The 113,092-nt window shown below is 72.2% G+C and carries 98 protein-coding genes, 5 tRNA genes and 1 riboswitch (2 of these 104 cut by a window edge); of the genes, 52 read left to right on the top strand and 51 right to left on the bottom strand.

The genetic code is table 11. From position 1 onward, the window contains the following. The 5 genes from glmS to IEZ10_RS20565 form a co-directional block, all read left to right on the top strand. Positions 1–1,516, top strand: the 3' portion of a protein-coding gene (gene glmS, locus IEZ10_RS20545) for a glutamine--fructose-6-phosphate transaminase (isomerizing) (protein ID WP_189248122.1). Its footprint begins 305 nt before the window's first position; the window shows 1,516 of its 1,821 coding nt (coding positions 306–1,821); its start codon lies beyond the left edge, outside the window; it ends in the stop codon at positions 1,514–1,516. Positions 1,517–1,612: 96 nt separating this feature from the next. Beyond that, positions 1,613–2,677, top strand: a complete 1,065-nt coding sequence (locus IEZ10_RS20550; RefSeq protein ID WP_189248123.1) for a Bug family tripartite tricarboxylate transporter substrate binding protein — start codon at positions 1,613–1,615, stop codon at positions 2,675–2,677. Next, positions 2,676–2,876, top strand: a riboswitch (cobalamin riboswitch). Its footprint overlaps the gene before it by 2 nt. 197 nt (positions 2,877–3,073) lie before the next feature. Then, a complete protein-coding gene (locus IEZ10_RS20555) occupies positions 3,074–5,278 on the top strand; it encodes a ribonucleoside-diphosphate reductase subunit alpha (RefSeq protein ID WP_229811463.1) in 2,205 nt (734 codons plus the stop codon). Between the two features lie 200 nt (positions 5,279–5,478). After that, complete coding sequence (locus IEZ10_RS20560; RefSeq protein ID WP_179827617.1) at positions 5,479–6,474, top strand: ribonucleotide-diphosphate reductase subunit beta; 996 nt, start codon at positions 5,479–5,481, stop codon at positions 6,472–6,474. A 63-nt stretch (positions 6,475–6,537) separates the two neighbouring features. Next, positions 6,538–7,563, top strand: coding sequence for a mechanosensitive ion channel family protein (locus tag IEZ10_RS20565; protein WP_189248124.1), 1,026 nt, complete (start codon positions 6,538–6,540; stop codon positions 7,561–7,563). A gap of 105 nt (positions 7,564–7,668) precedes the next feature. On the opposite strand, the gene IEZ10_RS20570 is transcribed toward IEZ10_RS20565, so the two are convergent. From IEZ10_RS20570 to IEZ10_RS20580, 3 genes are all read right to left on the bottom strand, one after another. Next, entirely contained in the window at positions 7,669–9,240 is a 1,572-nt protein-coding gene (locus tag IEZ10_RS20570) for a pentapeptide repeat-containing protein (protein ID WP_189248125.1), read from the bottom strand. A gap of 180 nt (positions 9,241–9,420) precedes the next feature. Next, complete coding sequence (locus IEZ10_RS20575; protein ID WP_189248126.1) at positions 9,421–9,795, bottom strand: VOC family protein; 375 nt, start codon at positions 9,793–9,795, stop codon at positions 9,421–9,423. Then, the gene (locus tag IEZ10_RS20580; RefSeq protein WP_189248127.1) at positions 9,792–10,457 is read right to left on the bottom strand and encodes a TetR/AcrR family transcriptional regulator; all 666 of its coding nucleotides are present in this window, start codon (positions 10,455–10,457) and stop codon (positions 9,792–9,794) included. Before IEZ10_RS20580 ends, IEZ10_RS20575 begins: the two co-directional genes overlap by 4 nt. A 496-nt stretch (positions 10,458–10,953) precedes the next feature. On the opposite strand from IEZ10_RS20580, the gene IEZ10_RS20585 reads away from it, so the two are divergent. Next, complete coding sequence (locus IEZ10_RS20585; protein ID WP_189248128.1) at positions 10,954–11,691, top strand: hypothetical protein; 738 nt, start codon at positions 10,954–10,956, stop codon at positions 11,689–11,691. Between the two features lie 141 nt (positions 11,692–11,832). On the opposite strand, the gene glgC is transcribed toward IEZ10_RS20585, so the two are convergent. Further along, positions 11,833–13,059 carry a glucose-1-phosphate adenylyltransferase gene (gene glgC, locus IEZ10_RS20590; RefSeq protein ID WP_189248129.1) on the bottom strand — a complete coding sequence of 409 codons (1,227 nt, stop codon included), beginning with the start codon at positions 13,057–13,059 and terminating at the stop codon, positions 11,833–11,835. Between the two features lie 49 nt (positions 13,060–13,108). On the opposite strand from glgC, the gene glgA reads away from it, so the two are divergent. After that, entirely contained in the window at positions 13,109–14,287 is a 1,179-nt protein-coding gene (gene glgA / locus IEZ10_RS20595) for a glycogen synthase (protein WP_189248130.1), read from the top strand. Between the two features lie 135 nt (positions 14,288–14,422). Here glgA and IEZ10_RS20600 read toward each other — a convergent pair whose 3' ends face one another. After that, complete coding sequence (locus IEZ10_RS20600) at positions 14,423–14,788, bottom strand: PH domain-containing protein (RefSeq protein WP_189248131.1); 366 nt, start codon at positions 14,786–14,788, stop codon at positions 14,423–14,425. A gap of 116 nt (positions 14,789–14,904) precedes the next feature. On the opposite strand from IEZ10_RS20600, the gene pgeF reads away from it, so the two are divergent. Beyond that, positions 14,905–15,594, top strand: a complete 690-nt coding sequence (gene pgeF / locus IEZ10_RS20605) for a peptidoglycan editing factor PgeF (protein WP_189248287.1) — start codon at positions 14,905–14,907, stop codon at positions 15,592–15,594. A 3-nt stretch (positions 15,595–15,597) separates the two neighbouring features. Here the strand turns inward: pgeF and sigJ are convergent, their stop codons facing one another. Continuing rightward, positions 15,598–16,533, bottom strand: a complete 936-nt coding sequence (sigJ, locus tag IEZ10_RS20610; RefSeq protein ID WP_189248132.1) for an RNA polymerase sigma factor SigJ — start codon at positions 16,531–16,533, stop codon at positions 15,598–15,600. Positions 16,534–16,637: 104 nt separating this feature from the next. Between sigJ and IEZ10_RS20615 the strand changes: the two genes are divergently transcribed. Continuing rightward, positions 16,638–17,000 (top strand): hypothetical protein, encoded by a 363-nt coding sequence (locus tag IEZ10_RS20615; protein ID WP_189248133.1) that lies wholly within the window; start codon positions 16,638–16,640, stop codon positions 16,998–17,000. A gap of 219 nt (positions 17,001–17,219) precedes the next feature. Here the strand turns inward: IEZ10_RS20615 and IEZ10_RS20620 are convergent, their stop codons facing one another. Together IEZ10_RS20620 and IEZ10_RS20625 are read right to left on the bottom strand one after the other, a co-directional pair. Next, positions 17,220–18,038 carry a sirohydrochlorin chelatase gene (locus tag IEZ10_RS20620; RefSeq protein WP_229811464.1) on the bottom strand — a complete coding sequence of 273 codons (819 nt, stop codon included), beginning with the start codon at positions 18,036–18,038 and terminating at the stop codon, positions 17,220–17,222. Between the two features lie 180 nt (positions 18,039–18,218). Beyond that, positions 18,219–18,776 carry a GNAT family N-acetyltransferase gene (locus IEZ10_RS20625; RefSeq protein ID WP_179827631.1) on the bottom strand — a complete coding sequence of 186 codons (558 nt, stop codon included), beginning with the start codon at positions 18,774–18,776 and terminating at the stop codon, positions 18,219–18,221. A gap of 260 nt (positions 18,777–19,036) precedes the next feature. Between IEZ10_RS20625 and IEZ10_RS20630 the strand changes: the two genes are divergently transcribed. Further along, positions 19,037–20,143, top strand: a complete 1,107-nt coding sequence (locus IEZ10_RS20630; protein WP_189248134.1) for an alpha/beta hydrolase — start codon at positions 19,037–19,039, stop codon at positions 20,141–20,143. A 54-nt stretch (positions 20,144–20,197) separates the two neighbouring features. Continuing rightward, positions 20,198–20,989, top strand: coding sequence for a MerR family transcriptional regulator (locus IEZ10_RS20635; protein ID WP_189248135.1), 792 nt, complete (start codon positions 20,198–20,200; stop codon positions 20,987–20,989). 143 nt (positions 20,990–21,132) lie between these two features. On the opposite strand, the gene IEZ10_RS20640 is transcribed toward IEZ10_RS20635, so the two are convergent. Further along, complete coding sequence (locus tag IEZ10_RS20640) at positions 21,133–21,555, bottom strand: Lrp/AsnC family transcriptional regulator (protein ID WP_229811485.1); 423 nt, start codon at positions 21,553–21,555, stop codon at positions 21,133–21,135. Positions 21,556–21,712: 157 nt separating this feature from the next. Between IEZ10_RS20640 and IEZ10_RS20645 the strand changes: the two genes are divergently transcribed. Further along, positions 21,713–22,567, top strand: coding sequence for a tryptophan 2,3-dioxygenase (locus IEZ10_RS20645; protein ID WP_189248137.1), 855 nt, complete (start codon positions 21,713–21,715; stop codon positions 22,565–22,567). Positions 22,568–22,661: 94 nt separating this feature from the next. Here the strand turns inward: IEZ10_RS20645 and IEZ10_RS20650 are convergent, their stop codons facing one another. Continuing rightward, positions 22,662–23,636, bottom strand: a complete 975-nt coding sequence (locus IEZ10_RS20650; RefSeq protein WP_189248138.1) for a LysR family transcriptional regulator — start codon at positions 23,634–23,636, stop codon at positions 22,662–22,664. Between the two features lie 71 nt (positions 23,637–23,707). On the opposite strand from IEZ10_RS20650, the gene IEZ10_RS20655 reads away from it, so the two are divergent. Then, complete coding sequence (locus IEZ10_RS20655) at positions 23,708–24,574, top strand: 4-hydroxy-tetrahydrodipicolinate synthase family protein (protein WP_189248139.1); 867 nt, start codon at positions 23,708–23,710, stop codon at positions 24,572–24,574. Positions 24,575–24,591: 17 nt separating this feature from the next. On the opposite strand, the gene IEZ10_RS20660 is transcribed toward IEZ10_RS20655, so the two are convergent. The 7 genes from IEZ10_RS20660 to IEZ10_RS20690 form a co-directional block, all read right to left on the bottom strand. Then, the gene (locus IEZ10_RS20660; RefSeq protein WP_189248140.1) at positions 24,592–25,401 is read right to left on the bottom strand and encodes an Fpg/Nei family DNA glycosylase; all 810 of its coding nucleotides are present in this window, start codon (positions 25,399–25,401) and stop codon (positions 24,592–24,594) included. 142 nt (positions 25,402–25,543) lie between these two features. Next, a complete protein-coding gene (locus IEZ10_RS20665; RefSeq protein ID WP_189248141.1) occupies positions 25,544–25,726 on the bottom strand; it encodes a hypothetical protein in 183 nt (60 codons plus the stop codon). A 207-nt stretch (positions 25,727–25,933) separates the two neighbouring features. Next, on the bottom strand, positions 25,934–26,539 hold the full coding sequence (locus tag IEZ10_RS20670) for a response regulator transcription factor (protein WP_189248142.1): 606 nt from the start codon (positions 26,537–26,539) through the stop codon (positions 25,934–25,936). Further along, positions 26,536–27,672, bottom strand: a complete 1,137-nt coding sequence (locus IEZ10_RS20675; RefSeq protein ID WP_189248143.1) for a sensor histidine kinase — start codon at positions 27,670–27,672, stop codon at positions 26,536–26,538. Before IEZ10_RS20675 ends, IEZ10_RS20670 begins: the two co-directional genes overlap by 4 nt. Before the next feature lie 151 nt (positions 27,673–27,823). Then, entirely contained in the window at positions 27,824–28,543 is a 720-nt protein-coding gene (locus IEZ10_RS20680; protein WP_189248144.1) for an ABC transporter permease, read from the bottom strand. Positions 28,544–28,545: 2 nt separating this feature from the next. Then, positions 28,546–29,454 (bottom strand): ABC transporter ATP-binding protein, encoded by a 909-nt coding sequence (locus tag IEZ10_RS20685; protein WP_189248145.1) that lies wholly within the window; start codon positions 29,452–29,454, stop codon positions 28,546–28,548. Between the two features lie 164 nt (positions 29,455–29,618). After that, on the bottom strand, positions 29,619–30,080 hold the full coding sequence (locus IEZ10_RS20690; protein WP_229811465.1) for a ribosomal maturation YjgA family protein: 462 nt from the start codon (positions 30,078–30,080) through the stop codon (positions 29,619–29,621). Positions 30,081–30,233: 153 nt separating this feature from the next. On the opposite strand from IEZ10_RS20690, the gene IEZ10_RS20695 reads away from it, so the two are divergent. Together IEZ10_RS20695 and IEZ10_RS20700 are read left to right on the top strand one after the other, a co-directional pair. Continuing rightward, positions 30,234–30,848 carry a hypothetical protein gene (locus IEZ10_RS20695; RefSeq protein ID WP_229811466.1) on the top strand — a complete coding sequence of 205 codons (615 nt, stop codon included), beginning with the start codon at positions 30,234–30,236 and terminating at the stop codon, positions 30,846–30,848. Beyond that, positions 30,848–31,084, top strand: a complete 237-nt coding sequence (locus IEZ10_RS20700; protein WP_189248147.1) for a helix-turn-helix domain-containing protein — start codon at positions 30,848–30,850, stop codon at positions 31,082–31,084. The genes IEZ10_RS20695 and IEZ10_RS20700 overlap by 1 nt, the downstream gene beginning before the upstream one ends. Before the next feature lie 73 nt (positions 31,085–31,157). On the opposite strand, the gene IEZ10_RS20705 is transcribed toward IEZ10_RS20700, so the two are convergent. From IEZ10_RS20705 to IEZ10_RS20715, 3 genes are all read right to left on the bottom strand, one after another. Further along, a complete protein-coding gene (locus tag IEZ10_RS20705) occupies positions 31,158–32,234 on the bottom strand; it encodes a DUF2332 domain-containing protein (RefSeq protein ID WP_189248148.1) in 1,077 nt (358 codons plus the stop codon). 179 nt (positions 32,235–32,413) lie between these two features. Next, on the bottom strand, positions 32,414–33,766 hold the full coding sequence (locus tag IEZ10_RS20710; RefSeq protein WP_189248149.1) for a tetratricopeptide repeat protein: 1,353 nt from the start codon (positions 33,764–33,766) through the stop codon (positions 32,414–32,416). Then, positions 33,763–35,475, bottom strand: coding sequence for an ATP-binding protein (locus IEZ10_RS20715; RefSeq protein WP_189248150.1), 1,713 nt, complete (start codon positions 35,473–35,475; stop codon positions 33,763–33,765). Before IEZ10_RS20715 ends, IEZ10_RS20710 begins: the two co-directional genes overlap by 4 nt. A gap of 251 nt (positions 35,476–35,726) precedes the next feature. On the opposite strand from IEZ10_RS20715, the gene IEZ10_RS20720 reads away from it, so the two are divergent. Then, positions 35,727–36,452 carry a helix-turn-helix transcriptional regulator gene (locus IEZ10_RS20720; protein ID WP_229811467.1) on the top strand — a complete coding sequence of 242 codons (726 nt, stop codon included), beginning with the start codon at positions 35,727–35,729 and terminating at the stop codon, positions 36,450–36,452. A 134-nt stretch (positions 36,453–36,586) separates the two neighbouring features. Next, positions 36,587–37,159: a hypothetical protein gene (locus IEZ10_RS20725; RefSeq protein WP_189248151.1), complete on the top strand. Its 573-nt coding sequence runs from the start codon at positions 36,587–36,589 to the stop codon at positions 37,157–37,159. A 106-nt stretch (positions 37,160–37,265) separates the two neighbouring features. Here IEZ10_RS20725 and IEZ10_RS20730 read toward each other — a convergent pair whose 3' ends face one another. Next, positions 37,266–37,877 (bottom strand): GNAT family N-acetyltransferase, encoded by a 612-nt coding sequence (locus IEZ10_RS20730; protein ID WP_189248152.1) that lies wholly within the window; start codon positions 37,875–37,877, stop codon positions 37,266–37,268. Between the two features lie 148 nt (positions 37,878–38,025). Here IEZ10_RS20730 and IEZ10_RS20735 point away from each other — a divergent pair, with 148 nt between their 5' ends. Next, positions 38,026–38,409, top strand: coding sequence for a nuclear transport factor 2 family protein (locus IEZ10_RS20735; RefSeq protein WP_189248153.1), 384 nt, complete (start codon positions 38,026–38,028; stop codon positions 38,407–38,409). A 16-nt stretch (positions 38,410–38,425) separates the two neighbouring features. Here IEZ10_RS20735 and IEZ10_RS20740 read toward each other — a convergent pair whose 3' ends face one another. The 5 genes from IEZ10_RS20740 to IEZ10_RS20760 form a co-directional block, all read right to left on the bottom strand. Further along, positions 38,426–40,399, bottom strand: coding sequence for a hypothetical protein (locus tag IEZ10_RS20740; protein WP_189248154.1), 1,974 nt, complete (start codon positions 40,397–40,399; stop codon positions 38,426–38,428). Next, a complete protein-coding gene (locus IEZ10_RS20745; protein WP_189248155.1) occupies positions 40,396–41,553 on the bottom strand; it encodes a 5'-methylthioadenosine/S-adenosylhomocysteine nucleosidase in 1,158 nt (385 codons plus the stop codon). The genes IEZ10_RS20740 and IEZ10_RS20745 overlap by 4 nt, the downstream gene beginning before the upstream one ends. Then, positions 41,550–42,284 (bottom strand): NUDIX hydrolase, encoded by a 735-nt coding sequence (locus IEZ10_RS20750; protein ID WP_189248156.1) that lies wholly within the window; start codon positions 42,282–42,284, stop codon positions 41,550–41,552. The genes IEZ10_RS20745 and IEZ10_RS20750 overlap by 4 nt, the downstream gene beginning before the upstream one ends. A gap of 68 nt (positions 42,285–42,352) precedes the next feature. Next, entirely contained in the window at positions 42,353–42,964 is a 612-nt protein-coding gene (locus IEZ10_RS20755) for a hypothetical protein (protein WP_189248157.1), read from the bottom strand. A 219-nt stretch (positions 42,965–43,183) separates the two neighbouring features. Beyond that, on the bottom strand, positions 43,184–44,041 hold the full coding sequence (locus IEZ10_RS20760; RefSeq protein ID WP_189248158.1) for a hypothetical protein: 858 nt from the start codon (positions 44,039–44,041) through the stop codon (positions 43,184–43,186). A 160-nt stretch (positions 44,042–44,201) separates the two neighbouring features. Here IEZ10_RS20760 and IEZ10_RS20765 point away from each other — a divergent pair, with 160 nt between their 5' ends. The 6 genes from IEZ10_RS20765 (at position 44,202) to IEZ10_RS20790 (ending at position 53,664) form a co-directional block, all read left to right on the top strand. Further along, positions 44,202–46,358 carry an N-6 DNA methylase gene (locus IEZ10_RS20765; RefSeq protein WP_189248159.1) on the top strand — a complete coding sequence of 719 codons (2,157 nt, stop codon included), beginning with the start codon at positions 44,202–44,204 and terminating at the stop codon, positions 46,356–46,358. Then, the gene (locus IEZ10_RS20770; RefSeq protein ID WP_189248160.1) at positions 46,348–48,366 is read left to right on the top strand and encodes a type I restriction-modification system subunit M; all 2,019 of its coding nucleotides are present in this window, start codon (positions 46,348–46,350) and stop codon (positions 48,364–48,366) included. The genes IEZ10_RS20765 and IEZ10_RS20770 overlap by 11 nt, the downstream gene beginning before the upstream one ends. Next, positions 48,363–49,661, top strand: coding sequence for a restriction endonuclease subunit S (locus IEZ10_RS20775; protein ID WP_189248161.1), 1,299 nt, complete (start codon positions 48,363–48,365; stop codon positions 49,659–49,661). Before IEZ10_RS20770 ends, IEZ10_RS20775 begins: the two co-directional genes overlap by 4 nt. A 273-nt stretch (positions 49,662–49,934) precedes the next feature. Next, the gene (locus IEZ10_RS20780; RefSeq protein WP_189248162.1) at positions 49,935–50,714 is read left to right on the top strand and encodes a helix-turn-helix domain-containing protein; all 780 of its coding nucleotides are present in this window, start codon (positions 49,935–49,937) and stop codon (positions 50,712–50,714) included. Next, complete coding sequence (locus tag IEZ10_RS20785) at positions 50,705–50,944, top strand: DUF397 domain-containing protein (protein ID WP_189248163.1); 240 nt, start codon at positions 50,705–50,707, stop codon at positions 50,942–50,944. Before IEZ10_RS20780 ends, IEZ10_RS20785 begins: the two co-directional genes overlap by 10 nt. Before the next feature lie 608 nt (positions 50,945–51,552). After that, complete coding sequence (locus IEZ10_RS20790) at positions 51,553–53,664, top strand: AIPR family protein (protein WP_189248164.1); 2,112 nt, start codon at positions 51,553–51,555, stop codon at positions 53,662–53,664. A gap of 48 nt (positions 53,665–53,712) precedes the next feature. On the opposite strand, the gene IEZ10_RS20795 is transcribed toward IEZ10_RS20790, so the two are convergent. Next, positions 53,713–54,150 carry an ATP-binding protein gene (locus IEZ10_RS20795; protein WP_189248165.1) on the bottom strand — a complete coding sequence of 146 codons (438 nt, stop codon included), beginning with the start codon at positions 54,148–54,150 and terminating at the stop codon, positions 53,713–53,715. A gap of 341 nt (positions 54,151–54,491) precedes the next feature. Between IEZ10_RS20795 and IEZ10_RS20800 the strand changes: the two genes are divergently transcribed. The 6 genes from IEZ10_RS20800 to IEZ10_RS20825 all read left to right on the top strand — a co-directional run bounded on the left by IEZ10_RS20800 (position 54,492) and on the right by IEZ10_RS20825 (position 63,805). After that, positions 54,492–54,863 (top strand): hypothetical protein, encoded by a 372-nt coding sequence (locus IEZ10_RS20800; RefSeq protein WP_189248166.1) that lies wholly within the window; start codon positions 54,492–54,494, stop codon positions 54,861–54,863. 191 nt (positions 54,864–55,054) lie between these two features. Continuing rightward, positions 55,055–57,055 carry an alpha/beta hydrolase gene (locus IEZ10_RS20805; RefSeq protein ID WP_229811468.1) on the top strand — a complete coding sequence of 667 codons (2,001 nt, stop codon included), beginning with the start codon at positions 55,055–55,057 and terminating at the stop codon, positions 57,053–57,055. Between the two features lie 87 nt (positions 57,056–57,142). After that, a complete protein-coding gene (locus IEZ10_RS20810; protein WP_229811469.1) occupies positions 57,143–57,559 on the top strand; it encodes a hypothetical protein in 417 nt (138 codons plus the stop codon). Positions 57,560–57,765: 206 nt separating this feature from the next. Beyond that, a complete protein-coding gene (locus tag IEZ10_RS20815; RefSeq protein ID WP_229811470.1) occupies positions 57,766–61,035 on the top strand; it encodes a type I restriction endonuclease subunit R in 3,270 nt (1,089 codons plus the stop codon). A gap of 202 nt (positions 61,036–61,237) precedes the next feature. Next, entirely contained in the window at positions 61,238–62,866 is a 1,629-nt protein-coding gene (locus IEZ10_RS20820; protein ID WP_189248168.1) for a serine/threonine-protein kinase, read from the top strand. A 51-nt stretch (positions 62,867–62,917) separates the two neighbouring features. Beyond that, positions 62,918–63,805: an isocitrate lyase/PEP mutase family protein gene (locus IEZ10_RS20825; protein ID WP_189248169.1), complete on the top strand. Its 888-nt coding sequence runs from the start codon at positions 62,918–62,920 to the stop codon at positions 63,803–63,805. Here IEZ10_RS20825 and IEZ10_RS20830 read toward each other — a convergent pair. Then, complete coding sequence (locus IEZ10_RS20830; RefSeq protein WP_189248170.1) at positions 63,799–64,314, bottom strand: DinB family protein; 516 nt, start codon at positions 64,312–64,314, stop codon at positions 63,799–63,801. The genes IEZ10_RS20825 and IEZ10_RS20830 overlap by 7 nt on opposite strands. A 189-nt stretch (positions 64,315–64,503) precedes the next feature. Between IEZ10_RS20830 and IEZ10_RS20835 the strand changes: the two genes are divergently transcribed. The 4 genes from IEZ10_RS20835 to IEZ10_RS20850 all read left to right on the top strand — a co-directional run bounded on the left by IEZ10_RS20835 (position 64,504) and on the right by IEZ10_RS20850 (position 67,598). Then, entirely contained in the window at positions 64,504–64,974 is a 471-nt protein-coding gene (locus IEZ10_RS20835) for a VOC family protein (protein ID WP_189248171.1), read from the top strand. A gap of 153 nt (positions 64,975–65,127) precedes the next feature. Next, positions 65,128–65,469: a VOC family protein gene (locus IEZ10_RS20840; protein ID WP_189248172.1), complete on the top strand. Its 342-nt coding sequence runs from the start codon at positions 65,128–65,130 to the stop codon at positions 65,467–65,469. A 136-nt stretch (positions 65,470–65,605) separates the two neighbouring features. Then, entirely contained in the window at positions 65,606–67,015 is a 1,410-nt protein-coding gene (locus tag IEZ10_RS20845) for a WGR domain-containing protein (protein WP_189248173.1), read from the top strand. Between the two features lie 226 nt (positions 67,016–67,241). Then, positions 67,242–67,598 (top strand): DUF4288 domain-containing protein, encoded by a 357-nt coding sequence (locus IEZ10_RS20850; RefSeq protein ID WP_189248174.1) that lies wholly within the window; start codon positions 67,242–67,244, stop codon positions 67,596–67,598. Between the two features lie 42 nt (positions 67,599–67,640). On the opposite strand, the gene IEZ10_RS20855 is transcribed toward IEZ10_RS20850, so the two are convergent. Together IEZ10_RS20855 and IEZ10_RS20860 are read right to left on the bottom strand one after the other, a co-directional pair. Continuing rightward, a complete protein-coding gene (locus IEZ10_RS20855) occupies positions 67,641–68,225 on the bottom strand; it encodes a GNAT family N-acetyltransferase (RefSeq protein WP_189248175.1) in 585 nt (194 codons plus the stop codon). 129 nt (positions 68,226–68,354) lie between these two features. Next, positions 68,355–68,705, bottom strand: coding sequence for a hypothetical protein (locus IEZ10_RS20860; RefSeq protein ID WP_189248176.1), 351 nt, complete (start codon positions 68,703–68,705; stop codon positions 68,355–68,357). A 111-nt stretch (positions 68,706–68,816) separates the two neighbouring features. Between IEZ10_RS20860 and IEZ10_RS20865 the strand changes: the two genes are divergently transcribed. Together IEZ10_RS20865 and IEZ10_RS20870 are read left to right on the top strand one after the other, a co-directional pair. Continuing rightward, complete coding sequence (locus IEZ10_RS20865; RefSeq protein ID WP_189248177.1) at positions 68,817–69,470, top strand: response regulator transcription factor; 654 nt, start codon at positions 68,817–68,819, stop codon at positions 69,468–69,470. Next, positions 69,467–70,561: an ATP-binding protein gene (locus IEZ10_RS20870; protein ID WP_189248178.1), complete on the top strand. Its 1,095-nt coding sequence runs from the start codon at positions 69,467–69,469 to the stop codon at positions 70,559–70,561. The genes IEZ10_RS20865 and IEZ10_RS20870 overlap by 4 nt, the downstream gene beginning before the upstream one ends. An 88-nt stretch (positions 70,562–70,649) precedes the next feature. On the opposite strand, the gene IEZ10_RS20875 is transcribed toward IEZ10_RS20870, so the two are convergent. Together IEZ10_RS20875 and IEZ10_RS20880 are read right to left on the bottom strand one after the other, a co-directional pair. After that, positions 70,650–71,324, bottom strand: coding sequence for a response regulator (locus IEZ10_RS20875; protein WP_189248179.1), 675 nt, complete (start codon positions 71,322–71,324; stop codon positions 70,650–70,652). After that, positions 71,321–72,961, bottom strand: coding sequence for a sensor histidine kinase (locus IEZ10_RS20880; protein ID WP_189248180.1), 1,641 nt, complete (start codon positions 72,959–72,961; stop codon positions 71,321–71,323). The genes IEZ10_RS20875 and IEZ10_RS20880 overlap by 4 nt, the downstream gene beginning before the upstream one ends. Before the next feature lie 102 nt (positions 72,962–73,063). Here IEZ10_RS20880 and IEZ10_RS20885 point away from each other — a divergent pair, with 102 nt between their 5' ends. The 4 genes from IEZ10_RS20885 (at position 73,064) to IEZ10_RS20900 (ending at position 76,578) form a co-directional block, all read left to right on the top strand. Continuing rightward, positions 73,064–74,068 carry a Bug family tripartite tricarboxylate transporter substrate binding protein gene (locus IEZ10_RS20885; RefSeq protein WP_189248181.1) on the top strand — a complete coding sequence of 335 codons (1,005 nt, stop codon included), beginning with the start codon at positions 73,064–73,066 and terminating at the stop codon, positions 74,066–74,068. After that, positions 74,065–74,685, top strand: coding sequence for a tripartite tricarboxylate transporter TctB family protein (locus tag IEZ10_RS20890; RefSeq protein ID WP_189248182.1), 621 nt, complete (start codon positions 74,065–74,067; stop codon positions 74,683–74,685). Before IEZ10_RS20885 ends, IEZ10_RS20890 begins: the two co-directional genes overlap by 4 nt. Then, positions 74,685–76,172, top strand: a complete 1,488-nt coding sequence (locus IEZ10_RS20895) for a tripartite tricarboxylate transporter permease (RefSeq protein ID WP_189248183.1) — start codon at positions 74,685–74,687, stop codon at positions 76,170–76,172. The genes IEZ10_RS20890 and IEZ10_RS20895 overlap by 1 nt, the downstream gene beginning before the upstream one ends. A gap of 268 nt (positions 76,173–76,440) precedes the next feature. Beyond that, complete coding sequence (locus IEZ10_RS20900; RefSeq protein ID WP_189248184.1) at positions 76,441–76,578, top strand: hypothetical protein; 138 nt, start codon at positions 76,441–76,443, stop codon at positions 76,576–76,578. A gap of 23 nt (positions 76,579–76,601) precedes the next feature. Here the strand turns inward: IEZ10_RS20900 and IEZ10_RS40305 are convergent, their stop codons facing one another. From IEZ10_RS40305 to IEZ10_RS20915, 3 genes are all read right to left on the bottom strand, one after another. Further along, entirely contained in the window at positions 76,602–78,674 is a 2,073-nt protein-coding gene (locus IEZ10_RS40305; protein WP_308426287.1) for a serine/threonine-protein kinase, read from the bottom strand. Positions 78,675–78,774: 100 nt separating this feature from the next. After that, positions 78,775–78,846 (bottom strand) — tRNA-Val (locus IEZ10_RS20910). 68 nt (positions 78,847–78,914) lie between these two features. Continuing rightward, a tRNA-Gly gene (locus IEZ10_RS20915) sits at positions 78,915–78,986 on the bottom strand. Positions 78,987–79,264: 278 nt separating this feature from the next. Here IEZ10_RS20915 and dusB point away from each other — a divergent pair. The 3 genes from dusB to IEZ10_RS20930 all read left to right on the top strand — a co-directional run bounded on the left by dusB (position 79,265) and on the right by IEZ10_RS20930 (position 83,496). Beyond that, on the top strand, positions 79,265–80,386 hold the full coding sequence (gene dusB, locus IEZ10_RS20920) for a tRNA dihydrouridine synthase DusB (RefSeq protein ID WP_189248186.1): 1,122 nt from the start codon (positions 79,265–79,267) through the stop codon (positions 80,384–80,386). 198 nt (positions 80,387–80,584) lie between these two features. Continuing rightward, positions 80,585–82,522: a TRAP transporter permease gene (locus tag IEZ10_RS20925; protein ID WP_229811472.1), complete on the top strand. Its 1,938-nt coding sequence runs from the start codon at positions 80,585–80,587 to the stop codon at positions 82,520–82,522. Continuing rightward, entirely contained in the window at positions 82,519–83,496 is a 978-nt protein-coding gene (locus IEZ10_RS20930) for a TAXI family TRAP transporter solute-binding subunit (RefSeq protein WP_189248187.1), read from the top strand. The genes IEZ10_RS20925 and IEZ10_RS20930 overlap by 4 nt, the downstream gene beginning before the upstream one ends. 131 nt (positions 83,497–83,627) lie before the next feature. Here IEZ10_RS20930 and IEZ10_RS20935 read toward each other — a convergent pair whose 3' ends face one another. After that, positions 83,628–85,883: an excinuclease ABC subunit UvrA gene (locus IEZ10_RS20935; RefSeq protein ID WP_189248188.1), complete on the bottom strand. Its 2,256-nt coding sequence runs from the start codon at positions 85,881–85,883 to the stop codon at positions 83,628–83,630. Between the two features lie 62 nt (positions 85,884–85,945). Here IEZ10_RS20935 and IEZ10_RS20940 point away from each other — a divergent pair, with 62 nt between their 5' ends. Further along, on the top strand, positions 85,946–86,926 hold the full coding sequence (locus IEZ10_RS20940) for a helix-turn-helix transcriptional regulator (protein WP_189248189.1): 981 nt from the start codon (positions 85,946–85,948) through the stop codon (positions 86,924–86,926). Here IEZ10_RS20940 and IEZ10_RS20945 read toward each other — a convergent pair. The 3 genes from IEZ10_RS20945 to IEZ10_RS20955 all read right to left on the bottom strand — a co-directional run bounded on the left by IEZ10_RS20945 (position 86,893) and on the right by IEZ10_RS20955 (position 91,623). Beyond that, the gene (locus tag IEZ10_RS20945) at positions 86,893–87,408 is read right to left on the bottom strand and encodes a DUF2087 domain-containing protein (RefSeq protein ID WP_189248190.1); all 516 of its coding nucleotides are present in this window, start codon (positions 87,406–87,408) and stop codon (positions 86,893–86,895) included. The genes IEZ10_RS20940 and IEZ10_RS20945 overlap by 34 nt on opposite strands. Positions 87,409–87,638: 230 nt before the next feature. Next, positions 87,639–90,134, bottom strand: coding sequence for a DEAD/DEAH box helicase (locus IEZ10_RS20950; RefSeq protein ID WP_189248191.1), 2,496 nt, complete (start codon positions 90,132–90,134; stop codon positions 87,639–87,641). Positions 90,135–90,288: 154 nt separating this feature from the next. Further along, entirely contained in the window at positions 90,289–91,623 is a 1,335-nt protein-coding gene (locus IEZ10_RS20955; protein ID WP_229811473.1) for an acyltransferase family protein, read from the bottom strand. 242 nt (positions 91,624–91,865) lie between these two features. Between IEZ10_RS20955 and IEZ10_RS20960 the strand changes: the two genes are divergently transcribed. Together IEZ10_RS20960 and IEZ10_RS20965 are read left to right on the top strand one after the other, a co-directional pair. After that, on the top strand, positions 91,866–93,113 hold the full coding sequence (locus IEZ10_RS20960; protein ID WP_189248192.1) for a sensor histidine kinase: 1,248 nt from the start codon (positions 91,866–91,868) through the stop codon (positions 93,111–93,113). Beyond that, the gene (locus IEZ10_RS20965; protein WP_189248193.1) at positions 93,104–93,751 is read left to right on the top strand and encodes a response regulator; all 648 of its coding nucleotides are present in this window, start codon (positions 93,104–93,106) and stop codon (positions 93,749–93,751) included. The genes IEZ10_RS20960 and IEZ10_RS20965 overlap by 10 nt, the downstream gene beginning before the upstream one ends. Before the next feature lie 178 nt (positions 93,752–93,929). On the opposite strand, the gene IEZ10_RS20970 is transcribed toward IEZ10_RS20965, so the two are convergent. Continuing rightward, positions 93,930–94,994: a TNT domain-containing protein gene (locus tag IEZ10_RS20970; RefSeq protein WP_189248194.1), complete on the bottom strand. Its 1,065-nt coding sequence runs from the start codon at positions 94,992–94,994 to the stop codon at positions 93,930–93,932. Between the two features lie 305 nt (positions 94,995–95,299). Next, complete coding sequence (locus IEZ10_RS20975; RefSeq protein WP_189248195.1) at positions 95,300–95,725, bottom strand: GlcG/HbpS family heme-binding protein; 426 nt, start codon at positions 95,723–95,725, stop codon at positions 95,300–95,302. A gap of 132 nt (positions 95,726–95,857) precedes the next feature. Here IEZ10_RS20975 and IEZ10_RS20980 point away from each other — a divergent pair, with 132 nt between their 5' ends. Continuing rightward, positions 95,858–97,012 carry a phosphotransferase enzyme family protein gene (locus IEZ10_RS20980; RefSeq protein ID WP_189248196.1) on the top strand — a complete coding sequence of 385 codons (1,155 nt, stop codon included), beginning with the start codon at positions 95,858–95,860 and terminating at the stop codon, positions 97,010–97,012. Positions 97,013–97,133: 121 nt separating this feature from the next. On the opposite strand, the gene IEZ10_RS20985 is transcribed toward IEZ10_RS20980, so the two are convergent. The 4 genes from IEZ10_RS20985 to ureA all read right to left on the bottom strand — a co-directional run bounded on the left by IEZ10_RS20985 (position 97,134) and on the right by ureA (position 102,841). After that, positions 97,134–98,972: a tetratricopeptide repeat protein gene (locus tag IEZ10_RS20985; RefSeq protein WP_229811474.1), complete on the bottom strand. Its 1,839-nt coding sequence runs from the start codon at positions 98,970–98,972 to the stop codon at positions 97,134–97,136. 332 nt (positions 98,973–99,304) lie between these two features. Further along, complete coding sequence (locus IEZ10_RS20990) at positions 99,305–100,294, bottom strand: agmatine deiminase family protein (protein ID WP_189248295.1); 990 nt, start codon at positions 100,292–100,294, stop codon at positions 99,305–99,307. 61 nt (positions 100,295–100,355) lie between these two features. Beyond that, positions 100,356–102,005: an urease subunit alpha gene (locus tag IEZ10_RS20995; RefSeq protein ID WP_179827743.1), complete on the bottom strand. Its 1,650-nt coding sequence runs from the start codon at positions 102,003–102,005 to the stop codon at positions 100,356–100,358. Next, positions 102,002–102,841 (bottom strand): urease subunit gamma, encoded by an 840-nt coding sequence (gene ureA / locus IEZ10_RS21000; protein ID WP_229811475.1) that lies wholly within the window; start codon positions 102,839–102,841, stop codon positions 102,002–102,004. The genes IEZ10_RS20995 and ureA overlap by 4 nt, the downstream gene beginning before the upstream one ends. Positions 102,842–102,905: 64 nt before the next feature. On the opposite strand from ureA, the gene IEZ10_RS21005 reads away from it, so the two are divergent. After that, a complete protein-coding gene (locus IEZ10_RS21005) occupies positions 102,906–103,499 on the top strand; it encodes a TetR/AcrR family transcriptional regulator (protein ID WP_189248198.1) in 594 nt (197 codons plus the stop codon). A 171-nt stretch (positions 103,500–103,670) separates the two neighbouring features. Here IEZ10_RS21005 and IEZ10_RS21010 read toward each other — a convergent pair whose 3' ends face one another. From IEZ10_RS21010 to IEZ10_RS21025, 4 genes are all read right to left on the bottom strand, one after another. Further along, on the bottom strand, positions 103,671–105,074 hold the full coding sequence (locus IEZ10_RS21010; RefSeq protein ID WP_189248199.1) for a hypothetical protein: 1,404 nt from the start codon (positions 105,072–105,074) through the stop codon (positions 103,671–103,673). Between the two features lie 362 nt (positions 105,075–105,436). Continuing rightward, positions 105,437–105,508: transfer RNA gene (locus IEZ10_RS21015), tRNA-Val, on the bottom strand. 13 nt (positions 105,509–105,521) lie between these two features. After that, positions 105,522–105,592: transfer RNA gene (locus tag IEZ10_RS21020), tRNA-Cys, on the bottom strand. 26 nt (positions 105,593–105,618) lie between these two features. Beyond that, positions 105,619–105,690: transfer RNA gene (locus tag IEZ10_RS21025), tRNA-Gly, on the bottom strand. 236 nt (positions 105,691–105,926) lie between these two features. Between IEZ10_RS21025 and hutH the strand changes: the two genes are divergently transcribed. Then, positions 105,927–107,474: a histidine ammonia-lyase gene (hutH, locus tag IEZ10_RS21030; RefSeq protein WP_189248200.1), complete on the top strand. Its 1,548-nt coding sequence runs from the start codon at positions 105,927–105,929 to the stop codon at positions 107,472–107,474. 81 nt (positions 107,475–107,555) lie between these two features. Here hutH and IEZ10_RS21035 read toward each other — a convergent pair whose 3' ends face one another. Then, a complete protein-coding gene (locus IEZ10_RS21035; RefSeq protein ID WP_189248201.1) occupies positions 107,556–108,929 on the bottom strand; it encodes an NAD(P)-binding domain-containing protein in 1,374 nt (457 codons plus the stop codon). 58 nt (positions 108,930–108,987) lie between these two features. On the opposite strand from IEZ10_RS21035, the gene IEZ10_RS21040 reads away from it, so the two are divergent. Genes IEZ10_RS21040 through IEZ10_RS21050 form a run of 3 tightly spaced genes read left to right on the top strand, consistent with a single transcriptional unit; the run spans position 108,988 to position 111,762 of the window. Then, positions 108,988–109,908, top strand: a complete 921-nt coding sequence (locus IEZ10_RS21040) for a LysR family transcriptional regulator (RefSeq protein ID WP_229811476.1) — start codon at positions 108,988–108,990, stop codon at positions 109,906–109,908. Between the two features lie 4 nt (positions 109,909–109,912). After that, positions 109,913–110,932 carry a chorismate-binding protein gene (locus IEZ10_RS21045; protein WP_189248202.1) on the top strand — a complete coding sequence of 340 codons (1,020 nt, stop codon included), beginning with the start codon at positions 109,913–109,915 and terminating at the stop codon, positions 110,930–110,932. After that, positions 110,932–111,762 (top strand): aminotransferase class IV, encoded by an 831-nt coding sequence (locus tag IEZ10_RS21050; RefSeq protein WP_189248203.1) that lies wholly within the window; start codon positions 110,932–110,934, stop codon positions 111,760–111,762. Before IEZ10_RS21045 ends, IEZ10_RS21050 begins: the two co-directional genes overlap by 1 nt. Positions 111,763–111,907: 145 nt before the next feature. Here the strand turns inward: IEZ10_RS21050 and IEZ10_RS21055 are convergent, their stop codons facing one another. Continuing rightward, a protein-coding gene (locus IEZ10_RS21055; protein ID WP_189248204.1) for an LVIVD repeat-containing protein crosses the window boundary here: on the bottom strand, positions 111,908–113,092 show its 3' portion. The gene runs 222 nt beyond the window's last position; 1,185 of the gene's 1,407 nt are visible here — the last part of the coding sequence; its start codon lies beyond the right edge, outside the window; it ends in the stop codon at positions 111,908–111,910.

Consider the following 113,092-nt stretch of genomic DNA (forward strand, 5'->3'; position numbering starts at 1 on the left):
GAACGCCGACGAGCTGCGCGCCAAACTGGAGGCGGACGGCGCGGTCTTCGTCTCCGAGACCGACACCGAGGTGCTGGCGCACCTGATCGCCCGCACCGTCGAGGAGTCCGACTCGCTGGAGGAGGCGGTCCGCACCGCGCTCAAGCGGGTCGTCGGCACCTACGGCATCGCGGTGATCGACGCCCGGCGGCCCGGCGAGGTGGTCGTGGCCCGCAACGGCAGCCCGATCGTGCTGGGCATCGGCGAGAAGGAGATGTTCGCCGCCTCCGACGTCGCGGCCCTGGTCCGCTACACCCGCCAGGTGGTCCACCTGGAGGACGGCGAGCTCGCGGTGCTGCGGGCCGACGGCTTCACCACCTTCGGCGGCGACGCGCGGGAGACCGCCAAGGAGCCGCTGACCGTCGACTGGGAGGCCGGCCACTACGACACCGGCGGCTACGAGCACTACCTGCTCAAGGAGATCTCCGAGCAGCCCGAGACGGTGGCCCGCACGCTGCGCGGCCGCCTCGACGACCGCTTCCACATCGCCCACCTGGGCGGCCTCAACATGGACGCGCGGGAAAGCCGGTCGTTCCGCCGCGTGAAGATCATCGGCTGCGGGTCCGCCTACTACTCCGGCCAGATCGGCGCCCAGCTCATCGAGGAGCTGGCGCGCATCCCGGCCGACGCCGAACCGGCCAGCGAGTTCCGCTACCGCAGCCCCGTGGTGGAGCCCGACACCCTGTACGTGGCGATCAGCCAGTCGGGGGAGACCTACGACACCCTCGCCGCCGTCCAGGAGCTCAAGCGCAAGGGCGGGCGGGTGCTCGGCATCGTCAACACCGTGGGCAGCGCGATCGCCCGCGAGTGCGACGGCGGCGTGTACCTGCACGCGGGCCCCGAGGTGTCGGTGGCCAGCACCAAGGCGTTCACCTCGACCGCCGTGGCGTTCGCGCTGCTCGCGCTGCACCTGGGCCGGGTGCGCGACCTGTCCCCGGCCGACGGCCGCCGCATCTGCGAGGGCCTGCGCCGGCTGCCCCGCCAGATCGAGGAGGTCCTCGCGCTGGAGCCGCAGATCAAGGAGCTGGCGGACAAGTACGCCGACGCGGCGAGCATGATGTTCGTGGGCCGGGTCCGCGGTTACCCGGTGGCCCGCGAGGGCGCGCAGAAGCTCAAGGAGATCTCCTACGTGCACGCCGAGGCCTACCCGGCCAGCGAGCTCAAGCACGGGCCGCTGGCGCTGATCGGCCCGGAGACGCCGACCGTGGCGATCGTCCCCGACGACGAACTGCTGGACAAGAACCTCACCACGCTGGGCGAGATCCGGGCGCGCGGCGGCCGGGTGCTCATGGTCGGGCACCGTACGGCCGACCCGAAGCTGGCCGACGACTGCGTGGTGGTGCCCAGGAACGAGATCGAGCTGGACCCGATCCTGCTGACGATCCCGCTCCAGCTGCTGGCCTACCACGCCGCCGTGGCGCTGGGCCGCGACGTCGACAAGCCCCGCAACCTCGCCAAGAGCGTCACCGTGGAGTGACCCCGCCGTCCCTCCCCCCGGCAACCCCACCATATGTCACAGAAAGTGACATAGGTGTAACCTGAGGTATCGGGGGTCTCGGGGGGAGGGCGCGTCGTGCACCGAAGGCGGTTCTTCTCGTTCGCCGCCGGGCTCGCCGTCCTCGGTGGCTGCGGCGGCTGCGGCGGCCCCGGCAGGCCGTTCACCGGCGGGCTGACCCTCATCGTGCCCGCGGGCCGCGGGCACGACTGGGACCCCCTCGCCCACGGCATGGCCGCGGTCCTGGACGCGGAGGGGCTGGCGCGCGCGACCGCGGTGGAGAACCACCCGGGCGGCCCGGCGGGCGCCGCCCTGGCGGCGCCCGCCGGGCCGCCGTCCCGGGAGCGGTCCGCCCGCGAGCCGTTCCCCCGCGAGCCGTTCTCCCGTGCCGGGAGGCTGCTCCTCGCCGGAATGCCCGCGGTGGCCGGGGCGGAGATCGCCGACACCGCCGCCGTGGTCGACTCCACCACCCCGCTGGCCCGGCTGACCGGCGACTGGGCGGCCCTGGTCGTCCTGCCCGGCTCCCGCCTGCGCTCCTTCGAGGACCTCGCCGCGCTGCTGCGCCGCGACCCGGGCGGGCTGGTGATGGGCGGGCGCCTGGAGGGCGGCTCCGACCACGTGCTCTACGGCATGATCGCCAAATGCCTCGGAGCGGACGCCCGGCTGCTGCAGTACGCCGGGTACCCCGGCACCGCCGACGCCGTCGAGGCGCTCCGTGACGGCCGGGTGGCCGCGATCCTGGGCTCGGCGCGCTCCTTCACGCGCGAGATCGCCGCGGGCCGCCTGCGGCCCCTGGTGGTCTCCTCCGCCGAACGGCTCCCCGGGATCGACGCGCCGACGCTGATGGAGATGGATGTCCGGCTGGAGTACATCGACTGGTGCGGGGTGTTCGGCCCGCGGGACATGGGCCCGGACGACCGGGACCGGGCCGTGGCCCTGTGCGACGCCCTCGACGCCTCGCCGCGCTGGCGGGCCATGTGCGAGGCCAGGGGCTGGAACCGGGTCTACCTCAGCGGCGACGACTTCCGGCAGTGGCTGACCGGCGAGACCGGCCGGGCCCGGGACGTGCTCCGTGATCTCGGTTTGCTGAAAGCCTTCGCCACAACCTGTTGGGGTAGTTGCGTCCGCCGCCACTACATGTAGGATCCTCGTCGTTGCCGGCTCGCCTTCCCCGTGAAGGTGAGGCAAGAGGGAACCCGGTGGGAATCCGGGGCTGCCCCGCAGCGGTGAACGGGAACGACCGCCGTCAGGCGAGCACTGGGCCATGCCCGGGAAGCGACGGCCAGTAGGCATGTGCCAGGCGCCCGTGAGTCCGAAGACCTGCCGGCAATGGGGAAGGGGACCGGACCGGGCGCCGGGGGCCGCGTGAGGCGGCCCCGGAGCGCGCGGCGCGGCCGCCTCTCCCCGCACAGATGTCCAGGGCCTCGAGGGCGGGCCCGCGGACGAGGCGGTCCGGCATGCCCGCGGACCGTTCTCCGACGCGTGCCCTCACCCGGCGGGAGCCGTACAGGGAAGCACCGAGCACGCTAAGGGGAGCACGTGGCACCGATCGTGGCCGACGCCGCCGAGAAGACCGGGCAGGCACGCGAGGATCTGGCCGGCCGCCGGCTGGCCATCGAGGAGGCCGCCGCCCGGGTGGTCGCCGATCCGGAGAACTCCAAGGTCGCCGCCGGCCTGCTGGCCGGGCTGATCGCCGACGAGGCCGCCGCCCACGGCGTGCGGACCTTCGCCGGGTCCGTCGCCGCCGCCCACGCCGCCGGGCTGCTGCAGGACGGCCTGGCCGCCTTCGTGGCGGCGCACGCCGCCGAGCTGGACGCCCTCGTCGACGATGCCGCCGACGCCCGGTTCGAGTACTTCGGCCTGCGCACGGTCTACGACCGCTACCTGCTGCGCCACCCCGAGACCCGCGGCGTGCTGGAGCGCCCGCAGTACTTCTTCCTGCGGGTGGCGTGCGGCCTGTCGGAGACGGTCGAGGAGGCCGCAGAGCTGTACCGGCTCATGTCCACCCTGGCCTACCTGCCCAGCTCGCCCACCCTGTTCAACTCCGGGGCGCGCCGGCCCCAGCTGTCCTCCTGCTTCCTGCTCGACTCGCCCCGCGACGAGCTGGAGGCGATCTACGAGCGGTACGGGCAGATCGCGCGGCTGTCGAAGTACGCCGGGGGCATCGGCGTCTCCTGGACCCGGATCCGCTCGCGCGGCTCGCTGATCCGCGGCACCAACGGCCACTCCAACGGCGTCGTGCCGTGGCTGCGCACCCTGGACGCGAGCGTCGCCGCGGTCAACCAGGGCGGCCGCCGCAAGGGCGCGGCCTGCGTCTACCTGGAGACCTGGCACGCCGACATCGAGGACTTCCTGGAGCTGCGCGACAACACCGGCGAGGAGTCCCGCCGCACGCACAACCTGAACCTCGCCAACTGGATCCCCGACGAGTTCATGCGCCGCGTCGAGGCCGACGGCACCTGGTCGCTGTTCGACCCCAGGGAGGTCCCGCACCTCACCGACCTGTACGGCGAGGCGTTCGACGCGGCCTACCGCGCCGCCGAGGCCGAGGGCCGATACGTCCGCCAGGTCCCCGCCCGCGCCCTGTACGGCCGGATGATGCGCACCCTCGCCCAGACCGGCAACGGCTGGATGACCTTCAAGGACGCCGCCAACCGCACCTCCAACCAGACGGCCCGCCCCGAGAACGTCATCCACCTGTCGAACCTCTGCACCGAGATCCTGGAGGTCACCAGCGACGCCGAGACGGCCGTGTGCAACCTCGGCTCGATCAACCTCGCCGCCCACCTCGACGGCGGGCGGGTGGACTGGGCGCGGCTGCGCGCCACCGTCCGCACCGCCGTACGGTTCCTGGACCGCACGATCGACCTGGGCTTCTACCCGACCCCCGAGGCCGAGGCCGCCAACCGCAGGTGGCGGCCGATCGGGCTGGGCCTGATGGGCCTGGCCGACGTGTTCTTCACGCTGCGGCTGCCGTTCGACTCCCCGGAGGCGCTGGAGCTGTCCACCCGGATCTCCGAGGAGATCGCGCTCGCCGCCTACGCCACCTCCGCCGACCTGGCCGTCGAGCGGGGCCGCCACCCCTCCTACGACGAGACCCGCGCCGCCCGCGGCGTGCTGCACCCCGACCACTACGGCGCCGGGCGGTCGGCCGAGTGGGCGGCGCTGCGGGCCAGGATCGCCGAGACGGGCCTGCGCAACTCGCTCATGATCGCGATCGCGCCCACCGCGACCATCGCCTCCATCGCCGGCTGCTACGAGTGCATCGAGCCCCAGGTCTCCAACGTCTTCAAGCGCGAGACCCTCTCGGGAGAGTTCCTCCAGGTCAACCGCTACCTGGTCCGCGACCTCGCCGAGCGCGGCCTGTGGACCCCGCAGGTCCGCGACGCGATCAAGCGGGCCGACGGCTCCGTCCAGGACGTCCCCGGCGTGCCCGGCGACCTCAGGGCGCTCTACCGCACCGCCTGGGAGCTGCCGCAGAAGGCGCTGATCGACCTGGCCGCCGCGCGCATGCCGTACATCGACCAGTCGCAGTCGCTGAACCTCTTCATGGCCACGCCGACCATCGGCAAGCTCTCCTCGATGTACGCCTACGCCTGGAAGTCCGGCCTGAAGACGACCTACTACCTGCGGTCCCGCCCGGCCACCCGGATCGCGCAGACCACCGTGGCCAGGGCCGTCCCCGAGCCGGAGGCCGTCGCCTGCTCGCTGGAGAACCCCGAGTACTGCGAGGCCTGCCAGTAGCGCCCGCCGCGCGGGCGTCCCCTCTCGGGCGCCCGCGCCGCGTCCCGCCTCCCCGATCCGGCGCCGCGCCCGGATCGCCGCGCGCCCGCCGCGCGTCTCCGCGTCCCGCTTCACCGATCCGGCATCGCGCCCGGATCGCCGCGCGTCCGCCGCGCGTCTCCTCGTCCCGCTTCACCCGAACCCCATGGAGGGCTCCGCCGATGCTGCTCGACCCCGGAATGGACCTCACGCTGCGCCCCATGCGCTACCCGGACTTCTACGAGCGCTACCGCGCCGCGATCCGCAACACCTGGACCGTGGAGGAGGTGGACCTCTCCTCCGACCTGCCCGACCTCGCCAGGATGACGGCCGAGGAACGCCACCTGATCAACCGGCTCGTCGCCTTCTTCGCCACCGGCGACTCGATCGTGGCCAACAACCTCGTCCTCAACCTCTACCGGCACGTCAACGCCCCCGAGGCGCGGCTGTACCTCAGCAGGCAGCTGTTCGAGGAGGCGGTGCACGTCCAGTTCTACCTGACCCTGCTGGACACCTACCTGCCCGACCACGACGAGCGGGTCCGGGCCTTCGCCGCGGTCGAGCACATCCCCTCGATCCGGGACAAGGCCGAGTTCTGCTTCCGGTGGATCGACTCGCTCGGCGGGCTGGACCGCCTGGAGACCCGCGAGGACCGGCGGGCGTTCCTGCTCAACCTGATCTGCTTCGCCGCGTGCATCGAGGGACTGTTCTTCTACGGCGCCTTCGCCTACGTCTACTGGTTCCGCTCCCGGGGCCTGCTGGGCGGCCTGGCCACCGGGACCAACTGGGTGTTCCGCGACGAGTCCATGCACATGGAGTTCGCCTTCTCCGTGGTGGACACCGTACGGGCCGAGGAGCCCGAATTGTTCGACGACGAGCTGGGCGGGCAGGTCACCCGGATGCTGGAGGAGGCGGTGGCCGCCGAGCTGGCCTTCGCCGCCGACCTGTGCGGCGACGGGCTGCCCGGGATGGAGGTGGACCGGATGCGGCAGTACCTTGAGTACGTGGCCGACCAGCGCCTGGTCCGGCTCGGGTTGCCCGTCAGGTACGGCACCGCCAACCCCTTCGCCTTCATGGAGCTGCAGGACGTCCAGGAACTCGCCAATTTCTTCGAGCGGCGCGTTTCGGCCTACCAGATAGCCGTTGAGGGGAACGTCACATTCGACGAATCCTTCTGAATACGCGGCGGGCCCGTGGGCAACCCCCCGTGGGGGGGACCGACGACGGGAGGAAAGCCGATCTTGTCCAGATGGATCATCATGCTCATCACGGTGCTCGCCGCCGCCGCCGCGGTGGAGGTGGTGCGCCGGGTACTGCGGTCGCGGCTGGTCGGCGAGAAATGGGTCCTCGCCGGTCCGCTCGTGTGCCGCTGCGCCTGGCCGGCCCTGGCCACGGCGGTCGTCGCGGCCGTCAAGACGGTCTACCAGCCGAACATGGCCGAGGGACCGTTCGCGGACGGCATCGAGCAGGTGCTCAGCCTGGCCATGATCGGCGTCGTCTCCTGGCTGGTCATCGAGGCCGCCTACGCGGTCACCGACGTGGTGCTGGAACGGCTGGTGACCGTCGAGGGCGAGCGCAACCGGCGGGCCCGCCGCATCCGCACCCAGATCACCCTGGTCCGCCGGGTGGCCTCAGCGGTGATCATCGTGGTGGCGCTGGGCGCGATGCTCTTCACCTTCCCCCAGGTGCGCGCGCTCGGCGCCGGGCTGCTGGCCTCCGCCGGGATCGCCGGTGTGATCGTCGGTGTCGCCGCCCAGTCGACCCTGGGCAACATGCTCGCCGGGCTGCAGCTCGCCTTCAGTGACGCGCTCCGGCTCGACGACGTCGTGGTGGTCGAGGACGAATGGGGCCGCATCGAGGAACTCAGCCTCACCTACGTGGTGCTGCACCTGTGGGACGAGCGCAGGCTGGTGCTCCCGGTCTCCTACTTCACCACCAACCCCTTCGAGAACTGGACCCGCCACAGCAGCCGGGTGATCGGCGCGGTGATGCTCCGCGTCGACTGGTCGGTCCCGGTGGACGAGCTGCGCGCCGAGCTGTACCGCGCCCTGCGCGAGCACCCGCTGTGGGACCAGAAGGACTGGGTCCTCCAGGTCGTCGACACCCTGCCCAACGGCCTGGTGGAACTGCGCGCGCTGATGAGCGCCGCCGACTCGCCCAGCGCCTGGGACCTCAAGTGCGACATCCGCGAGCACATGGTCAGGTTCATCCAGGAGAAGTACCCCGACTCGCTGCCCCGCTTCCGGGTGGACGACCGCGCGGCGTAGCCGGCCGTACGGCGGGCCCCCGTACGGCGGGCCCCCGTACGGGGCCCCCGTACGGGGGGCCGACGCGCCGGGGCCGGGCCGTACGGCGGAGCCCCTGCGCCGCCCCTACGCAGCCGGGGCGGGCCGCAGCACGCGCGCTGCCCCGGAGATCAGCGCGGTGGCCAGGATCCACCCCGACACGATCAGGGTCCAGGCCAGCCACCGGGTCCAGCCCACCGGTTCCCACGCCCCCCGCTGCTCGAAGACGCTCACCGGGACCAGCAGGTCGAGGGTGTAGGTGAACGGCTGGAAGACCCGGATCTCCTCCGGGTCGATCTTCACCGGCGGCACGGCGCCGAAGGCCACCGTCCCGGCGGTCAGCAACACCGCCGCCCACAGGGCCGCCAGCCAGGGGCGGTAGCCGTACCCGACGACGAGGTCGAGCAGCCCGCCCCACGCCCGCCCGGCCGGCCGGAGCGTGCCGCGCCGGCCGCGCTGCTTGGCCAGCAGCACCCGGCGCGCGTCCGGCTCGTGGCCGATCCGCCGGTACCACGCCGCGAGCTGCTCGTACGGCTGGGGCCGGTAGCCGTCCGGGTCCCGGCTCGCCCACGACAGCCGCTCGGCCACACTCCACGGGCCGCGCAGCGCCTCGTAGACCAGCCCGTTGAGGTGGACCCCGCCGGGATAGGCGTCCGGCCGGTCGAGCAGGACGCCGATCCGCGAGTAGCCCAGGTTGACATCCCCCTCGATCCCGGCCGGCGCCAGGATCAGCTCGTCCATCTGGGCGTGGCTCAGGTGCAGCACCCGGCGCGGGGCCCTCAGCACCGCGTCGGAGAAGGAGAGCGTCCCGCCGACGCGCGCGCCGCGCATCCGGATCGTGCCGGTCGCGGTGAACCCGGCGCTGAACTCCACCGTTCCGCACTCCATCATGTCGGCGATCACCGCGTGCGGGCCGGTCGCGGTGACGACCGACCCCTGCAGGTAGATCCCGCCCCGGAGCTTGGCCCCGCTGAGCCGCAGGCCGCCGGTGACGCGCGTCTCCCGCATGAACGTCGCGCCGGTGACGGTGAGGCCGCCGCCCCAGAGCGCGTGGCGGACCTGGTGGAGGCGGCGTCGGCGCGTTTCATCGGGGGAGGGCTGCCGATGGGCGTCCTCCATCCAGTTGTCACCCGGTTCGGGCCGCTCGCCCGGGGCGGAAAGGCGCATCCGGGAGAGCCGGAGCTGTCCGTTCACCTCGGCGTCGTCCAACCGGATCCCGGCGTGGACGGTCGAGCCGTCGAAGTCGAGCAGGCCCTTGACCGTGCACCGGGCGGCCCGGACGCGTTCCAGGTCGCACCCCCGGAACCGGACGCCGGCGGCGGTGGCGTCGTTGAGGGAGACGGCCTCGGCCAGGTGGCAGTTGAGCAGGTGCAGCTTGCCGGTGAGGGTGGCGTCCGACAGGTCGAGCGACCCCGTGACCCGCGCGCCCGCCAGCCGCAGCCCGGCGGTCCCGCCCGGCGCGGCCTGCCGCGCGCCGCGCAGCAGCGCCGCCAGGACCTCCGCGCGGACCGTCCGCTCCGGCCCCCATTCCGCGCCCTTCGCCGGGTCGTCCTCCTCCGGGTCGCCGGTGCGCAGGTCCACCCAGGCGCCCGTGGGATAGGCGTTCCAGACCCGGCGCTCGGCCGGGCTGAGCCTGGGGAACGACCGTACCGGTCTCATCGAGGCCCTCCTCGCGGGTCCGCGCCCCTCCCCGGCGGCCGGTGCCCCGCCGGTTCCGGGACGGTCCGCCGTCATGATCGGGGAACGTCCCGGAAGAATCTACAACGTACAGGTATCCGATGGTCTCCGGTCACCCACCGGCGACCCCGCCACCCTCCGGGTCGGCCTCGTCCCCGGCGCCTATTCGGGGGACATGACCTCGTAGAGGTTGCCGGAGTCGTCGGAGAAGAACAGGCCGCGCGGGCACAGCGGATGGTCGACGCGGCCGTTGGTGCGGTCGGCGGGGTGGCTGCCGTACGGCACGCCGCACTCCCGGAGCCGGGCCAGGATCGCGTCGAACGTGGCCGGGTCCACGTCGAAGGCCAGGTGGTGTCCCTCGGGATCTTCGACGGTCATGTAGTCGAGGGTGAGGGAGTCGTTGACCCGGACGGGCGCGAAGTGGCCGCGCGCCCCGGCCGGAGGCAGGCACTCCAGGCCCATGACGTCGGCGAAGAACCGGGCGGCGCGCCCGTTGTCGCGGGCGAGGACGATGGTGTGGTTCAGCGTGACGGTCACCTCGCGCCCTCCTCGGCGGAGCCGGGACGGGTCAGCGCGCCGTGCACGAACACGTCCACGAGCTCGGCGACGTCCGGCGCGGTGTCGCCGGCCGGTCGCCTGCTCCCGGCGAACATCAGGTCCATGAACAGCGCGGCCAGCCGTTCCGGGGGAAGGCGCAGCGCCTCGCGGTCCGGCTCGAACAACTCGGTCAGCGCCTCGCGGGTCTGCCGGAGGGACGCCTCCCGGCCGCCCGGCGGATGCGACCCGCCCGGCCGCCCGGTTGCCCCCTCGCCCGCGGCGCCGGTCGGCGCGTCCGTACGGTCCCCGGGGGAGGGGCGCCGGTCGCGGGACGAGCGGTGGCCCGAGGCGTGCAGGGCGCCGAGGACCGTGCCGATCCGCGTCATGTGGGCCCGCATGGCCTCGGCGGCCTCGGTCAGGCGGGCGGCGAGCGGCTGGTCGAGCGGGACGGCGGCGAGCTGCTCCAGCACGTGGCCGGGATGGAGGGCCTCGGCCACGCAGGCGTCCAGCAGCTCGTCCTTGTCGGTGAACACCCGGAAGATCGTGGCCTCGCCGATCCCGGCGGCCCTGGCGACCTGGCTGGTGGTGACGGCGGTGCCGTACTCGGCGACCAGGGGGAGGGCGGCGAGCACGATCATCTCCCGCCGCCGCTCGGGGCTCATTCCCGGCGCTCTACGCCGGGGGGATGTGGTTTCCATGTCTTCACCGTACGGAGTGAGTACTCACTCCGTCAATGGGAGTCGTGAACAGGCTCTCGCGGGGAGGACATCGCGCCGCGACGCCGGACGTTCCGGCGGAGGCGTCGCGGCGTCTGGCGATCGAAGGGCCCGCGGCGCCGGGGCTTCAGCGGCCGGACGTCTTCGTGGGCGCGCCACGGTGGCGGGGGCCGGGGAGAGCGCGATGATGCCGGACGGTCCGGAGAATGCCCCATGACGTCGATATTTCGGAGAACTTTTCATATCCCGGGTTCCGCATGTCGCCGTCCCCGGGAGAGAATCCTCATCCCGCCCCGATTTCCTGCGAAAACGGTTCTCTGAACACGTCACGTGACGGCCGATCACGCTCCATGATGTTCCCTACGAGGACTCGTCCCCTGCCTCCGGTCCTCGACGGCGCGACGCGCCTACGCTGTTCACCACACCCCCGAGGAGAGAACACATGGCGACGCTGAAGGCACGAGTGAGCCGACTGGAGGAGGAATTCATGCTGCTCAGTAGCGAATGTGGAAAAACGGCCTCGGGTCGGGCCTACGACGCGCTTACCCCCGTCTACACCAAGCTCGATGTGATGGGCAAATGCCTAGAAGGGGTGGAGCGCCGGGTCATCGGCCTCGGCTTCGGCATGACCCGTCTGGACGAAAAGGTCCTGAACCTGCGGATCGAAGCTGAGAAGCTCGACACGAAGGTGTCGGAGCTGGACGCCAAGGTTGCGGGTCTCGACACGAAGGTGTCGGAGCTGGACGCCAAGGTTGCGGGTCTCGACACGAAGGTGTCGGAGCTCGACGCCAAGGTCACGGGCCTTGGCTTAAGCGTGTCGAACCTGGGCACCAGGGTCCTCGCGCTGGACGTCAAGGTGTCCGAGGTGGACGCCAAGGTCGAGCAACTCCGCGATGAGATGCGCGCCAGGTTCGCCGGCGTCGACGAGCGCATGGACGGGCTGGATTCCCGCATGGACAAGCTGGACTCCCGCATGGACGGGCTGGACTCCCGCATGGACAAGCTGGACTCCCGCATGGACGGGCTGGACTCCCGCATGGACAAGCTGGACTCCCGCATGGACGGGCTGGACTCCCGCATGGACAAGCTGGAGACGCGGATGGACGAGATGGCCGCGTTCAACGCGACGATGTTCCAGGCGATCCTCGACCGGCTTCCGGAGAAGCCCTCGGTCAACTGATCCGCCTCTCCGGGACACCGGGCCGCACCGCGCGCGGCCCGGCACCCGAGGCACCGGCCGGCCGACGCGGCCGGGCGACCCGGCACCGGTCAGCGGCCTGGCGCCGGTGTACCGGCCGAGGCATTGCCTCCAGGCCGCCCGTCAGCGGTCGATGATCTCGTTCTTGCCGATGACCACGATCCCGTTCCGGGTGACCGCGAACCGGCTGCGGTCGTACTCGAGGTCGAAGCCGATCCGCGCCCCGTCGGGGATGACCACGTTCTTGTCGATGATCGCCTTGCGGACGACGGCGCCCCGGCCGATCTTCACGTTGTCCATCAGCACCGAGTCCTCCACCCGCGAGTGCGAGTGCAGCACCACACCGGGGGAGAGGATCGAGTGGTCCGCCAGGCCGCCGGAGACGATCACACCGGCGGACACCAGGGAGTCGACCGCCCGCCCGACCCGGTCGCCCTCGTTGTGGACGAACTTGGCCGGCGGGAGCGGGTCGTGCCAGGTGTAGATCGGCCACTGCTGGTTGTACAGGTTGAAGACCGGGTGCGGTGAGATGAGGTCCATGTGGGCCTCGTAGAAGGCGTCGAGCGTTCCGACGTCGCGCCAGTAGCCACGGTCGCGCTCGGTGGAGCCGGGCACCACGTTGTCGGCGAAGTCGTACACCTGGGCGCCGCCGGACTTCACCAGCATCGGGATGATGTTCCCGCCGAGGTCGTGCTTGCTGGTGGGGTCGAGCGCGTCCTCGCGGAGCGCGTCGAGCATCGCCTGGGTCTTGAAGACGTAGTTGCCCATCGACGCGTACACCTGGTCGGGGGCGTCGGGCAGCCCCACCGCGTCCTTGGGCTTCTCGCGGAACGCCACGATCCGCCGCCCGGCCGGGTCGGTCTCGATCACCCCGAACTGGTCGGCGAGCGACAGCGGCTGCCGGATGGCCGCCACCGTCACGTCGGCGCCGGAGTCGATGTGCTGCTCGACCATCTGCCGGGGGTCCATCCGGTAGATGTGGTCGGCGCCGAACACGATGACGTGCTCGGGCATCTCGTCGTAGATGAGGTTCAGGTTCTGGAACAGCGCGTCGGCCGACCCGGAGAACCAGTGCGGGCCCAGCCGCTGCTGAGCGGGCACCGGGGTGACGTAGTTGCCCAGCATGGTCGACAGCCGCCAGGTGCGGGAGACGTGCCGGTCGAGGCTGTGGCTCTTGTACTGCGTCAGCACCACGATCTTCAGGTACTGGCCGTTGGCCAGATTCGACAGCACGAAGTCGACGAGCCGGTATATCCCCCCGAACGGCACGGCCGGCTTGGCCCGGTCGGCCGTGAGCGGCATCAGCCGCTTGCCTTCGCCGCCGGCGAGGACGATCGCGAGGACTCTCATACACCCGACCCTAACCCGATGAACAGGGATGAAACACTACGCTGATCATATGCGCGTTGATCTGCTGAGCCGCGAGTATCCCCCAGAGGTGTACGGCGGCGCCGGTGTCCATGTCGAGTACCTCGCCCGCGAACTGCGGAGGCTGGCCGAGGTCCGGGTGCGCTGCTTCGGAGCGCCCCGGGCGGAGGAGGGGGTGGCGGCGTACCGGACGCCGGCCGGGCTGGAGGAGGCCAACGCCGCCCTCCAGGTCCTCGGCGTCGACCTGGAGATGGCGGCGGCGTGCCGGGGCGCGGACCTGGTGCACAGCCACACCTGGTACGCCAACTTCGCCGGCCACGTCGCCAAGATGCTGTACGGCGTCCCGCACGTGATGACCACCCACAGCCTGGAGCCGCTGCGGCCGTGGAAGGCCGAGCAGCTCGGCGGCGGCTACACCCTGTCGTCCTGGGCCGAGCGCGGCGCGCTGGCGAGCGCCGACGCGGTCGTCGCGGTCTCGGAGGGCATGCGCCGCGACGTGCTGGCCGCCTACCCGGAGGTGGCGCCGGAGAAGGTCACGGTGATCCACAACGGGATCGACACCGCCCAGTACGCCCCCGATCCCGACACCGGCTTCCTGACCAGGCACGGCATCGACCCGGCCCGGCCGTACGTGGTGTTCGTGGGCCGGATCACCCGGCAGAAGGGGCTGGTCCACCTGCTGCACGCGGCACGGGACCTGCGGAGCGACGCCCAGCTCGTGCTCTGCGCGGGCGCGCCGGACACCCCGGAGATCGCCGAGGAGGTGACCGCCCTGGTCCGGGGGCTGGACCGCGAGGGCGTGGTGTGGATCTCGGAGATGCTCCCGCGCCCCGAGGTGATCCAGATCCTGACCCACGCCACGGTGTTCGTCTGCCCCTCGGTCTACGAGCCGATGGGCATCGTGAACCTGGAGGCCATGGCCTGTGAGACAGCCGTGGTGGCCACCGCCACCGGTGGCATCCCCGAGGTCGTGGCCGACGGGTCGACGGGCCTGCTGGTGCCGATCGAGCAGTCCGCCGCCGACGGCTCTCCCGACGACCCCGAGCGGTTCGCCGCCGACCTCGCCGAGCGGATCAACCGGCTGCTGGACGACCCGAAGCTGGCCGCCGAGCTGGGCGCGGCCGGGCGGGCACGGGCCGTGGAGCACTTCTCCTGGGCCAGGATCGCCGAGCGGACGATGGACCTGTACCGGTCGGTGACCGCCTCCTGACGGGAGCCGCCGGGCCGGCCTCGCCGGCGGACCCGGCGCCGGACGCCGCGCGCGGCCCGTTCGCGCCCCGGCCGCCCCGCCCCGCCGCCTCCCGCGCGGGTACGGCGGAGCGGCGGGGACGGCGATACGGCGGGGTCAACGGCTGATGAGGCTCAGGATGACGTTGTGGGCGTGGTGGGCCTTCTCGTCGCCGCGGAACTCCACCTCGTAGGTGTGGGTGCCCACGTGGACGGCGATGGCGCCGGAGGAGAAGAACCCGCCCGCGAGGGACTTGTTGCTCACCACGCTGACGGCCGAGATCTTGCTGTAGGGGATGCTCGTGATGGCGATCTTCTTGCCCACGAACGACTTGTCCTGGACGATCACCCGCCTGTCGGTGAGGCCGAGGAACCCGGTGCCCGCGCCGATGGCGTCGTAGACGGCGATGATCTGCTCGCCGGGCATCAGGCCGCTCTCGATCTGACGGAGCTGCTCCTTGCGGTCGTACGCGATCTGCGTCATGCGCTCGCAACCTCTCGGGGGAACCGGCGGAACGGAGGGTCCGCGCTGACGGTGCAACGAACGCGGTGGGGGAGGGGTTCCGCCGGGTCGGTAAGGTCGGGGCCGTGAACGTTCAGATGAGGATCACGGACCGTCACGGAGGCGTGAGCGCTGCGCCGTACGACACCCGCAACCTCGGCGGCGCGTGCGGGGACGACCCCGCGGCGGTCGCGGCCAACCGGGCCAGGACCGCGGCGGAGTTCGGACTGGATCGGGTCGTGTTCATGCGGCAGGTCCACAGCGCCGACGTCCGCTACGTCACCGAGCCGTTCGGCGACGACCCGCCGCCGCTGGACGGCGTCTGCACCGACGTCCCCGGTCTCGGCCTGGCGGCGCTGTGCGCCGACTGCGCGCCCGTCCTGCTGGCCGACCCCGCGGCGGGCCTGGTGGGCGCGGCGCACTCCGGGCGGGCCGGCACCGTCTCGGGGGTGGTCCCGGCGCTGGTGGCGGAGATGACGGCGCGCGGCGCGGAGCCGGGCCGGATGACCGCCCTGATCGGCCCGATGGCCTGCGGGAGCTGCTACGAGGTGCCGGAGGAGATGCGCGCCGAGGTCACGGCCGTCGTCCCCGAGGCGTGGTCGATCACCCGCCACGACACCCCCGCCCTCGACCTGCGGGCCGCGGTCAACTCGCAGCTCGCCAGGGCCGGTGTCGGCGAGGTCACCCACGACACGCGCTGCACCATCGAGAGCCCCGAGCTGTTCTCCCACCGCCGCGACGGCGTGACCGGCCGCTTCGCCGGCTACGTCTGGCTGGAGCGGGACTAGGCCCTAGGCCCGGTCCGGCGGCTCATGAGACTTTCCCTCCCGCGTCCACGGCCGCAGCTTCTCCGGGTTGCGGACCGCCCAGATCCGGGTGACGCGGCCGTCGGCGACATCGAACGAGGCCACGGTCGTGACGACGCCGGCGACCTGGGCCACCAGGCCCGGCACGCCGTTGACCGGCCGCTCCAGGAGTTCGAGCCCCGGAGCCTTGTCGGCGATGGCGGCCATGTACCGGGCGATGGGCACGGCGCCCTCGATCGGGTGCAGGGCGGCGCCGACCATGCCGCCGCCGTCGGCGGTCATCACGGCGGCCGGGTCGAGGAGGTCGACGAGGGCCGCGATGTCCTTCGTCTCCCATGCCTCTTTGACATGCCGCACCACGTCGGCCTGCCGAGCCGCTGTCACCGGAGGGCGCGCGGCGCCCACCCGCCGCCGGGCGGAGGCCGCCAGCTGCTTGCAGGCCGCGGGGGTCCGGCCGAGGATGCCGGCGATCTCGGCGAAGGGGTAACGGAAGACGTCGTGCAGGACGAACGCCACCCGCTCGGCGGGCGTCATCGACTCCAGGACGACGAGGAAGGCCATGGTCACCGATTCGTCCAGGACCATCTGGTCGGCCGGGTCGGCGGGGTCGGCGCCATGGCCGTGGTCCCACCCGGCGTGGCCGGGCAGCGGCTCGGGCAGCCACGCGCCGACATAGCGTTCACGCCGGGCCCGCGCCGAGCCGAGCACGTCCAGGCAGATGCGGCTGGTCACCGTCGTCAGCCAGGCGCCAGGGGACACGATCTCCTCCTGCCGGCTTCGTGGCAGCGCGTACCAGCGCGCGTAGGCCTCCTGTACCGCGTCCTCGGCCTCGGCCAGCGAACCGAGCAACCGGTAGGCGACATTGATCAGCTGGCGCCGCTCACCGGCTGTCTCATCGATGCTCGTTCCGGCCGTCCCCATACTTCCGATCGCCTTCTCGCCTTACCTTTCACCGGCCCGCGTCGTCGGACCGATGAGACCTTACCGACCTACTGCCCCCGAGGGCGGAACAGGGGGACCGTGGCATGGCCACCCAGACGACGGCACAGCGCAGCTTCTCGTTTCTGCGGATCGCGATCGCTCTGCAGACTCTGACCATCTTCCTTCAGGCGGTTTCCGCCGGACTGCTGCTGACCACGTCCTACGGAGAGACGCTGCACAGTGTCGGAGCCCGCGTGATGTACGGGGCGGCGCTGCTGTACGTGGTCGCGGCGGTGCTGGCGTGGAAGCCGGGCGGCGGCTCGCCCCGCCCCATCTGGCACGCGTCCGGCTTCCTCGTCCTCGCCTCCGCCCAGGTCGCGCTGGGCATCGCGAACGTACCGGCGGTCCACCTTCCCCTGGGCGTCCTGATGTTCGGGCTGAGCGTGCTGGCGCTGACGCGGCGCTGAGATCCGGTACGGGAGCACACCGGGATCGGTCAGGGCCCGTCCCGCGCGCCCCCTTCCGGTGCGGCCGCACCGGAAGGGGGCGCACGCGTGAAGCCGCCGGCCGCCGACGGCTCTCGGCCGTCCTCGGTCGCCGGCCGAGGGTCTTCCTCGCTCACCGGCCGTCGATCGTCCTCGCTCACCGGCCGGCCTCGACCGTCAGCCGTGCCCGGCCGCCGGTCGTCAGTCGTCCTCGGCCAGGACGCTTCCGTAGGCGCGGGCGGCGAGGTCGGCGATGAGGTCGTGCGCGCCGAGCAGGTCGGCGGACTCGGCGCCGATCAGTGCCGCCGCCTCGCCCACCAGGCCGGGGTCGGCCTCGGGGCCGATGAGGCAGGGGGAGAGGGCGATGCGCTCGGCGCCGACGCCGCGCAGCCGCTCGGCCGCGGCGGCGGCGTCCGGGCCGCCGTCCAGGGAGGCGACCAGCACGGGGAGGGTCAGGCGCGAGGCCAGCAGGACGGCCGTCGGCTGGGCCTCGGCCGCCCCGGCCGCGCCGCCGACCGTGGCGAGGACGACCGCGTCGATGGGGCTTCCGACGTTGAGCAGCCGCATCCGGTCCGCGCGGGCCAGGTTCTTCTCGGCCAGGCGGATGTGCAGCGCCTCGGCGAGCAGCGGGTGCGGCCCGAGCGACTCGGTGACGCGCGCCGCCGTCCCGCTCGCCGCGACCGCCGCGGCGATCACGCCGTCGGCGACCGGGTGCGGGCCGGTCAGCAGGGGCACCACGATGGCGGCCTCGCCGTCCGCGGGACGCTCACGGGCCGCCGCCTCCAGCTCGGAGGTCAGCTCCTTGCCGTCCTCGCCGAGACCGGCGAGGCGCACTTCGATCTGTGGGTTGTCCACCCGGATCATGGACGCCAGCTCGGCGGCGACGCCTGACGCGTCGCCGAGCGTGGCGAGCACCAGCGCGGGTGCCTCGGGTGGGAGCTGGGAGGGCACGGGTCTGCGGTGCCGGCCGGAGGGCCGTACGGCGCGCCCGCGTACGGGGAGGCTGGAACTCTCACTCACAGGGGCGGACTCTAGGGGTATTTTCCCACCTTTGTAACTGAAAATGGCAGCAATTCCGTCACGACCTGCGCCGTGCGGGCGGTACGGACATCCCCGGATCGGCTCCCTTCCGGGAGCCGGACCGGACGGTCACGGACCGTGGGCCGGCGGGCGCGCGCCCACCGGCCCGCGCGGGCCGGGTCAGACGTCGCGGTACCCCTCCCACTCGTCCTCCAGGGCCGAGTGGATCACGGAGTCGCGCCAGGTGCCCCGGGCCCGCACGTGGTGCCTGATCCGGCCCTCCTCGACCATCCCGGCCACCAGCATCGCGAGCTGGGCCGCGGTGTTGGCGGGGGAGCGCGCGCCCCAGACGCGGTGCAGGCGCAGATCCCGGAAGCCGAACGCGAGCACCAGCCGGATCAGGTCGGTGCCGATGCCGCGGCCCCAGTGGTCGGGCCGCAGGCCGAGGCCGAGCTCCGCGCTGTGCGGGTGGTCGGCGTCGATGCGCAGGCGGGCCACGCCGATGGCGTCGTCGCGGTCGGCCTCGGTCACGGCGAGCACGTACAGGCGGCGGGGCTCGGCGCGGGCGGCGTCCATCGCCTCGGCGACGATCTCCTCGACCTCCTCGCGGGTGCGCGGGTCGAACGGCAGGTGCTCGGTGGCGGTGGGGTCGCCGTACACGGCATGCATCGCGTCCACGTCCGCGGCGGTCACTTCCCTCAGCCGGAGCCTCTTGCCGGAGATCTCAACGTGGCGCATGGGCAGACGCTAATGCCTCAGCAGTACCAGAAGCTAGGGACTGACACCCCGATATCATCCCAAAAACCATGAAATATGTCGTGATCCGGGTTCATGGTGAAAAAAGGTTGTTATCCCCTTGCGATCACCGCGTCGCCGGGGCGGTCAGGGCCGGGGCCGAGGGGCACCGCCGGCATCGGCTTCCGCCGGGCTCCTGCCGCCGGCCTGCGTCCCGGGCTCATCCCAGTGCGACCATTCAGGGGATAGTGGACAATAAGCGGATGATCTTCGCATCAGAGGTGCTCGTGGTCACCGGTCCCGCCCTGGTCGCCGATCTCCGGCTGCTCACCGAGGTGGCCGACCGCGAGTTCGCCGCCCTCGGCGTCCAGGGCAGGGTGTCGCCGGCCGCCGACCTGCCCGCCTTCCGCGAGGCACTGGAGTCGCCGGGCCCGGTGGTCGCCGTCCCCGGTCCCGACCCCGAGGCGCGCGCGCTGTTCGCCGGGCACCCCCGGGCCGTCTGGGTGGACCTCACCAAGCCGGCCGCCCCGGGCGACCGGTTTCCCCCGCCCGCCTCGGGACCCGGCGCGACGTACCTGTACGGGCGCGGGGTCGGCGGGCTGACCTGGGCGATCAGGCACGCCGTGCACCGGCTGCGGTGGCCGGCCCGGCGCGTCCCCTACGGCGAGCACCCCGACCAGTGGGCCGAGGTGCGCCTCCCGGAGCGCGGTGACGCCGGCCGGGCGCCCGTGGCGGTGCTGCTGCACGGCGGCTACTGGCGCTCCGTCTGGGGCGCCGACCTGATGGACGCGCTCTGCGTCGACCTGGCCGGACGCGGCTTCGCCGCCTGGAACCTGGAGTACCGCCGCCCCGACCTGCACGGCTGGGCCGCGACCACCGAGGACGTGGCCCGCGGCGTCGCGCTGGCCGTCGGGGACGCCCCGGGGCCGGTCGTGCTCGTCGGCCACTCGGCGGGCGGCCAGCTCGCCCTGCGCGCCGCCGCCGACGACCGCCGGGTCACCCTGGCCGTCTCCCTGGCCGGCATCGTGGACCTCGTGGAGGGCGAGCGCAGGAACCTGGGGGACGGCGCGGTGGAGGCCGCCCTCGGCGGGACGGCCGACGAGGCACCCGGGACCTACCGCGACTCCAGCCCGATGGAGCGGCTGCCCCTGGGCGTCCCCCAGCTCGTCGTGCAGGGCGGGGGCGACAACCTCGACCTCCTCGACCTGGGCCGCCGCTACGCCCGCGCCGCCCAGGACGCCGGAGACGACGTGACGTACCTGGAGATGTCCGGCGGCCACTTCGACGTCATCGACGCCGCCTCCCCGATCTGGCGCGCCACCGCCGGCGCGATCACCGGACGCGTCTTCCCGTCCGACCGCTCCTCCTGAGGGGGAGGCTGTACCTTCGAACCCTTGAAGCGCCGATGAGCCGATGAGGGGAACATGGCACGACGAGCGCTACGGCCGGTCGATCTCGCCCGGGAGCACGGCCTGTCCACCCAGGCGGTCCGCAACTACGAGGACGAGGGGATCCTCCCGCCCGCCGAGCGCGGCGACACCGGATACCGGCGCTACTCCGCCGTCCACGCCCAGGCCCTGCGCGCCTTCCTCGCCCTGCGGCCCGGGTACGGGCACCGGACGGCCGTGGAGATCATGCGCGCCGCGCACCACCGCGACGACGAGACGCTGTTCCGCCTCATCGACCGGGCGCACGTCGAGCTGCTGCGCGAGCGCGAGACCCTCGGCGAGGTCGCCGCCGCGCTCGGCGCCCTGACCGCGGAGCCCGGACCCGGCGGGAACCCGTCCGGGCGGCCGGCCACGGAACCCGCGTCCAGCGGCGGCCCGTCCGGCGGACTGACCATCGGGGCGCTGGCCCACCAGCTCGGGATGCACCCGGCGTCGCTGCGGAAGTGGGAGAGGGCCGGCATCCTCCAGCCGCACCGCGACCGCGCCACCGGCTACCGCGTCTACCCGCCCGGCGCGGTCCGCGACGCGCGGATGGCCCGCCAGCTCCGCCGAGGCGGCTACCCGCTCGCCCGGATCAGGCTCTTCGTCGAGCAGTTGCGCGCCGCGGGGAGCACGGTGGACCTGGCGGACCTGCTGCGCGAATGGCGGACCCGGCTCGGGCGCCGGAGCCGGGCGATGCTCGCCGCGGGCCGGGAACTCGACGACTACCTCGCCCTCCTCGACTCCGGTCCGGCACGGGCCCCCTCCGGCTTCCCGCCGGAGACGTGAGGGCGAGGACCCAGGGCGTCAGAGGCCGCCAGGGGCCGGGGGCGGTCCGGATCGCGGTCGTTCCGGACCGTCACGACGTCAGAGACCGCCAGGAGGGACCGCCAGGGGCCTGGGACGCGCCGGATCACGGTCGTTCCGGACCGTCATGGCGTGAGGGGCCGCCAGGGAACCGGGCTGGAGAGCACCATCATGCTCGACGGGTGCCCGTACGGCGCGAGCCGGTCGATCAGCTCCTCGAACGCCGTCATCGACGAGGCGGCCACCCGCAGCAGGCAGCAGGTGTCGCCCGTCACCCGGTGCACCTCCAGGATCTCCGGCCAGGCCAGCGCCTGCTCGTCGCGCAGCACGCAGCGCGGCCCGTAGCAGGACATCCTGATCAGCGCCGCGACCCCGCGCCCGGCCAGCGCCGGGTCCACGCGCGCGTGGTAGCCGGTGATCACCCCGGTCTCCTCCAGCCGCCGCACCCGCTCGGCCACCGCCGGGGCCGACATGTGCACCCGCCGGGCCAGCTCGCTGTAGGACAGCCTCGCGTCCCGCTGCAACTCGTCCAGCAGTGCCCAGTCCATGGCGTCCACGGTCACACTCCGTCATGTCGCAAACCGAACCGGCCGAACGCCTTCCGTTCCAAAAGCGGAAGACGCCTATCGCCTTTGGTTGATTATTTCGCAACATGCGACTCCGGAGCACCATGGAGGTGATAGGACACATACGAGGAGTACCAAGATGACCGGCACCAGGCAGCTCAGCGAGCATGACCGCGAACTGCGGTCCATCGCCAACGGGGGCCTGCCCACGCTCGCCTTCGACAGCGCCACGCCGTACGACGACTACGTCGGGACGGCGGTCCTGCACCGGCTCCAGCGCACCGTCACCGACGCCCCCGAGGAACTGGCGTTCCTGGTGACCACGCAGGTGATGGAGCTGTACTTCGGCCTGCTGCGTTCGGAGTGGCAGCTCGCCCAGCGTCAGCTCGACGAGGACGACGACGCCGCCGCGACCGCGACGATCAGGCGTTCCGTCCGGCACTTCGAGGCGCTCAACGCCGCCTGGGCATCGCTGAGCTGGCTCACCCCGGCGCAGTTCAACCGGTTCCGCGACGCCCTCGGCGAGGCGTCGGGCTTCCAGTCGGCGGCCTACCGGCACGTGGAGTTCCTGCTCGGCAACAAGTCCGAGGCCCTGACCCGCCCGCACCGCCGCAACCCCGAGACCTACCGGGAGCTGGTCAAGGCCCTCTCCGAGCCGAGCCTGTACGACTCGGTGCTCGCCTTCCTCGCCCGGCGGGGTCACGCCGTCCCGCGGAAGGCGATCGAGCGCGACTACGCCGCCGACTACGAGCCCGGTCCCGAGGTCGAGGCCGTCTGGGTCGAGGTGTACGGCGGGCCGCTCGCCCCGCTCGGTGAGGCGCTGACCGACCTGGCCGAACGGTTCTCCGACTGGCGCTACCGCCACGTGATGGCGGTGCGCCGCTCGATGGGCGCCAAGCCGGGATCCGGCGGGTCCAACGGCCTGGCCTGGCTGGAGCGCAGCATGCAGCGTCAGGTCTTCCCCGAGCTCTGGACCGCCCGCACCCTCATGTGAGCCGTACGGCCCGCTTCCCCGTACGGCCCGCTTCCCCGCGCGGCCCGTACTCCCGCGCGGGCCGTGCCGGGTTCACCGCCCCGGTGCCGCCGCGTCAGGCGCGGCGGCCCGCCGGCGCCGAGGAGCGCAGCGCGGCGACGAAGGCGGCGATGGCCGGATGGTCCCCCGATCCGCGGCGGAAGGCGATCAGCGTACGGCGGCGCATCGGCAGCTCCGCGAGCCGGACGCCGCCGGGCGGGTCGGCGGCGCCCAGCTCCGGCACCAGCGCGACGCCCTGGCCGATCGCGACCATCGCCAGGACGGTGGCGAAGTCGTCGACGTGGTGCCGGATCCGCGGGGCGAACCCGGCCGCCTGGCAGGCCCGCACGGTCATCGCGTGACAGAGGGTGCCGGGGGTGGAGGCGATCCAGGGGGCGTCGCGCCACCGCGCCAGCGGATCACCGCCCGCGCCGCCGCCTCCGGTCCCGCCTGCCCCGCCCGCGTCGCTCCCGCCCACGCCGCCGTACGCGTCCCACCGCTCCGCCGGGGGTCCGGCCTCGTCGGGAGAGGCGAGGAACATCGACTCCTCCAGCAGCGGCCGGGAGTCGAGGGCCAGGTCGGGGGCGGCGGGGACGAAGTCGTACTCGTGCACCAGGGCCACGTCCAGGTCGCCCGCCCGTAGCCGCGGCGCCACCTCGGCGGGGTCGATCTCGTCCACCATCGGCTCCAGCCCGGGATGGTCGCGGTCCAGCGCGGCCAGGGCCGCGGGCAGGATGGCGCGGGTGGCGGTGGGGAAGGCGCCGATCCGGACGGCGCCGGTCAGGTCGGTCCGCGCCGCGGCCAGCTCGGCCGCGGCCTGCTCCAGCCGTTCGAGCACGGCCTCGGCGTGACCGACCAGCGCGAGCCCGGCGGGGGTCAGCCGTACCCGGCGGCCGGTCCGTTCCAGCAGCGCCGTCCCGGCCTCCCGCTCCAGTACGGCGAGCTGCTGGGAGACGGCCGAGGGCGTGAAGGCCAGGGCCTCGGCGACCGCGGCGATCGTGCCCCGGTGGGCCAGTTCGCGCAGCAGGCGGAGGCGTCGCACATCGAGCATCAGTTCAGCTTAACGTTCTCGGAAGAAAAGCGAACTGGACCTGCACGGTCGGTGACCGGGAAGCTTGGAACATGAACCTCAGCGGTGTGCTCGTTCCTCTCATCACCCCGTTCGCCGAGGACGGCGAGATCGCCCTCGCGGCGCTCGAAGACCTGGCGTACGCCGCCCTCGACGAGGGCGCGACCGGGCTGGTCGCCCTCGGCACCACCGCCGAGGTGGCCACGCTGGCCCCCGACGAGCGGCAGGCGGTCGTCGAGATCTGCGGGCGGGTGTGCCGGGAGCGGGGTGCGACGCTCGTCGTCGGGGCCGGGTCGAGCGACACCCGCGGATCGGCCGCGGCCCTGCTCGCCCTCAAGGACCGCGCCGACGCCGCGCTGGTCACCGTGCCGTCCTTCGTCCGGCCGTCCGAGGCCGGGGTGCTCGCCCACTTCGCCGCGCTGGCGCAGGAGACCCCGGTGCCGCTGGTCGTCTACAACATCCCCTACCGGACCGGCCAGTCCGTCGGCGCCGCCACCCTGCGGCGGCTGGGGGAGCTGCCCATGGTGGCCGGGGTCAAGCACGCCGTCGGCGGCGTCGACCAGGACACCGTCACCCTGCTGGCCGACCCGCCCGAGGGGTTCGCGGTGCTCGCCGGGGACGACCCGTTCTTCTCCGCGCTGCTCGCGCTGGGCGCCTCCGGCGGCATCCTCGCCTCCGCCCACCTGCGCACCGCCCGGTTCGCCGAGCTGGCGCGGGCGTGGGGCGCGGGCGACGTCGCGCACGCCCGGGCCCTGGGGCACCGGCTGTCCGTCATGTCGGCGAGCCTGTTCGCCGAACCCAATCCCACGGTCCTCAAGGGCGTGCTGCACGCCCAGGGCCGGATCCCGACCGCGGCCGTCCGGCTGCCGCTGATCCCGGCCTCCCAGGCGTCGATCGACGCCGTCCTCCGGCTCCTCTGACCGCGCGGCCGGGGTGGTCAGGAGGTCTGGCAGGACGGGCACCAGAACAGGTTGCGGCCGGAGAGGACCCCGGTGCGGACCTCCGTCCCGCACAGGAGGCACGGCATGCCGAAACGCCGGTAGACGTAGACCTCACCGCCGTGGCCGTCCACCCGGGGCGGGCGGCCCATCGCCTGCGGGGTGTGCTCGGGGCGGACCGTGTCGATCCGGCCCACCCGCACCCCCTCGGCCATCAGGAACACCAGGTCGTCCCAGATGGCGGCCCACTGCTCGCGGGTGAGGTCGCGGCCGGGCCGCGCCGGGTCCACCCCCTGGCGGAACAGCGCCTCGGCGCGGTAGATGTTTCCCACGCCCGCCACCACCGACTGGTCCATCAGCAGGACGCCGATGGAGGTGCGGCTGCGGCCGATCCGCCGCCAGGCGAGCTCGGGATCGGCGTCCGCGCGCAGCGGGTCGGGGCCGAGCCTGTCGTGCAGCGCCTTCTTCTCACCCGGGTCGAGCAGCTCGCAGGTGTTGGGCCCGCGCAGGTCGGCGTAGTGCCCGGGGCCGGTCAGGCGCAGCCGCACCGCGCCGACCGGGGCGGGCACAGGCACCAGGCCGAAGGCGTACTTGCCGTAGATGCCCAGGTGCACGTGGAGCCAGGTGTCGTCGTCGAAGCCGAGCAGCAGGTGCTTGCCGTGCGCGTCGGTCTCGCGCAGCACCCGCCCGTCGATCCGGGCCGCTCCGGCGGCGAACCGGCCCTGCGGGCTCTCGGCGTGGATCACCCGGCCGCCGAGCAGCTCGCGGTGCTGCGCCGCGAGGCGGTGAATGGTGTGTCCCTCAGGCATGATGCGCACAGGATATGGCGGCCGGCGGCCGGTCGCCGCCTTCCCGTGTCCTCCCGTGCCTTCCGGCGCACCCGGACCGCCTCACCGGCCCGGCCCGCCCGGGAAGCTCCCGCGCGTTCGGGCCCTCTGACGCGGAGCCGGTTCAGCCGGGACCGATACCGGCGGGCCGCGCGGAGCCGGCGGCGGAGGAACCGGGGCCGGTGCGGGTGGGCTGCCCGAAGTCCGCGACGGTGGGGCCGGGCGCGACCGTGCCGGAGACGAAGCCGATCGACATTCCGAGGACGGCCGCGCCGAGAACCGCCGCCGTGAGACGCCGTGAACGCATGGTCTCCTCCATCGAGATCGCCCGCGGCACCACACGGCGCCCACGCCCTGCCGGTCGGATCGGGAACGCGCCAGGTGGGCGCGGGCTCCTCGCCGCCCCACCTCACGGCGTCCCCGAAGCCTCCCGGTCGTTCGGCGGGTGGCTTCCGGAGTCGTGTCCCATCGTGGGCCGGGCCGCTCAACGGACTGTTGCAGGGGGATTGCCGGCTCAGAGCCAGCCGTACTCCTCGGCGATCAGCGCCGCCTCCGCGCGGGTGCCCGCCCCCGTCTTGCCGATGGCCGAGGACAGGTGGTTGCGCACCGTGCCGTTGGACAGGGACAGGGCCCTGGCGATCTCGGCGACGGTGCCGCCGCGGCGCGCCTGCCGTAGCACGTCGCGCTCCCGGGCGGTCAGCGGGCCGGCGCCGCTGGCCAGGGACTCGGCGGCCAGGGCCGGATCGACCACCCGCAGCCCCGAGTGGACCCGCCGCACCGTGTCGACCAGGTGTTCGGGGGAGGAGTCCTTCACCACGAACCCCGCGGCGCCGTTCTCCATCGCCCTGGCGAAGTAACCGGGCCGCCCGAAGGTCGTGCAGATCACCACGCGGCACGAAGGAAGGGCGGCCCGCAGTTCGGCGGTGGCGGCCAGCCCGTCCTTCCCCGGCATCTGCACGTCGACCAGCGCCACGTCCGGGCGGGTACGGCGCGCGGCCTCCACCGCCTCGTCGCCCGACCCCACCTGGGCGACCACCTCGATGTCCGGCTCCAGCGCGAGCATCGCGGCCAGCGCGCCCCGGACGAGCGCCTGGTCGTCGGCGAGCAGGACCCTGATCATGAGCGGCCCGCCAGCAGCCGGAAACCGCCCTCGGGCAGCGGACCCGCGTCCAGCCGCCCGCCGACCGCGCGCAGCCGTTCCGCCAGGCCCGCCAGCCCGTTCCCCGCCTCGTGCGCACGGGCGGGCGACCGGCCGTCGTCGCGGATCTCCAGCGACGACTCGCCGAGCCGCACCTCGCACCGGGCGGCGCCGCTGTGCCGTACGACGTTCGTGACCCCCTCGCGCAGCACGTACGCGAACGGCTCCCGCAGCTCGGGGGAGACGTGGTCCACGGCGTGCGGCAGCGTGGCCCGGATCCCCGCCGCCCGCAGCGCCGCGCGGGCCCCGGCCAGCTCGACGGCCAGCGACGGGCGGCGACGGCCGGAGACGGTCGCGCGGACCTCCGCGTGCGCCTCCCGGGAGAGCCGTTCGATGTCGCGCAGTTCGGCCACCGCCCGATCCCGGTCCGCTCCGCTCTCCAGCAGGCGGCGGGTCAGGCCGGTCTTCGCGGTGATCGTCGTGAGGGTGTGCCCGAGGACGTCGTGCAGGTCCCTGGCCAGCCGGGCCCGCTCCGCCGCGGTCGCCAGCGTCTCGATCTCGTCGCGGGCCTGGCTCAGCTGGACGAGCAGCCGGATCAGCAGCATGACGGCCACCGGCGTGACGGTGCCCGGGATGACCGCGATCCCGGCGGCCGCGTTCACCGAACCGGTCACCGTCCAGGCCACGGCCAGCCGCCCGGCCGCGGCCACCAGGCCCAGCAGGACGCCCCAGCGGGCGGGCAGCAGCCACACGGCCGCCGCGAGCACGTAGACGAGGCGGTCCAGGCCGGTCATCGGGTCGTCCTGGAGCAGGATCAGGCCGCCGCCCAGCGCGAACAGCCCGCAGAGCAACGCGATCCGCGCCCGGGGCGGCCACCCGGTGCCCAGCGCCACCCCGGCGACCCAGCCCGCCGCGTAGCAGACCGCCAGCGCCGCGGCGGCGGCGCGGGCCGGGCCCGCGTCCGGCCGGACGGCCTCCGCGACGGCCCACCAGACCGGCCAGGCGGCGGCCAGGACCAGTACGGCGACGCCCCGCGCCGCCGTCCACCGGCCGCCCCGGCCGCCGACGCTCCGGACCGGCCACGCCGCGGCGGCGAACAGGCCCCGATCTCGCATGGCAATCACCCTAGTTCTCCGTCGGGCGGCGGACTCCCGCCCGCCGCCCTGCCGTCACCCGGCCGTCACACCCGGGGCCGCCGTCATCCCGGAGGCGGCCCACAGACGGCCCACAGACGGCCCCCGCCCCGGAAGAGGGCCGTCACACAGGTCAGGTGCGCGCGCTGTCGCGCCGGTAGCGGACGACGACGGCCGCACCCAGCACCACCGTGTAGAGCGCCAGCACCGCGGCCGCCGCGCCGAGCCGGGCGCCGCCGGTCGCCGCGGCGTGCCCCAGCTCGGCCAGCCAGTGGCTCGGCAGCGCCTGGGCGACGGCCGCGAGCCCCGGGGGGAACACGCCGACCGGGATGAGCAGCCCGCCGAGGAAGCCGAGCACCAGCGTGAGCCCGCCGTAGACGACCTGCGCGTTCCGCGCGGTGACGAGCTGACCGGCCAGCAGTCCGAGCAGGGCGAACGGCACGGTGCCCGCCCAGGACCCGAGCACCGCCCAGGCCCAGCCGCCCGCCGGCAGCTCCACCCCCGACACGAACGCGGCCAGCGCCACCCCGGCGACCGGGGGAAACGCCACCAGCATCGCCACCGTCCCCTTCGCCACCAGGTAGCCCCCGCCGGAGAGCGGGGTCAGGCGGAGCTGGCGCTGCCAGCCGGAACTCCGCTCCACCGCCGTGCGGGACCCGGCGTCGAGCGCCGCCTTGAGCGCCCCGAAGGCCGCGAGGCCGCCCATCGTGTACGCGGCGGAGCCCCGGCCGGCGACATCGGTGAACAGGCCGGACTCCAGGAGGAACAGCCCGGCCGGCAGGACCACCGCGAACAGGAGGAACTTCGTGTCGCGCAGCACCCGCCTGATCTCGAACGTCAGATACCCCGTCACGGTCACACCTCCTCCGGAAGGGGCGCGGTCAGCCGCAGGAAGGCCTCTTCCAGGCTCAGCGCCCGTACCTCGACGTCGTGCGCGGCGGGGAAACGCGCCAGCAGCTCGCGCAGCGGCGCGGCCGAGTCCGCGCAGCGCAGCTCGGCGCGGTCGCCGCGCAGCTCCACGGCGGTCACCCCGGGCAGCGCCCGCAGCTCCTCCGGAAGAGCGCCCGGAACGGCGGCGCGGACCGTCCAGCCGCCGACCTCGGAGATAACGGCGGCCACCGGGCCGTCGGCCACGACCCTCCCGTCCCGCACGAGGACGACACGGTCGGCGTGCTTCTCGGCCTCCTCCAGGTGGTGGGTGGCGAACAGCACGGTACGGCCGGCGCCGGTGAGGGAGCGCACCGCGGCCCAGAACTCCCGGCGGACGCCCACGTCCATCGCCGAGGTCGGCTCGTCGAGCACCAGCAGGCCCGGGTCGGAGACCAGCGCCATGGCGAACCGGACGCGCTGCTTCTGACCGCCGGAGAGCCTCGCCGGGCGCCGCCCGGCGAGATCCGTCACCCCGGCCCGGCGCAGCGCCTCCTCCACCGGCAGCGGCGCGCGGTGCAGCGAGGCGATCATCACCACGATCTCGCGGACGGTCACGTCGTCGAGCAGCGCCGCCTCCTGGAGCATCACGCCCACCGCGCCCCCGCGCACCGCCTCGGCGGGCGTCTCGCCCATCAGCCTGACCTCGCCGGCGTCCGGCCTGGTCAGGCCGAGAAGCATATCGATCATCGTGGACTTGCCCGCCCCGTTGGGCCCGAGCAGCGCGACCACCTCGCCCGGCTCGATCAGCAGGTCGATCCCGTCCACGGCGCGCACGTCGCCGTAGTGCTTGCGGAGACCGTGTGCGGCCACCGCGTGTCGATGCGTTCGTTCCATGCCGCAAGCCTCCGCCGCGGGCGGGTCCTCCTCCTCGGCCGTCTGTCACGACCGGCCCACGACAGATGTCACGGGTCACCCGGCACGGTCCGTCGGCGCGGCTCCCTGGCGCGGTTCCCCGGCGCGGTGAGGGGCCCGTCCGCCCGGGCCGGTGGCGGGGCCGGTCAGCCGGTCAGTCGGCCGCGGCGCGTGCGGACGGCGACCGCGGCCGTGTGCGCCGCCGCGGAGAGGAGCGCCCCGGCGGCGTAGGCGACCAGGTCGGCCGCGCCGAACGTGCTGCCGAGCACCAGCCGGGCGAGCACGCTCGCCTCCGACAGCGCCGCCGGGACCGGGGTGAGCTGGGCGAACTCCACCGCCCAGCTGAACGCCAGCGCGCAGGCCGCCGCCCGGACCGGCGAGACCCGCGGAACCGCCGCGACGACGAGCGCGTGCACCAGCACGGTGTACAGGGCGTCCCCGGCGTACTTGCCGAACCAGCCGCCGGTGACCGCGCGGATCCCCAGCCCGGCGGCCACCGTGACGACGACCGCGAGGACGGCGGGCAGCCGCGCGCGGACCGCCTCGAACCGGCGGGGGCGGCCGGCGGGGGGAGGGGTGTGCGGGGAGATGCGGGGGACGGCGGGCACGGCCACACCATAGCGGCCGGTCCCGGCCCCGGGCGCGAACCCGGCGTTCCACGACGGCCGGGGCAGTCCGGACAGCCATACCTGGCATATCGATTTTCAATACGCTATGTTCCGTGGCGCATCGAAAATCGATATGCCAAGGGTGATCTGATGATGACACGGCACAGCATGATCGGCCAGGCGGCACGCCGCCCCGCGATCTTCGCGATCCTCGTCCTGGTGACGGGAGTGATCACCGGCATGGTGCTCTACTCCCGGGACGGGTTCTTCGGGCTGAACAGCGACTTCGTCGTGGCGGAGTCCCCCCACGGTTACGGCATCCCCCTCCGCGACGAGGCGTTCGTCCAGATCGCCCGGCCCGGGGTGTTGCCCTCGGCGAGCCGGCTGGAGTTCATCGACGGCTCTCCCGAACCGGACCAGTACGCCTGGCAGGCATTGACCACTCTTCCCGGCTTCGTGGTGGCCGCCGGAGCGTTCCTCCTGCTGTGGCGGCTGCTGTGGGGCGCCCGCAACGGTGTCTATCTTCCGCTCGTCGCGAGCCGGGTACGCTTTCTCGGCTGGTGGCTGCTCGCCGGAGGTCTCCTGGCCCCGCAGATCGAGAACCTCGCGATGACGCGGCTTCTGGAGACGGTCGCCCCGGGGGAGGCCGGTTATCAACTGCGGGACGTCCCCCTGGTCGTCCCGCTCGTCGGGCTCGGGCTGCTGGCGCTGGCGAGCGTCCTGCGAGAGGGGGCGCGGATGCGCGAGGACCTGGAAGGGGTCGTCTGATGTCACCCGCCGAGATGGAGTCCCACGGCATCACGGTCCATCTCGACCGCCTCCTGGCCGAGCGGGGGATGACGCTCACCGAGCTGGCCGACCGGGTCGGGGTGACCGTGGTCAACCTGTCGATCCTGAAGAACAACCGGGCCAAGGCCATCCGTTTCACCACGCTGACGAAGCTCTGCGAAGTCTTCGGCTGCCAGCCCGGCGACCTGCTCGGCTACGATCCCGGAAGGGAATGACGGAACGCCCCCGGTGACTCCGGCGCCGCGCGGGTCGGCCGGGATCCAGGCGCGGTGACGGGCCGGGCGGGTGTCAGGCGGTGACGGGCCGGGCGGGGAGGCCGTGCGGGCGGGCCTTCGCCAGGACGGTCTCGGCCGTCTCGCAGAGCCGTACGGCGAGCAGGAAGCGGTGCCGGTCCCCGATCCGGCGCGGTTCGAAGGAGATGTGCGCGAAGGGCGCCTGAGGCGTGCTCGTCCTCGCCAGCCGGTCCAGCTCCCGCTCGACCCGGGCCCACTCCTCGCCCGGGACGTACTGGCGCATGATCGAGTGCCAGACCACGGTGAGCGTGCCCGGCTCCGGCCGTACCCGGGCCAGGAAATCGGCGGCGCCGATGGCCTCGACCTGGGCGGGAACCCGGGCGGCCACCCGCAGGGCGCCCTCCAGCCGTGCGAAGCGCGCGGTCTGGTCGGGCCAGACGTAGGCGCGCAGCGCCAGCGCGCCGCCGGGGGAGAGCGGGTCGATGGGCGTCAGGTCGCAGCCGCGCCGCTCGATGACGGTCAGCTCCGGACGCTCGGCCGCGGCGTCCAGGAGCCAGACGGGCGGGGCGTCGTCCCAGGCGTCGTCCAGCACGACCGGGGAGTCGGCGGGCCCCCAGGCGAAGGCGCCGGCGACGTAGCGGAAGCGGTCGGCGCGCAGGTTCAGCCCGGCGCTGGAGCCCAGCTCGAACAGCCGGATCGGCATCGGGGCCGCCCCGGTGACCTCCAGCAGCCCGGCGATCAGGAGGTTGGACCGGCCGACCTCGTTGGTCTGCGGCGGGCGGGTCATCCAGCCGCGGACCCACTCCATCCCGTCCGCGACGGCGTCGCGGAAGGCCCGCCAGCAGGGCTCCGGGTGGTCCGGGTCGAACGAGCCGCCCGTGCTGGGGTAGTAGGCCGCCAGGACGGGGGCCCGGCCGGTGAGGGCCAGGGCGTGCACGCCGCCCAGCAGCCGCAGCGCGACGGCGTCGGGTCCGGGGGCGTCCTCGTACCCGGCGAGCGCGGCGGCGCAGGGGCCTCCCTCGCGGACGTCCAGCGCCACCCGCTCCAGCAGGAACGCGTACAGCGGTGAGCCGAGACTCCGGCAGGCCCGTGCCTGGTACTCGACCATGACGGCGGCGCGCTCGCGGGACATCGAACCCCTCCTGACCGGGCGCCGGCTCCCCGATCACCCGACCGGACCCCGGCCGGCCCGCATACCGACGAGCATGCACCCCCGCCGATCCGCGCGGTCGGGCGGGGGTGGGTCAGGCTCGGCCCGACGGCACGCCGGCGCGCGACGACCTCCCTCAGGAGAGGAGAGGAGAGGAGCGGTCAAAGTCCGGCCACGCCGTGGGAGGGGACCCGGCCGAGCAGCCGCCGGACCGCCGCGGCCACCCAGATCGTGCCCAGCCCGGCCCACATGGCCAGCAGCGGGACGTTCTCCGGCCGCTGAAGAGCCGGCCACAGCGCGGGCAGCGCCGGTGACACCGCGGCCGTCGACGCCAGCAGCCCCGCCCACCCGGCGAGGACCTTCCGGGCGCGCGGGGCGGCGGTGTGCGCCGCCTCCTGGACCGGGGTGACCAGCGCCAGCAGCGCCGCGCCCGCCGTACCCGTCGCCGGCTGCGACAGGGCGACGCCCGCGCCCAGCAGCGCCGCGCCCGCGAGGAGTACGGCGCAGCACAGGGCCGCCGACCGCACCTCGCCGCGCCGGAACAGCAGCCGGGTGTACGAGCCGCGGGCCAGCCCCAGCGTGACCAGCGACTCGGCCACCCACATCGTCCAGTGGGCCACCGCGATCAGCGCGAAGACGGCGACGAGCGGCGGGATCAGGGGCAGCAGGAGTATCCACCGGCCGCCCAGCGTGCCCGGCAGCCGGGACACCGCCCGGTACAGCGGGTTGCGCCGCTTGAGCGCCATCACGAGCAGCTCCCGTGCCTGGTCCGCATCGGGGCTGAGCCTGAGCACCTCGCGGAACGCCCGCGCCGCGTCCCGGGCGCCGCCGAAGGCCAGGTGGACCCGGCCGTACACCAGGTGCGCGGACGGTGACTCCGGGTCGAGCCGCACCGCGTCGGAGGCCGCGGCCAGCGCCCCCGCCCGGTCGCCCAGCTCACCGAGGGCCACCGCGAGGAGACCGGCGAGCCGGCTGCCGTGCGGGTCGAGGGCCAGGCCCCGCCGGGCGGCCTCCGCCATCGGCGGCCACTCCTCGCGGTCCCCGTGCACCCGCGCCAGCAGCTCCCAGACCTGCGCCTGGCCGTGGTCGATCGCCAGCGCGGCCCGCGCGGCGCGCAGCGCCTCCTCCGAGCGGTCCGCGTAGTAGAGGACCTGGCCCGCCGTGTGGTGCGGGTACCAGTGGTCGGGGGCCAGCCGTACCGCCTCGCGGGCTTCGGCGACCGCCTCGTCGGCCGCCCGCCGGGAGATCAGGGCGAGCGCGAGCAGGCAGTGCGCGATCACGTGCCCGGGGTGGCGGGCCAGCACCCCGCGCAGCTCCCGCTCGGCGGCCTCGGCACGGCCCAGCCCCAGCAGCGTCCGCGCCCGCTCGACGGCCGCGGCCGGATCGTCCTCCCGGAAGGCCGCCGGGCCCCCGGAGCCCTGGTGACCGGACCCCTGGTGACCGGAGCCCTGGAAGCCCGACCCCTGGTAGCCGGAGTCCTGGAAACCGGAGCCCTGGAAACCGGTCGCGCTCACCGCAGATCACGCAGCCAGGGCAGCAGCTCGTCCCACACACCGCTCTCGTTGGCGTGCAGCACGTAGTTGCGCGCGGTGCCCAGCCACTCCCGGACGGCGGTGGGCCGCATCGTCCTCGCGGCAGCCATGAGGTCCGGGGTGGCCAGCGGGATCGGCCGGCCCGCCCGGATCGACTCCTGCAGCTTGGCCTCGACCGCGCGGTCCACCAGGCCCTTGAGGTCGGCGCCGACGAACCCCTCGGTGGCCTTGGCCACCTTGTCGAAGTCCATCTTCCCCAGGGGCTTGTCGCGGCACATCAGCGCGAGCATCGCGGCCCGCGCGACCGTGTCCGGCGGCGGCACGAACACCATCTGGTCGAACCTGCCGGGACGGCGGAAGGCCACGTCGATGTACCAGGGGGCGTTGGTCGCCGCCAGCACCAGCACCCCCTCGTTGGCGTGCTCGTCCACCCCGTCGAGCTCGGCGAGGAACTGGTTGACGATCTGCCGGCTGTGGGCCTGGCGCATGTCGGAGCGGCGGGCCGCGAGCGCGTCCACCTCGTCGAAGAACAGGACGCACGGGCGGTTCCGGCGGGCCATCTCGAACGTCGCGCGCAGGTTGCGCTCGCTCGACCCGGTCCACATGTCGAGGATGTCGGCCAGCCCGACGTTGACGAACGCCGCGCCCAGCTCACCGGCGGCGGCCCGCGCCAGATGCGTCTTGCCCGCGCCGGGCGGCCCGTACAGCAGCACCCCTCCGCCGGCCCGCTTGCCGTACGCCGCGAACAGCTCCGGCTGCTGGGCGGGCAGCAGCAGCTTCATCCGCAGCGCCTCCTTGACCCCTTCCATCCCGGCGACGTCGGCGAAGGTCACCCGCGAGCGCTCCACCTCCGCGGTCGGCTCCGCCTCCGCCGAGCCGTACGGCGCGCCGCCCGCGGGCTGCGGCGGCGCGTACGACGGCGCGGGCGAGGCGGGGACCAGGGTGGGGGTGGTGGGGGCGTGCGAGGCGGGGTTCGGGGAGGATCCCGGCGAGGCGGGGATCAGGGAGGGCGTGGGGGAGGCCGTACCCGGTGCGGGCGGCGCACCCGGGGGCTCCGTGCGCGGCGCGGGCTGCCGCCCCTGCGCCTCGTGTGGCCGCGCCCGCGGTGTTTCGTACGGCTGTGCCTGCGGTGTCCCATGTGGCTGGGGCTGCGGCGCCGTCGGGGAGACCGGGGCGGACTCGGTCGGGACAGACCCCGCCGGGGCGGGTTGAGCCGGAGCCGGTCCGGCTGAGGTCGGTCCGGCCGGGGCGGACTCGGCCGGGACCGGGGCGGCGGGGATCCGAACCGGGACCTCCCTGTCGAGCTGCCCGGCCAGCTCCGGGTCCGCCTGCGACGGGTCGCGGCTCACGGCGTAGCGGTACCACTCGGCGGCGGCCCTCCGATTGATCGGGAGCGCCGCCCTGGCCATGAGCGTGTCGGCGCGCACCGGGTGACCGGGGGTCGAGACGAGCCGGTCGAGCACCGCCAGCGCCACGTCGTTCCTGCCCTGCCGGACGCACGCCTCCGCCAGCCCGACCGTGGCGTCGGGGTCCTCGGGGGCGAGCGCGAGCGCCGCCTGGTACTCGCCCTCGGCCTCGGCGAGCCGTCCCGCCGCCAGCAGCAGGCCGGCCAGGTGCCGCCGCAGCGGGAGGTTCTCCGGGGAGAGGCGGGCCGCCTCGCGCAGCGCGTTGAGCGCGGTCTCGTCGGTCACGTGACGGGTCCTTTCGCAGCCGGACGTGAACTTTGTGCCTGTTCCGGCGATTCGCCCTTCTCCGGAACCGGGCACGATCTCACCACCAACCCGGCGGTTACGCGACTCGGAGAGCGTCCCCGTACCACTGACCCGGCGGTCGCGTACTCGGCGGGCGCTCCCGCCCCCGTTCGACGACGCGCGCGAGCACCGGCCAGAATGTGTCGTCGGAATCGCGCCGGAGGTGGGGTGGCGCGGCCGGAGGGGGACGTGTGGACGAGAGCGTGTCGTTGTCCCAGCTCGCGCGGCGGCTGGAGGACGTGGTGGGAGAGCTGCGCGGCCTCCCCGTCGACGTCGAGCGGCTGGAGGACAGCGAACTCGTCCGGCGGCAGATCCTGCAGGCCGCCGGTTCGGCCCGCGAGCTGCGTGCCATGCACCCGGTGGGCTCGCCGGACACGGGCCGCCAGGAGCAGCGGAGCCGGAGGGACGTGCTCGACGCCCTGCGGGGCGGCCTGGCGATGCGCACGATCGTTCACTCCAGTGTGCTGGACGACCCCCGCAAGGCGGCCCGGCTCAAGGAGTTGCACGCCGCCGGTGACCTGCACCGGATCATCGACGAGCCGATCCAGCAGCTGCTCGTCTTCGACCGCTCGGTGGCGTTCGTCCGGATCACTCCCGTCGCCCACTCGCCGGGCGCCCTGCTGATCAGGCAGCAGAGCCTGATCAGCATCCTCATCGACCTGTTCGAGCAGACCTGGACCAGGGCCAGGGAGGTCACCGCGCCGGTGTACCGGCTGTCCCCGCGCGAGCTCGAGGTGCTCGCCCTGATCGCCGAAGGTCGTTCCAACGGCGCCATCGCCCGCGCCCTGTCGATCACCGAGGCGGCCGTCGGCAAGCATGTGGCCGGCGTGTTCGCCAAGCTGGAGCTGTCCGCGAGCGAGGACGACAACCGGCGGGTACTGGCGGTGCTCGCCTACCTGCGCGGCGCGGTGAGGTAGCGCTCGCCCGCCTGGTGTGGCGGGGGCCGACCTGTCCGTGTGGCGCGGTGAGGTAGTGACGGCCCCACCTCGTTGTCGCCCCAGCTCCCCTGCGCGCGGACCCGGCGTGCCGCTTGACTGGGGTCATGCAACGAATGACTGGATTGTTGGTCGGCGCTGTCTTCGGCGCGGTTTTCGTCGTCGTCAACGCGGGAAGTCCGCTGGACACCGTCACCGCGACCCTTCTGCGAGTGGTCGCCTGCGCGGCGGCCGCGAGCGTCATGGTCATGTGGTTCCTCACCGCCCGCAGAGAGCGGTCCGCCCCGGAGGAGGCGCGGCGGAACATGTTCAGCCGCGGCTACCTGGCCGTCGTCGCCGCCGAGGCGATCCTGCTCTTCGGCGGGCTCCGGGCGCTGGCCGCCCTGGGACACCCCGAACAGGCCAACGTGGCCTGGGTGGCGTTCGTGGTCGGAGTGCACTTCATCGCGCTGGCGCCCGTCTGGAAGGACCGGAGCATCGCCGTGCCCGGTGCGGTCCTCACCCTGCTCGGCGTGGCCGGTCTCGTCCTGGCGGCGACGGCCGCGGTCGCCTGGGTCCCGCTCGTCAGCGGTGTGCTGTCCGGGGTCGTGCTCCTCGGCGGCGCGGTCACCTTCGGGTGGCGTGCCATGGCGGCCCGAACGACCGGGACGGCCCGGCGGACCGGCGACGTTCTGAGCCCTTCGTCGTGATCCCTTGATCCCCGCCGGCGACGCCGTCGGCGGGAAGAAGAACCTGCCATCCGAACCGCGCGGCGCGGGGTACGGCGCCCCATCGCGATGACGGAGCGGGGGCGTGTCATCGCGGTGAGGGAACGGGCGGGCGGCGCATCGCCCAGACGCGCGGACCGCCGCCGGGCACCCGGATCTCGCCCGTCACCTCGAACCCCAGTCGCCGGTAGAAGCGCACGTTGCTCTCGGCCGAGGTCTCAAGGGTGGCGGGCAGGCCGACGCGGTCGGCCTCGGCCAGGCCGGGGCGCAGCACCGCCGTACCCGTCCCGCCGCCCTGCCGCTCCGGCAGCACGCCCACGGTGGCGAGCACGAACGACGGATCACCGGTCCGCAGCACCGCGCAGGCGGACTCCGCCGCGATCATCGCCGCGTGGCGGTCTCCCGACAGCTCCTCCTCCCGGGTGGCGAGCCCCTGCCAGACCTCGCCGGGCACCGGCCGGTCGGGCCGCAGCCACACCGCCACGGCCGCCATCCGCCCGTCGTCGCCGTCCGCGGCCCACACCTCCCCGTACGGCAGGCCGACCTCCTCGACCGTGATCTGGAACAACCCGGCCAGGCGCTCCCGGTGCCGGTCGGCGGCGACCGTCCAGTTCGTCCAGGCGTACCCGTCGAAGGCCCGAGCCAGCACCCTGGCCGCCTCGGCCGTCTCTCCGGGCCCGATCCTGCGCGCCTCCCGCACGGCACCACACCACCTTTCCCGTCGTTCCGGACGCCGCGGGCGAGCGGATCCCCATGCCCGCTCCGGGCGGAGCGCGCCTTCCGCCGGCCGGAAGGCCCGCCCCTGTGCGCGGGGCCGCGTGTCGGTGATCGATTGTAAGGTCCGGAGAATGGACGAGACCTCCGGGACCAGGCAGGCCGTGCGCGCCTACGTCGACACCACCGAGCGACGCGACTGGGAGGGCCTCGGCGCGCTGCTCACCGAGGACGTGGTCTACGAGATGCCGCAGACCAGGGAACGGATCCGGGGGAAGGCGGCCTTCCTCCGGTTCAACATGGAGTACCCCGGTGACTGGCATCTTGAGCTGCGGCGCGTCGTCGCCGACGGCCGGCACGCCGCGGCGTGGATCGACGCACGCGTCGGGGCCGGGCACCAGGACGCCTGCGTGTGGTTCGAGACCTCCGAGCAGGGGCTGATCAGCCGGATCGTCGACTACTGGCCGGAACCGTACGACCCGCCGTCCGGCCGCGAGCACCTGGTGGAGCGCTGGTAGACCACGCAGCGCGGCTTCATGCCGCACCCCGCTCCTTCCCCTCGCGACGGTGTTCCTGTGTGATCCACCTCTTCCCTTCCGCGGCGATCCCCTCCAGTACGTGCAACGTACGGCGAAGGCCCGAAGCATCCAGCGTCGCCTCGAACACCGTTCCGGGTTCCTCTCCCTGCTGGAGTTCCTCCGTCTCCGGCTCCGTCACCTTGACACGGACTTCTTGACCGTTGACGAGCGCAAGCTCGAACACCTGCCCGCCGTCGTTCCCCTGGCTCACCCGTACGGCTGCGATCGTCTCGAAGCGATAGTTGGCCCGCCGCAAGATATGAGACGAGCCTTGATCGAAGTCGAGCGCGGCAGTGATCTCGCGTACTCCATCCGTGGTGAGAAGGAATATGAGAAGTTGGTATTTCTTGTAGCGCCAGGGGCCGTTCCGTACCCGCGCACGGACGCCTGAGGCGGCGGGTGTCTCGATGAAGGCGTGGGCGATGACGTCGCTTATCTTCAGCCTGTAGTGCTGCAACGCTTCGTTCAACAGCACTTTCCGGTCGCAGTCCAGCCACGCGGCCATTTCCCGGTCCTTGGGCTTGTCGGCCAGCTTCGCCCGCCACCGGGCGAGGGCCGCCTCGTCGGTCTCCTTCACCTGCATGCTCTCCACCGTGTCGGCTGCATACCTGCGACGCTCCAGGATGATGTGCAGCCAGGCGCGGGCGGCGATCCATCCGCTTGCGAGTGCGATGCTCGTTGAGCAGACCGCACTCAGAGGACTGGCCGACACCGCGCCACCCACCGCCCAAAGCCCTCCGGCGACGAAGACGACCGATCCGAGGAGTGTCACTGCCTTTGCTGATGGAGGCGTGGCGAGTTCCTCGCGGTAGCTCCAGAGTGTGCCTTTCTCCCAGTGTTTCTTGGCGTCACCGGCTCGATGCCGGATCAGCCAGGCGATCTTCTCGACGCCGATCCTCTTCTCCCGGTATACCTCGACCACCTCGTCGCGGATACTTCTACGAATTCCCGCCGTCGTGGCCAGCCAGAAATCACGATCGACACCGCGTGGAACGTATTTGGCGAAGTAGTAATCGAAACGGTGGTCCACCTGCCGTGCGAAGCCGTCGGGTGGTGCGTTGGTTGCGCGCTGCCGGGGTGTCCCGTATTCCTTGTCCTTTGTACGGCGTCGTACGACGCGGAAGCGCCACTCCACACCGTCGCGGACGCCGAAGAAGCCGCCGATGATGCTCAGTAGGTATGCGAGAAGCGCGGCGATCCGGCCTGCCTGGACCAGCAGGTAGCCGATGTGCACCGTCGCCCCGGCGAGGACGGCCGTCGCCGCCACCGCCTGGACCCAGACGGACGGGGGTATCGCGGCCGGCTGCGGGTTGCGGGCCTGCGGCCTGGTCGGACTCGGCTCGAAGAACTTCCAGACCCGGCTCACCCGGTCGCCGGTCATTCGCTCTGTCTCAGCAAGTTTCCATACCTGATGCCATATCTGGTCCTTGAGTGACCCCTCAAGGAACGACTCCAGATGCCGCAGAATCAAGGTGCGCTGGAGCGGACCGAGCGCGTCGACCTTCTTCATCAGGACGCGGCTGTCCACATCGGATTTCCCTGCGGAGTCCAGCAGGCGGTGAAGGACCGTCAGTCCTTTCGCCCACTCGTCGTCACCGGTGATATGCCGCCTGCTCTGCGCGTTCTGGAGCATGGCGACCTCTTCTTTGGACAGTTCACGCCGCGTTCTGCCGCTCACCAGGGCGAGCAGGCGGTAGAAACGGACCCTGTCGGTGTGGTACCCGGCCATGAAGGCTTCGTCGATGAGCTGTCGCGCCCGCTCGGCCATGTCACCGTCGAGGCACCGGACACCGGTCTCGAATTTATCCCGGGGCGAGGCGTCCGCGAACGTCATGTAGGTGTTGACGTCGCCGTGGACCGTTCCCGCCTGCGTTCCGACATACGCGGAGCCATCGGCGGTGTTCGTCGTGGAAGCGCCCGGAGCCGTCATGACAACCCCTGGGCCAGGCCGATGATGATCGCCAGCTCCGCGGCCAGTTCCGCCACGTCGCCGATGAGCCCGCGCAGCTTCTTGAGCGCCAGCGTCAGCGTGCCCCGACTCTGCGGCGTGTCTGTCTCCAGTGTCTTGTCGGCTACGGCGAGTTCCGCCTCGGCCGCCGTGTAGGTGTCGTCGTCCAGGTGACCGGCGGCCCGCGCCCGCTGGAGCCGGGTGCGGAAATCGGCGAGCGCCTCAGCCAGGTCGGCCGGCGGGGCCGGCTCCGGGGTGATCCGGATCCCGCCGTACACGGTGCCGGCCTGCACTCCCACCCGTGCGTTCCCCTTCGCGACGTTCCTGATCGTCTCGGGCATCGCCGGCCTCCTCGTCTCGGTTGTCGTACGCCGGGCGTCGTCCCGCGCCTCGGCGGCCAGTTCCTCGGCCAGGGACACGGCGAACGCCGCCGCGTTGGCCACCGCCCGCTGCTGCCACCGCTCGCGGTCGGTGTCCTCCTTGGTGCCGTCGGCCCGGTCGCTGATGCCCCGGACCACGACCACCGGCAGCGACCGGTTCAGATGCCCGGCCTGCGCCACGCCGGCGCCCTCCATCTCGACCGCCTGAGCGTCGTTGTAGTGCTCCCGGATCCAGCGGGCGTGCGCGGAGACCTTGGAGTTCAGCACCACCTCTCCGGCGGCGATCGGTGCGAAGCGCACCTCGCAGCTCTGGCCGTCGGCGGGAAGACGGCGTTTCCAGGAACCGTCACGGGCGAGGTGCCGGGCGGCCTGGTCGGCGGCGTGTGAGATGTCCCAGGCGCGGGGACGGCTCTTGAGACCGTCGTCCTCGCTCGTTCCGCCGTGGTACGCGTAGACCCGCGTCGCCACCACCACGTCACCGAGAGCGATGTGGGGGTACAGGGCACCCGCCACCCCCACGAAGAGCAGGGCGGCCGGGGCGAACTCGGTGATGGCGCGTTCGGCCAGTACCGCTGCGGCCTGGTTGCCCATGCCCACGTGGGCCAGGGCCACCTGGCACCGGCCGTCCGCGAGCCGGCCGACCTCGAAGCGGGTGCCCTGTGGATGCCGATGCGTCTGCGGATCGACCAGTTTCTCGCGGACCGCCTGATACTCCAGGTCCAGCGCGGTAAGGATCACGATCGGGGGACGGCTCACTTCACTGCTCCTTCTGTGCTCGACGACTCGGCAGGCCGGACCATCGGCGGATACAGGACCGCGCGCGGGCCGGCTTTGAACAGTCGGGCCGGTCGTCCGGTCGCGGCCTTCCGGGCCGAGCCGACCGGGACGATGAAGCCATCGGTCTTCTGGACCTTGCGATAGAAGTTCCGGGGGTCGAGGGGGATCCCCCATACGGCCTCGTACACCTCCTGAAGCTCGGTGATCGTGAAGATCGGCCCGCAGAACGCCGTCGCGAGCGCGGAGTGCTCGAGTTTGACGCGGGCGCGTTCGACGCCGTCCGCGACGATCCGCCGGTGGTCGAAGGCGAGCTCCAGATCTCCGGAGAGCACCCGGTCGACCGGCTGCCACCTGGCGTCGGCCGCGTCCGTACCGGCGGTCGGCTCGGGAAGGCGCGGCGCGATCGCCAGGTAGGCCACCGACACCACCCGGCCGCGCGGGTCACGGCCCGGCTCGCCGTACACGCCCAGCTGTTCCAGGGGCAGGGTCTCGGCGTCCAGGTTCGCCTCCTCCAGCAGCTCCCGGTGGGCGGCTGCGGTGAGGTCTTCCTCAAGGTGCCCAAGGAATCCGCCGGGCAGCGCCGCCGCGCCCCTGTACGGTTCGACGCCGCGCTCGACGAGCAGCACGTGCAACCGTGATCTGCGCAACGTCAGGATCACGAGGTCGACGGCGAGCGGTACGGCGGGGGCCACCCAGCGATCGTCGGTCATGTGGTGAGACTAGTTTTTTGTCACTCTGACAGAAATGGGAGTCACAACACTGTGCCGTCCACGAGAGGTCAGTTGCGGGTGAGGACCCACGAGCCGTCGGCGTGGACGGTGACCAGGCGGGTGCCCGACGGCAGCAGGGCCTTGCCCCGGTAGGAACCGATCTCGTTGAACAGCAGGTCGCCGTAGGAGCCGGGGCGGGTGTAGCTGTGGACGATGAAGTTGCCCTCGCCGGTGAAGGACGAGCGGACGGTCCGCAGGCCGCGGGTGGGGGAGAGCTTGAGCACGTGGTCGCCGGTGCCGCGGACGGTTCCGGCGCACCAGCAGCGGGCCTTGCTCAGCGGCTTGAACACCGCGCTCCACGCGCCGTCGGCCTTGATCTCCAGGGCCGCAGTCCCCTTCCCTCCTTGGGCGTTGTACAGGACCGTTCCGCTGTAGGGGCCGATCTCGTTGACCAGCAGCTCCTGCTTCTTCCCGACCGGGGTGACGGTGAAGACGATGAAGTTGGCCTCGCCGTCGTGCCGGAACTGCAGCAGGCCGGGGGTCTTGGTGGTGCGGACGCGGACGACCTCGTCGCCCTCGCCCCGGTAGGTGGTGTCGGCGTGGGCCGCGCCGGCGCTCACGGCGCCGGTGGTGAGGGTGGCGCCGACCAGGACGAGTACGGCGAGCACGCGCTTGAACATGAGGCTCCTTGTCGGGGAGGTGGGACCTGCCTCGATGCGAGACGGGCCCGGATCGGTCCGGCCTCCGCCCGGGGACCGGGAGGAGACGCCGGGGGAGAACGCGATGGAGGGAGGTTCCGGGGAGACGGCGGGGAGCTGCCGGGGAGGGCAGGGAGGCGGTGATGGAGGTGCCTGAGAGAGGTGCCGGGGGTGAGCGGAGGAAGCTGTGGGGAGGTGGCGTCAGGCGGCCGCGGGCAGCCGATGCCAGGACGACAGGAACGACGAGACGAGCCCGGCGGCCCGCTCGGTCACGTCGAACCTCTCCGTGACCGAGCGGCGGGCGATGGAGGCCAGTGAGTCGGCCGCCTCGTTGAGCAGGTGCCCGGAGTGCCCCTTGACGTGCCGGACGCTGAGTCCGCCGAGTCCCGCGACGTGCTCGGCCAGACGCACCAGGGCCGGTGGGCCGCAGCGCCGGGGGCGCAGGTCGTAGCCCTCGGGCATGCGCTCCACCTCGCCCCGCTGCCAGGCCCGCAGGAGCTCCAGCGCGCCCGTGCTGTCGACCAGCAGCACGTCGGGGCCAGGGGCGCCCCGCAGCAGCAGGTCGACGGCCCGCAACTCGTTGACCAGGACCTTCGCCGGTCCGGTGGGATCGTGCCGGTCGGTGGGACGGCCGCACAGGCCCCAATGCCCATCGCTGGTGATGTAGCCGAGCCCGCCGACCCGGTTCTTCCAGCTCGCGTCGGTGGCCGCCGTCAGCGGTCCCGTGGCGGGCCACCGTACCGGCACCCGGCCGTGGCGACCCGGGACGCCCCGGACCGACCGCAGGCCGCCGCGCCCGCAACCGGTCGTGTGCTCGACCGGCCGGGTGCTCCGCTCGGCCAGTGACAGCAGCCGATCCGCCGCCCCGAGGTCGCCGAAGGACACGGCGGCGAAGGCCAGGCGGACGGACTCGCAGGCGTTCGCGCAGCCGGAACAGCCCGGACGGCGGGGCAGGCGGGTCGCGTAGAGCTTGAGGGACTCGGCCCGGCGTGCCAGGGCGGCGGGGAGCATGGCGACGCCCGCCCGGAACTCGTCGATGCGCATGGGGGAGATGCTCACGAGCCATCGTTCCCTTCGTCGATGGTGCGGTGTGACCGACGCCACTCAGTGAAGCACGTGTTGACACAATCAACCAACATTTTTCACGACATTGCCTCCATGGGACGGCTGCCACTAGGGTTCGGTTTACAACCAGGAGGCGAGACGGAAGGCGGCCGACATGCGGCGGGACGTCCAGGTGACCGCTGCCGACATCGCGCGGCTGGCCGGGGTGGGCCGGGCGGCGGTGAGCAACTGGCGGCGCCGGTTCGCCGACTTCCCGCAACCCGTTGGCGGTACGGCCACCAGCCCCGCCTTCTCCCTGGCGGAGGTCCGCGCCTGGCTGCTCTCACCCGGCTCGCCCGGTTCCTCCGGCCATGACCGGGAGCTGCCGTCCGACGAGTGGCTCTGGCAGGATCTGCGGGCCGTCGCCGATGACGACGACCTCGCCGACCTGATCGCCGATCTCGGCGCGTTCCTCGTCTACACGCACCGCCGCGCCCGCGACTGGGCGGAGCTCGCGGCCGGCGACGACGCGGCGGTCGCCGCCACTCTGCCCGAGAGGGTCCGCGAGGTCATGCCGGTCTTCCCCGCCGTCCTGCCCCCGGACCAGGTGCCGCTGGTCCGTGCCGTCGCCCGGCTCGGCACCGAGCGCGGCGCATCCGGAGCCTTCGAGTTCCTGTGCGAACGCTACTTCGAGACGCACTCCCGGCGGCTCCACCCCACCCCGCGCGAGATCACCGAGCTGAGCCTGGAACTGGCCGGTCTCGGCGCAGAGGTGCCGACCGGTCCCCGGGTCCCCGGTGACGCCGGACAAGAACCGGCCGGTTCGCGGGTCCGCGGCGTCCCCGGCCCGGAGTCGCCGGATCGGCGGGTCCGCAGTGTCCTCGATCCGGTCTGCGGCGCCGGCGACCACCTCCTCGCGGCGCTGGACCGCTCATCCGCCGTCCGCGTCATGGGTCAGGAGGCCGACCCGGCCGTCGCCAGGCTCACCGCCGTACGGCTCGCCCTGCGTGGTGACGACACCGACGTCCGTACCGGAGACTCCCTGCGCGCCGACGCCTTCCCCGGCGAGACCGCCGACGCGGTGGTGTGCAACCCGCCGTTCAACGACCGCGCCTGGGGCTACGAGGAGCTGGCCTCCGACCCGCGCTGGGAGTACGGCCTGCCGCCCCGGATGGAGTCCGAGCTCGCCTGGGTCCAGCACGCACTGGCCCACCTGCGGCCGGACGGCGTCGCCGTACTGCTGATGCCGCCGGCCGTGGGCAACCGCAGGTCCGGCCGTCGCATCCGCGGTCAGTTGCTGCGCCGCGGCGCGCTGCGCGCCGTCATCGGGCTGCCCACCGGAGCCGTCCCCAACGTCGCGGTCGCCCTGAACCTGTGGGTGCTGCGCAGGCCCGCCGAACCCCGCACCCCCGGCCACGTCCTGATGGCCGACACCTCGGGCCGACCTGAGGACTACGCCGAGGCGGCCGTCGCGGCCTGGCGGCGGTTCGACGCCGGGGAGGAACTGGACGAGCCCGGGGTGAGCCGCGCGGTCCCGGTCATCGACCTGCTGGACGACGAGATCGACCTGACCCCCGCCCGCCACCTGTCCACCGCCGCGCACCTGCCGCCCGAGCGGGTCACCGGGACCCGTGACCGCCTCGCCGACCTGCTGCGCACCGTCGCCGAACTGGTCCCCGCCGTCCGGACCGAACCGCGTGACCTGCCGCTCGTGCCGCTGTCGGAACTCCTGCGGCGCGGCATGCTCACCCTCCACCAGCAGTCGCCCGTCCGCCCCGGCGAGGAGACCGAGGTGGCCGACGGCTCCGCCGTGCTGACCGCCGAGGACGTGGTGCTGGACCGGCCGCCCTCCGGCCGGACCCCTGGCCACGCGGTGCGGCGGGAGATCCTGACCCGGCCGGGCGACGTCGCGGTGCCCCAGATCGTCCGCGTCCCCGTCGCCCGGGTCCTCACCCGGGGCGGCTCCGTACTCGGCACCCAGCTTCACCTGCTGCGGCCCGACCCCGAGGTGCTGGACGCCGACTTCCTGGCCGGCTTCCTGAGCGGCCCGGCCAACCTCCGCCACTACGGCCCGGCGTCCAACACCGGCATCCGCGTGGACGTCCGCCGGGCCGAGGTGCCGCTGCTGCCCATCGAGGAACAGCGCGCGTACGGCGAGGCGTTCCGGCGGCTGGCCTCCTTCTCCGCCGCGCTGCGGGAGACGGCCGAACTGGGAGAGAATCTGATCCGGCTGACCGCCGACGGGCTCACCCACGGCGGCCTCCGGCCGCCCGCCGATGACAACTCGTCCGGCCCCCCGCACGACGTGAAGAAGGAGAGCCGTGAGCGGTAACCACCAGAGGTACGCGGACTTCATCTGGTCGGTCGCCGACCTGCTGCGCGGCGACTACCGCCAGTCGGAGTACGGCAAGGTCATCCTGCCCTTCACCCTGCTGCGCCGCATCGACTGCGTGCTCGCCCCCACCAAGCAGGCGGTCCTGGCCAGAGCCGGGGAGTTGGAGGACCGGGGCCTGCCGGAGCAGGCGGTGGACCGGATGCTGCGTGATGTGGCCGGGGCGAGCTTCTACAACCGCAGCCCCCTCGACTTCGGCAGGTTCGTCGGCGACGCCGAGAACGTCGCGCGGAACCTCCGCGCCTACATCGGCGGGTTCTCCGGCGGCGCCGCCGAGGTGCTGGAGAGGTACCGCTTCGACGAGCAGATCACCCGCCTCGACGAGGCCGGGCTGCTCTACCTCGTGACCGGCAAGTTCGCTGAGATCGACCTGCACCCGGACGTCGTCGACAACCACCAGATGGGTTACATCTTCGAGGAGCTCATCCGGAGGTTCTCCGAGATCTCCAACGAGACCGCGGGAGAGCACTTCACCCCCCGCGAGGTCATCAAGCTGATGGTCAACCTCCTCATGGCCCCCGACGACGCGGACATCATGACGCCGGGCATCGTCCGCACGATCTACGACCCGGCCTGCGGCACCGGCGGCATCCTGTCGGCGGCCGAGGAGCACATCACCCGTTACAACACCCACGCCACGGTGAAGGTCCACGGCCAGGAGCTCAACCCCGAGTCGTGGGCCATCTGCCGCTCCGACATGATGCTCAAGGGCCAGGACCCCTCCCAGATCATCCTCGGCAACTCCTTCGTCCACCGCGGCCACGCCGACAAGAGGTTCGACTACCTCATGGCCAACCCGCCGTTCGGCGTGGAATGGAAGAAGGTGCAGAGGCAGGTCGAGGACGAGGCCCGCGACCTCGGCTGGGCCGGCCGGTTCGGCGCGGGGACACCCCGGATCAACGACGGCTCGTTCCTCTTCCTCCAGCACATGATCTCCCACATGAAGCCGGTCGACCAGGGCGGCTCCCGCATCGCGATCGTCTTCAACGGCTCCCCGCTGTTCACCGGCGCGGCCGGCTCGGGGGAGTCGGAGATCCGCCGCTGGATCCTGGAGAACGACTGGCTGGAAGCCATCGTCGCCCTGCCCGACCAGCTCTTCTACAACACCGGCATCTCCACCTACTTCTGGATCCTGTCCAACCGCAAGGCTCCCGCCCTGAAGGACAAGGTGATCCTGCTGGACGCCCGGGAGTGCTGGACGAAGATGCGCAAGTCCCTCGGCGACAAGCGCAAGATGATCCCCGACGAGCGGATCGACGAGCTGACCGCGATCTACAAGGACGCCCTCGCCATCGCGGCCGACGCCGACCACGAGCACCACGCCAAGGTGAAGATCTTCCCGCGCCACGCCTTCGGCTACCAGCGCGTCACCGTCGAACGCCCGCTCCGCCAGCGCTTCGAGGTCACCGATGCGACCGCCGACGCGGTCGCCGAGGCCAAGGCCGTCGCCAGGTTCGACCACCGCGACGCGCTGCTCGCCGCCCTGCGCTCCCTGTCCGGTACGGCATGCGGCACCAAACTGGAGTTCGCCGGCAAACTGGACGCCGCCCTCGCCGAGCACGGCCTGAGCAAGCTCCCCGCCCCGGTGGAGAAGGCGGTCTGGGCCGAGGTCGCGGTCAGCGACCCCGAGGGCCAGCTCCAGACCGACCGGAAGAACAACCCGCTGCCCGATCCGGATCTGCGGGACAACGAGAACGTGCCGCTGACGTCGATGAACTCCACCCCGGCGGAGCGGGAGGCGGAGATCGAGGAGTACCTGCGCCGCGAGGTGCTGCCGCACGTGCCGGACGCGTGGGTGGACCACTCGAAGACGAAGCTGGGGTTCGAGATCCCGTTCACCCGGCACTTCTACGTGTACACGCCGCCGCGGCCGTTGGAGGAGATCGACGCGGAGCTTCGCGAGCTGGAGGCCGAGATCCAGAAGCTCTTGGGTGAGGTGACTCGATGAGCGGCGCAGACCTGGCCCCGTGGCTCGCCCGGTCGAAATGGCCTACCGTCCCGATCAGGTACGTCGCCAAACTGGGCACGGGCCACACTCCGAGTCGCCAGCACCCGGAGTACTGGGAAGACTGCACCATCCCCTGGATCACCCTGGCCGACGTCTGGCAGCTCCGGGACGGAACGCGCGACACCGTCGTGGAGACCAAGGAGAAGATCAGCCGCCTCGGCCTCGCCAACTCGGCGGCGGTTCTCCACCCGGCGGGAACGGTCATCCTCTCCCGCACGGCGTCGGTCGGCTTCTCAGCGATCATGGGCCAGGACATGGCGACCAGCCAAGATTTCGCCACCTGGATCTGCGGCCCGAAGATCGAGCCGCGTTACCTGCTGCATGCTCTGAGGGCGATGGCGCCCGACCTTCGCAGGGTTGCGGCGGGGTCAACGCATAAGACGATCTATATGCCGGACATTGAGCAGTTGAGGATTCCTCTGCCCTCGGTTGAGGAGCAGCGTCGCATCGTTGATTTTCTTGGTGTCGAGATACCCCGCATCCAGCGAATTTTGAGCGCTCGTAGGCGCCAGATCGATCTAATCGAAGAAAGGTGCCTTGCTAGGGCATTCGACGCGATTCGCGGATTCGAGTATGCGGGCGATCGGGTGGATAGCGGTCTTTCCTGGCTAGGGGATATTCCGAAGTCATGGCCTGTGATGGCTGTGTCTAGTCAATTCGACGTGCAGCTGGGGAAAATGCTTAACCAGGATCGCGTGAGAGGAAGTCACCTTAAGCCTTACCTTCGTGTCGCCAACGTTCAATGGGATGAGATAGAAACGGACGATCTCCTTCTTATGGATTTTCCGCTGTCTGAGCGCCGGCGATACGAGGTGCTTCCGGGTGATCTCCTTATTTGCGAAGGGGGAAGCTATCCTGGCCGGGCGGCGGTCTGGGATGGGCGAATTCCTGAAATTTATTATCAGAAGGCGCTTCACCGTGCTAGATCCTATGGGCGCAGCTCGGTTCGCTGGCTTTACTACTGTCTTCGTGTGGCGCGATCCATGAGCGTATTTGAGGTTGAAGGAAATGCGACAACGATGACTCACCTTACGGGTGATCAGCTTGCTGCGCATAGGTTTCCTTTTCCCGACAGGAGCGTTCAGGATGAAATCCTTGAGGGGCTCGAAATTTCAGTAGAAAAAGATAAAAGGCTGGTACGCGCGCTGGAGCATCAACTTCACTTAATTGATGAGCGTAAGCAGTCGCTGATCACGGCGGCGGTCACGGGGCAGGTCGACGTCACGGCATCGTAAGAGGCCACGGTCTGGGCGACGCTCTTCTGCATCCAAGAGGCGGGCTTGTGAGCCTTGGGGCGCCTCTCGCTGAAGTGAAAAAATGCAGAGTTTGGTGTGCGCTGAAGTCCGGCAATTGCTGCACGTCCTGATGGTTCGCTCCGAGCGCTTCGTCTTTCTCGGAATGAATATGTTCAGCACGCTGAATCTCAGTTACCTTTAGTGTCCGATCGGTTGCGACCGGCGAGCGCTGGTTTATCGGCGCTGTCCTTGAAGTCCGGCAAGGAGGGCGAAATGGCCAACATCTACACCCCTCAGGCGATCTGGGGCCGGGAGCTTCGTCATTACCGCAAGGGGGCGGGCCTCACCCAGGGACAGCTCGCCCAGAAGGTCCACTTCAGTGAGTCACTGATCAGCGGAGTGGAGACCGGCCAGCTCCCCGCCAGCCCGGAGTTCGCCGAAACCTGCGACAAGGTCCTCAACACGGGCGGAGCCCTCCACCGTCTCCTCGACTGGCGGAAAGGCCAGATCTTCCCCTCGTGGTTCGGCCCCTGGAGGGAGAAGGAGCAGGAAGCCATCGCCCTCCGGACTTATCAGCCGCTCGTATTCCCCGGCCTGCTCCAGACGGAGGCGTACGCCCGCGTATTGCTGCGCGGGAACGAGGCGGCGGTGGAGGCCCGCATGGACCGGCAGGCCATCCTCAGCCGGCAGAGCCCGCGTCCGCCGTCCTTCCGGTGTGTGATCGATGAGGCGATGCTCTACCGCTCGGTCGGCGGGCCGGAGGTGATGCGAGAGCAACTGGAACGCCTCATGTCGATGACCGGCGAGCGCCTCAGCGTTCAGGTGATCCCGAACGGCATGCACTCGGGCTTGATGGGTGGCTTCGCAATCGCCACCCTGGAGACGGGCCGCGACGTGCTGTACGTGGAGACGGCCGTGCGCGGTATCACCACGAACGATCCCGAGGACGTCACTGTGGCCCTGGAGCGTTTCGACGCCATCCGGAGCGAGGCGCTACCGATCAACATGTCTATCGATCTCATCAAGAAGGCGGTAGTCGAGAAATGGACCTGAGCAACGCCAGGTGGGTCAAGTCAAGCTTCTCCGGAGACAATGGCGGAGACTGCGTTGAGGTCGTGGAGTTGACGAGCATCAGCGACGGCCCCGGTCACAAGGATGGGCACCCCGACCTGATCGCCGTACGCGACTCCAAGGACCCCGACGGCCCCAAGCTGTTCTTCACCCCCGCCGAGTGGGACGCCTTCCTCAACGGCGCCAAGGCCGGCGAGTTCGACCGCCACTGACCCGCTCTGGCCCTCCCGAGTCGTCGGCCGCCGAGTCACTCCCTCGGCGGCCGACGGGTCAAGGCTTCACCATCGAACGGATCTCCCTACTGCGACGCTCGTCAACCTGTTGGATCACCAGTCGCGAGTGGAGGCCCCTGAACGGGTCGGCCGCGGGCCGCGCATGGATTGTCTGCCTGAGGTGGGGTGGCTACGTTGTATCCGCGCATTGACCGGAGCATTTAGCCTTTTCCGCCCTTCCTGGGTGGATGGCCGGTCACAGCATGATTGAGGATCCGGCGTTCGCCTGATGACATAGAGAAGCTCTGGTAGACGAGTTGATTGCCATAATCACATCCATCACAATCAGGAGCTCCTGGTGCTGTTCTGCCGTGCTGCGGTCGATATGTCACGTTCCACGCTGAACTGCATGGCCGGAATCATCCGATGGCACCACACGACGGTCGGCACCCCTGGCGGCGGCTGAACCCCGGGCAGCAGGCCCTGCTCGTGTCCGTCCACCTGCGTAAGGGTGAGACGTCCGTCGGCTTCGGCGTCACTACGAGGCCGCACGAGGATGCAAAAGGTTCAATCATGTCGAAGAAGTGAAACTTTCCGTGGAGGCCACGATGCAGTCCGAGATCCCTCGCGAGATCCGCCAGGTGCGCCAGGCTCTGAAGAACGAGTTCACCGGCCTCATCGACATGAGCGATGTTGACAGCTCGCCTTCTCATCTCGAACAGCATTTTCTGAGCCGAGCACTCGCCGCGATCGTCTGCCGGAAGCTGCTCGGCTGCGACAGCGCGACGGCCGCGGCCTGCATCGTGGACGGTAAGGATGACCTTGGCATCGACGCAATCGCCGTCTCTGAAAGCAGCTTGAAAATCTGGCTCATCCAGAGCAAGTGGAGTGACGCCGGCAAGGAGAGGTTCGGCGTCGCCGAGGTGTTGAAGTTCCGTGAGGGACTGGAAGCCCTCGACCGAAAGCAGTATGGCTACTTCAACACCAAGGTCCAGGACCTCGCGGACCAGTTGAAAGCGGTATGGGGACACGCCGGCTTGTCGGTCACGATGGTCGTCGTGACCATGGGGGAGGGGGTGCTCCACCCTGACGTGATCACCCGCTTCGAGAAGATGAAGGCGGACTTCAATGGCCTCGATGAGGTCCTGAGCTACGAGGTACGGGGGTTGTCGAAGGTTTGGCAGATCGTCAAGGAAGACCAGGTCGCCCCCTCTGCCGACCTCGAGGCACAGTTGACCGAGTGGATCCACCTGGCCGGGCCGTTCGAGGCGTTCCAAGGGCGGGTACCCGTCGAGAACGTCTCCGAGTGGTTCGAGCAGCACAAGGAAAGGCTGTTCGAGCAGAACATCCGTAAGAATCTGGGTCTCACCAAGGTCAACCAGGGGCTTGTGGAGACTCTCATCTCGCGACCCGATGACTTCTGGTACTTCAACAACGGCATCACGGTCCTGTGTCGGACGGCCGAGCGAAAGGGCGGCAGCTACAGCACGAGACTGCCCTTAACCCTCGCGCTGGAGAGTGCGAGCGTGGTCAACGGCGCCCAGACGGTTGCTGCGATCCATGCCGCCATGCAGAAGGATCCGGAGAAGGTGTCCGAAGCGTTCGTGACGGTCAAGGTCGTCACGACCAAGAACTGCCCGGACGACTTCGGCCAGGAGGTCACCCGCGCCACCAACACCCAGAACCAGGTGGTGTCGCGGGACTTCGTCGCCCTGGACCGCGCCCAGTGGGCCATCCGCCTGGACTTCACTCTCAGCCTCGGCTTGGAGTACACGTTCAAGCGCGGCGAGGATGACCCCGCCGAGGACGCCGGCTGCTCTGTTGTCCAGGCGGCGCTGGCCCTGGCTTGTGCGCACGGCAACAGCGAACTCGCCGTACGGGCCAAGCAGAACCGGGACCTGCTCTGGGACTTCGGGCCGAAGGGCGCCTACGAAATTCTCTTCGGGCAGACGCCGCCGTCCGCCTTCCAGATCTGGCGTTCCGTGCTGATTTTTCGGCGGATCCAGGCAGCACTCAAGACGGAACGCACCGGGCTGGAGGGCCGGGCGCGCGTCATCGCCGACTACGGTGACCTGCTGGCGGTGCATCTCGTCTTCCGCCAACTGGACCTCGAGTTCATCGACGAGCCGGACGTGGACTGGGACCCGGTCCTTGATACGGCCTGGGATCTAACTGGGCCCACACTCAGTTGGCTGATCCATCACGTGGACGCCACGTTCGGTCCGACCTCGTTCGTCAGCAGCACCTTCGCCAATCCCGATCGTTGCAAGCTCCTGGTCCAGCGGGTGCTCGCTTCGCTCGCCACCGGTGCCGGAGTTCCGGAACTGCCCGCTGACTACTTTCCCGTGCCGGCTCCCGCGAAGCAGCGTCGCCGGAACGCCGTCCCGACTCTCGTGGACGCCGGAGCCATCGCTGACGGTGAGACGTTGTACTTCCAATTCGGGAACACGCGGGAGAAAGAGGCGCTCACCCCTTGGCTCTCGGAGCATCCCGAGGCACGCAACGCCACCTGGGTCAACCACCGGACAAAGCCTCTCCTGTGGGAATACGACGGGAAGACCTACTCCCCTACCGGGCTCGTCGCGGAGATCTGGAAGCAGGCGGGCTGGGATGACCATCCGGTCGCGGTGCAGGGCCCGAGCCGCTGGACGCCGAGAGGCAGGGAGAACCTCTGGGAACTGGCTAAGGAGATTCAGGACCGTGAGGAAGGCCTGTTCTGATACGGGCTAGGGGATCATGCCGCGGGCTTGGGAACCCCGAAAGAGCGCTCACGGCCAGGCGAGGAGCTGGAACCAGACGGACTTGCCGTATGGGTTGAGGGTCCAGCCCCAGTTGTGGGAGAGGTCTTCGACGATGGACAAGCCGCGGCCGGAGGTCTCCAGGTCGGACGGCCTGCGCATCCGGGGGATCTCGACGCAGGAGTCGTAGACGTCCACCACCAGCAGCGCCCCCAGCTTGCCGACCGTGACCCGGATGACGTTGCGGGCGGGGGCGTCGGCCGTGCCGTACGCCATGGCGTTGGTGGCCAGCTCCGAGACGAGCAACTCGGCGATCTCCGGGGCGTCCCCGAACGCGTCCCAGTCGCCGGCCGTGTCGCGTACGAAGCGGCGGACGGACGCCACGCTCCGCTCCGCGCGGGTGATCCACCGCTCGCCGAGCAGGAAAAGGTCCGGGTTGGGCGTGTAGTGGTATCTGCTCAGCGTCACGCACGCTTGGAGAGCCTCTTTCACGCTCTCTTTCTTTAACTCGGAATGCATGCGTTCAGCGTGCCCGGACGCGGTCGTGGCGGGCATCCGAACGGTTGCGAGCGGCGAGCGTTGAGGTTCACACCGTCGTCCTTGAAATCCGGCAAGAAGGGCATGGCGGCTGTCTGATCGGGCTTCCGCTGATACGTTCCTCCGGCGGCTTCCTCCGGCGGTCTCTTTTCCCTGGAAGGGCGTCCGTGAGTCGTTCCGCGTCCACTTCGACATCCGGAGGTCCGGTGCCCGATTCGCACATTCCCGCAGAGCCGTTGTCCCCGCCGGAGAGCGCGCCGGGAAGGAGGCGCATGCCGGTGGAGATAACGGCCTTGATGGTGCTCATGTGGCTTCAGACGGCCCTCGGAGTGGTGATGACCTTCATCGCGTTCGCCTTCCTCGTGATGATGGGGCTGCCCAGCCTCGACGTCCTGCCCTGGTACATCTACCTGTTCCTGGTTCCCTTGCTGGTGCCGGGTCCGCTGTCGGTCCTCATCGCCATGCGGCGACGGGGAGCCTGGGTGGCGGCCGTCGTGATCGAGGGACTCGCGGCTCTGGAGTACGGCGGCACCGCGTTCACGCTGTTCGGCGTGTTCAACATCGTCGTGGTGGGCGTGGCGCTTGCCCTTGCCATCCTTTTTATCCTGTTTCGTATCAATAGAACCGGTTGGTTTGAGCGGTAGAGGACACGAGGATCAGCCCGGCCCGCCATCGGCGGGCTGGGCTGACGCTTTTCCAGGACCTGTTCGGAGCGGTCGGCTAGATGCCGGGACTCTCATCGTTTCCGGATTAAGTTGCTTTTGTAGCGACCGTATAGCGGGAATGCCTGTTTTGGGAAACTTCAACGCCAGACCTTGATCCTGGATGACCTTGCGTGAGACTCTGGCGCATTGTGGCGGCGAATGCGACTGCGGAGTTGGAAGCGGCGTTGTCGCGGATCACCCAGCTCGGCCGGAGCCATGCGGCGGCACTGGACTCGTCCGTGCGGTACATGGCGGCCAACGCCTGGGTCGGCGGGGGAGCGCCGGCGTTCGCCCAGGCGCTCGCGGCTCGCCGTACGGCATTGCAGTCGGCCTTCCAGGACGTGGCCGAGGAGATGGCGCGGCGGATCAGGCAGCTCGGCGGCCAGGCACAGGTGCCCTCGTTCTCCACGTCGGTTGGCACGGCGGTGGCCCGGCCGTCCTCCTTCTCCGGAATGGACGTCGCCGCGATGGGCCGCCTGGTGGCCGACCTCCAGCGAGCCGGGCCGGAGCTGATCGGGGCCGGGCAGCGGCTCTCCGCCGAACTGTCGGCGCTGTGCGTCGCCTCGCCCTCCGTGCGGCAGGTCGGTGACGCCGGTGTCTGGGCCGAGGAGCAGGTTCGCGACCTGAGGCAGCGGCTGGCAGTGATCCAGCAGACCCACGACATCGGCACCGCCTCCCAGGCGACGGCCGCCTTCGGCCTGTTCGGCGGGCACGCGCCGGACGCCAACGGGGTGAACAAGCTGACCGCCGCCGCGGCCCGCGGGGACGCCATGGCGCTGAAGGCGCTGGTGGACCTGCAGAAGACCGGCAAGGACAAGACGCTCGCCGGACGGCTCAGTGTGTGGTGGCGGCAGCTCGGTCCACTGGCTCAGGGGCAGTTGATGAACGTCTCCCCGGGCTTGGTCGGCAGCCTGAACGGGCTCCCCGCCGTGGACCGGGACAAGGCCAACCGGGCGTATCTCGCCGCCCAGAAGTCCGCGATCCCGCCGGAGCTACAGCGTCTCCGCGCCTCCTCGGCCGCACTGAGGGCGGAGATGAAGAAGCTGAGTGACCAGATGGCGGGCATCCGTGACCCTTACCAGAAGTACGGTCTCAGCCAGAGACTGGAGCAACTGCGCGAGTCTTCGACGCGGCTGGAGGAGTCGATCGAGGAGCAGGAGCTGAAGATGCGGCAGCTCGCCGCGGTGGAGAAGGGGATGGCGCTCGGTGGGCAGAACGGTCGTCCCCCAGCTTTCCTGCTGCAACTGGAGCTGGGGGGCCCGGGTAAGACCGCCATCTCATTTGGAGATCCCGATGAGGCTGACAACTTGGTCGCCTACGTCCCCGGAACCGGAACCACTTTGGAAGGCTTCGCTGGGGACGCCAATCGTGCTGCCGTCATGTGGGACCAGGCGCGCAGGTTCCAGGAGAACAAGAAGATCGCATCTATCGCCTGGCTCGGCTACGAGGCTCCGCAGTGGGGATCGACTTTCAGCTTGACCAGGACGGTCGTCAACGACAACGCAGCCAAAGAAGGTGCTCCGGCGCTCGCCAGCTTCGCCGATGGCCTACGTGCCGCCCATGGTGCAGCCTCAGACGCCCGCCTCACCGTGCTTGGACACAGCTACGGCTCCACCGTCACAGGGCTGGCCGCCAAACAGCGCCCGGGTGCTTTCGCTGATCAGGTGATCTTTGTGGGAAGCCCTGGTGTGGGTGCCGCGAGAGCGAGAGACCTGGGGGTCGGCTCGGTATGGGTGGGAGAGGCTCCCAACGATCCGGTGGGAGACATAGGCTCCATGCCTCTTCAGCTCACCGGGACCCTTAACGACGATGCGCTGCACCTTCCTGCAATGAGCGGCCCACTTGGCGTAGACCCGAGTTCAGCCGAGTTCGGCGCCCGGCAGTTCTATGTCGAGGACTCAGGAGACGCCGCCTACACCTTCAAGGGACACTCGAAGTACTGGAGCGCTAACTCCATATCGCTTAAGAACATCGGATATTTGATTAACGGTAAGTACGACTCTCTTCAGGCGCCCCCTGCTACCCAGAGGCAGAGCCCTCCTTCTCCTGCCATGCCTCCCGCTCCACCAGTGAATGCGCTGACGACCGGAAGGCCGTTGCCGCAGCCTTCGCCAACCCCGGCCGGAGATTAGATGCCACGCCTCGCTGCGATACTCGTTGTTATTGCCATCCTCGTCACTGGCTGTACCGGAGGAGGAGGAGCTGTGCAGGAGCCCACGATGACCCAGGCTCAGGCGCTGGCTCGTGTCGAGCAGCTCATCAAGGAGACGACCGCGGTGATCACGCCGACGCCTCGGCTGGATCTTGATCGCCCCAGCCTCAACGTCAACAGTTGTCTCGATCCTACTGATGGAGGTTCCGAGGACCGCGTGGTGATCGCCCGCTCTTACTATTTGCGAGATATTCCCAGGGAGCAAGTGCCCGAAGTGGCTCGGCAGGTCGAGCAGTATTGGAAGCAGCAAGGTCACTACATCGGGGCGGTCTCCGCGAACGGCCTGAACATCTCAGGACGCTCTCGGCCTGACGACTTTCTGCTCTCCCTTGCGCCGACTGGCGACGATGACGTGTTGAACATAGGCGTCACCTCCCCTTGCGTCTGGCCCAACGGCACTCCCGGCCCCTCTTCCGCTGGCTGATACCTGTCTCACCCTCCGCTCTTCGAGTGCTCCCCTGGCCGCTGCCTCCGGGGTAACCACACCGCGGGAGCCCGCTTGGGGAGGAATGTTCGGAACGTTCCACCGATATCCCCCATCGCCCCGCGGCTTCTGTTTCAATTGTGGGCTCTGAAGTTTCCCATCCGAGGAACCCGAGACCCCCGAGAACCTCAGAACCCGAAGGACCGGTGACCGTGCCCCCCGTGCACCACGAGAAGGTCTTCGAGGACGCCATCGAGTCGGCGCTGATCGACGCGGGCTGGCTGAAGGGCTCGAACGACTTCTACGACCACGCTCTCGGGCTGAACCCGCAGGAACTGCTCGACTTCGTACGGGCGACGCAGCCCAAGGAGTGGCGGCGGCTGGTCGTCGCGCAGGCCGGAGACGAGGCGGGAGCCGCGCGGCGGCTGGCCGAGCGGGTGGCCAAGGCGATCGACGACGAGGGCGCGCTGGAGGTGCTGCGGCACGGCGTCAAGGACCGGGGCGTCCTCTTCCGGCTGGCCTACTTCCGGCCCGCGCACACCGTCGCCGCCGACGCGCTGGAACCGTACGGCAAGAACATCCTCAGCGTGGTTCGCCAGTTCCGCTACTCGGCGAAGACGACCGACACCCTCGACCTGGCCCTGTTCGTCAACGGGATCCCGGTCGCCACGGCCGAGCTGAAGAATCCGCTCACCGGCCAGACCGTCGAGGACGCCAAGCGGCAGTACCGCGAGGACCGCGACCCCCAGGAGCCGCTGTTCGCCCGGCGAGCGCTCGTCCACTTCGCCGTGGACCCGGACCTGGTGTTCGTCACCACTCGGCTGGCGGGGGAGCGGACCCGTTTCCTGCCGTTCAACATGGGTACGGCCGGCCCCGGCAAACCGGGCGGCGCGGGCAACCCTGATGGCCCCGGCGTGCTCGGCGCAGCCGACCTGGGTGATCCGTACGGCGCGGGCACCCCGGACGACCTGTACGGCGCGGGCACCCACCGGACCGCCTACCTCTGGACGCGGATCTGGCACCCCGACACCTGGCTCGACCTGCTCAGGCGGTTCCTGCACGTCGATGACGAGGACGTCAGGAAGGGCAAGGGCCGCAAGCCGTCCCCGGGCAAGGTTCACCGGCTGCCGCTGATCTTCCCCCGGTTCCACCAGTGGCACGCCGTGCAGACCCTGACCGGGCACGCCAGGCGGTACGGTGCCGGCCACAACTACCTCGTCCAGCACTCGGCGGGGTCGGGCAAGTCCAACACGATCGCCTGGCTCGCGCACGCGCTGTCCGGCCTGCACACCTCCGCCGCCCTCGCCGGGATCGACGAGACCGCGCTGGCCAAGGGATATGAGCCCAATCAGCCGGTCTTCGACAAGGTCATCGTGATCACCGACCGGGTGGTGCTGGACCGCCAGCTCCAGGAGACGATCTACCAGTTCGAGCACACGCCGGGTGTCGTCCGGCGGATCGACCAGCATTCCGACCAGCTCGCCGAGGCGCTGCAGGGGGAGACCGCCAAGGTCGTCATCACCACCCTGCAGAAGTTCCCCCACGTCCTGCAGAAGATCGAGGGCCTGCGCGGCAGGCGGTTCGCGGTCATCGTGGACGAGGCGCATTCGTCGCAGTCCGGCGAGGGGGCGGCGGCGCTCAAGCGGGTGCTGCTCAAGCTCGGCGGCGGCACCGCGTCCGGCGACGTGGCCGGCAGGGCGCCCGGTGACACGCCCGGTGCCGCGCCTGGCGACGCGGTCGGCGCCGCGAGCACCGACGACATCGACGAGGACGGCGACCTGCTGACCGCGAGCGCCCTTGCCCGGGGCAGGCACGACAACCTGTCGTACTTCGCGTTCACCGCGACGCCGAAGGGCAAGACGCTGACCCTCTTCGGCGTGCCCGGCGAGGACGGCAAGCCGCGTGCCTTCCACACCTACTCCATGCGGCAGGCGATCGAGGAGGGTTTCATCCTCGACGTGCTGAAGAACTACGTCACCTACGCGACGTTCTGGCGGCTGGCCAGCACCGAGCCCGGCGACCGCGAGGTCGACCGGCGCAAGGGGCAGGCGCTGCTCACCCGGTTCGCCGAGCTGCACCCGACGAGCATGCAGCAGCGGGCGCAGATCATCGTCGAGCACTTCCGCAGGCACACCGCCGGGCGGATGGGTGGCCGGGCCAAGGCCATGGTGGTCACCCGCTCACGCGAGCACGCCGTACGGCTCGGGCAGGCGATCCGCGACCACGTCGCCGCGAACGGTTACCCCGACTGCGGCACGCTCATCGCCTTCTCCCAGACGTTGAAGGTCGACGGGGTGGAGTACACCGAGACGCGCCTCAACGGCTTCAGCGAGCGGGAACTGCCGGAGCGGTTCGGCTACTGCCGCGCCGACGACCCCTCGCCGGGCGCGTCCGAGAAGGCGGAGTACCGGATCCTGGTCGTCGCCGACAAGTACCAGACCGGGTTCGACCAGCCGCTGCTGACCACGATGTACGTCGACAAGAAGCTCGCCGGGGTGGCGGCGGTGCAGACGCTGTCGCGGCTGAACCGCACGCACCGGCTCAAGTCGCAGGGCGATGTGTTCGTGCTCGACTTCGCCAACGAGGCCGAGGAGATCCAGGAGGCGTTCCGGCCGTACTACGAGGGCAGCGCCACCGAGCGGATCGATCCCAACCTGCTGTACACCCGCGAGGCCGCCGTGCTCGGGCACGCCCTGCTGGTGGAGTCGGAGATGCAGGCCCTGGCCGAGGGCTACCTGCGGGCCGAGCGGACCTCGGCGACCCGGCGGGAGCTGGAGAAGGCGCACGCCGAGCTGTACCGGCTGACCGGGCCCGCGGTGCGGCGCTTCGTCGAACGGCAGCGTGAGGACGCCGAGAACGGCGGGGACGCGGCCGAGGAGTTCCGTGGCGACCTGCGCGGATACGTCCGCCTGTACGGTTTCCTGTCGCAGGTCGTGCCGTACGTCGACCCGGACCTGGAGCGGCTGTACCTGTTCGGCCGCTTCCTGCTGAACCGGCTGCCGCGCCGGGAGGACCCGGCGGTGGACATCGGCGAGATCGACCTCACCCACCTGAGGATCAGCCTGACCGGTGAGCACGACATCAGCCTCCCCGAGGCGGAGGAGGTGACGATTCCCGGCCCGGACGGCGGGGGAGGCGCGGCCCCCGAGCCGGAGACGGCCTCGTTGCGCGACCTGATCGCCGCGTTCAACGACAGGTACGGCCTGGGCCTGTCGGAGGCGGACCAGGTCTGGGTGGAGCAGCAGTTCCGCGAGGCGGCGGGCGCCGACGCGCTCCGGCAGGCCGCCCTCGTCAACGATGAGGCCAACTTCGGCGAGGTGTTCGCCGACCACCTGGAGAAGGTCGTCATTGACCGGCACACCGGCAATACCGGCCTGATGCAGCGCTTCTACGACGACTCGCTGTTCCGGTCGCGGATCACCGAGATCGGGCGGCGGCAGGTCTACCGGATGATCCGCGACAGCGAGGGACTGTGACGGCCGCCGCACGCCTTCCCCGGAAAGGGGCGGCTCTCTTCCCGGAGGAGTCGGATTTCATCCCAAAGGGGACGGGTCTCTTCCCTCAGGGGGCGGAATTCCTCCAGGAGGAGATGGCTCTTCTCCTGGAAGGGAGAGGTTTTCTCCGAGAAGGGATCGGATTCTTCCCGCAGGAGACGGCTCTCTTGCCGAAGGGGACCGCGTGAACCGGGGAGACGTCGTCGGTGACCGGTACGAGCTGGCCGACTACCTCGGCCGCGGCGGTTACGGCGAGGTCTGGAAGGGCTTCGACCGGTCGCTGGACCGGCATGTCGCGGTCAAGTTCATCCGTACGGAGCGGTTCCCCACCCCGGAACTGCGTGAGGAGGCCGAGCGGCGATTCCGTCGTGAGGCCCGGGTCACCGCGCGGATCGGGCATCCCGGGGTGCCGGTCATCCATGACCTCGGCACCCATGACGGTGACCTCTACCTGGTGATGGAGCTCGTCGAGGGTTTCCGCGTCGACGACCTGATCGCCTGCCACCACCCGCTCCCGGTCGCCTGGGCGGCGGCGATCGCCGCTCAGATCTGCGCGGTCCTGACGGTCGCGCACGCCCGTTCGCTCATCCACCGGGACCTCAAGCCGACGAACCTGATCCTGTGTGCCGACGGCACGGTCAAGGTCCTCGACTTCGGCGTCGTCGCGATGCTGGGTTCGGCGGACGTCACGCAGATCACTCAGGACGGGCAGAACGTCGGCACACCGCACTACATGTCGCCCGAGCTGGCTGTCACGGGCCTGGCCGGCCCGCGAAGCGATCTGTACGCACTGGGCTGCGTGCTGCACGAGCTGCTGACCGGGTCGCGGGTTTTCGAGTCGGCGTACACCGCCGCCGAGGTCGGCCGCCACTACACCGAGGCGCTCGCTCCCTTGCGGTCGCTCCGCGCGGACGTGCCCGCCGAGATCGAACGGCTGGTCCTGGAGCTGCTGGCCAAGAGTGCCGCCGACCGGCCCGCGGACGCGGCGGAGGTGTACGGGAGGCTGCTGCCGTTCGTGACGGCCCCGCCGCCCCTGCCCGGCGTGACGGCCGCGCCGCCGTCGCCCGACCCGCTGCGGATGTACGCCGCCGTCGCCGAGCGTGTCGCCGAGACCGCGCTGACCGGCCTCGGTGTCCCGGTGCGAGACGCCGGACCCGGGCGGAGGCTCTCTGAGGCGGAGCTGCGGGCGGCGAACGAGCGCGCCGAGGAACTCGCCCTCGAAGGACGGTTCAGCCAGGCGGTCGAACTGCTCGAAGGCGCGCTCGCCGGGGCCGAGGACGTCCTTCCGTCGGAGGATCCGGTGGTCTTCGCGTTGCGCATGCGGCTGGCCGGCTCGCGCTTCGCCGTCAGGGACTACCGGCGGGCGGCCGAGGAGTACGACGACCTGCTGCCCCGGCTGTCGGAGCTGCTGGGAGCCGTCCACCCGGCGGTGCTGGGCTGCCGCCTCAACCGGGCGCTCTGCGCGGCGGCGCTCGGGCGGCACCGGGTCGCGCTCTCGCAGATGGACGGCCTGCTCCGCGACGCGCGACCGGCACTGGGAGATCGCGACGAGTTCGTCCTGGAGCTGCGCAGGGAACTCGGCACGCTCCTCACCCGGCTGGGCGACTACGACCGTGCGCGCGCGGTCCTGCGGCTCCTGCTCGCCGACCTGGAAGCCGAAAGCGGCGCCGGCCACCCCGACACCCGCGACGTCCGAGACCTGCTGCGGTCCCTCGAACGTGTTTCGCCGGCCCGGCCGGTGACGGATGTGGAAGGACGCCTCCGGCCCGAGGGCGACGGTGAACGCGGCGCGCGGCATCGGCCCTTCCGGTGAGGTCCGAAAGCCGCCAGCCCGCATCCGGGCCGAGTTGGTTGGCTGTCCCGCATGAAGTTCTCACACCGTGACAGAGCCCTGCGTTTCCGCGAGTCGCACACCGACGGCCGGGTGCTGGTTCTGCCCACCGCCTGGGACGTCGCCAGCGCATGCCTCATCGAGGACGCCGGGGCTGACGCGATCGCCACCACCAGCGCGGGCGTCGCCTGGAGCCTCGGCGCCGCCGACGGGAACCGGCTCGGCCGCGACCGTGCCCTCGACCTCGTCGCCCGCATCGTCTCCGCGGTCGACGTCCCCGTCACCGCCGACATCGAAGGCGGCTACGCGAGCGACCCGGACGGGGTGGCCGAAACCGTTCGGGAGGTGCTCGCCGCGGGCGCCGTGGGAATCAACATCGAAGACGGCCACGCCCCGGTCCCGCGGCTGCGGCCGGTCGGGGAACAGTGCGAGCGGATCACCGCCGCCCGGCGGGCCGCCGACGCCGTCCAGGTGCCGATGTTCCTCAACGCGCGCGTCGACACCTACCTTCTGGCCGCCGGTGATCCGGCCACCCGTCTGCGGGACACCGTGGACCGCGCGGTGGCCTACGTCGCCGCGGGCGCCGACGGGATCTTCGTGCCGGGGGTCACCGATCCGGAGACGGTGTCGGCCCTCGTCCGGGAGGTTCCGGTGCCGCTCAACATCATGGCCGGCCCGGGGGCGCCCACGATCGGTGAGCTGGCCGAGCTCGGGGTCGGCCGTGTCAGCCTCGGCCCGGCGATCGCCCTCGCCACCCATGCCCTCGTCCGGCGCGGCGTCCGGGAGTTGCTCACCGCCGGTACCTACACGGCCTTCGCCGAGGCGATGGACTACGGGGAGGTCAACGCCCTCGTGGATCGTCCGGGAGAGGCCGGTGACCGGCCGCTTCCCGTTGAGAATGAGGGGGCGAGGGCTCAGTAATAGCCCTTGGTGCCGTCGAGCAGTTCCCTGACGGTGTCGAGGTGGCCCACGTGCCGGGCGGTCTCCTCGACCATGTGGATCAGCATCCAGCGCAGGGTCGCGCCGGCCGACCGGTAGCCGGGGTGGCTGCCCACGTCGTCCAGCGCATGGGCGGCGATGATCTCGTTGGAGGTCCGGCACTGCTGTTCGAACTCGTCGAGCAGCCGGGCGAGCGGGACCCCCTCGACCCGCATGTCGGCGTCCTCCACGTTCTCGTCGAACTGCGGATTGCCGTCGGACGGGCGGCCCAGGAAGAGGACCTCGAACCAGCAGTGCTCGGTCCAGCGCATGTGGGAGACCAGCCCGGCCACCGTCATCAGCGGCGAGGCGGGCAGCACCGGCCGGTACGCGTCCTCCTCCGACAGCCCCTCACATTTCCACCGCACGAGCGCGCGCTGCATGTCGAGCCAGCCGACGAGCTGGGTCCGCTCATCGGCGACGAAGGGAGGACGAACACGAGGAAAGGTCATGGCCGCCGACGATACTTCGGTCTCCCACGGTGACGCACCACGTTTTGGCCGGGGGCCGGCTCCCGCGCCCGCCGTACCGGACGAGGCGCGTGTCCGGAGCCTCCGGGCGGCTGAGCGCGCCGCCCGGAGGGGAAAGGAACCGTGGCACTGTTTGACCTTCCAGCGGCTGGAGGCTCGACGATGTGCCGCATGGATCCGATCCCCGCGGAGATCACCCGCGACATCTACGGCATGCCCGCCTTCGTCTCACTGACCGTCGCCGACCTCGACCGCACGGTCGACTGGTACGTGAGCGGGCTGGACTTCATCTCGCTGTTCACCGTGCCCGGGCCCGGCGGTGAGCCCGCGCTGGTGCACCTGCGCCGCTGGCGGTACCAGGACATCCTGGTGCGTCCCGGCAAGGCCGACCCGGGGGAGGGGTGGACGATCGGGGTGATGGCCGATCTGGAGCAGCTCGACGTGCTCGCCGAGCGGGCCCGCGCCCACGGCGGCGGTACGGTCGACGGTCCCGCCGACACCCCGTGGAACACCAGGGACCTGCGCGTCACCGACCCGGACGGATACACCGTCGTCTACACGGCCCGGCGCGCGGAGGGCGACCGCGACACGCGCTTCAACGCGATGATGGAGGAGGAGGCCCGCCGGCAACTCGGCGGGTGATGTCCAAGCATCGGCCCCCTCAGAGCTACTTGCCCCGCGGCGTCGTCACCGGCTTCCCGGGACGGGAGGCGCCGGTGCGAAGCGGGTGCCGAGGGGTTTCCGGCGCTGTCAGAATCGGTGCCGACGACACCTCGGTCACGTACGGAGGGCGGCATGACACAGGACCTTTTCGTCGGCATCCCCGTCACCGACTACGCCGCAGCGTTGCCGTGGTACGAACGACTCTTCGGCCGGCGGCCCTCGTTCCTGCCGAACGACGTCGAGGCGGTGTGGGAAGTGGCCGAGAACCGGTACGTCTACATCGTGCAGGACCCGGAACGGGCGGGGAACGCCCTGGTGCTGTCGTTCGTCGACGACCTGGACGACCGGATCGCCGAGATCGCGCGGCGAGGCGTCGAGCCCGCCAGGCGCGAGACGTACGACGGCGGTGTGACCAAGGTGACCTACCGGGACGCGGAAGGCAACGAGATCAGCTTCGGCGGCGTTCCGGGATGACGCCCCCTCAGACCTGATCGCGGAACGCCGGAGGTCGAAGGCGTCCCTTCCGTGAGCCCCGGCCGGGAAACTGTCGTCGCGGTGCTCTAGCCTCCCGACCAGTTGATTGAGCTGGGCTTACCGGGAGAAAACGGCTATGACATACCTTGAGCTGTCCGAGGACGGCGGCGGAGCGCACAAGTTCTACGAGGCAGCCGTGTCCGGGACGCAGGTGACGATCACGTACGGGCGCATCGGCGAGGCGGGGCAGACGAGGGTCACCGACTTCCCGACCGCGGAGAAGGCCCAGGCCGCGGCGGCCAAGAAGATCGGCGAGAAGGTGCGCAAGGGCTACGCGCCCGCCGTGCGCGGGATGCGGCAGCGCAGGCCCGTCACCCGCAGGACCATCGTCAGCACCCGTTCCACCGCCCGGCAGGCGCCGGTCCTGTGGCGCTTCGACAGTGGTTCCGCCGCGTTCGGCATCTTCGTGGACGAGGAGCGTTGCTGGGTCGGAAACCAGCGTGGCGACGTCTACACCGTCACCCATTCCGGCACCGTGACCAGCCGTTTCCGGCTGCCGGAGGGCGTCAAGTGCATCGTGGCCGATGACTTCTGGATCTACGCGGGCTGCGACGACGGCACGGTGTACGACCTGAGCGGCAAGGTGCCGAGGGCGGCCTACGAGATCGCCGCCGACGTCGACATCTACTGGCTCGACATCCACGACGGCGTCCTCGGCGTCTCCGACCGGGCCGGACGGATCACCACGATCGACTACGAGGACGAGCTCCAGTGGGCACGCATGGGCCGGGGCGACTCCGCATGGATGGTCCGGTGCGACGAGGACGCGGTCTATCACGGCCACTCGGACGGCGTGGCGCGCTACGACGCCGACGGCACCCTCGTGTGGCAGACGCCGGAGGTGCGGGACGTGCTGTTCGGCTGGCAGGAGCGGGACGCGGTCTACGCCGGAACCGCCCGCCGTACCGTCCACCGGCTGGCCAAGAGCGACGGCCGTGTCGAGGCCGTCTACCGGTGCGACGGGCCCGTCTACTCCTGCGCGACCTCGCCCGGGGGCCGCTACGTCTTCGCCGGGGACAGTCACTCGTCGGTGTACTGCTTCGCCGCGTCGGGGGAGCGGCTGTGGAAGCTCGGCACCGGCTGCGGGTCGGCCTTCTCCATGCAGTTCTTCGACGAGCGCCTGTACATCGTCACCACCGACGGCTCCCTGGCGTGCATCGACGCGAGCGAGGCGGCGATCGCCGCCGCCTGCGGGGGCAGTGTGCCCGAGCGCGTCGACGTGAAGGCGGCCGCCTCGCTCGCGGCGGTGGAGCCGTCCGTCGTGCTGGAGACGGTCACCCACCCCGGGGACGGCGTGGTCGTGGAGTGCGTGCGCGAGGGTGAGCGCCTGCGCGTCCACGTGGTCAGCCCCGGCTACGAGTCGTGGAACGTGCAGTTCCCCAAGGCCGTCCGCGAGGCGGGCGCCCGCTACCTGGTCGAGGACGTGCGCCCCTCCGGCCGGGGCGGCTTCTACCGCGCCTACGGCGAGATCAGGCGACTGGTCTGAGCCCTCGTCCGGAGCCCGGACCCCCACGACCCGGCCGGGCGGACGGGCGTACGGTCGAGCGGCGGGATCACACACGGTGAGGCGGCAAGGGATCAGATGGTGGTTCGTGACGGGGTGGACGGGCGTCAGCCGATGGTTTCGGCCTCGGTGAGGTGATCGTACGTCGATGATTCCTCGTCGGTCTTCGCTCCCCGGGCCGGAGCGCGTCGTCGTGGAGGGATGAGGTGTGCCTGTGAACGACGGTCCCGAGGTTCCGTACATCGCGGTCCTGGTCTTCAGGACCGAGGTCGGCGGAGGCTACGCCCCTGCACGGTTCAGCGAGGACATCGTGCTGATCCGTGCCCGCTCCCCCGAGCGGGCGCGTGCCGTGGCGGAGACGCGGGGGCGGGAGGAGGAGACGTCCTACGCCAACGAATACGGCGAGACGGTCACCTGGGCCTTCGTCGGCGTGGCCGACGTGCGGGAAGCCCTGTACGACTCGCTCGACGAGAACGTGACCCTCTACTCCAGGAGCTTCGACGACCTGGCGCGGTATCGGCAGGTCTTCTCCTCGGACCTCGCGCCACACGACAGCGAGCCGTGACCCCGGAGGCGAGCCCTGGTTCCGGGGTACGAGAGACCGTCGTCAGTTCGCCGGCCCGGCCCGTTCCGCGGTCGCCCGTGCTTCGCGCGCCCGCCATTCCTCGGCCAGCACCGACCAGACCTGGATGTCGATGCGACCGCCGTCGCCCGGGTACGCCTGGCGCAGGGTGCCGTCGAGGGACATGCCCAGCCGCTTCGCCGTGTTGACGCTGCGGGCGTTGTGGGCGTTGGTCCGCCACTCCACGCGCTGGACGCCGCGTTCCTCCACCGCCCAGCCGATGATCCGTTCGGCGGCGCGGGTGACCAGTCCGCGCCCCTCGGCGGCGGGCTCCAGCCAGCAGCCCGCCTCGCAGACGCCCAGCGCGGCGTCGAACGACACGAACAGCACGCCGCCGACGAGCGTGCCCTCCAGCCAGATCCCCCAGATGCCGCCCGAGTCCCGCGCCCATTTGTCGGCGTAGCGCTGCAGCAGGGCGCGGGCCCCGGCGACGTCGGAGGCCGCGAACAGCGGCGACACCCACGGCGTGATGTGCTCACGCGCCCGCTCCAGGTGGGCGAGGAACTCCTCGGCCCTCCAGGGATCGAGCGGCCGCAGCTCGGCGTGCTCGGTGAGCGGCAGGGTGAACATCCGGCCTCCTGGGGTCATCACGGGCGTCGGGTACGAACGCTAACGGATCATGACCCTGGATGACACCGGTTATGACGCCCGCCGTCCCGGTGCCCACCACCGTGCCGGACCGGTTCCCCTCCCGGGACCTCAGAAGGGAGGCACCGGGGCGGCCGGTGCCGCGGGCGCGCCCGGTGACCGGGAACCCGCCGGCAGCAGCGGCTCGCAGGCCTTCACCGCCGCCCCGTACTTCCGGGACATGACGTCGACGCGTTCTCCCCTGATGTCGAGGTCGACCAGCCCGTCGGAGGAGAACGAGACCTCGGGGAAGCCGGGCAGCCCGTGCGAGCGCATGCACGCGGTGAACCTCCCCGCGCCGTCGGCGGGGTCCCCAGCCGAGGAAGCCGCCACCCCGCCCGTTCCCGCCGCGAACGCCGCGAGTACTACGGCGGTGAGTACCGCGGCGGCGAGCACCCCCTTTTTGACCGTCGAGTCGAACATGATCACTCCTTTCGGTTCCGTCGGTGCGTCCAGACAAGCCGAGGGCCGGTTACCGGACCGCAACGGCGACGGTCACCCCGCTGTAACCGGGCGACGAGGATGCTGGGGATCATGAGGGTGCTGATCGTCGAAGACCACGAGGAACTGGCCCTGACGGTGGCCACGGGGCTGCGCCGTGAGGGCATGGCCGTCGACGTCGCGCTGGACGGCCACGCCGCGCTCGACCGCACCTCGGCCAACCACTACGACGTGGTCGTCCTCGATCGGGACCTGCCCGGTCTGCACGGCGACGAGGTGTGCAGGTCGCTGGTCGGCGCCGGTCACCCGGCGCGGGTGCTGATGCTCACCGCCGCCGGGACGATCGACGACAGGGTGACCGGGCTGGGCATCGGCGCCGACGACTACCTTCCCAAACCGTTCGCCTTCGCCGAGCTGGTCGCCCGGATCCGGGCGCTGGTCAGACGGGCCGGCCCGGTGCTCCCGCCGGTGCTCGTCCGTGATGGACTGCGGCTGGATCCGGCCACCCGGATCGCCACCCGTGACGGACGCCGGCTGTCGCTGAGCCCCAAGGAGTTCGCCGTGCTGGAGCTGCTCCTGGCGGCCGGAGGCGCGGTGGTCTCCGCCGAGCAGCTGCTGGAGCGGTGCTGGGACGAGTTCGCCGACCCGTTCACGCAGACCGTGAAGGTGACGATCAGCAGGCTGCGCCGTAAACTCGGCGACCCGCCGCTGATCGAGACGGTCCCGCAGGCCGGATACCGGATATGAGGCGGACGGTACGGCTGCGCCTGGCCCTGCTCTACAGCGGCCTGTTCCTGGTGGCGGGAGCGCTGCTGGTCGCGCTCATCTACGTCCTGGTCGAGTTCTCCCCCTTTCCCGGTCCGCCTGCCGCTCCCGCGCCGCCCGGCGGACCCGTACCGTCCGTACGGGCGCCCGGGCCGGAGCAGACCGACCACCTACGCCGGCTGCTGGTCAACTCCCTGATCGCACTGGTGGTCATGGCGTTCGCGGCGACGCTGCTGGGCTGGCACATGGCCGGCCGTGTGCTGCGGCCGCTGGGGGAGATGACCGCCACGGTCCGGCGCATCACGGCCGACCGGCTCGACCGGCGGCTGGCCGCGTCCGGGCCGGACGACGAGCTCAAGGAGCTGGCCGACACCTTCGATGAGCTGCTGGACCGGCTGGAGGCCGCGTTCACCGCGCAGCGGCGGTTCGTCGCCAACGCCTCCCACGAACTACGCACCCCGCTGACACTGCAGCGGGCCATGGCCGAGGTGGCACTCGCCGACCCGGCGGCCGACACGGAGTCCCTCCGGAAGGTCCTGGAACGCGTGCTGGTCGCGGGCAGGAACCAGGAGAGGCTCATCGAGGCCCTGCTCACGCTGGCCCGCAGCCAGCAGGGCCTACAGCATCGGCAGTCCTTCGACCTGGCCGAGATCGCCGGTCAGGCCATCGGCCACCGCGACGACCAGGGGCCTCGCGTCGAGTCCGTCCTGCGGCAGGCTCCCGGCCACGGTGATCGCGCCCTGGTCGAGCGCCTGGCCGGCAACCTGCTGGACAACGCTCTGCGGCACAACGTGCCCGGTGGGTGGGTGAGGGTGGAGACCGCCGTACGGTACGGACGTCCCACCCTCAGGGTCTCCAACAGCGGTCCGGTGATCCCGGCCGACCGGCTGCCCGTGCTCCTGCAGCCCTTCCAGCGCCTGGAGGCCGGCCGGAAGGCCGGTGGTGAGGGCCTGGGGCTGGGCCTGTCGATCGTGGCCGCCATCGTCGAGGCGCACCGGGGCACGTTGGAGATCCGCCCCCTTCCGGCGGGAGGGCTCGACGTGAGCGTCACCCTCGACCGTCCCGGTGCCTGAGCGGACCCGTGGCGGACACGCGGCCGGCGTCACGGCCGCCCTCGGCTGACGCCGCCGACGCCGGGGCGAGCGGGGAGCCAGGAGGTCATCAGGGTCGGTCCCACCGGTAGCGGCGTTCCGGGCGTCCCGTGGCACCGTACTTCAGGGAGACACGGACGTGTCCCAGGGTGACGAGATGCTCCAGGTAGCGGCGGGCGCTGACCCGGGAGATCCCCACGCGGGAGGCGCACTCCCCGGCCGACAACGTGCCGCCCGCGGCGCACAGCTCCCGCCGGACCAGCTCGGCCGTCTCCACGCTCATGCCCTTGGGCAGAGCGGGGGAGGGCGACGGCCCGGCCCCGGCGATGACCCGGTCCACGTCGGCCTGACTGCTGATGACCACGCTGCCCAGGTCGGCCCGCCGGGCGGCGTACCGCTCCAGCCGTACGCGCAGGTCGTCGAAGTCGAACGGCTTGAGGAGGTAGCTGTTCACCCCCTGCCGGGCGGCGCCGCGGACCGTCTCCATCTCGCGCGCCGCGCTGATCACGATGATGTCGCAGTCGTGTCCCCCGGCACGGATCCGGCCGATGACGTCCAGGCCGAAGAGGTCGGGCAGATAGAGGTCGAGCAACACGAGATCCGGGCGCAGCTCGCCGACACGGGTGAGGGCCTGCTCCCCGGTGCCGGCCGTGCCCACCACGCGGAACCCGTCGACCTTGCCGACGAATCCGCTGTTGATCCTCGCGACCATGAAGTCGTCGTCGACCACGAGCACGTCGATCACAGGGACACCTCCAGCAGTTCCCGGGGCACGCGGCCGACGGACATCCGGGCGGTGAACATCGCCCCATCGGCGGTGTTGGTGACGGCCACCTCGCCGCCGCGGCGGCGGCAGACGAGCTGCGTGAGCGCCAGTCCGATCCCTCGCTCGCCCCCCAGGGCGGCCTTGGTGGTGAAGCCCCGGGTGAAGACCTCCCGGGCGAGCTCGGGGGCGACGCCGGGGCCGGAGTCGCGCACCACGATCTCGACGCTGGAGGCGTCCTGGCGCAGCTCGACCTCCACCCACGCTTCCGGCTCCCCGCTCGCGGCGCCCGCCACGTCGACCGCGGCCTCGATGGCGTTGTCGACCAGGTTGCCCGTGACCGTCGCCACGTCGGCCGCGTCCACCGGGTCCAGCCGGTCCAGGGTGGTGCGGTCGGACAGCCGGAGCTCGACCCGGCGTTCGGCCGCGAGCGCGGACTTCGCCGTCAGCAGCGCGGCGACCGCGTTGTCGCGGACCCGGGTGGCCAGGGCCAGGTCGAGGGACTCGCGATGCTTCCTCAGCGCCCGGATGTACCGGACGACCTCGTCGTGCTCGTCCACCTGGATCAGGCCCGAGATGACGTGGAGCTGGTTGGCGAACTCGTGGGCCTGGGCGCGCAGCAGCTCGGTGGAGCTGCGGAAGGACCCCAGCTCGCGTTCCAGCTGGGCCAGTTCGGTCCGGTCGCGCAGGGTGGTCACCGAGCCGAGGCGCCGGCCGTCCTTGACGACGCTCATCCGGTTCATGACCAGCACCCGCCCGCGGTAGATGACGATCTCGTCGCGGGCCTCCTCGTTCCCGGCGAGCACGTCGTACAGGCGTCCCTCGACGCCGAGCGCCCGCAGGGTCATCCCCACGCAGTGGCCGGGGAGATCCAGCAGCGTCCGGCCCATGTCGTTGACCAGCGTGAGCCGCAACTGCGGGTCGAGCGCGACGACGCCTTCGGCGATGCCGTGCAGCATGGCCTCCCGGTGCTCGGCGAGCCCCGCGATCTCACGCGGCTCCATGCCGAGGGTCTGCCGTTTGATGCGCCGGGCCAGCAACCAGGAGCCCAGCACACCCAGCGCGCTGGCGACCCCCAGGTGGACCAGCAGGTAGGACGACGCGCCGACCAGACGCTGCCAGGCGGTGGGAGCGGCGACCCCGATCATCACGGTCCCGAGGTGGCGGCCGTGATCCTCCGGCTCGGCCCCCAGCACCGGGACCTGGGCGACCAGCTCACGGGTCCCGCCGACCAGGAGGTAACCGGACCAGCCCCGGGTCCGGGCGGCGCCGGGAGCGCTCAGCGGCAGGGGCGTCCCGAGCAGCGTGGCGTCCGAGGAGCCGACGATCCTGCCGCCGACGTCGGCGATCGAGACGGAGGTGACGCCGGATTCGGTGAGCGTCGACTGCACCAGCGGGGCGAGCACCTCGGCGGGCGCCGGCTGGTCGATCTGGCTGCGGACCAGGGGGTTCCACGACAGCTGCTCGGCCAGCGCCGTCACCCGGCGCCCCTCGACCCGGTCGAAGGTCGCCTCGGACTGGGCCAGCGAGATGGCGCCGACGGCGAACAGCACCACCACGACGATGACGAGCTGCAGGGCCAGCAACTCGCCCGCCAGGGTCGGGCCACGAGATCTCATGACCACAATGAACTCAATCTCCGCTGCTCACAGAAGGAAGACGGCCTGCCGCCCGACTCGCATAATCATGGCCCGAAACCTCTCACCAGGAAAGAGACGATTGTGAGAAACCGGATCAACGTTCTCCTCGCCGCCCTCGCGGCGCTGTCGGCCCTGGCGGCAGGGGGCTGTGGCGCGACGGCGGAGAAGGGAACCGGCGCGGCGGCGGCCGGCGGCCCGGTCACCGGGCTGCGCCTCATGGTGCCCAACACCCCCGGAGGGGGATACGACACCACCGCGCGGACGGCGGCCAAGGTCATGGAGGACGCGAAGATCGCTTCGGGCGTCCAGGTGTTCAACCTTCCCGGCGCGGGCGGCACGGTGGGCCTCCAGCGGATGATCAACGAGAAGGGCAACGGCAAACTGGCCATGCAGATGGGCCTGGGGGTCGTCGGCGCGTCGTACACGTCCAAGTCGGAGGCGACGCTGTCCCAGACCACCCCCCTCGCCAAGCTCATCGAGGAGGCCGGCGCGATCGTCGTGTCGAAGGACTCGCCGTACCGGACGATCGAGGACCTCGTCGCCGCCTGGAAGAAGGACCCGAAGAAGGTCACGGTCGGCGGCGGCTCGTCGCCGGGAGGGCCGGACCACCTGCTGCCGATGCGGCTGGCCAAGGTCGTCGGGATCGACCCCCGGCAGGTCAACTACGTCTCCTACGACGGCGGCGGCGAACTGCTGCCGGCGATCCTCGGCGACAAGGTCGGCTTCGGCGCGAGCGGCTACAGCGAGTTCCTGGACCAGGTGAACGCCGGCCAGCTGAGGGTGCTGGCGGTGACCAGCACGGAGCCGGTCCCGGTGCTGAAGGACGTCCCCACCCTCAAGGCGTCGGGCATCGATCTGGTCTTCACGAACTGGCGCGGGATCGTGGCCCCGCCCGGCATCGGCGACGCCGACAGGCGGATGTGGATCGACGCGCTCACCCGGATGCACGACTCGCAGCAGTGGAAGGCCGAGCTGACCAAGCGCGGCTGGACCGACTCCTTCGTCACCGGCGACCCGTTCGCCGCCTACCTGGCCGAGCAGGACAAGAGCGTCGCCTCCATCCTCGCAGAGCTCGGGCTGGCATGAGCGAGCAAGAACCCGCCCACGGGCACGGCGCGAGCCGCGAGGGCGACCGTACGAGCGTGCGGGCGGACGAGCGGCGCTCACCGGGTGAGCGGCCTTCACCGGACGAGCGGACCTCGCTCGGCGACGGGCCTCGGAGCGGGGACCGCGCGCAGTACGGCGTGTGCGCGTTCCTCGCCCTGCTGGGCGCGCTGGTGATCGTCGACGCCCTCAGCATCACCCCCCTGACCAGCAGCAACGACCCCATCGGCCCCCGTTCGGTGCCGGTGCTCCTGGGTGTGGCCCTTCTGGTGGTCGCGGTCGTGTACGGCGTGGACGTCGCGAGGGGAGGCCGCGGCGAGCCGGAGGCAGGTGAGGACGTGGACCTGTCCACCGCGATGGACTGGCGGACGGTCCTGCTGCTGGCGGGCGCCTTCGCGGCCAACGCCGTGCTGATCGAGCCCCTCGGCTGGGTCATCAGCGGGACCGTCATGTTCTGGGGGGCGGCCTTCGCCCTGGGCAACAGGCACCACGTGCGTGGCCTGATGATCGCGGTCGTGCTGTCGCTGGTCACGTTCTATGTGTTCGCGATCGGCCTCGGGGTCAATCTGCCGGCCGGCGTGCTGCAGGGGATTCTGTGATGGACAACCTCGGCCACCTGCTCGACGGGTTCGTCAACGTGCTGTCCCCGGGCAACCTGCTCATGGCGCTGCTCGGGGTGGTCGCCGGGACCGCCGTCGGGGTGCTTCCCGGCATCGGCCCGGCCATGACGGTCGCGCTGCTGCTTCCGGTGACATACGGCATGGACCCGACCCAGGCGTTCATCCTGTTCGCCGGCATCTACTACGGCGGCATGTACGGCGGTTCGACCACGTCCATCCTGCTCAACACGCCGGGTGAGTCGTCCTCGGTCATCACCTCGATCGAGGGCAACAAGATGGCCAAGGCCGGGAGGGCGGCGCAGGCGCTCGCAACCGCGGCCATCGGCTCGTTCGTCGCCGGCACCATTGCCACGCTGCTGCTCGTGTTCGTGACGCCGCTGGTGGTCACGTTCGCGGTCGGCCTCGGCGCACCCGAGTATTTCGCGATCATGCTGCTGGCCTTCGTCGCGGTGTCGGTGACGCTCGGCTCCTCGCGTGTGCGCGGCTTCGCCTCGCTGCTGCTGGGGCTGGTGATCGGCCTGATCGGCATCGACGGAGTCACGGGCCGGCAGCGGCTCACGCTGGGAATCCCGCAGCTCGCGGACGGCATCGACGTGGTCGTCGTCGCCGTCGGGATCTTCGCCGTGGGGGAGGCGCTGTGGGTGGCCGCGCACATGCGCCGCAAGGCCATGCCGGTCATCCCGGTCGGCCGGCCTTGGCTGGGCGCCGAGGACTGGCGCAGATCGTGGAGGCCCTGGCTACGCGGTACCGCGCTCGGGTTCCCCTTCGGGGCGCTGCCCGGCTCCGGCGCGGAGATTCCGACCTTCCTCTCGTACGCCGTGGAGAAAAGGCTCGCCAGGCGGCCCGAGGAGTTCGGCCACGGCGCCATCGAAGGCGTCGCCGGACCCGAGGCGGCCAACAACGCCTCCGCCGCGGGAACGCTGGTGCCGATGCTGGCCATCGGACTGCCGACCACGGCGACGGCCGCGGTCATGCTCGCGGCCTTCGAGTCGTACGGCATCCAGCCCGGACCGCTGCTGCTCGAACGGCAGCCGGCCCTGGTCTGGACACTGATCGCGAGCCTGTTCATCGGCAACCTGCTGCTGCTCGTCCTCAACCTGCCACTCGCACCGGCCTGGGCGAAGCTGCTGCGCGTTCCCCGGCCCTACCTGTACGCGGGCATCCTGTTCTTCGCGTCCATGGGGGCCTACGCGGTCAACTCCCAGCCGTTGGACCTCATCCTGCTGCTCCTCCTGGGGCTGCTCGGCTTCGCGATGCGGCGCTTCGGGCTGCCGGTGCTGCCGTTGATCGTCGGCGTGATCCTCGGACCGCGTGCGGAGCTCCAGGGCCGCCGGTCGCTGCAGCTGTCCGGCGGCGACCTGTCGGGCCTGGTCGGTGGCCCGCTGTCCATCGCGATCTACGCCGTTCTCGTGATCCTCCTGGCCTGGCCGCTGATCAAGCGGTTCGTCCCGGGGAAGGCGTTGTGACGGTTCCGGTGGGACGCCTTGCCCGTGGGAAGGCGAGCCGGAGCCGGGCGCACCGTCATGCGGACCCCTTTCCGGTGCCTCTGTAGCTCCAGACCAGAGGAGAAATGCCCAGGTAAATATGACTTTCGACCCATAAATGAGATAGACAGGAGGGGCAATTCCCCCGTCCGGCTCACGGCCACCGCCCAGCATCCGCCGACAGGCGCGGAAGAGTCCGCGCCCGGCGTCCGGCCGGAGCGTCCAATGACCAATCGGAAGTCGATCCGTCATGAGCACACACGTCCACGTCCGCCTCAGCCATGGGCTGTCCATGAGCGAGGACGGTGAGCTGGTCCGGCTGTCGCGCTGCCGGTGCGGCGCCGCATGGACCACCGCCTACTGGGCCGAGGAAGCAGACGCGGAGTAGTCCGCCCCCGGGGCGTCCCAGGCTCAGCTGGTGATCGCCATCATCACCTCGGCGGCCGTCGGCCGGTGCCGGGGATCTTTCGCCAGGCACCGCTCCACCGCGCCGCGCAGGGCCGGGGGCAGCACCGACAGGTCCGGATGGTGGCCGACGAGCATCCGGTGGACCTGCGGCAGCGACCCGCCCTCGAAGGCGTCCCGGCCGGTGGCGCCGTAGAGCATGGTCGAGGCCCAGCTGAAGATGTCGGAGGCCGGGCCGACCCGCTCGCCGGAGATCTGCTCCGGCGACATGTACGGCAGGGTGCCCCTGAGGTTGTCCGCCGAGGCCATCGCCATCCGGTCCAGCGCCCCGGCGACGCCGAAGTCGATCACCCGGGGCCCGTCCGGGCCGAGCAGGACGTTGGCCGGCTTGAAGTCCCGGTGCACGATACCCGCGGCGTGGATCCCCTTCAGCGCCGCGATCGTCCCGATCGCCAGCCGGGTCAGGCTGTCGCCGTTCCGGGGACCCTGCTCGTAGACCAGCTTGGCGAGAGAGGGCCCCGGCACGTACTCGGTGACGATGTAGACCAGGTCGTCCACGACCCCGGCGTCGAGGATCCGCGCGGTCGCGAAGGGACGCACCCGCCGGGCCATCTCCGCCTCCCGGAGGAAACGCTCACGCTGACCCGGGCCGCCGACCAGCCTGCCGTGCAGGACCTTGACCGCCACGGACTCGCCGTTCGGGCCCTTCGCCAGGTAGACGGAGCCCTGTCCGCCCGAGCCGAGCTGCCGCTCCGGCAGGTACGGTCCGATCGGCGGGAACGGGACGGGCGCCGGCCCGCCGGGCGCGATCCGCGGGGGCGGGGGCGTACCGGGGGGAGGCGGCGGAACCGGAGCGTTCCGCGGGGGAGGGGACGCGCCGCCCGAAGGCGGTGGAACCGGCGTGCTCCGCGAGGACGGGGGAGCGCTTCGCGAAGACGGATGCACGCTTTGCGAGGGCATGCTTCGCGAAGGCGGAGGCGCGCTTCGCGGAGGAGCGTTTCGCGGAGGCGGAGGTGCGCTTCGCGGAGGAGCGTTTCGCGGAGGCGGAGGTGCGCTTCGCGGGGGAGCGTTTCGCGGAGACGGGGGTGCGCTTCGCGAGGGAGCGCTTCGCGGGGACGGAGCCGGGGAGGCCGCCGGAGGTGGGGGAACCACCGGGGGCGGGACGGCGGGCGTCCGGGAGGCCGGCGGCTGAGGCGGCGGCGACGAAGGACGAGCCGGGTGCGGCGGTGAGGGGTTGCGCGCCGCGTGTCCTGGGCGGCGGAGATGCCCGGAGTCGTCGGGGTGTCCGGGGCGTCCCGGGTGTCCGGGACGGCCCGGAGGTTCGAAGCGTGCCGGACCCGGGGGACGGGGACCCGGCAGGGGCTGCCGGATCGCCATGGGCGGGCGGCCGGGCGCGAAGACGGCGGGTCGAAGGAACAGCGCGTGCGCCGTGCCGCCCAGCCAGCCCACGAGAGCCCACATCGCCGTGGCCGCGACATACCGGAAGCCTCCGCCGCCGGGGAGGCCCGCGGCGACGAAGTAGACCACCAGCAGCAGGCCGTACGCGCCCGCGGCGAGGGCCGCCGTCCGGCTGCGGAGCCGGGCGGCGGCGTGGCCGATGACGAAGGGGGTGGCGAGCCCGCAGGTGTACAGCGGGGCGAACGCCCAGGCGAAGCTCAGCGGTGTGCTCCGCGGCGCGGGGCCGCCGGGCATGTGCCCGCCGAACCCACCGGGTACGGGCCCGCCGGGGGCGCCGGGCATGCGTCCGCCGGGACCGCCGGGCGGCCCACCGGGGCCGGCGGGCATGGGCCCGCCGGGCACCTGCCCGCCGCGGCCACCGGCTCCACCGGCTCCACCGGCTCCACCGGGCATAGGGTCACCGGCTACATCGGGTACAGGGCCACCGGCTTCACCGGGTACGGGGACACCGGTCCCACCGGGTACGGGTCCGCCGGGTCCGCGCCCGCCGCCGGGTACGGGTCGGCCGGCGTCGCCGTGATGGGGAACGGAGGGGCCGCTGGCTGGGGGCACCCTGTGAATGATACGGCTCGCATTCCCGCACCGGCTCGATACGGCGCACCCCCGACCCACGGTCCGCATCCCCTGCCGGGTCTTCACCGGCTGGGGGCGGCGGAGCCGGGGAGACGGAGGACACCCGGGAAACAGAAGATCCCAGGCCACTGGCCTGGGATCTTTTGAGTGGACGATACTGGGATTGAACCAGTGACCTCTTCCGTGTCAGGGAAGCGCTCTCCCGCTGAGCTAATCGTCCGCGCCGGGATCGGAACATCGGGCGGTCTCCCGGATCCGCCGCCTCACCCCGGGAGGGGGAGGCTTCCGAGCGGAAGACGGGATTCGAACCCGCGACCCTCACCTTGGCAAGGTGATGCTCTACCACTGAGCCACTTCCGCGTGTTTCCGCCGGGCTTTCCGCCCCGCGGCGACGAGAGAACTCTAGCGGGTTTTCCGAGTGGTTGCGTAACCGTCACCCCGCGGGAGGGGGGGCGACCGGCGACCCGTCCGGCGTCCGGGCCCGGTGCCGTTCCCGCTCCACCGGGAACCGTCCGATCGGGAACCGGGCGGTGGGAACCGGGCAATGGAGAACTGACCGGTGGGGAACCGGCCCGCCCGGGAGCCGTGCCGGCCGGAGCCGATTCGTACCGCCGCGCGCCGTACGGTAGAAACACGAGGTGGAGTCGTTGAAGCTGGGAGCGCTCGAGGTCTGGCCGCCGGTGGTGCTCGCGCCCATGGCGGGGATCACGAACGCGCCGTTCCGCACACTCTGCCGCGAGCAGGGCGGCGGGCTGTTCGTCTGCGAGATGATCACGACGCGGGCGCTGGTGGAGCGCAACGCCAAGACGCTCAAGATGATCCGGTTCGCCCCGCAGGAGAAGCCCCGGAGCATCCAGCTGTACGGGGTCGACCCGGTGACCGTCGGCCGGGCCGTCCGCATGATCGCCGACGAGGACCTGGCCGACCACGTCGACCTCAACTTCGGCTGCCCGGTGCCCAAGGTGACCCGGCGGGGCGGCGGCTCGGCGCTGCCGTACAAGCGCAACCTGCTGCGGGCCATCCTGCGCGAGGCGGTGCGCAACGCCGGGACGCTCCCGGTGACCATGAAGATGCGCAAGGGCATCGACGACGACCACCTGACCTACCTCGACGCCGGGCGGATCGCCGTGGAGGAGGGCGTCTCGGCGATCGCGCTGCACGGCCGCACCGCGATCCAGCACTACGGCGGGACCGCCGACTGGTCGGCCATCGCCCGGCTGAAGGAGGCGGTGCCGGAGATCCCGGTGCTCGGCAACGGCGACATCTGGAGCGCCAGCGACGCGATGCGCATGATCGCCGAGACCGGGTGCGACGGCGTCGTCGTCGGCCGGGGCTGCCTGGGCCGCCCGTGGCTGTTCGCGGACCTGGCGGCGGCCTGCGAGGGCCGGGACGACCGCGCCCGGCCCACGCTGGGCGAGGTGGCCGCGACCATGGACCGGCACGCGACCCTGCTGGCCGAGGCGTTCGGCAACGAGCAGCACGCCGTGGCCGACTTCCGCAAGCACGTCGGCTGGTACCTCAAGGGCTTCGTCGTCGGCGCCGACCTGCGCCGCAACCTGGCCACCTCCTCCACCCTCGCCGGGCTGCGCGAGGGGCTGGCCGAACTCGACGCCGCCCAGCCCTGGCCCGACGGGGCCGACACCCCGCGCGGCAAGACCAACCCGCGCGACCGGGTCCACCTGCCCACCGGCTGGCTGGACGACCCCTACGAGATGGCGGTTCCCTGCGCCGACGCCGAGACCGACACCTCCGGCGGCTGACCGCCCGCCCGCCTTTTCCGGGGTTGCCCGCCGTCGCCGGTCCGCCCTGCTCCTCCCCGCCCACCGTCCGGGACGCCCGTTCGCCGCGTGGGGCGGGCGGAGGAAGTGATCGTAATGTGATCTTCTCTTGACTGGCCGCCGTCGGCTTCCCGGGTATCCACTGTCAGTGACCCGGCGGCTCACGGCTGGAGACGGCGTTTGACGGAGACCACGCCCACGGGGACCGGTGCGGCAGACGACCTGATCGCCGAATTCGATGCCGAGCGGCCGGCCCGGCGCCTGACCGGCCGCCTGGCCGCGGCCGTCACGGTCGTCGCGCTCTGCCTGTCGCTCTACGCGCTGTACCAGGTGTTCCGTCCCGGGCAGGTCCTGCCGTACCGGATGCTCTTCCTTGCGGTCGTGCTGCCGCTGACCTTCGTCTGCTACCGGCCGGGGCGGCGCGGCGGGGCCCGTCCGGGGGCCGCCGACTGGGCGCTCGCCGCGCTGTCCCTCGCGGCCTGCCTGTACCCGCTGATCGTGTTCGGCGACTTCATCCGGCGGGCCGCCGACCCCACGACCCTCGACGTGGCGGTGGGCGCGGTCATCGTGCTGCTGGTGCTGGAGGCGTGCCGGCGCACCGTCGGCTGGATCCTGCCGGCCGTCTGCCTGATCTTCCTGGCCTACGCCTACTACGGCGGCTACCTGCCCATCGACTGGGTCGTCGGGCACCGCGGCTACGACATCGACCGGATCGTCGTCGCCTCCGTGATGGGCACCGACGGCGTGTACGGCGTGCCGCTGGACGTGGCGGCCACCTACATCATCCTGTTCACGATCTACGGGGCGGTCCTCGACCACTCCGGCGCGGGCAGGTTCTTCGTGGACGTCTCCCTGGCCGCCTTCCGCCGCTCCCGCTCGGCGCCGGGCCGTACGGTCACCCTCGCCGGGTTCCTGCTCGGCACGGTCAGCGGCTCGGGTGTCGCGACGACGGTGAGCGTGGGCAGCGTCGCCTGGCCGATCCTGCGCCGGGCGGGCTACCCGCCGGAGCAGGGCGGGGGAGTGCTCGCCGCGGCGGGCATCGGCGCGATCCTGTCGCCGCCCACGCTGGGCGCGGCGGCGTTCATCATCGCCGAGTACCTCCGGGTGAGCTACCTGACGGTGCTGGTCTACGCGACGATCCCCACGCTCCTGTACTACCTGGGCATCTTCCTCGCCATCGAGATCGACGCCCGCAGGTACGGCACGCGGACGGTCGAGGTGGACGCGCCCCGGCTGTGGCCGCTGCTGCGCCGCTTCGGCTACCACTTCAGCTCGCTGTTCGTGATCGTCGTGCTGATGGCGCTGGGCCAGTCGCCGTTCCGCGCGGTCGTCTACGCCACGCTGCTGGCCTTCGCGCTGTCCTTCCTGGACCGCGACCACCGGCTGACCCCGCGCCGGGCGGCCGACGCGCTGGCCGCCGGCACCACGGGGGTGCTGCCGGTCGCGGCCACCTGCGCCGCGGCCGGACTGATCGTCGCCGTCGTCACCCTGACCGGCCTGGGCCTCAAGGCCGGCTCGCTGATCGTCGGCGCCTCCGGCGGGCAGCTCCTCCTCACCGCGCTGCTGTGCGCGCTGGCGGTGCTGATCCTGGGGCTGGCCGTGCCGGTGACCGCGTCGTTCGTCATCGCGGCGGTGATCATCGGGCCCGCGCTGACCGGCCTCGGGGTCACCCCGGCCGAGGCGTACATGTTCATCTTCTACTACGCGGTGCTGTCGGAGGTCAGCCCGCCCACGGCGCTGTCGGCCTTCGCGGCCTCGGCGATCACCGGCGGCAACGCGCACCGGACCATGCTGGCCACCTGGAAGTACACGCTTCCGGCGTTCCTGGTGCCGTTCGCGTTCGTGCTGACCCCGGCCGGCTCGGCGCTGCTCGCCCAGGGAGGGGCCGGGGAGATCCTGGCCGCCGCGGCGGTCTCGGCGCTCGCCGTGGCCGCGCTGGCCGCCGCCACCGGCGGCTGGCTGGCCGGTCCCGCCGGGCCGGCCGAGCGGGTGCTGTGCGGGGTGGCCGCCGTGCTGCTGCTGTTCCTGTCGCCCCTCCCGGCCCTGGCCGGGGCGGGCGTCCTCGTCCTCGCCATCGCACTGCATCTCGTCACACGAGCACGGGAGAGACGATCATGACCTTCAAACGCGTGGCGGCCGCGCTGGCCGCCGGGGCGCTGGCGCTGACGCTCGGCGGCTGCGGCGGCGACCGGTCGGCCGAGCGGGGGGCGGGCGGGACCGCCGCCCAGGGCGGACGTCTGTCGATCGCCACCGGCAACACCACCGGCGTCTACTACGTCCTGGGCGGCGGCCTGGCCGACCAGATCGGCAAGAACCTCCCCGGCTACCAGGCGACGGCCGAGGCGACCGGCGCCTCGGTGGAGAACATCCGGCGGGTGGTCAAGGGCGACTCCGACATCGCCTTCAGCCTCGCCGACTCGGCGGCCGACGCGGTGGCGGGCAAGGGGGCGTTCACCTCCCCCCAGCCGATCCGCGCGATCGCCCGCCTGTACGACAACTACACGCAGGTCGTGGCCACCACCGACTCCGGCGTGAAGTCCGTCGCCGACCTCAGGGGCAAGCGGGTCTCCACCGGCTCGCCCAACTCCGGCACCGAGGTCATCGCGCTGCGCATGCTCAAGGCGGCGGGCCTCGACCCCGAGGCGGACGTCACCCGCCAGTCGCTGGGCCTGCCGGAGAGCGTGCAGGGCATCAAGGACGGCACCCTCGACGCCCTGGTCTGGTCCGGCGGGCTGCCCACCCCCGGCGTCACCGACCTGCTGACCAGCATGAAGGACGAGGTCGCCTTCGTCCCGCTGGACTCCGTGCTGGAGCCGATGCGGGCCGAGCACGGCCCGGTCTACGCCGCGGGCACCATCGCCAAGGACGTCTACGCCACCCCGGCCGACGTGCCCACGATCGTCGTGCCGAACCTCCTCGTCGTGAACGAGAAGATGGACGCCGAGCTAGCGGGCGACCTGGCCGGGCTGCTGTTCGACCACAAGGCCGACCTGGAGAGGGTCCACCCGGCGGCCAGGGACATCACCCGGGAGAACGCCCCGAAGACCGACCCCGTGCCGTTGCACGACGGCGCGAAGAAGTACTACGGCTGACCGGTCCGCGGTACGGCGGTCCACCCGGCCCGGCCCGGTGTACGGCCCGGCGCCGGCGGGCCGCACCTCCGCGCGGTGGCGCGCCGGCCTCCCCCGCGCGGTGGCGCGCCGGCCCTCCGGCCGGCGGCGCGTCAGCTCGGCCGGGCCAGGTCGCGGCGCAGCTCCTCGGCGGTGACGGAGCCGGCCGCCTCCAGCAGCGACCGGGGCGTGCCCTCGAACACGACGGTGCCGCCCTGGTCACCGCCGCCGGGTCCGAGGTCGACGACCCAGTCGGCGCTCTTGACCACGTCGAGGTCGTGCTCGATGACGATGACGGTGTTGCCCGCGTCCACCAGCCCGTCGACGATCGTGATCAGCCGCTCCACGTCCGCCATGTGCAGTCCGGTGGTGGGCTCGTCCATCACGTAGACGCCGCCGCTCCGGCTGAGCTCCCCGGCGAGCTTGATCCGCTGGCATTCGCCGCCGGACAGCGTGCTGAGCGGCTGGCCGAGCCTGAGGTAGCCCAGTCCCACCTCCTCGATCGAGCGCAGCACCCGCCGCGGCTTCGGCTCGGTGAAGAACTCCGCGGCCTCGCTCACCGTCATCTCCAGCACGTCCGAGATCGACCTGCCGCGCAGGGTGTGCCGCAGCACCTCCTCCTGGAAGCGCCGCCCGCGGCAGGTCTCGCACACCGACGTGACGCCGTCCATGAACGCCAGGTCGACGTGGATGACGCCGAGCCCCTGGCACGCCGGGCAGGCGCCTTCGGAGTTGAAGCTGAACAGCGCCGGGCTCGCCCCGCTCGCGGTGGCGAACAGCTTGCGGATCTCGGTCATCAGGCCGGTGTAGGTGGCCGGGGTGGAGCGGATCGACGTGCCGACCGCCGACTGGTCGACGACCACCGCCCGCGGGTGCGCGGCCAGGAACGCCTCGTTGATCAGGCTGCTCTTGCCGGACCCGGCGACCCCGGTGACGACGGTGAGCACCCCGGCGGGGAAGGAGACCGTGACGTCCCGCAGGTTGTTCACGTTCGCGCCGGTGACGGTCAGCTCGCCGGACGGCGTGCGGAAGCCCTCCTTGAGCGGCCGGACGCGGCGCAGGTGCCGTCCGGTGAGGGTGTCCGCCTCGCGCAGGCCCGCGACGCCGCCCTCGTAGACGATCTCGCCGCCGTGCGTCCCGGCGCGCGGGCCGACGTCCACCACGTGGTCGGCGATCTCGATGACGTCGCGGTCGTGCTCCACGACGAGGACGGTGTTGCCCTTGTCCCGCAGCGCGCGCAGCAGCGCGCTCATGTTCGCCACGTCGCGCGGGTGCAGCCCGATGGTGGGTTCGTCGAAGACGTACGTCATGTCGGTCAGGCTGCTGCCGAGGTGCTTGACCATCTTGATCCGCTGTGACTCGCCGCCGGAGAGGGTCGCGGTGGGCCGGTCCAGGGTGAGGTAGCCCAGGCCGATGCCGACCATGTGCCGCAGCCTGTCCAGGAGGGGCGGGACCACCGCCGCCGCGACCGGGCCGTCGATCCCCTGGATGATCCCGACGAGGTGGCGGATCTCCAGCGCGGACAGCTCGGCGATGTTGCGGCCGTCGATCCGGCAGGCCAGTGCCGCCGGGTTGAGCCGGGCGCCCCGGCACGCCGGGCACGGCCGGGTGGAGGTGAACGTCATGACCTCCTCCCGCCGGGACGTCTGCTCGCCGTCCCGGTTGACGTAGAGGCGGTCGAACTTGACGACCAGGCCCTCGAACTTCTGCGGGACCGTGCCGCCCCGCGTCTCGAAGGAGACCGTCGTCCCGCCGCCGTGCAGGAACAGGTCCCACTCCTCGGGGGTGTAGTCGATCAGCGGTTTGTCGTTGTCGAACAGGCCAGAGGAGGTGTAGGTCTTCCAGTACCACGTGCCGGCCCCGAAGCCCGGCAGCAGGATCGCGCCCTCGTTGAGGGACTTCGTCCGGTCCAGCGCCCGGTCGAGGTCCAGCGCCACCTTCCGGCCGACGCCCTCGCACTCGGGGCACATCCCGGCCGGGTCGTTGAAGGAGAACGCGTTGGAGTAGCCCGCGGGCGGCGTGCCGACGCGGGAGTACAGCAGGCGCAGCAGGGTGTGGATGTCGGTGACCGTCCCGACGGTGGAGCGGGAGTTGCCGCCGATGCGCTGCTGGCCGATGACGACGGCGGCCGACAGGCCCTCGATGTGGTCGGCGTCCGGCCTGCCGTACTTCGGCAGGCGGTTGCGGACGAACGGGGGGAAGGTCTCGTTGAGCTGCCGCTGCGACTCCGCCGCGATCGTGCCGAACACGAGAGACGACTTGCCCGAACCCGAGACGCCGGTGAAGACCGTGATCCGCTGCTTCGGGATCTTCAGGGAGACGTTCCTCAGGTTGTTCTGCCGGGCGCCGGTGATCTCGATGTGACTCATGCGGGTGACGCTACGAGGAGTCGCGGTCAGGTTCCGGCCGCGATCGGTGGGATCGTGGAGGTATGAGCGACACCACGGGACGGACGCTCCGGCTGCTGTCACTGCTCCAGGCGCACCGGGAGTGGCCCGGGGCCGAGCTCGCCGAGCGGCTGGGGGTCAGCCCGCGCACGCTGCGCCGCGACGTGGACCGGCTGCGGGAGCTGGGGTATCCCGTCCACTCCGTCAGCGGCCCGGCCGGGGGTTACCGGCTTGAGGCCGGGACCGCGATGCCGCCGCTGCTGCTCGACGACGAGGAGGCGGTGGCCATCGCGGTGGGCCTGCGGACCGCGGCGGCCGGTACGGTGGCCGGGATCGAGGAGACCTCGGCCCGCGCCCTGGCCAAACTGGAGCAGGTCCTGCCCTCCCGGCTGCGCCGCCGGGTGAACACCCTGCACACCCAGACCGTGGCGCTGCCCGGCGCGCTGCCTCGCCCCTGGCCGGCCGTCGACGCCGAGACGCTGGCGGTCCTGGCGCAGGCCGCCCGCGACCGCGAGCGCCTGCGCTTCGGCTACCGGGACCGCGACGGCGCCGGAAGCGCCCGCCTGGCCGAGCCGTACCGGCTGGTGTCCACCGGGCGGCGCTGGTATCTCGTCGCCTGGGACACCGGGCGGGAGGACTGGCGGACCTTCCGGGTGGACCGGATGACCGCCCCGCGGGCGGTCGGCGTCCGCTTCGCCCCGCGGGAGCCGCCCGAGGGGCACATCGAGCGCTCCATCGTCGCCCCGATCAGCCGCTACCGGGCGGTGGTCACCCTGCACGCGCCCCTGGACGTCGCCGCCGACCGGATATGGCCCTCCGAGCACGTGCGGCTGGAGGCGGTCGACGAGCACAGCTGCCTGCTGCGCACCGGGGGCGACTCGCTGGAATGGCTGGCCCTGACCATCGGCCTGCTGGACCTGGACTTCACCGTCCACGAGCCGCCCGAGCTGGCCGACCGGATGCGGCGGCTGGCCGGCCGGCTGCGCGCCGATCAGGGTTCGACCGAGCCGCCGGAGCGCCAGTAGACGTTGTTCTCCCTGGTCAGCATCCCCTCGTCGACCAGGTAGCGGCGCAGCGCCGCGAAGTCGTCGTGGAAGGCGCGCAGCGCGACGTCCACCTCCTTCTCCGGGTAGCGGACCCCCGGCTCGAAGACCTGGGCGATGTAGTCGAGCACGATGAGCTGCTTGTCACGCTTGGTGGGGATCGCCCGCAGCCGCCCGTCCACCAGGAACGACCGCAGCACCTTCTCCTCGGGCGAGGACGGCTCGGCGGGCCTGGCCGTGGTGTGCAGCAGCTCGCGGAACCGCTCCCTCCGCACCGTCCACCCGCCGTCGTCGTCCCGTACGGCCAGCCCGCCGCGTTCCAGCCGGTCCAGTGCCCGCCGTAACGCCTCCTTGCCGAGGCCCGACTCCTCGGGTTCGCCGCTCAGCGTCAGCGCCGCCAGCGTCCGCAGCGTGTCCTCCTGGTAGAGCAGGCCCAGCACCTGCCTGATCGCTTCGTCGTTCATGTCCCCTATTCTGTCGGCCCCGCCGGGTGCCTCAGGCCGCGCCGGAACGGCCGGCGGGACCGGGAGGGGGACGGCGGAGGGCCCGCGAGGCCGACCGGGGCCACGCCGCCGACCGGGGCCACGCCGCCGTCCGGAAGCCGCCGGGGCCGGCCGGAGACGGTCAGGGACGCTCGGGGCCGGCCGGGGCCGGCCGGGGCCGGCCGGGGCCGGCCGGGGCCGGCCGGAGACGGTCAGAGACGGTTCAGGCCGGTGACGTGGACGACGGCGCGGCCCTCCTCGTCGGAGGCGGCGAGGTCCACCTGCGCGTCGATGCCCCAGTCGCCGTCGCCCGCCGGGTCGGCGACGACCTGGCGGACCCGCCAGAGCTCCTTCTCCTCCTCGATGCGCAGCAGCGCCGGGCCGCGGGCGTCGGGGCCGGTGCCGACCTCCTCGTGCTCGTCGTAGTAGGCGTCGAGGGCGGCCGGCCAGTCGACATCGGGAGCCAGCTCGGCCAGCTCCTCCTCCTTCTCCAGGGCGATCAGCTCGATCAGGCGGAACATCGCGTTGCGGACCAGCACCCGGAAGGCGCGCGGGTTGGCGGTGACCGGACGCGGCTTCGTCTCGATCTCCTGCTCCGCGCTCTCCTCGGTGGTGGGGTTGGCCAGCTTCTCCCACTCGTCGATCAGGCTGGAGTCGACCTGGCGGACCAGCTCGCCCAGCCACTCGATGAGGTCGACGAGGTCCTCGGTCTTGAGGTGCTCGGGGATGGTCCGTGACAGCGTGCGGTAGGCGTCGGCGAGGTAGCGCAGGACCGTGCCCTCGGAGCGGGACAGGTCGTAGAACTGCACGTAGTCGGCGAAGGTCATCGCCCGCTCGTACATGTCGCGCACGACGCTCTTCGGGCTGACCGTGTAGTCGCCGACCCAGGGGTGGCCCCGGCGGTAGGTCTCGTAGGCGCCCAGCAGCTCGTCGGCCAGCGGCATCGGGTGGGTGATCTCGGCGAGCAGCTCCATCCGCTCCTCGTACTCGATGCCGTCGGCCTTCATCTGCGCCACGGCCTCACCCCGGGCCTTGTTGAGCTGCGCCGACAGGATCTGGCGGGGGTCGTCGAGGATGGACTCGATGACCGAGACCGCCTCCAGCGCGTAGGTCGGCGACTCGGTGTCCAGCAGGTCCAGGGCGGCCAGCGCGAAGGTGGACAGCGCCTGGTTCAGCGCGAAGTCCTCCTGCAGGTCGACGGTCAGACGCGCCCTGCGGCCCTGCTCGTCGGGCTCGGCGAGCTGCTCGACCACGCCGCCGGCCAGCAGTGACCGGTAGATCGCGATGGCCTGGCTGATGTGCCGCCGCTGCCACTTGCGGTCCTCGTGGTTGTCGGTCAGCAGGTGCTTCATCGCCGCGAAGCAGTCGCCGGGGCGGTTGATCACCGCGAGCAGCATCGCGTTGGTGACCTTGAAGCGGGAGCCGAGCGGCTCCGGCTCGGCCTGCTGCAGCTTCTCGAACGTCTCCTCGCTCCAGCCGACGAAGCCCTCCGGCGGCTTCTTGCGGGCGTAGCCGCGCCGCTTCTTCGGGTCGTCACCGATCTTGGCGAGAGCCTTCTCGTTCTCGATGACGTGGTCGGGGGCCTGGCAGACGACGTAGCCGATCGTGTCGAAGCCCGCCCGGCCGGCCCGCCCGGCGATCTGGTGGAACTCCCGGGCGCGCAGCCGGCGCACCTTGGTGCCGTCGTACTTGCTCAGCGCGGTGAACAGCACGGTCCTGATCGGCACGTTGACGCCGACGCCGAGGGTGTCGGTGCCGCAGATGACCTTCAGCAGGCCCGCCTGGGCGAGCCGCTCCACCAGCCGGCGGTACTTCGGCAGCATCCCGGCGTGGTGGACGCCGATGCCGTGCCGTACCAGGCGGGACAGGGCGCGGCCGAAGCGGGTGGTGAAGCGGAAGTTGCCGATCAGCGCGGCGATGGCCTCCTTCTCGGCCTTGCTGCACATGTTGATGCTCATCAGCGCCTGCGCCCGCTCCATGGCCGAGGCCTGGGTGAAGTGGACGACGTAGACCGGGGCCTGGCCGGTCGCGAGCATCTCCTCCAGCGTCTCGTGCAGGGGGGTGAGGCGGTAGGAGTAGATCAGCGGGACCGGCCGCTCGGCGTTCTTGACCACCGCGGTGGACCTGCCGGTGCGCCGGGTGAGGTCCTCCTCGAACATGCTGACGTCGCCCAGCGTCGCCGACATCAGGATGAACTGCACGTGCGGCAGCTCCAGCAGCGGCACCTGCCAGGCCCAGCCCCGGTCGGGCTCGGCGTAGAAGTGGAACTCGTCCATCACGACCTGGCCGATGTCGGCCTGGGCGCCGTCGCGCAGCGCGACGTTGGCGAGGATCTCGGCGGTGCAGCAGATGATCGGCGCGCCGGGGTTGACGCTGGCGTCGCCGGTCATCATGCCGACGTTCTCGGTGCCGAACAGCGCGCACAGGTCGAAGAACTTCTCCGACACCAGCGCCTTGATCGGCGCGGTGTAGAAGGTGCGCACGTCCCGGGTGAGCGCGGTGAAGTGGGCACCGGCCGCCACCAGGCTCTTTCCCGACCCGGTGGGCGTGGCCAGGATCAGGTTGTTGCCGGAGACGACCTCGATCAGCGCCTCCTCCTGGGCGGGATAGAGGGTGAGCCCCCGCTCGGAGTTCCACGCGACGAACGCGTCGAAGATGGTGTCGGGGTCGGCGTCTATCTCTTCTGGCAGGCGATCTACAAGGCTCACGGTTCAATACTGCCGAAGAACCGGCGGTGGTCGGACCAGCGGGGGCGGCGGATCGGGTCACGTTTCGCGCGGAGGCGCGGCCGTACGGACTCCGCGGATCATCGAGGGACCGCCGGGTTCCGGGGAGCGGGCGCGATCGTACGGACTCCGCGGATCACCGCGGGACCGCCGGGTTCCGGGAAGCGGGCGCGGCCGTACGGCCGAGCGGCAGGGCCGCGAGGAGCAGTCCCGCGCCGACCAGCGGCGCCGGTCCCGGGACGAAGCCGAACGCGGTGAACAGGAGCAGACCCGCGGCGGCCAGCCCGGCCGCCGCCGCGATCCGCGCCGTCCCCCCGGTGTACGGCGCGGCCGGCCGGGGCTTCTCGAACCGGGCGAAGGCCCGCAGCAGCGGCCACAGCGCCAGGACGAGCAGCAGCAGCCAGTGGGGCCAGCCCGACAGCCAGGCCGGGCCGCCCGGCTCCGGGGTGGAGATCCCCAGGCCCACCACGACCACCGCGGTGACGACGCACAACGCGCTCATGTGCCACAGGTAGACGGTCATCATCCGCGAACCGGTCCAGGCGAGCACCCGGGACACCGCCGGGAATCGGGCGAACGCCATCACGCACGGCCGCAGGGCCAGGGCCAGCCCGATCTGCCCGACGCCCACCGCCAGCAGCGCCAGGGTGGGCGGCGCCATGTTGGAGACGGCCGCGCCCGGCATCCCGATCATGCTGCCCGGGTAGGGGCCGGTGGCCACCAGCGCCGCGGCCGCGCCGTACCCGGCCAGGGCGATCAGCCAGGGGCGGCGGGGGCGGCCGGCGGCGTACCGCAGACCGAGCTGGTGGATCGCCGGCCAGACGAACGCGACGTTGAGGAACCCGACGGCCTCCAGGCCGGCGGTGAAGCGGACGAGGTCCACCACGACGGCCCCCGCCGCCAGCGCCGCGGGCACCCGGAGCCCGTACGCCGCGTCCAGCCTGACCAGCAGCGGGGTCAGCGCCACCACGACCACGTACACCGCCAGGAACCACAGGAGCTGCCCGGCCAGCCGCGCGGCCATCAGCACCGGCTGCTCCGGCAGGCCGGCGGCGAGCAGCAGGTGGGGCAGCGGCAGCCAGACCGCGGCCAGCGGCACCACCGGCAGGACCAGGCGGCGTAGCCGGGCGGCGACCCAGGCGGGGGCCGGCAGGCCGCGCCGCGCCGCGCGTCCGAAGGAGATCGCGCCGGCCGCGCCCCCGGCGAAGAAGATCAGCGGCATCACCTGGCTGACCCAGGTGACCAGCCACATGTTCCCGGCCGACAGCGCGTTGCCGGTGCTGATCCGGCCGTCGGCGAAGGACAGCACCGGCATGCTCCAGTGCTGCAGCACCACCAGCGCCATGGCGAGCAGGCGCAGCACGTCGACGAACAGGTCGCGGCCGGGCTCCGCGCCGGGCGCGGGACGACCGGGCGGCGGTCCGGCCACCGGGCGCGGCGCGACCGCCGGACGCGGGAGCGGCACCGTCACCGGTGCGGTCCGCGGCGCCGTACGGCCTGCGGGGCGGGGGATCACGGCGGTCAAGGGAGGGCCTCGATTCCTCGGGGAAGGGGGATGTCCCGACCCTCCCGCGCGGCCCCCGCCCCGCGCAGTGACGCCCGCAGCAGTCTTCGGGTGCGGGCCGCCTCCGCGCCGGGGGTAGGGCAGACCCCACCCCCGAACACCGGCTCACCGGTTCGATCGGCGAAGTCCGCGCCCATACGGTTGGCCGCATGAGAACCCTCCTGCGCCGGGTCGGCGTCGACACCCGCTACCTGCTCGCCGGCTTCCCCGTTTCGATCATCTTCTTCTGCCTCATGGTCACGGGCTTCGCCGCGGGGGTGGGCACCACGGTGGTGGGGATCGGCGTGCCGATCCTCGCGACGACGCTGCTGGCGGCGCGCGGGCTGGCCGACACCGAGCGGCGGATGCTGCCGGAGGTGCTCGGCCGCCCGCTGGCCCGGCCCCGCTACATGCCCGCCCCGGAGGGCGCCGGCCGGTTCCGCCGGATCGCCAACCCGCTGACCAACGGCCAGTCGTGGCTGGACCTGCTCTACGGCGTCGTGTCCTTCCCCATCGCGATCGTGACCTTCGTCTTCGCGGTGACCTGGTGGGCCGGAACCATCATCGGCCTGACCTACCCGATCTACGGATGGATCCTCGCCTCCATCCCGGGCAACCACGGGCTGCCCGAACTGCTCGGGCTGGGAGACGCCGTCTGGATGGAGGTCGCGTTCAACACCGGCATCGGCGTGCTGTTCGCCCTCACCCTGCCGGTCGTCCTGCGTGGCAGCGCGCTGGTCCGGGCCGGGCTGGGCCGGGCGATGCTGGTCAGCGTCGCCGAACTGCACGAGCGCATCGACGACCTGGCGGAGGGGCGGGCCGCGGCGGTGTCGGCGGAGGCCAACGCGCTGCGGCGGCTGGAGCGCGACATCCACGACGGGCCGCAGCAGCGCCTGGTCTCCCTGGCCATGGACCTGTCGCGGGCGCAGCGCCAGCTCAAGCGCGACCCGAAGGCGGTCGAGGAGATGATCGGCCAGGCCATCGCCTCCACCCGCGAGACCCTCGACGAGCTGCGCGCCCTGTCGCGCGGCATCGCGCCGCCGATCCTCACCGACCGGGGCCTCGCCCCGGCGCTCGCGGCGCTGGCCGGCCGCTGCACGATCCCCGTCGAGCTGGACGTCCAGGTGGCCGGGCGCTTCGCCGCCGCGATCGAGAACACCGTCTACTTCGTGGTCGCCGAGTCCCTGGCCAACGCCGCCAAGCACAGCCACGCCACCGTGTGCACGGTCACGCTGGCGCGGACCGGTGGCATCCTGATGCTCACGATCGGGGATGATGGGGTCGGCGGCGCGCACGTCGCCAAGGGACACGGCCTGTCCGGCCTCGCCGACCGCCTGAAGGCGGTGGACGGGGAACTGACGGTGGACTCACCGGTGGGCGGGCCAACGGTGATCGTGGCGGAGGTTCCGTGCGGGTAGTCGTGGCCGATGACGCGGTCCTCATCAGAGAGGGCCTGATCCGGCTGCTGGAGGAGTTCGGGTGCGAGGTCGTCGCCGCCGTGGGGGACGGCGACGCCCTCGTGCGGGCCGTCGTGGAGCACCGGCCGGACGTCTCGGTGGTGGACGTCCGGATGCCGCCCGGCTTCACCGACGAGGGGCTGCGGGCGGCGGTCGAGGCCCGCCGCCGGGTGCCGGGCGCGCCGGTCCTGATCCTGTCGCAGTACGTCGAGGTGTCCTACGCCGACGACCTCCTCGCCGACGCCAGGGGAGCGGTGGGATACCTGCTCAAGGACCGCGTCGTGGACGTGGACGACTTCATGGGCGGCCTGCGCGCGGTGGCGTCCGGCGGGACGGTCTTCGACCCGCAGGTCGTGTCCCAGCTGATGGTACGGCGCCGCCGCGACGACCCGCTCGCCTCCCTCACCCCCCGCGAGCGCGAGGTGCTGTCCCTCATGGCGGAGGGGAGATCCAACCCCGCCATCGGACGGCAACTCGTGATCAGCGAGGGGGCGGTGGAGAAGCACATCCGCAACATCTTCGCCAAGCTCGGGCTGTACGCCGAGGACAGCGACCAGCACCGCCGTGTCCTGGCGGTCCTGGCCTACCTGCGCTCCTGACCGGCGCCGCCGCGTCCTCGCCGTCCCGCCCGTCCCGCCCATCCCGGTCGTCCCGCCCCGCTCCCGCTCCCGCGGTTCCGTCGCCCGCCGGCCCTTCGTCCGGCCGGTCATCCACGGTTCCGCCGGGCCGCCTCGTCCGGCTCCGGGTCCGGCTCCGGGTCCGGCTCCAGGGCCGGAGTCACACCGGCACGTAGAACCGCTCCAGGTACTTGTTGTCGACCAGCCAGCTCACCGGCAGCTCCGCCGGTTCCTGCGGCGCCTCGGGGATGTACTTGCTGAGCAGGTGGTACTGGACGCCCCCGCCCCGCATCTGGAACGCCGGGCTCGCCGGGCCCGCGTCCACCCGGAACGGCTTCAGCACCCGGTAGGCGTGGTAGCCGCACGGGTACTCCGGCGCCGCCGGGAAGGTGTTGAGGTTGCTCGGGGGCAGGGCGCGCCCGACGTAGGACCCCCCGAAGGGCGCGAGGAAGGAGCCGCCCTCGCCGCCGAAGCGGTCGAGCTTCCGGCCGGTGGGCAGCGTCACGGTCGTGAACAGCGGCCTGCCGTTGGGGAATCCGCCGGAGGTGGCGTAGCCGAAGTACGGCGGGTAGCGGTACAGGCCGGTCGTCCCGTCCTGGTAGCGGAAGAGGAACTTCCACGGCGGCAGCCCGCCCAGCGGGACGTAGCCGCGCAGGATGCTGCCGAGCAGTCCCCTCCTGGGCAGGTACACCGGCCCCAGCTCCGGCTTGTCGGCGATGTACGGCGGGCCGCAGAGCTGCCGCGGTTGCGGGCCGGGCTTCGTGCCGGTGGCGATGGCGTTCCCGGTGCCGGTGCCGGTGCCGGTGCCGGTGCCGGCGGCGTTGGCGTTGGCGTTGGCGCCGGTGACGGCCGGTGGCGCCTGGACGGCTTCCGTCCGCGGCGCCGGCACGGTCACGGGCACCCGGTCCGCCCGCGGCGCGGCCGCCTCGGCCGGGGCGGCGGGCGGGACGGCCGGGATCGCGGCCGGGGACATGGCGCCCGTGGCCGGTCCGGGACGCGGCGCCGTGACCGGGTCCGCGCACGGGACGCCGGTGGTCGACCCGGTCGTCCCGCCCGCCGGTGCCGGCCGGCCGGTCGCGGGCGGGCAGTACGCCCCGCCGGGCGCGGGCGCCGTGCCGGAGCGGGTGCCGGTCTGGGCCGCCGCGGCGCCGCCGGACACCGTGGCGAAGGCGCCCAGGGTGCTCAGGGCGGCTGCCAGCAGCGCGCGTCGTGGTGAGTACCGCACGATTCCTCCCGAGGAATTGGCGCATGGCTGAATGGCGGCTTCGCGCCGCATCAGCGGATGAGCGGGGAAGGCGCGCGGAATACGGCCGTTCTCCCATGACTTTTCCCGGACCGGGCCGTCCGGAGACGGCGGCCCCTGTGCCCGCCGCCGTCCGTTCCGGACGGACGGCCGATCCGGGGCTTACCCGGCCATTCGTCAGGGGCAGTGCGTGAGAGTTAATCGAATGACAAAAGTGGAGCGACAAAAAGGGCTTCAGCCCGCATCGCTAGTCAGTTTCCGAAAAAAGCCCTGGAAGCTATTAATGGCTATATATCCCTTTTTCGGAATAGCTGGACGCCGTCCCAGAGCGCGGCGGCGGCCTCGGCGCACGCCACGTCCTGGGCGACGGTGCCGCCGCTGACCCCGACCGCCCCGGCCACCCGCCGCTCCTCGCCGGGGTGGCGCAGCGGCACGCCGCCGCCGAAGCAGACGTACCTGTCCCCGGGGAGGCCGTACAGCTCCCCGCCGGGCCGGACCAGGCGGGCCAGGTCGGCGGTGGTCATCCGGTGCGCCACCGCGGTGTACGCCTTGCCCGGGGCCAGCGTCACCCCGGCGATCTCCGCCCCGTCCATGCGCTGGAAGGCCACCAGGTGGCCGCCCGCGTCCACCACGGCCACCGAGACGAGGGCGCCCTCCCGCGCGGCCTGCCGAACCGACGCCTCACACATCCGCAGCGCGAGTTCGATGTTCACCGGGCTCCTTCGGCCATGGCACCCTTTTGCGGGACAATTCGGTTTGTATCCGCCGCCGCCCGGCGGTGCAAGATCCCATACGGGATTCGAAGCCTTCGCCGCGCGGCCCCCGCGCACTGCCAGGGAGGACCCATGCGCGACGGCCGCCCGCCGTACCCGGACGCCGCACCGGCCGTCCCGGTCGGCCCGGACGCCCCGGCCGGCCTCCTCGCGGCGCGGCCGGGCGGATCGGCGCGGGTTCCCGGCCCGCCGGCGGCCGACGGCCCGCCGTACCCGGACGGGCCGACGCGGGTCCACGACCTGTCGGCCGGCGGCGGGGCGCTGGCCGCCGCGCACCGGGCCGCCCGCGAGGCGGCGCGGCTCCACGGGATGCCCCGCGCCGGGATCACGCTGATCAACGTGTCGGAGAACGCCACCTTCCGGCTGGACGACCCCGACACGGGAGAGCGGTCGATCCTGCGGGTGCACCGCTCCGGCTACCACTCCGCCGCGGCGATCCGCTCCGAGCTGGCCTGGCTGGAGGCGCTCCGCGAGGAGGCGGGGGTCCGCACCCCCCGGGTGCTTCCCGCCCTCGACGGCTCCAGGGTGCTGACCGTCCCCGGCGAGCCGCCCCGCGCCTGCGTGCGGTTCGAGTTCCTGCCCGGCGCCGAGCCGCCGCGGGACCGCCTGGTGGCCGGGTTCGAGCGGCTCGGCGCGGTCACCGCGCGGATGCACCGGCACGCGCGCGCCTGGCGGCGCCCGGCGGGCTTCACCCGCTTCCACTGGGACCACGCCGCCGCGCTGGGCGCCGAGTCGCGCTGGGGCCGCTGGCAGGACGGCCCCGGGGTGGACGCCGAGGCGCGCGCCGTGCTGGGGCGGCTCGACGCGGAGCTGCGCCACAGGCTGCGCCGGTTCGGCCGGGGCCCGGACCGCTACGGCCTGATCCACGCCGACCTGCGCCTGGCCAACCTGCTGGTGACCGGCGACGGGCCGCCCAGCGTCATCGACTTCGACGACTGCGGCTTCGGCTGGTACCTGTACGACCTGGCCGCCGCGCTCAGCTTCATCGAGCACGACCCGCTGGTCCCCGAGATGATCGCCTCCTGGCTGCGCGGCTACCGGGGCGTGCTGCGCCTGCCGGCCGGGGACGAGGCGGAGATCTGGACCTTCGTCATGTTCCGCCGCCTGCTGCTGGTCGCCTGGATCGGCACCCACTCCGGGGTGGACATCGCCGCCGAGCTGGGCGCGGGCTACACCCGGGGGACCTGCGAGCTGGCCGAGCGCTACCTCGGCGGCGCGCCCGGCTGACCGCCGCCGGCCGCCATCGGCCGCCGTGGGTTCCGGCCACCGCCGGTCACGGCCGACCGCCACCGGTTCCGGCGGCCGGTCACGGCCCGGCCCCGCCGCGGGGGCCGGACCGCCGGGGCCGTCAGCCCGCCAGCTCCCGGCGGATGTCCTCGTCGTCCGGCGCCAGTTCGAGGGCGCGCCGCAGGTCGGCGGACGCCTCCCCGGCACGGCCCGCGGCGCGCAGAGCCATCGCCCGGTTGTACAGCAGCGCGGGGTCGTCCCCCGACTCCAGCGCGCGGGTGAAGTCGGCGACCGCGCCCGCGGGGTCGCCGGTCTCGAACGCCAGCGCCCCCCGCCCGGCCCACGCCGCCGCCAGCGACGGCGCCCGCTCCAGGGCGCCGTCGAACGCGGCCCGCGCCCGGTCCGGCCGCCCTTCGGCCGCCTCGACCTGCCCCAGCGCGCACAGCAGGTACGGATTGCCCGGGTCGATCGCGAGTCCGGCCTCGACGTCGGCACGGGCCCCGCCGTACTCGCCGATCGCGGCCAGCAGCCCGGCCCGGTTGGCCAGCGCGTCCACGAACCCCGGGTCCAGCTCCAGCGCGTGGTCCAGGTCTGCGAGGGCGCCGCGGTGGTCGCCGGCGGCGAAGCGGATCTCGGCACGGTTGTAGTAGGGCTCGGGGAACGGCGGGCCGGCCCGCATCGCCGTCTCGTAGTCGGCGACCGCGTCCTCCGCCCGGCCCAGCCGGTGCAGCAGGTTGCCCCGGTCGATGTAGTAGTCGGGGTAGCCGGGGTCGGCCGCGATCACCGCGTCGAGGTCCTTGAGCGCCTCCTCCGGGCGGCCCAGCAGCACGGCGAGCTGGGCCCGGTTGGCCAGCAGCACCAGCCGGTGGATCGGGTGCCCGTCCGGCCCGAGGTCGCGCTCGGCCAGCTCGACGGCCTCCTGGACCAGCTCCAGGGCCCTGGCCGGGCGGCCGAGCCGTACCTCCACCAGGGCCCGGCCGTTGAGGTCGAAGCCGAGCTTGAAAGCCCGCTCGCGCGGGTCGGGCAGCAGCGTGGAGATGGCGATCGCCTGGTTGACCCAGGCCAGCGCGGCCTCCGGGTCGCGGCGCGCCGGATCGTGGTGGCGGACCTTCAGCATCGCGGTGGAGTAGGCGGCGGCCGCGTGGACGGCGGGGGAGACGCTCTCGCGCCTGGCCCGGTCGAACAGGGCCTCGGCCTCCTCCTCGCGGTTCAGCGCGCCGAGCGCGGTCGCGGTGCTGTGCAGGAAACGCCACCAGACGTCCGGCTCGGCGGCCGGGTCGGCCAGCGCCAGCGCGCGGGCGCCCAGTTCGGCCACCGCGTCGTGGCAGCCGGCGTCCAGGCACCACTGGACCGCGAACCGCAGCGCCTCCACCGCCCGGCGCGGGTCGGTGCCGCGCTCGCGGTGGTAGGGGATCGCGCCGAGCCGGGCGCCTACGGTCCCCTCCCGCTCCAGCTCGTCGGCGCGGGCGTCGTGCTCGGCGGGGGTGAGGGCCTCCCCGGTCTCAGTGGCCTCAACGGCCCCGACGGCCTCAGCGGCCTCACCGGGCCCGGCGTGCTCGCCGGTCATGACGGCCAGCAGCCCGGGGTCGATCCGCCGCCGCAGCACCGACAGCAGTTCCCGGTCCGTGGGGTCGGCCAGGTGGACGTTCTCCACCACGAGCGTGCGCGGCCCGGTCTCCGCCAGGTGCTCGCGGACGAACTCGGCGAACCCGTTGGCCAGCCGCAGCGTGCGCCGGGGCGCGTGGACCAGGATCCGCTCGGCCCGCGGCAGGTCGGCGGCGAGCGACCGGCGCCTCTCCGGGATCAGCCCGCCCATGTCGGGCGCCATGGCCCGCAGCTCGATGTCGTAGCGGGCGACCAGCTCCGGCCGGGCGGCGGGCACCAGCGCGGCGACGATCGCGCCCCCGGCGGTGTACGGCCCGCGCAGGCGCCGGTCGGCGTCGACGGGGGGAAGGAGCAATGGGGGAAGGGGCGCGTTCCCCGGCGGTGACTGTCCCCGGCTCACCGTTCTCCTCTGCGCGTTCTCCAGGAACCGGCACCCATCGCTGGGCACCGGTTCCGCGTTTTCCGGATTTTCCTGGCGTCAGCCTACGTGCTTGGGGCTGGCGGCCCCCGTCAGCGCCACTGTGCCGGACTTGTGAACAATGATGGGTTTCATTGCGCGGACCTTCCTCGATGACAAGAACAAACCGCAAGTATTCGCACTGATCACCGAGGCTGACAAGATCTTTTTCCTATGGTGGCCGGATCAGGACACCCACTGGACAAAAGACCCATGGAAGGTTCCACCGCTCACGGCCGCGGCTGCTGCTGGGTGATGCAGTGGATCCCGCCGCCGAGGGCGAAGATGGGCCGGGCGTCCACGGTCTCGATGGCGCGCCCGGGGAAGAGCCGGGCGAACACCTCCGCCGCCGCGGCGTCGCGCGGGTCGCCGAACGAGCACAGCAGCGCCAGGCCGTTGGCCAGGTAGTGGTTGATGTAGGAGTAGTCGACGAGCTCGCCGTCCACCTCGCGGGTCTCCGGGGCGGGCAGCTCGACGACCTCCAGCGCCCGGCCCCGGGCGTCGGTCGCCGACCGCAGGATCCGCAGGTTCTCCCGGGTCACCTCGTGGTCGGGGTGGTCCGGGTCGGGCTGGACGTGGCAGAGCGCCAGACCGGGGCGGGCGAAGCAGGCCAGCAGGTCCACGTGGCCGCTGGTGCCGTACCGGCCGTAGTCGGCGGTCAGGCCGCGCGGCAGCCAGATCACCTTCCGCGCGCCGATCCGGTCGCGCAGCTCGGCCTCGACCCGCTCCCTGGTCCAGCCGGGGTTGCGCCTCTCGCCGAGCTGGACGGTCTCGGTGACGATGACCGTGCCCTCCCCGTCGACGTGGATGCCGCCGCCCTCGTTGACCATCTCCGAACGGAACCGCGTCGCGCCCGCGCGCTCCAGCACGGCCGCCGCCACCAGGTCGTCCTTGGCGTGGGCGTGCCAGCCCCAGCCGTTGAAGGTCCAGTCCACCCCGGCCAGGCCGCCGGCGCCGTCCACGAGGAAGGTCGGGCCGTTGTCGCGCATCCAGCAGTCGTCCAGCGGCTGCTCCATCACCTCGACCTCCGGGGCCAGCCACCGGGCGGCGGACTCCCGCTCGCCGGGATCGACCACCATCGTGACGGGCTCGTAGCGGACGATCGTGTTGGCCACGGCCGACCAGGCGCGGTGGGCGGCCTCGGCGCCGGCGTCGAGGGTGTAGCCGGGCACCGGCCAGGACATCCAGGTGCGCTCGTGCGGGTGCCACTCCGGCGGCATGAAGAACAAAGCGGGGCTCCTTCGGGGGAGGTGCGGGGCGGTCGGGGGAGGTGCGGGGCGGTCAGAGGAAGTACAGGCGGCTCAGGGAGACCGACTCGGCGGGCTCCGAGCGCACCGGCTCTCCGTCGAGGGTGACCAGGCCGGCCGCGTCCACCCGCACCTCGCCGAGGCGCGCGTTGCGCACCAGGTCGGCGGGGCCGATGCCGCGGGTGCCGCGTACGGCGACCCGGCGGCGGCGGGTGGTCATGCGGTCGTCGCCGGCCTCGACGGCGGCCCGGCTGACGAATGCCACCGAAAGGTCGGCGGCGGTCGCGCCGTGCGCGCCGAACTGCGGACCCAGCACCAGCGGCTCGCAGATGTCGGTGGAGGCGTTCGGGTCGCCGGTGACGCCGTAGGCGGGGAAGCCGGCCTTCAGCACGAGCTGCGGCTTGGCGCCGAAGTGGTCGGGCCGCCACAGCACGATGTCGGCCAGCTTGCCCGGCTCCAGCGAGCCGACCTCGTGCGCCAGGCCGTGCGCGATGGCCGGGTTGATCGTCAGCTTGGCGAGGTAGCGCAGCACCCGCTCGTTGTCGTGCCGCTCCGGGGCGCCCAGCTCGGCCTTCATCTTCCCCGCCATGGCGAACGTCCGGCGCACCGTCTCACCCGCCCGGCCCATGCCCTGGGCGTCGGAGGAGGTGATGCCGATGACCCCGAGGTCGTGCAGCACGTCCTCGGCCCCCATCGTGCCGGCCCGGATCCGGTCCCTGGCCAGCGCGGCGTCCCCGGGCAGCTCGGGCCGCAGGCCGTGCACCGAGACGATCATCCCGTGGTGCTCGGCGACCGCGTCACGGCCGAAGGGCAGCGTCGGGTTGGTGGAGGAGCCGATGACGTTGGGAACGCCGGCCAGCCGCAGCACGTTCGGCACGTGGCCGCCGCCGCAGCCCTCGATGTGGAAGGCGTGGATCGTGCGACCGTCGAGCACGGCCAGGGTGTCCTCCACCGACAGGCACTCGTTCAGGCCGTCGGTGTGCAGGGCCACCTGCACGTCGTGCTCCTCGGCGACCCGCAGTGCGGTGTCCAGCGCCCGGGTGTGCGCCCCCATGTCCTCGTGCACCTTGAAGCCGCTCGCGCCGCCCTCGGCGAGGGCCTCCACCAGCGGGGCCGCGCCGGAGGACGAGCCGCGTGCCAGGAACCCGATGTTCACCGGCCAGGCGTCGAAGGCGTTGAACGCGTGGCGCAGCGCCCAGGGCGAGTTCACCCCGACGCCCCAGACCGGCCCGAACTCCTGGCCGATGATCGTGGTGACGCCGGAGGCCAGGGACGCCTCCATGATGCGCGGGCTGAGCAGGTGCACGTGGGTGTCGATCGCCCCGGCCGTGGCGATCAGCCCCTCACCGGACACGATCGCGGTGCCGGTGCCGACCACCACGTCCACGCCGTCGAGGGTGTCGGGGTTGCCCGCCCGGCCGATCGCGTGGATGCGCCCCTCCCGGACGCCGATCGAGGCGGTCCGCACGCCGAGGAACGGGTCCAGGATCAGAACGTTGCTGATCACCAGGTCACAGGTGTCGCGGACCGAGGCGGCCTTGAGGTGCAGCCCGTCGCGCGCCGTCTTGGCGAACCCGGCGATGAACTCGTCCCCGGGCCGGTGGGCGTCGTGCTCGACCTCCACCACCAGGCCGGAGTCGCCCAGCCTGACCCGGTCGCCCCTGCGCGGGCCGTACACGCTCACCTGTCGCCCTCCTCGTCCGTTCCCGCCGTTCCCGCCGTTCCCGCTGTTCCCGTCGGTCCCGGATGTACGGTGCCGCCGTCCCCGGCCGGTCCCGGATGTACGGCGCCGCCGTCCCCGGCCGGTCCCGGACGTACGGTGCCGCCCGCGCCCGGCCCCTCGCCGTCGAGATACCCGCAGGCCCGTGCCTTGTCCATGGCCCGCTCGAAGGCGCCGGGCGCGTCCAGCGGCCCGTCCACCAGCCCGGCGAACCCGATCGCCACCCGCGCGCCGCCGATGGGCACCAGCCGGACCGTACGGCCCTCGCCCGGGTCGAAGCGCACGGTCGAGCCCGCGGGCACGGCCAGACGCCGCCCGTAGGCCGCCGCCCGGTCGAACCGCAGCCGCGGGTTGACCTCGAAGAAGTGGAAGTGCGAGGTGACGCTGATCGGTACGGTCGCGGTGTTGACCACCTCGACCTCGACGGCGTCCTCCTCGGCCACGGGTTCCCGGGGCGCCTCGACGACCGCGCCGGGGGCCTCGTCCCCGAGGGAGCCGCCGCCGAACGGGTCCGTCACCACGGCCAGCCGGGTGCCGTCGTCGAAGACCGCCTCGACCATCACCTCGGTGACGACGTCGGCGACCCCGGGCAGCACGTCGTCCGGGCCCAGCACGGCGCGTCCCGCCGCGACGGCCTCGGCCAGCCGGGCGCCGTCGCGGGCGGCCTCGCAGACCGTGTCGGCGATCAGCGCGGTGGCCTCCGGCACGTTGAGCCGCAGGCCCCTGGCCCTCCTCGCCCGCGCCAGCTCCGCCGCGCCGAACAGCAGGAGCCGGTCGCGTTCCGTCGGTGTCAGCCGCACGCGATCTCCTTTAGAACGGATTTCAAACTTAGAACGGCATTCTAAACAGGTACGGTGATGAGTCATGACTGCGAAGCCGGCGCGCCCCGATGTGCGAGCCCATGTGCTGCGGGCGGCACTGCAGGCGATCGACGAGGTGGGGCCGGAGCGGCTGCGGGTCCGCGACATCGCCGAGCGGGCCGGCATGAGCAGCGGCCACGTCATGTACTACTTCGGCAGGCGTGACCGGCTGCTCGTCTCGACCCTCCTGCTCAGCGAGGACGAGCTGGCCGAGCGCTGCGCGGCCGAGCTCGCGGCCGTCGCCGACCCGCGCGAGGCGGTCCGGCGGCTGGTGGAGCTGTATCTCCCCGGCGGCGCGGGCGACGTCCGCTGGCGGCTGTGGGCCCAGGTCGTCGCCCAGCCGCCCCGGGACGAGGAGACGCTGACCAGGATCGCCTCCTTCACCGGCACCTGGGTCCGCGAGCTGGCCGCCCTCGCGGTCCGGGGAGCGGGGGAGGGGGTGTTCCGCCCGCTGGACGACCCGGAGGACTTCGCCGGGCGGATCTGCCGGATCATGGACAGTCTCGCGGGCGACGTGTTGCTCGGGCTGCCCGGCCGCGACGCCGGGTGGGCCCACGAGCAGGCCATGCGGGCGATCTCCCGGGAGCTGCTGCCCTGAGCGCGGGCCCGACGGCAGGTAGGCCAGGGCGGCCAGGAGCTGCACCCCGGCGCCGGTCAGCAGGGCCGCCGGCACCGAGTGCTCGGCGAGCGGCCCGGCGACCGCCGAGCCGACCGCGAAGGCGCTGATCTTCAGGCTCGCCGCCGCGGGGAGGGGGAGAGCGGTCCCCGGTCACCGGTCCCCCAGGAAGGAGGCCATCTCCACCCGGGTCTCCTCGTGGGGTTCGACCGCCATCGCCCGCCGTACCCGGTCCAGGGCCTCGTCCGGTACGGCCGCCGCCGGCCAGGCGGCCAGCGTGGCCAGGGCCGCGCGCCGGACCCGGGTGACCCGGCTGCGCAGCGCCGCGAGGATCAGCGGCAGCCCGGTGCCGGGAAAGGTGCCGAGCCCGTTCACGACATCCTCCAGAGCCCGATCCGGCGCGAACTCCGCGCCGAGGCCGAAACGGTCGGCGGGCCCTCCGGCCGGGTCCGGCAACGGGAGCAGCCGCTCGGCCAGGTGGCAGAGCCCTTCGATCTCCCGCGGGCCGGCGAGGCGGACGGCGTGGTGCCAGGTGGACTCGTCCAGCGGCTCGACCTCGAGACGGGCGGTCAGCAGCGGGAGGACCGGCAGTGCCAGCCTCTCCGCCGCCCACAGCGCGCGGTCGAAGTCCGTACGGCGCGGATCGGCCAGGTGGGCCCGTACCAGGTCACCCCATCGCGGCTCGGCGGCCAGTTCCTCGTAACGCAGGCGGAGGCGTCGAAGCTCCTCAGCCGGCCAGGAACGATCGTCGCCGGGGTCGCGGAGGAAGGCCAGGATGCTCAGCAGGCTGTCCAGCCTGCCGAGCGTGGCGGGCCGGTCGGCCGCCAGGAAGGCGAAGCGGCCCAGGGCCGGTACGGCGTCGCCATAGTCCGCCATGTCCTCGGCCGGGCCGCCGGCCGCCAGCGCGGCCAGGATCCCCCCTGCGCCGTCGAGCAGGGCGTCGTCGACCTCCGGCACGTTCAGGGCGGAGTACAGGCCGCCGGTGGTGGCGGCGATGTGGGCGAGATACTCGTCCATGATCTCGTTGCGGAAGCCGTCCCGCAGCAGCCAGTCCCTGATCTCCGGATCGTCGCATCCCCTGAGCCGCTCGACCGCGTGGATGCGGCCCCAGCCCCGTACGCGGCGGGCCAGGTCGTACACGGCCCGCCGCCCGTCGGGCAGGGTACGATCGAGCGCGACCGCCGCGTACAGGGTGAACTCCTCCAGGGTGCCGAGCAGGAGCAGCAGGTCGCGGTCGCGTTCGTCCCCGCAGGCGCCCAGCAGCACCAGGCCGGTCTTGACCGCCTCGCGGCGGGTGCCGTGCTCGGCCAGGTGCCGCCCGACCCAGCGGACCCGCTCCGCGGGAAGGGTCCCCTGCCGGAGCCGGTGGACGAGGCCGTCGGCGACGGTGAGGGCGGAGACGCCGGCGAGCAGCTCGTGCAGTCGCACGAGGCCGGCGCGGAAGGGTTCGTCCGAGGTGAGCGCGCCGAGCAGGCCCATGACCTCGGTGACGGCGTCCACGTCAGGGCTGACGCCGAAGTGGTGGGTTCTGATCCCGTCCAGGACGACGCTGGTCATGATCGGATGATCGTCGTCGGGGGGAGGGGGGTCGTCGGGCAGTCGGTGGGCGTCCGCGGGCCACGGGCCCGGGCCGTACCGGACGGACATCTCGAGTGCGTGAGCGAGAAGCGTGGGGCGGTCCTCGATGGGATCGTCGCCCGGCTTCCGCATGCCGGGGTTCACCGGCCGGGGCGGTGGCCGCCCTTCCTGTAGATCATGATCGTCATGATGACCCACGGAGACCGCGACCGCAACGGTGAATCGGCCGGGACCCACGGACCGGCGGATCACCTTCGGCGACGGGGCCGGGGCGCCCGCCGCGGCGCGGTACGGCCCCGGAAAGCAGAAAATCCCAGGCCGTCGGCCTGGGATCTCTTGAGTGGACGATACTGGGATTGAACCAGTGACCTCTTCCGTGTCAGGGAAGCGCTCTCCCGCTGAGCTAATCGTCCGCGTCGAAGCCAGAGGTGGAGACGGGATTTGAACCCGTGTACACGGCTTTGCAGGCCGTTGCCTCGCCTCTCGGCCACTCCACCGAGTGAGGGCGCACGGCCCCCTTCCGAGCGGAAGACGGGATTCGAACCCGCGACCCTCACCTTGGCAAGGTGATGCTCTACCACTGAGCCACTTCCGCGTGCGATTCCGGGGCGACGCCCGGTCTCACGGGTAGAACTCTAGCGAATGGCGGCCGACTCCCCAAACCGGAACGCGCCGGGGCCCCGGAAAGAGGGCCTTCCGGCCCCCTGAATGAGGCACTCCGGCGAGTGGTGAAAGGCGGTGAACCGGGCGACGATGGCGGGGCGGCCACACCGCCTGTAAGGGTCTAACATCACATACGCCAGTTACAATCCACCGCGAGAGAGTGACACCATGCGCGACAACGAGGTCGTGAACGTCGGAACGGAGCCGCTGAGCTTCGACGACGTCGTCAAAGTGGCCCGGCACGGGGCGACGGTGCGCCTGACCGACGACGCCGTGGCGGCCGTGGCCGCGGCCCGCACCCGGGTGGACGAGCTGGCCGAGAGCCCCGTCCCGGCCTACGGCGTCTCCACCGGCTTCGGCGCCCTCGCCACCCGGCACATCGAGCCCTCGCTGCGCGCCCGGCTCCAGCGCTCCCTGATCCGCTCGCACGCCGCCGGGTCGGGGCCCGAGGTGGAGACCGAGGTCACCCGGGCGCTGATGCTGCTGCGCCTGCGCACCCTGGCCACCGGCCACACCGGCGTGCGCCCGAAGACCGCCAAGACGCTCCAGGACCTGCTCAACGCCGGCATCACCCCCGTGGTCCACGAGTACGGCAGCCTCGGCTGCTCCGGCGACCTGGCCCCGCTCTCCCACGTGGCGCTCACGATCATGGGCGAGGGCGTCGTCCGCGACGCCTCCGGGCAGCTGACGGACGCCGCCGAGGCGCTGAAGCAGGCGGGCATCGAGCCGGTGGAGCTGGCCGCCAAGGAGGGCCTCGCCCTGGTCAACGGCACCGACGGCATGCTCGGCATGCTGATCCTGGCCATGGACGACCTCGCCCGGCTGTTCCGCGTCGCCGACATCGGCGCCGCCATGAGCATCGAGGCGCTGCTCGGCACCGACCGCGTCTTCGCCGCCGACCTGCAGGCCCTGCGCCCGCACCCCGGTCAGGCGGCCAGCGCCGCCAACCTCCGCGCGCTGCTGGCCGACTCGCAGATCATGGACTCCCACCGGGACGGCACCTGCACCCGCGTCCAGGACGCCTACTCCCTGCGCTGCGCCCCGCAGGTCGCAGGGGCCGCGCGCGACACCCTGGCGCACGCCGCGTCGGTCGCCGCCCGGGAGCTGGCCTCGGCGATCGACAACCCGGCGGTCCTGGCCGACGGCCGGGTGGAGTCCAACGGCAACTTCCACGGCGCCCCCGTCGGCTACGTGCTGGACTTCCTGGCCATCGCCGCCGCGGACATGGCGAGCATCTCCGAGCGCCGCACCGACCGCATGCTGGACGTCGCCCGCAGCCACGGCCTGCCGGCCTTCCTGGCCGACGACCCCGGCGTGGACTCCGGCCACATGATCGCCCAGTACACCCAGGCGGCGATCGTCTCCGAGCTCAAGCGCCTGGCCGTGCCCGCGAGTGTGGACTCCATCCCCAGCTCCGCGATGCAGGAGGACCACGTCTCCATGGGCTGGTCGGCCGCCCGCAAGCTGCGCCGGTCGGTGGACGGCCTCACCCGGGTGCTGGCGGTGGAGATCCTCACCGCCGCCCGCGCGCTGGACCTGCGGGCGCCCCTGCGGCCCGCCCCCGCCACGGCCGCCGTGGTGGCCTGCCTGCGCCAGGCGGTCTCCGGCCCCGGGCCCGACCGCTTCCTCGCGCCGGAGATCGAGTCGACGGTCCGGCTCGTGGCCGACAACTCGGTCGTCACGGCGGCCGAGGCGGTCATCGGCCCCCTGTCCTGAGCCCCGCCGCCCCGGGACGGGCGGCGGACGGCCGTCAGGAGCCGCCCGGACCGCCGTGCCCCGTGTGGTCCCGCGGGCCGGTCACCGCTCCGCGGGCAGGGCGGCGATCACCTCCACCTCGATCATCAGCCCCGGCTGGAACAGCCGCGACACCTCCACGGTGGTGCTGGCCGGGGGCTCACCGGTGATGTACCGGCCGCGGACGGCCGCGTACTCCAGCAACCGCGACATGTCGGTCAGGTGGGTCCGGATGTGGGTGACGTCGTCGAACGTGCAGCCCTGGTCGGCGAGGATCCGCGCCAGCAGATCCATCACGTGCTCTGACTGGCGGGTCATGTCGTCCTCGCCGACCACCCGTCCCTCCTCGTCCAGCGCCACCTGCCCGGAGACGAACAGCAGGCCCGCCGCCCTCGTCGCGTGCGAGTAGCGGCCGTTGGTGGCCGGGACCGACGCGGGGTTCACCTTGTCCACGCCCCGGCTCCGCACCGCCTCCCCGGCGGTCCCGGCCCGCTCCTCCGCGTGACCGGCGGCGTCCGCGCCGCCCGCCGCGCCGTCGTCCACCCGACCGCCGTCCGCGCCGCCCGCCGTACGGTTCTCCGCATGACCGGCGGCATCCGCCCGGCCCGCCGTGCCGTCCTCCGTACGGCCGGCCGCCCGCAGATGGCCGAAGACCGCCGTCAGGTCCGCGCCGCCCAGCCCCGCCGCGGCCGCCTCCAGCAGCCTGTCCCGGGCCGCCGCCGCGATCGTCCCCGCCCCGGGGGAGGCCAGCGTCAGGTCCTTGGCGGCCAGTCCGAGGGCGTAGCGCGTCCCGGGCGGGCCGTTCTCGACCACCGGCCGTACCCGCTCGACGAGCCCGCCCAGCGGGGTGCCGCCCAGCACGTCCAGCAGCGCGCCGGCGTCCACGCCGCCGGCCTCCGCGCGGGCCAGGGTCTCGGCCAGCAGCACCTGGGCCGGGACCAGGGCGCTCATCACCGCCACCTTGAGCGCGGCCCCGGCGCCCGGCCCGCCCGCCTCCCGGACCCGGCCGAACACCTCCAGCACCTCGCGGCAGCGCGCCAGGTCCTCCGGCGCGCCGCCGGCCAGCACGGTCAGCGTGCCGTCCCGCGCGGGTTCCACGCTGCCCAGCACCGGCGCGTCCACCAGGCCCACCTCCGCGGGGAGCAGCCCGCGGAGCCCGGCCACCGCCTCCGGCCCGATCGTGGACATCTCCACCACCAGCGTCCCCGGGCGCAGGCCGGGGAGCGCCTCGGTGAGCACCCGCCGGACCGCCTCGGGGTCGCTGAGCATGGTGATCACCAGCTCCGCCTCCGCCACCGCGGCGGCGGGGGAGCCGGCGACGGTCGCGCCCTCCGTCGCGCGGGAGGTGCGGTTCCACACCGTGACCTTGTATCCGGCCGCGACGAGGCGGCCGGCCATCGGGGCGCCCATGCGCCCCAGACCGAGGAAAGCAATCATGTGGGCCACCGTACGGAGACCCGTGCCATTCCACCAGCGACTACATTTCATGTCACCCATGCGTAGGAGGAATGTGTTCGACACCGACGCGCTGCGCCTGCTGGACGCCGTGGCGGCCACCGGCTCGTTCACCGCGGCCGCGGCCCGGCTCAACTACACCCAGTCGGCGGTCTCCCGGCGGATCGCCGCCCTGGAGGCGCGGGCGGGCGGCCCGCTGTTCGACCGTCTCGCCCGAGGGGTACGGCTGACCCCGGCCGGGCAGGCGCTGCACCACCACGCCCGGGTGGTGCTGAACCGGCTGGCCCGCGCCGAGGAGGAGCTCGCCGGCATCCACGGCGGGCACCGGGGCACGCTGCGCGTCGGCGCGTTCGCCACCGCCAACGTCGCGCTGGTCCCCGGTGCGCTGCGCGCCTTCGCCGACCGCTTCCCCGACGTGGCCCTCACCCCCGTCGAGGGCCCCAGTGGCGGCCTGCTGCGCCGGATGCGCGAGGGCGAGCTGGACGTCGCGGTGGTCAGCGACTACCCGGCCGGCCTGCCGTACGACGAGGACGTGGAGCTCACCGAGCTGGTGGAGGAGGAGCTGCTGGTCGCGCTGCCCCGCGGGCACCGGCTGGCCGGGGGAGCCGGGGGAGCCGGGGGAGAGGCCGTCGACCTGCGCGAGCTGCGCGAGGAGACCTGGATCGAGGCGCCGTCGCCCGGCGGGACGACCATGCTCGCCCAGGCGTGCGCCCGCGCCGGGTTCGCCCCCCGCGCCACGCTCAGGATCGCCGAGTGGACCGGCAAGTTCGGGTACGTCGCGGCGGGGCTCGGCGTCACCCTGGTGCCCGCCCTGGCCGCGCCCGCCGTACCGGCCGGCCTGGTGCTGCGCTCCCTCGGCGAGCCGGCCCCGCGCCGGACGGTCTCCACCGCGCTGCCCCGCACGCCCCTGCCCGCGGCCCGCGCACTGGTGCGCCTGCTCGCCGAGGCGGCGGGACAATAGCCGCATGCACGACTCGTTCGCCCACGCCGGGGGATTCCTGGCCACCCGGCTCCGCGACGTCACCACCGACGTGTCCGCGCTCGACGGCGAGGGCTGGTGGGCCGTCGTGCTCGACTACGAGGGCAAGGTCACCTGCGCGCGGTTCGACGACGTCCGCCGCGCGCCGCTGCCCGCGCCCCGCCGCCCCTGGCGCGGCCCCGACCCCTCGGCCTGGCGCAGCTCCCTCGACCAGGCCGCCTACGAGGAGGGGGTGCGCCGCGTCCGCGCCCGCATCGAGCGCGGCGAGGTCTACCAGGCGAACCTGTGCCGGGTTCTGACCGCGCCGCTGCCCGGGGACGCGGACCCGCTGGCGCTGGCCGTACGGCTGGCCGAGGGCAACCCCGCCCCGTACGCCGCCACGGTGTGCCTGCCCGGCCGCGGCGTGGTGTCGGCCTCCCCGGAGCTCTACCTGTCGCGGGACGGCGACGTGGTCGAGTCCAGGCCGATCAAGGGGACCGGGGTCACCGCGGACGACCTGCTGGAGAAGGACCGCGCCGAGAACGTGATGATCGTCGACCTGGTCCGCAACGACCTGGGCCGGGTCGCCGAGGTCGGCTCGGTCACCGTGCCGGCCCTGTGCGAGGTCGAGGAGCACCCCGGCCTGGTGCACCTGGTCTCCACGGTCCGGGCCCGGCTCGCCCCCGGGTACGGCTGGCCGGAGCTGCTGGCGGCGACGTTCCCGCCCGGTTCGGTGACCGGCGCGCCGAAATCCACCGCGCTCGGTGTCATCGATGAGCTCGAACCCGAGCCGCGCGGGCCATACTGTGGTGCCGTGGGCTGGGTCGACGCCGACCGGGACCGGGCGTCGCTGGCCGTGGGCATCCGCACTTTCTGGATCTCCTCCGGTGAGATCCGCTTCGGCACCGGCGCGGGCATCACCTGGGGCAGCGATCCACGACGCGAATGGCACGAGACCGAGCTGAAGGCCGCGCGGCTGGTCGCGCTCGCCTCCACATCCGGTTCGGCAGGTTCAGGAGGAAACTGATGAACACCCCCATATGGCTCAACGGGAAACTCGTTCCGGCGGACAGCGCCACGGTGTCGGTCTTCGACCACGGCCTGATGGTCGGCGACGGCGTGTTCGAGACGATCAAATGCGTGAACGGCGTCTCGTTCGCGCTCACCCGCCACCTCGACCGGCTCCGGCTCTCCGCGCGGCGCATGGACCTGCCCGAGCCCGACACCGACGCGATCGCCGAGGGCGTGCGGGCGTGCCTCGCCGAGGCCCCGGCCTGGCCGCTCGGCCGGATCCGCGTCACCTACACCAGCGGCCCCGGGCCGCTCGGCTCCGACCGCGGCGACCAGGGCTGCACCGCCGTGGTGATCGTCGGCGAGCAGAAGCCCTTCCCGGCCACCGCCGACGTCACCGTCGTGCCCTGGCCGCGCAACGAGCGCGGCGCGCTCGCCGGGGTGAAGAGCACCTCTTACGGCGACAACGCCAAGGCCCTCTTCTACGCCAAGGCGCGGGGCGGCGGCGAGGCGATCTTCGCCAACCTCGCCGGGAACCTCTGCGAGGGCACCGGGAGCAACATCTTCATCGTGCGCGACGGGCGGCTGATCACCCCCACCCTGGCCTCCGGCTGTCTGGCCGGGGTCACCCGGGCGCTCACCCTGGAGTGGTGCGGCGGCACCGAGGAGGACGTCCCGCTGTCGGCCCTCTACGAGGCCGAGGAGGCGTTCCTGACCTCCACCACCCGCGACATCCAGCCCATCCGCGCGGTCGACCAGACCGTGCTCCCGGCCGCGCCGGGCCCGATCACCGCCAAGGCGATGCGGGTCTTCGCCGAGCGGGGCGCCGCCGACCTCGACCCGTGATCCGCCGCCGGGCCGCTTCCGCCGCCGACCCGTGATCCGCCGCCGGGCCGCTTCCGGCGGCCCGGCCGTGACGCGCCCGCGGGCCGGAGGCTCCGCCCCGGGGGCGCCGCCGGTCGTACGGCGGCGCCCCCGGGACCGGTCGCGGTCACTCCGCGTACGACACCTGGGTCTGGGCGTTCAGCTCCGCCAGCCTGACCTTCCTCGCCGGGTCGGTCAGCGGGTCGTCGACGCGGAGCACGTCCAGGCCCCGGGTCATGTCGCTGGAGTAGATGTGGCCGTTGTAGTAGTAGGCCGACCACGAGCCGCCCGCCCGGCCGTCGCCGAGGGGGCCGCGCTCGAAGAAGCCGATCTCCCTCGGTCGCGCCGCGTCGGTGAAGTCCCAGATCGACACCCCGCCCTGGTACCACGACTGGACCATGACGTCCCGGCCGGGGACCGGCAGCAGCGATCCGTTGTGCGCGACGCAGTTCTCCCCGGGCCGCTGCTCGCGGGGGATCTTGAAGTAGGAGCGGAGCCGGAGGCTCCGGCCGCCGACGACGTCGTACACGGCGCTGGCGCCACGGTTCGCCGGGGTGCCGGCGTCGCAGGTGGCGACGATGCCGCCGCCCAGCTCGTCACCGAAGACCACCTTGCCGGCGGCGTTGTCGAAGGTGGCCGAGTGCCACAGCGCGAAGTTCTCCTCGTCGCGCACCCGCTGGAGCACCTTCGGGCGGACGCGGTCGGAGATGTCCAGCAGGAACCCGTCTCCGAAGCAGGCCGCCGCCGCCAGGTCCTTCTCCGGATAGACCGTGATGTCGTGGCAGCCCGCGGGGTGATCCACGTCTTCGATGCCGGAGATCCGGGGCCGCGCGACCACCTTGGCCGCCGCCGGCCTCCCGACCGGCACCTCCACCACCGAGAACCTGTCGTGCGGCGCCGGGCAGGTCCGGGAGTCCGGCTCGGGGCCGGGGGAGGAGACGTAGAGGTACACGGTCCCCGGGTCGTCTCCGGGCACGAGGGTGTGGGTGTGGGAGCCGCACTCGGTGCGGACCGCCGAGACGAAGGCGGGACGGGCCTTGTCGGTGATGTCGAAGATCCGGATGCCCTCCCACCCCTCGCCGACCCGGGTCGCGCCCGGGTCGGTGTCGCACCGCTGTCCGCGGCGGGGGGAGTCGATCGACAGGAACAGCAGGTTGCCGTGCACCGACACGTCGTTCTGCGCGCCGGGGCACAGCACCCGGCTGACCACCGCGGGCCTTTCCGGGTTCGCGATGTCGTAGACGGTGAAGCCGTCGTAGTTGCCGGCGAACGCGTAGTCACCCTGGAAGGCCAGGTCGGTGCCCCATGACTC

The organism is Streptosporangium pseudovulgare, assembly GCF_014648055.1.
Taxonomy (GTDB): domain Bacteria; phylum Actinomycetota; class Actinomycetes; order Streptosporangiales; family Streptosporangiaceae; genus Streptosporangium; species Streptosporangium pseudovulgare.

What these genes read in the sequence shown, in the direction of transcription:
- IEZ10_RS20560 (WP_179827617.1), top strand. Translation starts at nt 5,479, where the DNA reads ATGCTGCTCGACCCCGGAATGGACCTCACGCTGCGCCCCATGCGCTAC.
- IEZ10_RS20570 (WP_189248125.1), bottom strand. Translation starts at nt 9,240, where the DNA reads ATGAGACCGGTACGGTCGTTCCCCAGGCTCAGCCCGGCCGAGCGCCGG.
- IEZ10_RS20580 (WP_189248127.1), bottom strand. Translation starts at nt 10,457, where the DNA reads ATGAGCCCCGAGCGGCGGCGGGAGATGATCGTGCTCGCCGCCCTCCCC.
- IEZ10_RS20585 (WP_189248128.1), top strand. Translation starts at nt 10,954, where the DNA reads ATGGCGACGCTGAAGGCACGAGTGAGCCGACTGGAGGAGGAATTCATG.
- glgC (WP_189248129.1), bottom strand. Translation starts at nt 13,059, where the DNA reads ATGAGAGTCCTCGCGATCGTCCTCGCCGGCGGCGAAGGCAAGCGGCTG.
- glgA (WP_189248130.1), top strand. Translation starts at nt 13,109, where the DNA reads ATGCGCGTTGATCTGCTGAGCCGCGAGTATCCCCCAGAGGTGTACGGC.
- IEZ10_RS20600 (WP_189248131.1), bottom strand. Translation starts at nt 14,788, where the DNA reads ATGACGCAGATCGCGTACGACCGCAAGGAGCAGCTCCGTCAGATCGAG.
- pgeF (WP_189248287.1), top strand. Translation starts at nt 14,905, where the DNA reads ATGAGGATCACGGACCGTCACGGAGGCGTGAGCGCTGCGCCGTACGAC.
- sigJ (WP_189248132.1), bottom strand. Translation starts at nt 16,533, where the DNA reads ATGGGGACGGCCGGAACGAGCATCGATGAGACAGCCGGTGAGCGGCGC.
- IEZ10_RS20615 (WP_189248133.1), top strand. Translation starts at nt 16,638, where the DNA reads ATGGCCACCCAGACGACGGCACAGCGCAGCTTCTCGTTTCTGCGGATC.
- IEZ10_RS20625 (WP_179827631.1), bottom strand. Translation starts at nt 18,776, where the DNA reads ATGCGCCACGTTGAGATCTCCGGCAAGAGGCTCCGGCTGAGGGAAGTG.
- IEZ10_RS20630 (WP_189248134.1), top strand. Translation starts at nt 19,037, where the DNA reads ATGATCTTCGCATCAGAGGTGCTCGTGGTCACCGGTCCCGCCCTGGTC.
- IEZ10_RS20635 (WP_189248135.1), top strand. Translation starts at nt 20,198, where the DNA reads ATGGCACGACGAGCGCTACGGCCGGTCGATCTCGCCCGGGAGCACGGC.
- IEZ10_RS20640 (WP_229811485.1), bottom strand. Translation starts at nt 21,555, where the DNA reads ATGGACTGGGCACTGCTGGACGAGTTGCAGCGGGACGCGAGGCTGTCC.
- IEZ10_RS20645 (WP_189248137.1), top strand. Translation starts at nt 21,713, where the DNA reads ATGACCGGCACCAGGCAGCTCAGCGAGCATGACCGCGAACTGCGGTCC.
- IEZ10_RS20650 (WP_189248138.1), bottom strand. Translation starts at nt 23,636, where the DNA reads ATGCTCGATGTGCGACGCCTCCGCCTGCTGCGCGAACTGGCCCACCGG.
- IEZ10_RS20655 (WP_189248139.1), top strand. Translation starts at nt 23,708, where the DNA reads ATGAACCTCAGCGGTGTGCTCGTTCCTCTCATCACCCCGTTCGCCGAG.
- IEZ10_RS20660 (WP_189248140.1), bottom strand. Translation starts at nt 25,401, where the DNA reads ATGCCTGAGGGACACACCATTCACCGCCTCGCGGCGCAGCACCGCGAG.
- IEZ10_RS20665 (WP_189248141.1), bottom strand. Translation starts at nt 25,726, where the DNA reads ATGCGTTCACGGCGTCTCACGGCGGCGGTTCTCGGCGCGGCCGTCCTC.
- IEZ10_RS20670 (WP_189248142.1), bottom strand. Translation starts at nt 26,539, where the DNA reads ATGATCAGGGTCCTGCTCGCCGACGACCAGGCGCTCGTCCGGGGCGCG.
- IEZ10_RS20675 (WP_189248143.1), bottom strand. Translation starts at nt 27,672, where the DNA reads ATGCGAGATCGGGGCCTGTTCGCCGCCGCGGCGTGGCCGGTCCGGAGC.
- IEZ10_RS20685 (WP_189248145.1), bottom strand. Translation starts at nt 29,454, where the DNA reads ATGGAACGAACGCATCGACACGCGGTGGCCGCACACGGTCTCCGCAAG.
- IEZ10_RS20695 (WP_229811466.1), top strand. Translation starts at nt 30,234, where the DNA reads ATGACACGGCACAGCATGATCGGCCAGGCGGCACGCCGCCCCGCGATC.
- IEZ10_RS20700 (WP_189248147.1), top strand. Translation starts at nt 30,848, where the DNA reads ATGTCACCCGCCGAGATGGAGTCCCACGGCATCACGGTCCATCTCGAC.
- IEZ10_RS20705 (WP_189248148.1), bottom strand. Translation starts at nt 32,234, where the DNA reads ATGTCCCGCGAGCGCGCCGCCGTCATGGTCGAGTACCAGGCACGGGCC.
- IEZ10_RS20725 (WP_189248151.1), top strand. Translation starts at nt 36,587, where the DNA reads ATGACTGGATTGTTGGTCGGCGCTGTCTTCGGCGCGGTTTTCGTCGTC.
- IEZ10_RS20735 (WP_189248153.1), top strand. Translation starts at nt 38,026, where the DNA reads ATGGACGAGACCTCCGGGACCAGGCAGGCCGTGCGCGCCTACGTCGAC.
- IEZ10_RS20740 (WP_189248154.1), bottom strand. Translation starts at nt 40,399, where the DNA reads ATGACGGCTCCGGGCGCTTCCACGACGAACACCGCCGATGGCTCCGCG.
- IEZ10_RS20750 (WP_189248156.1), bottom strand. Translation starts at nt 42,284, where the DNA reads ATGACCGACGATCGCTGGGTGGCCCCCGCCGTACCGCTCGCCGTCGAC.
- IEZ10_RS20755 (WP_189248157.1), bottom strand. Translation starts at nt 42,964, where the DNA reads ATGTTCAAGCGCGTGCTCGCCGTACTCGTCCTGGTCGGCGCCACCCTC.
- IEZ10_RS20765 (WP_189248159.1), top strand. Translation starts at nt 44,202, where the DNA reads ATGCGGCGGGACGTCCAGGTGACCGCTGCCGACATCGCGCGGCTGGCC.
- IEZ10_RS20775 (WP_189248161.1), top strand. Translation starts at nt 48,363, where the DNA reads ATGAGCGGCGCAGACCTGGCCCCGTGGCTCGCCCGGTCGAAATGGCCT.
- IEZ10_RS20780 (WP_189248162.1), top strand. Translation starts at nt 49,935, where the DNA reads ATGGCCAACATCTACACCCCTCAGGCGATCTGGGGCCGGGAGCTTCGT.
- IEZ10_RS20785 (WP_189248163.1), top strand. Translation starts at nt 50,705, where the DNA reads ATGGACCTGAGCAACGCCAGGTGGGTCAAGTCAAGCTTCTCCGGAGAC.
- IEZ10_RS20790 (WP_189248164.1), top strand. Translation starts at nt 51,553, where the DNA reads ATGCAGTCCGAGATCCCTCGCGAGATCCGCCAGGTGCGCCAGGCTCTG.
- IEZ10_RS20800 (WP_189248166.1), top strand. Translation starts at nt 54,492, where the DNA reads ATGCCGGTGGAGATAACGGCCTTGATGGTGCTCATGTGGCTTCAGACG.
- IEZ10_RS20810 (WP_229811469.1), top strand. Translation starts at nt 57,143, where the DNA reads ATGACCCAGGCTCAGGCGCTGGCTCGTGTCGAGCAGCTCATCAAGGAG.
- IEZ10_RS20825 (WP_189248169.1), top strand. Translation starts at nt 62,918, where the DNA reads ATGAAGTTCTCACACCGTGACAGAGCCCTGCGTTTCCGCGAGTCGCAC.
- IEZ10_RS20830 (WP_189248170.1), bottom strand. Translation starts at nt 64,314, where the DNA reads ATGACCTTTCCTCGTGTTCGTCCTCCCTTCGTCGCCGATGAGCGGACC.
- IEZ10_RS20835 (WP_189248171.1), top strand. Translation starts at nt 64,504, where the DNA reads ATGGATCCGATCCCCGCGGAGATCACCCGCGACATCTACGGCATGCCC.
- IEZ10_RS20840 (WP_189248172.1), top strand. Translation starts at nt 65,128, where the DNA reads ATGACACAGGACCTTTTCGTCGGCATCCCCGTCACCGACTACGCCGCA.
- IEZ10_RS20845 (WP_189248173.1), top strand. Translation starts at nt 65,606, where the DNA reads ATGACATACCTTGAGCTGTCCGAGGACGGCGGCGGAGCGCACAAGTTC.
- IEZ10_RS20855 (WP_189248175.1), bottom strand. Translation starts at nt 68,225, where the DNA reads ATGTTCACCCTGCCGCTCACCGAGCACGCCGAGCTGCGGCCGCTCGAT.
- IEZ10_RS20860 (WP_189248176.1), bottom strand. Translation starts at nt 68,705, where the DNA reads ATGTTCGACTCGACGGTCAAAAAGGGGGTGCTCGCCGCCGCGGTACTC.
- IEZ10_RS20865 (WP_189248177.1), top strand. Translation starts at nt 68,817, where the DNA reads ATGAGGGTGCTGATCGTCGAAGACCACGAGGAACTGGCCCTGACGGTG.
- IEZ10_RS20870 (WP_189248178.1), top strand. Translation starts at nt 69,467, where the DNA reads ATGAGGCGGACGGTACGGCTGCGCCTGGCCCTGCTCTACAGCGGCCTG.
- IEZ10_RS20880 (WP_189248180.1), bottom strand. Translation starts at nt 72,961, where the DNA reads ATGAGATCTCGTGGCCCGACCCTGGCGGGCGAGTTGCTGGCCCTGCAG.
- IEZ10_RS20890 (WP_189248182.1), top strand. Translation starts at nt 74,065, where the DNA reads ATGAGCGAGCAAGAACCCGCCCACGGGCACGGCGCGAGCCGCGAGGGC.
- IEZ10_RS20895 (WP_189248183.1), top strand. Translation starts at nt 74,685, where the DNA reads ATGGACAACCTCGGCCACCTGCTCGACGGGTTCGTCAACGTGCTGTCC.
- IEZ10_RS20900 (WP_189248184.1), top strand. Translation starts at nt 76,441, where the DNA reads ATGAGCACACACGTCCACGTCCGCCTCAGCCATGGGCTGTCCATGAGC.
- IEZ10_RS40305 (WP_308426287.1), bottom strand. Translation starts at nt 78,674, where the DNA reads ATGCGGACCGTGGGTCGGGGGTGCGCCGTATCGAGCCGGTGCGGGAAT.
- IEZ10_RS20930 (WP_189248187.1), top strand. Translation starts at nt 82,519, where the DNA reads ATGACCTTCAAACGCGTGGCGGCCGCGCTGGCCGCCGGGGCGCTGGCG.
- IEZ10_RS20935 (WP_189248188.1), bottom strand. Translation starts at nt 85,883, where the DNA reads ATGAGTCACATCGAGATCACCGGCGCCCGGCAGAACAACCTGAGGAAC.
- IEZ10_RS20940 (WP_189248189.1), top strand. Translation starts at nt 85,946, where the DNA reads ATGAGCGACACCACGGGACGGACGCTCCGGCTGCTGTCACTGCTCCAG.
- IEZ10_RS20945 (WP_189248190.1), bottom strand. Translation starts at nt 87,408, where the DNA reads ATGAACGACGAAGCGATCAGGCAGGTGCTGGGCCTGCTCTACCAGGAG.
- IEZ10_RS20960 (WP_189248192.1), top strand. Translation starts at nt 91,866, where the DNA reads ATGAGAACCCTCCTGCGCCGGGTCGGCGTCGACACCCGCTACCTGCTC.
- IEZ10_RS20980 (WP_189248196.1), top strand. Translation starts at nt 95,858, where the DNA reads ATGCGCGACGGCCGCCCGCCGTACCCGGACGCCGCACCGGCCGTCCCG.
- IEZ10_RS20990 (WP_189248295.1), bottom strand. Translation starts at nt 100,294, where the DNA reads ATGCCGCCGGAGTGGCACCCGCACGAGCGCACCTGGATGTCCTGGCCG.
- IEZ10_RS21005 (WP_189248198.1), top strand. Translation starts at nt 102,906, where the DNA reads ATGACTGCGAAGCCGGCGCGCCCCGATGTGCGAGCCCATGTGCTGCGG.
- IEZ10_RS21010 (WP_189248199.1), bottom strand. Translation starts at nt 105,074, where the DNA reads ATGACCAGCGTCGTCCTGGACGGGATCAGAACCCACCACTTCGGCGTC.
- hutH (WP_189248200.1), top strand. Translation starts at nt 105,927, where the DNA reads ATGCGCGACAACGAGGTCGTGAACGTCGGAACGGAGCCGCTGAGCTTC.
- IEZ10_RS21035 (WP_189248201.1), bottom strand. Translation starts at nt 108,929, where the DNA reads ATGATTGCTTTCCTCGGTCTGGGGCGCATGGGCGCCCCGATGGCCGGC.
- IEZ10_RS21040 (WP_229811476.1), top strand. Translation starts at nt 108,988, where the DNA reads ATGCGTAGGAGGAATGTGTTCGACACCGACGCGCTGCGCCTGCTGGAC.
- IEZ10_RS21045 (WP_189248202.1), top strand. Translation starts at nt 109,913, where the DNA reads ATGCACGACTCGTTCGCCCACGCCGGGGGATTCCTGGCCACCCGGCTC.
- IEZ10_RS21050 (WP_189248203.1), top strand. Translation starts at nt 110,932, where the DNA reads ATGAACACCCCCATATGGCTCAACGGGAAACTCGTTCCGGCGGACAGC.